111 protein-coding genes, 4 pseudogenes and 2 riboswitches (1 of these 117 running past the window's edge) are annotated in these 115,343 nt (G+C 38.8%); of the genes and pseudogenes, 85 read left to right on the forward strand and 30 right to left on the reverse strand.

All coding sequences use genetic code 11. The features are described 5' to 3' along the window. Positions 1-256: 256 nt before the first annotated feature. The 3 genes and pseudogenes from ACIQYG_RS14035 to ACIQYG_RS14045 all read right to left on the reverse strand — a co-directional run bounded on the left by ACIQYG_RS14035 (position 257) and on the right by ACIQYG_RS14045 (position 3,115). Positions 257-874 (reverse strand): NUDIX hydrolase, encoded by a 618-nt coding sequence (locus tag ACIQYG_RS14035; RefSeq protein ID WP_402838945.1) that lies wholly within the window; start codon positions 872-874, stop codon positions 257-259. 316 nt (positions 875-1,190) lie between these two features. Continuing rightward, positions 1,191-2,034, reverse strand: a pseudogene (locus ACIQYG_RS14040) (AraC family transcriptional regulator). 535 nt (positions 2,035-2,569) lie between these two features. Continuing rightward, positions 2,570-3,115, reverse strand: a complete 546-nt coding sequence (locus ACIQYG_RS14045) for a DUF1697 domain-containing protein (protein WP_402838947.1) — start codon at positions 3,113-3,115, stop codon at positions 2,570-2,572. Positions 3,116-4,234: 1,119 nt separating this feature from the next. Here ACIQYG_RS14045 and ACIQYG_RS14050 point away from each other — a divergent pair. The 11 genes from ACIQYG_RS14050 (at position 4,235) to ACIQYG_RS14100 (ending at position 15,332) form a co-directional block, all read left to right on the forward strand. Beyond that, positions 4,235-5,053 carry a hypothetical protein gene (locus tag ACIQYG_RS14050; RefSeq protein ID WP_402838948.1) on the forward strand — a complete coding sequence of 273 codons (819 nt, stop codon included), beginning with the start codon at positions 4,235-4,237 and terminating at the stop codon, positions 5,051-5,053. Then, a complete protein-coding gene (locus ACIQYG_RS14055) occupies positions 5,037-5,855 on the forward strand; it encodes a hypothetical protein (protein ID WP_402838950.1) in 819 nt (272 codons plus the stop codon). Before ACIQYG_RS14050 ends, ACIQYG_RS14055 begins: the two co-directional genes overlap by 17 nt. A gap of 85 nt (positions 5,856-5,940) precedes the next feature. Then, positions 5,941-6,105, forward strand: a complete 165-nt coding sequence (locus ACIQYG_RS14060) for a hypothetical protein (RefSeq protein ID WP_402838952.1) — start codon at positions 5,941-5,943, stop codon at positions 6,103-6,105. 21 nt (positions 6,106-6,126) lie between these two features. Further along, positions 6,127-6,291, forward strand: a complete 165-nt coding sequence (locus tag ACIQYG_RS14065; protein WP_214809412.1) for a hypothetical protein — start codon at positions 6,127-6,129, stop codon at positions 6,289-6,291. 99 nt (positions 6,292-6,390) lie between these two features. Further along, positions 6,391-8,163, forward strand: a complete 1,773-nt coding sequence (gene asnB / locus ACIQYG_RS14070) for an asparagine synthase (glutamine-hydrolyzing) (protein ID WP_402838954.1) — start codon at positions 6,391-6,393, stop codon at positions 8,161-8,163. Then, positions 8,153-8,995, forward strand: coding sequence for a multinuclear nonheme iron-dependent oxidase (locus ACIQYG_RS14075; RefSeq protein WP_402838956.1), 843 nt, complete (start codon positions 8,153-8,155; stop codon positions 8,993-8,995). Before asnB ends, ACIQYG_RS14075 begins: the two co-directional genes overlap by 11 nt. Next, complete coding sequence (locus ACIQYG_RS14080) at positions 8,982-10,142, forward strand: aKG-HExxH-type peptide beta-hydroxylase (protein WP_402838957.1); 1,161 nt, start codon at positions 8,982-8,984, stop codon at positions 10,140-10,142. Before ACIQYG_RS14075 ends, ACIQYG_RS14080 begins: the two co-directional genes overlap by 14 nt. Positions 10,143-10,212: 70 nt before the next feature. After that, positions 10,213-11,487: an MFS transporter gene (locus ACIQYG_RS14085; protein WP_402838958.1), complete on the forward strand. Its 1,275-nt coding sequence runs from the start codon at positions 10,213-10,215 to the stop codon at positions 11,485-11,487. Next, positions 11,484-12,731 carry a M16 family metallopeptidase gene (locus ACIQYG_RS14090; RefSeq protein ID WP_402838959.1) on the forward strand — a complete coding sequence of 416 codons (1,248 nt, stop codon included), beginning with the start codon at positions 11,484-11,486 and terminating at the stop codon, positions 12,729-12,731. The genes ACIQYG_RS14085 and ACIQYG_RS14090 overlap by 4 nt, the downstream gene beginning before the upstream one ends. 9 nt (positions 12,732-12,740) lie before the next feature. After that, on the forward strand, positions 12,741-13,961 hold the full coding sequence (yfmH, locus tag ACIQYG_RS14095) for an EF-P 5-aminopentanol modification-associated protein YfmH (RefSeq protein WP_402838960.1): 1,221 nt from the start codon (positions 12,741-12,743) through the stop codon (positions 13,959-13,961). Positions 13,962-15,143: 1,182 nt separating this feature from the next. Further along, a complete protein-coding gene (locus tag ACIQYG_RS14100) occupies positions 15,144-15,332 on the forward strand; it encodes a hypothetical protein (RefSeq protein ID WP_402838961.1) in 189 nt (62 codons plus the stop codon). Between the two features lie 211 nt (positions 15,333-15,543). Here ACIQYG_RS14100 and ACIQYG_RS14105 read toward each other — a convergent pair whose 3' ends face one another. Then, positions 15,544-15,708: a hypothetical protein gene (locus ACIQYG_RS14105; RefSeq protein WP_402838963.1), complete on the reverse strand. Its 165-nt coding sequence runs from the start codon at positions 15,706-15,708 to the stop codon at positions 15,544-15,546. 359 nt (positions 15,709-16,067) lie between these two features. Here ACIQYG_RS14105 and ACIQYG_RS14110 point away from each other — a divergent pair, with 359 nt between their 5' ends. Then, positions 16,068-16,469, forward strand: coding sequence for a hypothetical protein (locus ACIQYG_RS14110; protein WP_402838964.1), 402 nt, complete (start codon positions 16,068-16,070; stop codon positions 16,467-16,469). A 315-nt stretch (positions 16,470-16,784) separates the two neighbouring features. Then, entirely contained in the window at positions 16,785-16,997 is a 213-nt protein-coding gene (locus ACIQYG_RS14115; protein WP_402838966.1) for a hypothetical protein, read from the forward strand. A 15-nt stretch (positions 16,998-17,012) separates the two neighbouring features. Here the strand turns inward: ACIQYG_RS14115 and ACIQYG_RS14120 are convergent, their stop codons facing one another. Continuing rightward, positions 17,013-17,675, reverse strand: a complete 663-nt coding sequence (locus ACIQYG_RS14120; RefSeq protein WP_402838968.1) for a hypothetical protein — start codon at positions 17,673-17,675, stop codon at positions 17,013-17,015. A 282-nt stretch (positions 17,676-17,957) separates the two neighbouring features. On the opposite strand from ACIQYG_RS14120, the gene ACIQYG_RS14125 reads away from it, so the two are divergent. The 7 genes and pseudogenes from ACIQYG_RS14125 (at position 17,958) to ACIQYG_RS14155 (ending at position 25,344) form a co-directional block, all read left to right on the forward strand. Then, positions 17,958-19,388 (forward strand): IS4 family transposase, encoded by a 1,431-nt coding sequence (locus ACIQYG_RS14125; RefSeq protein WP_402838970.1) that lies wholly within the window; start codon positions 17,958-17,960, stop codon positions 19,386-19,388. Positions 19,389-19,607: 219 nt separating this feature from the next. Next, positions 19,608-19,784 (forward strand): annotated as a pseudogene (locus ACIQYG_RS14130) (group II intron reverse transcriptase/maturase); the annotation flags it as partial. Between the two features lie 211 nt (positions 19,785-19,995). Continuing rightward, on the forward strand, positions 19,996-22,215 hold the full coding sequence (locus tag ACIQYG_RS14135; protein ID WP_402838971.1) for an MFS transporter: 2,220 nt from the start codon (positions 19,996-19,998) through the stop codon (positions 22,213-22,215). Positions 22,216-22,306: 91 nt separating this feature from the next. Beyond that, entirely contained in the window at positions 22,307-22,870 is a 564-nt protein-coding gene (locus ACIQYG_RS14140) for a hypothetical protein (RefSeq protein WP_402839318.1), read from the forward strand. A 16-nt stretch (positions 22,871-22,886) separates the two neighbouring features. Continuing rightward, positions 22,887-23,771: an alpha/beta fold hydrolase gene (locus ACIQYG_RS14145; protein ID WP_402838973.1), complete on the forward strand. Its 885-nt coding sequence runs from the start codon at positions 22,887-22,889 to the stop codon at positions 23,769-23,771. 625 nt (positions 23,772-24,396) lie between these two features. Next, on the forward strand, positions 24,397-24,669 hold the full coding sequence (locus tag ACIQYG_RS14150) for an HU family DNA-binding protein (RefSeq protein ID WP_402839320.1): 273 nt from the start codon (positions 24,397-24,399) through the stop codon (positions 24,667-24,669). A 552-nt stretch (positions 24,670-25,221) separates the two neighbouring features. Further along, positions 25,222-25,344 carry a TetR family transcriptional regulator gene (locus tag ACIQYG_RS14155; RefSeq protein WP_402838975.1) on the forward strand — a complete coding sequence of 41 codons (123 nt, stop codon included), beginning with the start codon at positions 25,222-25,224 and terminating at the stop codon, positions 25,342-25,344. Between the two features lie 68 nt (positions 25,345-25,412). Here the strand turns inward: ACIQYG_RS14155 and ACIQYG_RS14160 are convergent, their stop codons facing one another. Further along, the gene (locus ACIQYG_RS14160) at positions 25,413-26,669 is read right to left on the reverse strand and encodes an ATP-binding protein (RefSeq protein ID WP_402838977.1); all 1,257 of its coding nucleotides are present in this window, start codon (positions 26,667-26,669) and stop codon (positions 25,413-25,415) included. A 105-nt stretch (positions 26,670-26,774) separates the two neighbouring features. Here ACIQYG_RS14160 and ACIQYG_RS14165 point away from each other — a divergent pair, with 105 nt between their 5' ends. Continuing rightward, positions 26,775-26,879, forward strand: coding sequence for a TetR family transcriptional regulator (locus ACIQYG_RS14165; protein ID WP_402838979.1), 105 nt, complete (start codon positions 26,775-26,777; stop codon positions 26,877-26,879). Positions 26,880-26,942: 63 nt separating this feature from the next. Beyond that, positions 26,943-27,350: pseudogene (locus tag ACIQYG_RS14170) on the forward strand (ATP-binding cassette domain-containing protein); the annotation flags it as partial. 193 nt (positions 27,351-27,543) lie between these two features. On the opposite strand, the gene brnQ reads toward ACIQYG_RS14170, so the two are convergent. Beyond that, positions 27,544-28,908, reverse strand: coding sequence for a branched-chain amino acid transport system II carrier protein (gene brnQ, locus ACIQYG_RS14175; RefSeq protein WP_402838981.1), 1,365 nt, complete (start codon positions 28,906-28,908; stop codon positions 27,544-27,546). Positions 28,909-29,755: 847 nt separating this feature from the next. Between brnQ and ACIQYG_RS14180 the strand changes: the two genes are divergently transcribed. Beyond that, the gene (locus tag ACIQYG_RS14180; RefSeq protein WP_402839322.1) at positions 29,756-31,294 is read left to right on the forward strand and encodes an alpha/beta hydrolase; all 1,539 of its coding nucleotides are present in this window, start codon (positions 29,756-29,758) and stop codon (positions 31,292-31,294) included. A gap of 244 nt (positions 31,295-31,538) precedes the next feature. Then, positions 31,539-31,850 (forward strand): hypothetical protein, encoded by a 312-nt coding sequence (locus tag ACIQYG_RS14185; RefSeq protein ID WP_402838983.1) that lies wholly within the window; start codon positions 31,539-31,541, stop codon positions 31,848-31,850. A gap of 121 nt (positions 31,851-31,971) precedes the next feature. On the opposite strand, the gene ACIQYG_RS14190 is transcribed toward ACIQYG_RS14185, so the two are convergent. Further along, positions 31,972-32,220 (reverse strand): hypothetical protein, encoded by a 249-nt coding sequence (locus ACIQYG_RS14190; RefSeq protein ID WP_402838985.1) that lies wholly within the window; start codon positions 32,218-32,220, stop codon positions 31,972-31,974. Between the two features lie 246 nt (positions 32,221-32,466). Between ACIQYG_RS14190 and ACIQYG_RS14195 the strand changes: the two genes are divergently transcribed. The 3 genes from ACIQYG_RS14195 to ACIQYG_RS14205 all read left to right on the forward strand — a co-directional run bounded on the left by ACIQYG_RS14195 (position 32,467) and on the right by ACIQYG_RS14205 (position 34,039). Continuing rightward, positions 32,467-32,883, forward strand: coding sequence for a hypothetical protein (locus ACIQYG_RS14195; protein ID WP_207437841.1), 417 nt, complete (start codon positions 32,467-32,469; stop codon positions 32,881-32,883). A 652-nt stretch (positions 32,884-33,535) separates the two neighbouring features. After that, positions 33,536-33,832, forward strand: coding sequence for a WXG100 family type VII secretion target (locus tag ACIQYG_RS14200; RefSeq protein ID WP_402838989.1), 297 nt, complete (start codon positions 33,536-33,538; stop codon positions 33,830-33,832). Positions 33,833-33,871: 39 nt separating this feature from the next. Then, positions 33,872-34,039 carry a hypothetical protein gene (locus tag ACIQYG_RS14205; RefSeq protein WP_402838991.1) on the forward strand — a complete coding sequence of 56 codons (168 nt, stop codon included), beginning with the start codon at positions 33,872-33,874 and terminating at the stop codon, positions 34,037-34,039. A 464-nt stretch (positions 34,040-34,503) separates the two neighbouring features. Here ACIQYG_RS14205 and ACIQYG_RS14210 read toward each other — a convergent pair whose 3' ends face one another. Next, entirely contained in the window at positions 34,504-35,571 is a 1,068-nt protein-coding gene (locus tag ACIQYG_RS14210; protein WP_402839324.1) for a site-2 protease family protein, read from the reverse strand. A gap of 1,034 nt (positions 35,572-36,605) precedes the next feature. Here ACIQYG_RS14210 and truA point away from each other — a divergent pair. Further along, a complete protein-coding gene (gene truA / locus ACIQYG_RS14215) occupies positions 36,606-37,343 on the forward strand; it encodes a tRNA pseudouridine(38-40) synthase TruA (protein ID WP_402838993.1) in 738 nt (245 codons plus the stop codon). Between the two features lie 110 nt (positions 37,344-37,453). After that, complete coding sequence (locus tag ACIQYG_RS14220) at positions 37,454-37,978, forward strand: type 1 glutamine amidotransferase domain-containing protein (RefSeq protein ID WP_063596564.1); 525 nt, start codon at positions 37,454-37,456, stop codon at positions 37,976-37,978. 110 nt (positions 37,979-38,088) lie between these two features. On the opposite strand, the gene ACIQYG_RS14225 is transcribed toward ACIQYG_RS14220, so the two are convergent. Further along, positions 38,089-38,778, reverse strand: coding sequence for a DUF421 domain-containing protein (locus tag ACIQYG_RS14225; protein WP_402838995.1), 690 nt, complete (start codon positions 38,776-38,778; stop codon positions 38,089-38,091). A gap of 331 nt (positions 38,779-39,109) precedes the next feature. On the opposite strand from ACIQYG_RS14225, the gene ACIQYG_RS14230 reads away from it, so the two are divergent. The 4 genes from ACIQYG_RS14230 (at position 39,110) to ACIQYG_RS14245 (ending at position 44,087) form a co-directional block, all read left to right on the forward strand. After that, positions 39,110-41,212: a YhgE/Pip family protein gene (locus tag ACIQYG_RS14230; protein WP_402838997.1), complete on the forward strand. Its 2,103-nt coding sequence runs from the start codon at positions 39,110-39,112 to the stop codon at positions 41,210-41,212. Positions 41,213-41,501: 289 nt separating this feature from the next. Continuing rightward, positions 41,502-42,344, forward strand: a complete 843-nt coding sequence (locus ACIQYG_RS14235; RefSeq protein WP_402838999.1) for an ABC transporter ATP-binding protein — start codon at positions 41,502-41,504, stop codon at positions 42,342-42,344. Continuing rightward, complete coding sequence (locus ACIQYG_RS14240) at positions 42,277-43,029, forward strand: ABC transporter permease (protein ID WP_034314377.1); 753 nt, start codon at positions 42,277-42,279, stop codon at positions 43,027-43,029. The genes ACIQYG_RS14235 and ACIQYG_RS14240 overlap by 68 nt, the downstream gene beginning before the upstream one ends. A gap of 41 nt (positions 43,030-43,070) precedes the next feature. After that, entirely contained in the window at positions 43,071-44,087 is a 1,017-nt protein-coding gene (locus ACIQYG_RS14245; RefSeq protein ID WP_402839001.1) for an aliphatic sulfonate ABC transporter substrate-binding protein, read from the forward strand. A gap of 134 nt (positions 44,088-44,221) precedes the next feature. Here ACIQYG_RS14245 and ACIQYG_RS14250 read toward each other — a convergent pair whose 3' ends face one another. Next, a complete protein-coding gene (locus tag ACIQYG_RS14250; RefSeq protein ID WP_402839003.1) occupies positions 44,222-45,160 on the reverse strand; it encodes a DHH family phosphoesterase in 939 nt (312 codons plus the stop codon). Between the two features lie 451 nt (positions 45,161-45,611). On the opposite strand from ACIQYG_RS14250, the gene ACIQYG_RS14255 reads away from it, so the two are divergent. Genes ACIQYG_RS14255 through ACIQYG_RS14265 form a run of 3 tightly spaced genes read left to right on the forward strand, consistent with a single transcriptional unit; the run spans position 45,612 to position 48,354 of the window. Next, entirely contained in the window at positions 45,612-46,799 is a 1,188-nt protein-coding gene (locus tag ACIQYG_RS14255; protein ID WP_402839005.1) for a CaiB/BaiF CoA transferase family protein, read from the forward strand. Between the two features lie 14 nt (positions 46,800-46,813). Further along, complete coding sequence (locus ACIQYG_RS14260) at positions 46,814-48,019, forward strand: acyl-CoA dehydrogenase family protein (protein WP_101224431.1); 1,206 nt, start codon at positions 46,814-46,816, stop codon at positions 48,017-48,019. A 23-nt stretch (positions 48,020-48,042) separates the two neighbouring features. Then, positions 48,043-48,354, forward strand: a complete 312-nt coding sequence (locus tag ACIQYG_RS14265; protein WP_402839326.1) for a DUF3870 domain-containing protein — start codon at positions 48,043-48,045, stop codon at positions 48,352-48,354. A gap of 250 nt (positions 48,355-48,604) precedes the next feature. On the opposite strand, the gene ACIQYG_RS14270 is transcribed toward ACIQYG_RS14265, so the two are convergent. Both ACIQYG_RS14270 and ACIQYG_RS14275 read right to left on the reverse strand, forming a co-directional pair. Further along, positions 48,605-48,919 (reverse strand): hypothetical protein, encoded by a 315-nt coding sequence (locus ACIQYG_RS14270; RefSeq protein ID WP_402839364.1) that lies wholly within the window; start codon positions 48,917-48,919, stop codon positions 48,605-48,607. Positions 48,920-49,013: 94 nt separating this feature from the next. After that, positions 49,014-49,091, reverse strand: a pseudogene (locus ACIQYG_RS14275) (CotG/ExsB N-terminal domain-containing protein); the annotation flags it as partial. A gap of 148 nt (positions 49,092-49,239) precedes the next feature. Here ACIQYG_RS14275 and ACIQYG_RS14280 point away from each other — a divergent pair. After that, positions 49,240-50,331 carry a CotH kinase family protein gene (locus tag ACIQYG_RS14280; RefSeq protein ID WP_402839007.1) on the forward strand — a complete coding sequence of 364 codons (1,092 nt, stop codon included), beginning with the start codon at positions 49,240-49,242 and terminating at the stop codon, positions 50,329-50,331. A gap of 147 nt (positions 50,332-50,478) precedes the next feature. Continuing rightward, complete coding sequence (locus ACIQYG_RS14285) at positions 50,479-51,450, forward strand: TRM11 family SAM-dependent methyltransferase (protein ID WP_402839009.1); 972 nt, start codon at positions 50,479-50,481, stop codon at positions 51,448-51,450. Positions 51,451-51,603: 153 nt separating this feature from the next. On the opposite strand, the gene ACIQYG_RS14290 is transcribed toward ACIQYG_RS14285, so the two are convergent. Together ACIQYG_RS14290 and ACIQYG_RS14295 are read right to left on the reverse strand one after the other, a co-directional pair. Next, positions 51,604-52,800: a M14 family zinc carboxypeptidase gene (locus ACIQYG_RS14290; protein ID WP_402839011.1), complete on the reverse strand. Its 1,197-nt coding sequence runs from the start codon at positions 52,798-52,800 to the stop codon at positions 51,604-51,606. A 236-nt stretch (positions 52,801-53,036) separates the two neighbouring features. Further along, positions 53,037-54,002, reverse strand: a complete 966-nt coding sequence (locus tag ACIQYG_RS14295; protein WP_402839013.1) for an MBL fold metallo-hydrolase — start codon at positions 54,000-54,002, stop codon at positions 53,037-53,039. Positions 54,003-54,331: 329 nt separating this feature from the next. On the opposite strand from ACIQYG_RS14295, the gene ACIQYG_RS14300 reads away from it, so the two are divergent. Both ACIQYG_RS14300 and ACIQYG_RS14305 read left to right on the forward strand, forming a co-directional pair. Next, the gene (locus ACIQYG_RS14300) at positions 54,332-55,309 is read left to right on the forward strand and encodes a 2-hydroxyacid dehydrogenase (protein ID WP_402839015.1); all 978 of its coding nucleotides are present in this window, start codon (positions 54,332-54,334) and stop codon (positions 55,307-55,309) included. Positions 55,310-55,675: 366 nt separating this feature from the next. Further along, on the forward strand, positions 55,676-56,908 hold the full coding sequence (locus ACIQYG_RS14305) for a multidrug effflux MFS transporter (protein ID WP_402839017.1): 1,233 nt from the start codon (positions 55,676-55,678) through the stop codon (positions 56,906-56,908). Between the two features lie 51 nt (positions 56,909-56,959). On the opposite strand, the gene ACIQYG_RS14310 is transcribed toward ACIQYG_RS14305, so the two are convergent. After that, positions 56,960-57,745 carry an SDR family oxidoreductase gene (locus tag ACIQYG_RS14310; RefSeq protein ID WP_402839019.1) on the reverse strand — a complete coding sequence of 262 codons (786 nt, stop codon included), beginning with the start codon at positions 57,743-57,745 and terminating at the stop codon, positions 56,960-56,962. A gap of 206 nt (positions 57,746-57,951) precedes the next feature. Between ACIQYG_RS14310 and ACIQYG_RS14315 the strand changes: the two genes are divergently transcribed. The 21 genes from ACIQYG_RS14315 to ACIQYG_RS14415 all read left to right on the forward strand — a co-directional run bounded on the left by ACIQYG_RS14315 (position 57,952) and on the right by ACIQYG_RS14415 (position 79,944). Then, on the forward strand, positions 57,952-58,950 hold the full coding sequence (locus ACIQYG_RS14315; RefSeq protein WP_402839328.1) for a Gfo/Idh/MocA family protein: 999 nt from the start codon (positions 57,952-57,954) through the stop codon (positions 58,948-58,950). An 81-nt stretch (positions 58,951-59,031) separates the two neighbouring features. Next, entirely contained in the window at positions 59,032-59,340 is a 309-nt protein-coding gene (locus ACIQYG_RS14320; protein ID WP_230303648.1) for an iron-sulfur cluster assembly accessory protein, read from the forward strand. 21 nt (positions 59,341-59,361) lie between these two features. After that, on the forward strand, positions 59,362-60,486 hold the full coding sequence (locus ACIQYG_RS14325; RefSeq protein ID WP_402839022.1) for an NADH-dependent flavin oxidoreductase: 1,125 nt from the start codon (positions 59,362-59,364) through the stop codon (positions 60,484-60,486). 304 nt (positions 60,487-60,790) lie between these two features. Beyond that, positions 60,791-62,200: a GH1 family beta-glucosidase gene (locus ACIQYG_RS14330; RefSeq protein WP_402839024.1), complete on the forward strand. Its 1,410-nt coding sequence runs from the start codon at positions 60,791-60,793 to the stop codon at positions 62,198-62,200. Positions 62,201-62,980: 780 nt separating this feature from the next. Beyond that, the gene (locus ACIQYG_RS14335; RefSeq protein WP_402839330.1) at positions 62,981-64,621 is read left to right on the forward strand and encodes a SulP family inorganic anion transporter; all 1,641 of its coding nucleotides are present in this window, start codon (positions 62,981-62,983) and stop codon (positions 64,619-64,621) included. Between the two features lie 84 nt (positions 64,622-64,705). After that, complete coding sequence (locus ACIQYG_RS14340) at positions 64,706-65,119, forward strand: MerR family transcriptional regulator (protein ID WP_252280239.1); 414 nt, start codon at positions 64,706-64,708, stop codon at positions 65,117-65,119. A 249-nt stretch (positions 65,120-65,368) separates the two neighbouring features. Then, on the forward strand, positions 65,369-66,883 hold the full coding sequence (locus ACIQYG_RS14345; protein WP_402839027.1) for a carboxylesterase/lipase family protein: 1,515 nt from the start codon (positions 65,369-65,371) through the stop codon (positions 66,881-66,883). 32 nt (positions 66,884-66,915) lie between these two features. After that, positions 66,916-68,202: a kynureninase gene (kynU, locus tag ACIQYG_RS14350; protein WP_402839332.1), complete on the forward strand. Its 1,287-nt coding sequence runs from the start codon at positions 66,916-66,918 to the stop codon at positions 68,200-68,202. Positions 68,203-68,216: 14 nt separating this feature from the next. Further along, positions 68,217-69,566, forward strand: a complete 1,350-nt coding sequence (locus ACIQYG_RS14355; RefSeq protein ID WP_402839029.1) for an amino acid permease — start codon at positions 68,217-68,219, stop codon at positions 69,564-69,566. 17 nt (positions 69,567-69,583) lie between these two features. After that, complete coding sequence (kynA, locus tag ACIQYG_RS14360) at positions 69,584-70,429, forward strand: tryptophan 2,3-dioxygenase (RefSeq protein WP_402839031.1); 846 nt, start codon at positions 69,584-69,586, stop codon at positions 70,427-70,429. Positions 70,430-70,452: 23 nt separating this feature from the next. Continuing rightward, positions 70,453-70,647, forward strand: coding sequence for a cyclase family protein (locus ACIQYG_RS14365; RefSeq protein WP_402839033.1), 195 nt, complete (start codon positions 70,453-70,455; stop codon positions 70,645-70,647). A 117-nt stretch (positions 70,648-70,764) separates the two neighbouring features. Next, positions 70,765-71,082: a cyclase family protein gene (locus tag ACIQYG_RS14370; RefSeq protein WP_402839035.1), complete on the forward strand. Its 318-nt coding sequence runs from the start codon at positions 70,765-70,767 to the stop codon at positions 71,080-71,082. Between the two features lie 13 nt (positions 71,083-71,095). Then, positions 71,096-71,749, forward strand: a complete 654-nt coding sequence (gene nadD / locus ACIQYG_RS14375) for a nicotinate (nicotinamide) nucleotide adenylyltransferase (protein ID WP_402839037.1) — start codon at positions 71,096-71,098, stop codon at positions 71,747-71,749. Between the two features lie 267 nt (positions 71,750-72,016). Then, a complete protein-coding gene (locus tag ACIQYG_RS14380) occupies positions 72,017-73,048 on the forward strand; it encodes a sulfate ABC transporter substrate-binding protein (protein WP_402839039.1) in 1,032 nt (343 codons plus the stop codon). 69 nt (positions 73,049-73,117) lie between these two features. Then, the gene (gene cysT, locus ACIQYG_RS14385; protein ID WP_402839041.1) at positions 73,118-73,957 is read left to right on the forward strand and encodes a sulfate ABC transporter permease subunit CysT; all 840 of its coding nucleotides are present in this window, start codon (positions 73,118-73,120) and stop codon (positions 73,955-73,957) included. A 10-nt stretch (positions 73,958-73,967) separates the two neighbouring features. Further along, positions 73,968-74,849, forward strand: a complete 882-nt coding sequence (gene cysW / locus ACIQYG_RS14390; RefSeq protein WP_402839334.1) for a sulfate ABC transporter permease subunit CysW — start codon at positions 73,968-73,970, stop codon at positions 74,847-74,849. 10 nt (positions 74,850-74,859) lie between these two features. Continuing rightward, a complete protein-coding gene (locus ACIQYG_RS14395; protein WP_402839043.1) occupies positions 74,860-75,924 on the forward strand; it encodes a sulfate/molybdate ABC transporter ATP-binding protein in 1,065 nt (354 codons plus the stop codon). Positions 75,925-76,437: 513 nt separating this feature from the next. Then, positions 76,438-77,817: a C40 family peptidase gene (locus ACIQYG_RS14400; RefSeq protein ID WP_402839045.1), complete on the forward strand. Its 1,380-nt coding sequence runs from the start codon at positions 76,438-76,440 to the stop codon at positions 77,815-77,817. Between the two features lie 199 nt (positions 77,818-78,016). Beyond that, a complete protein-coding gene (locus ACIQYG_RS14405; protein ID WP_402839336.1) occupies positions 78,017-78,451 on the forward strand; it encodes a hypothetical protein in 435 nt (144 codons plus the stop codon). Further along, positions 78,439-78,738 carry a YxcD family protein gene (locus tag ACIQYG_RS14410; protein WP_076366987.1) on the forward strand — a complete coding sequence of 100 codons (300 nt, stop codon included), beginning with the start codon at positions 78,439-78,441 and terminating at the stop codon, positions 78,736-78,738. The genes ACIQYG_RS14405 and ACIQYG_RS14410 overlap by 13 nt, the downstream gene beginning before the upstream one ends. 231 nt (positions 78,739-78,969) lie before the next feature. Beyond that, on the forward strand, positions 78,970-79,944 hold the full coding sequence (locus tag ACIQYG_RS14415; RefSeq protein ID WP_402839047.1) for an aldose 1-epimerase: 975 nt from the start codon (positions 78,970-78,972) through the stop codon (positions 79,942-79,944). A 40-nt stretch (positions 79,945-79,984) separates the two neighbouring features. On the opposite strand, the gene ACIQYG_RS14420 is transcribed toward ACIQYG_RS14415, so the two are convergent. Beyond that, the gene (locus ACIQYG_RS14420) at positions 79,985-81,373 is read right to left on the reverse strand and encodes an amino acid permease (protein ID WP_402839049.1); all 1,389 of its coding nucleotides are present in this window, start codon (positions 81,371-81,373) and stop codon (positions 79,985-79,987) included. A 523-nt stretch (positions 81,374-81,896) separates the two neighbouring features. On the opposite strand from ACIQYG_RS14420, the gene ACIQYG_RS14425 reads away from it, so the two are divergent. From ACIQYG_RS14425 to ACIQYG_RS14435, 3 genes are all read left to right on the forward strand, one after another. Next, on the forward strand, positions 81,897-82,064 hold the full coding sequence (locus tag ACIQYG_RS14425; RefSeq protein WP_402839050.1) for a YezD family protein: 168 nt from the start codon (positions 81,897-81,899) through the stop codon (positions 82,062-82,064). 400 nt (positions 82,065-82,464) lie between these two features. Further along, the gene (locus ACIQYG_RS14430) at positions 82,465-83,250 is read left to right on the forward strand and encodes a serine hydrolase (RefSeq protein WP_402839052.1); all 786 of its coding nucleotides are present in this window, start codon (positions 82,465-82,467) and stop codon (positions 83,248-83,250) included. A 104-nt stretch (positions 83,251-83,354) separates the two neighbouring features. After that, a complete protein-coding gene (locus ACIQYG_RS14435; protein WP_402839054.1) occupies positions 83,355-83,954 on the forward strand; it encodes a YdcF family protein in 600 nt (199 codons plus the stop codon). Between the two features lie 33 nt (positions 83,955-83,987). On the opposite strand, the gene ACIQYG_RS14440 is transcribed toward ACIQYG_RS14435, so the two are convergent. After that, positions 83,988-84,248 (reverse strand): hypothetical protein, encoded by a 261-nt coding sequence (locus tag ACIQYG_RS14440; protein WP_402839056.1) that lies wholly within the window; start codon positions 84,246-84,248, stop codon positions 83,988-83,990. 289 nt (positions 84,249-84,537) lie between these two features. Here ACIQYG_RS14440 and cspC point away from each other — a divergent pair, with 289 nt between their 5' ends. Then, a complete protein-coding gene (gene cspC / locus ACIQYG_RS14445) occupies positions 84,538-84,738 on the forward strand; it encodes a cold shock protein CspC (RefSeq protein ID WP_034314312.1) in 201 nt (66 codons plus the stop codon). A gap of 128 nt (positions 84,739-84,866) precedes the next feature. Here cspC and ACIQYG_RS14450 read toward each other — a convergent pair whose 3' ends face one another. Beyond that, a complete protein-coding gene (locus ACIQYG_RS14450; RefSeq protein ID WP_164468809.1) occupies positions 84,867-85,034 on the reverse strand; it encodes a hypothetical protein in 168 nt (55 codons plus the stop codon). 591 nt (positions 85,035-85,625) lie between these two features. On the opposite strand from ACIQYG_RS14450, the gene ACIQYG_RS14455 reads away from it, so the two are divergent. From ACIQYG_RS14455 to ACIQYG_RS14465, 3 genes are all read left to right on the forward strand, one after another. Beyond that, positions 85,626-86,228 (forward strand): sunset domain-containing protein, encoded by a 603-nt coding sequence (locus ACIQYG_RS14455; protein WP_402839059.1) that lies wholly within the window; start codon positions 85,626-85,628, stop codon positions 86,226-86,228. Between the two features lie 287 nt (positions 86,229-86,515). Beyond that, complete coding sequence (locus ACIQYG_RS14460) at positions 86,516-89,200, forward strand: Ig-like domain-containing protein (protein ID WP_402839060.1); 2,685 nt, start codon at positions 86,516-86,518, stop codon at positions 89,198-89,200. Between the two features lie 212 nt (positions 89,201-89,412). Continuing rightward, a complete protein-coding gene (locus ACIQYG_RS14465) occupies positions 89,413-89,631 on the forward strand; it encodes an Arm DNA-binding domain-containing protein (RefSeq protein ID WP_402839062.1) in 219 nt (72 codons plus the stop codon). Between the two features lie 153 nt (positions 89,632-89,784). On the opposite strand, the gene ACIQYG_RS14470 is transcribed toward ACIQYG_RS14465, so the two are convergent. Both ACIQYG_RS14470 and ACIQYG_RS14475 read right to left on the reverse strand, forming a co-directional pair. Then, positions 89,785-91,017, reverse strand: coding sequence for an aminopeptidase (locus tag ACIQYG_RS14470; protein WP_402839338.1), 1,233 nt, complete (start codon positions 91,015-91,017; stop codon positions 89,785-89,787). 353 nt (positions 91,018-91,370) lie between these two features. Further along, entirely contained in the window at positions 91,371-92,858 is a 1,488-nt protein-coding gene (locus ACIQYG_RS14475; RefSeq protein WP_034314306.1) for an aldehyde dehydrogenase family protein, read from the reverse strand. Between the two features lie 268 nt (positions 92,859-93,126). Here ACIQYG_RS14475 and ACIQYG_RS14480 point away from each other — a divergent pair, with 268 nt between their 5' ends. Next, positions 93,127-94,332, forward strand: coding sequence for an MFS transporter (locus ACIQYG_RS14480; protein ID WP_402839064.1), 1,206 nt, complete (start codon positions 93,127-93,129; stop codon positions 94,330-94,332). Between the two features lie 38 nt (positions 94,333-94,370). Here ACIQYG_RS14480 and thiE read toward each other — a convergent pair whose 3' ends face one another. From thiE to tenA, 5 genes are read right to left on the reverse strand one after another with little or no spacing between them, the layout of a single operon-like run. Further along, positions 94,371-95,003 carry a thiamine phosphate synthase gene (gene thiE / locus ACIQYG_RS14485; RefSeq protein WP_402839066.1) on the reverse strand — a complete coding sequence of 211 codons (633 nt, stop codon included), beginning with the start codon at positions 95,001-95,003 and terminating at the stop codon, positions 94,371-94,373. Then, positions 94,984-95,799, reverse strand: a complete 816-nt coding sequence (thiM, locus tag ACIQYG_RS14490) for a hydroxyethylthiazole kinase (protein ID WP_402839068.1) — start codon at positions 95,797-95,799, stop codon at positions 94,984-94,986. The genes thiE and thiM overlap by 20 nt, the downstream gene beginning before the upstream one ends. Beyond that, positions 95,796-96,602 carry a bifunctional hydroxymethylpyrimidine kinase/phosphomethylpyrimidine kinase gene (gene thiD, locus ACIQYG_RS14495; RefSeq protein WP_402839070.1) on the reverse strand — a complete coding sequence of 269 codons (807 nt, stop codon included), beginning with the start codon at positions 96,600-96,602 and terminating at the stop codon, positions 95,796-95,798. Before thiD ends, thiM begins: the two co-directional genes overlap by 4 nt. Continuing rightward, complete coding sequence (gene thiW, locus ACIQYG_RS14500; RefSeq protein ID WP_402839340.1) at positions 96,571-97,092, reverse strand: energy coupling factor transporter S component ThiW; 522 nt, start codon at positions 97,090-97,092, stop codon at positions 96,571-96,573. The genes thiD and thiW overlap by 32 nt, the downstream gene beginning before the upstream one ends. A gap of 12 nt (positions 97,093-97,104) precedes the next feature. Further along, positions 97,105-97,794 (reverse strand): thiaminase II, encoded by a 690-nt coding sequence (tenA, locus tag ACIQYG_RS14505; RefSeq protein ID WP_402839072.1) that lies wholly within the window; start codon positions 97,792-97,794, stop codon positions 97,105-97,107. A 90-nt stretch (positions 97,795-97,884) separates the two neighbouring features. Beyond that, a riboswitch (TPP riboswitch) is annotated at positions 97,885-97,990 on the reverse strand. 156 nt (positions 97,991-98,146) lie between these two features. Next, positions 98,147-98,251: riboswitch (SAM riboswitch) on the forward strand. A 175-nt stretch (positions 98,252-98,426) separates the two neighbouring features. Between tenA and ACIQYG_RS14510 the strand changes: the two genes are divergently transcribed. Both ACIQYG_RS14510 and ACIQYG_RS14515 read left to right on the forward strand, forming a co-directional pair. After that, positions 98,427-98,615, forward strand: coding sequence for a Fur-regulated basic protein FbpA (locus ACIQYG_RS14510; RefSeq protein WP_034314291.1), 189 nt, complete (start codon positions 98,427-98,429; stop codon positions 98,613-98,615). A 253-nt stretch (positions 98,616-98,868) separates the two neighbouring features. Further along, the gene (locus ACIQYG_RS14515; RefSeq protein WP_402839074.1) at positions 98,869-99,063 is read left to right on the forward strand and encodes an aspartyl-phosphate phosphatase Spo0E family protein; all 195 of its coding nucleotides are present in this window, start codon (positions 98,869-98,871) and stop codon (positions 99,061-99,063) included. A 69-nt stretch (positions 99,064-99,132) separates the two neighbouring features. Here ACIQYG_RS14515 and ACIQYG_RS14520 read toward each other — a convergent pair whose 3' ends face one another. Beyond that, on the reverse strand, positions 99,133-99,639 hold the full coding sequence (locus tag ACIQYG_RS14520; RefSeq protein ID WP_402839076.1) for a GNAT family N-acetyltransferase: 507 nt from the start codon (positions 99,637-99,639) through the stop codon (positions 99,133-99,135). A gap of 218 nt (positions 99,640-99,857) precedes the next feature. On the opposite strand from ACIQYG_RS14520, the gene ACIQYG_RS14525 reads away from it, so the two are divergent. Beyond that, complete coding sequence (locus ACIQYG_RS14525) at positions 99,858-100,559, forward strand: DUF459 domain-containing protein (protein WP_402839078.1); 702 nt, start codon at positions 99,858-99,860, stop codon at positions 100,557-100,559. A 51-nt stretch (positions 100,560-100,610) separates the two neighbouring features. On the opposite strand, the gene ACIQYG_RS14530 is transcribed toward ACIQYG_RS14525, so the two are convergent. Continuing rightward, positions 100,611-100,955 (reverse strand): hypothetical protein, encoded by a 345-nt coding sequence (locus ACIQYG_RS14530; protein WP_402839080.1) that lies wholly within the window; start codon positions 100,953-100,955, stop codon positions 100,611-100,613. Positions 100,956-101,072: 117 nt separating this feature from the next. On the opposite strand from ACIQYG_RS14530, the gene ACIQYG_RS14535 reads away from it, so the two are divergent. The 3 genes from ACIQYG_RS14535 to ACIQYG_RS14545 all read left to right on the forward strand — a co-directional run bounded on the left by ACIQYG_RS14535 (position 101,073) and on the right by ACIQYG_RS14545 (position 102,842). Next, positions 101,073-101,558: a DinB family protein gene (locus ACIQYG_RS14535; protein WP_402839082.1), complete on the forward strand. Its 486-nt coding sequence runs from the start codon at positions 101,073-101,075 to the stop codon at positions 101,556-101,558. Between the two features lie 145 nt (positions 101,559-101,703). After that, on the forward strand, positions 101,704-102,168 hold the full coding sequence (locus tag ACIQYG_RS14540) for a M15 family metallopeptidase (protein WP_402839342.1): 465 nt from the start codon (positions 101,704-101,706) through the stop codon (positions 102,166-102,168). Positions 102,169-102,299: 131 nt separating this feature from the next. Next, entirely contained in the window at positions 102,300-102,842 is a 543-nt protein-coding gene (locus ACIQYG_RS14545; RefSeq protein WP_402839084.1) for an acyl-CoA thioesterase, read from the forward strand. Between the two features lie 193 nt (positions 102,843-103,035). Here the strand turns inward: ACIQYG_RS14545 and ACIQYG_RS14550 are convergent, their stop codons facing one another. Next, positions 103,036-103,671, reverse strand: coding sequence for a Bax inhibitor-1/YccA family protein (locus ACIQYG_RS14550; RefSeq protein WP_402839086.1), 636 nt, complete (start codon positions 103,669-103,671; stop codon positions 103,036-103,038). 494 nt (positions 103,672-104,165) lie between these two features. Between ACIQYG_RS14550 and ACIQYG_RS14555 the strand changes: the two genes are divergently transcribed. The 8 genes from ACIQYG_RS14555 to ACIQYG_RS14590 all read left to right on the forward strand — a co-directional run bounded on the left by ACIQYG_RS14555 (position 104,166) and on the right by ACIQYG_RS14590 (position 111,386). Then, entirely contained in the window at positions 104,166-105,191 is a 1,026-nt protein-coding gene (locus ACIQYG_RS14555) for an ABC transporter ATP-binding protein (protein WP_402839088.1), read from the forward strand. Next, the gene (locus tag ACIQYG_RS14560; protein ID WP_053534228.1) at positions 105,169-106,095 is read left to right on the forward strand and encodes an ABC transporter ATP-binding protein; all 927 of its coding nucleotides are present in this window, start codon (positions 105,169-105,171) and stop codon (positions 106,093-106,095) included. Before ACIQYG_RS14555 ends, ACIQYG_RS14560 begins: the two co-directional genes overlap by 23 nt. A 13-nt stretch (positions 106,096-106,108) precedes the next feature. Then, on the forward strand, positions 106,109-107,074 hold the full coding sequence (opp4B, locus tag ACIQYG_RS14565; RefSeq protein ID WP_034314271.1) for an oligopeptide ABC transporter permease: 966 nt from the start codon (positions 106,109-106,111) through the stop codon (positions 107,072-107,074). 22 nt (positions 107,075-107,096) lie between these two features. Further along, the gene (locus ACIQYG_RS14570) at positions 107,097-107,996 is read left to right on the forward strand and encodes an ABC transporter permease (protein ID WP_402839344.1); all 900 of its coding nucleotides are present in this window, start codon (positions 107,097-107,099) and stop codon (positions 107,994-107,996) included. 20 nt (positions 107,997-108,016) lie between these two features. After that, on the forward strand, positions 108,017-109,780 hold the full coding sequence (gene opp4A, locus ACIQYG_RS14575) for an oligopeptide ABC transporter substrate-binding protein (RefSeq protein ID WP_402839091.1): 1,764 nt from the start codon (positions 108,017-108,019) through the stop codon (positions 109,778-109,780). Between the two features lie 110 nt (positions 109,781-109,890). Continuing rightward, a complete protein-coding gene (locus tag ACIQYG_RS14580; protein ID WP_034314269.1) occupies positions 109,891-110,079 on the forward strand; it encodes a hypothetical protein in 189 nt (62 codons plus the stop codon). A 30-nt stretch (positions 110,080-110,109) separates the two neighbouring features. Further along, positions 110,110-110,247: a hypothetical protein gene (locus tag ACIQYG_RS14585; protein ID WP_402839093.1), complete on the forward strand. Its 138-nt coding sequence runs from the start codon at positions 110,110-110,112 to the stop codon at positions 110,245-110,247. Positions 110,248-110,339: 92 nt separating this feature from the next. Next, positions 110,340-111,386 carry a M42 family metallopeptidase gene (locus ACIQYG_RS14590; protein ID WP_402839095.1) on the forward strand — a complete coding sequence of 349 codons (1,047 nt, stop codon included), beginning with the start codon at positions 110,340-110,342 and terminating at the stop codon, positions 111,384-111,386. Positions 111,387-111,496: 110 nt separating this feature from the next. On the opposite strand, the gene ACIQYG_RS14595 is transcribed toward ACIQYG_RS14590, so the two are convergent. Further along, the gene (locus ACIQYG_RS14595; protein WP_402839097.1) at positions 111,497-111,919 is read right to left on the reverse strand and encodes a pyridoxamine 5'-phosphate oxidase family protein; all 423 of its coding nucleotides are present in this window, start codon (positions 111,917-111,919) and stop codon (positions 111,497-111,499) included. Between the two features lie 198 nt (positions 111,920-112,117). Between ACIQYG_RS14595 and ACIQYG_RS14600 the strand changes: the two genes are divergently transcribed. Further along, positions 112,118-112,933 carry a cyanophycinase gene (locus ACIQYG_RS14600; protein ID WP_402839099.1) on the forward strand — a complete coding sequence of 272 codons (816 nt, stop codon included), beginning with the start codon at positions 112,118-112,120 and terminating at the stop codon, positions 112,931-112,933. Further along, positions 112,930-115,343 carry the 5' portion of a cyanophycin synthetase gene (gene cphA, locus ACIQYG_RS14605; protein ID WP_402839101.1) on the forward strand. Its footprint extends 208 nt past the window's final position, so only the first 2,414 of its 2,622 coding nucleotides appear in the window; the start codon lies at positions 112,930-112,932; the stop codon falls past the right edge of the window. The genes ACIQYG_RS14600 and cphA overlap by 4 nt, the downstream gene beginning before the upstream one ends.

A 115,343-nucleotide genomic window follows, 5' to 3' on the forward strand; every position in this document is an offset into this window, starting at 1 on the left:
GTTAGATCTTTTACTTCTGAAACCCTAACTTATTTTACCAATAACTAATCTTTTTAGAAACATTGACCATTCGACTACACTACGCTTGTTGAACTAACCTGCCCCGATAGTTCCATAAAGAAAAGCTGCCTTAAAGACAGCTCTGATCTTCAGCTAACGCACCTGTTAGTTTAAGAAGAATATTTCACAATCTTTCTAAGAATTATTAATTTTATGTATTAAACCTCTAACCAACAAGGTTTTTCAAATGATAAATTTACCTTATGTAGTAAGTAATTAACTTTACCACTTTTTCTAAATATGACTTTTGGTGGGGAACAAATTGGTCTAAACTTACGTTCTTTTTTAGAACAATTTTTTTTCCAAGTTCATTAATTTTAAATCCTTCCACTATAATTTTATTCTGTTTTCCTAGACACAAATCAGAAAAATTATTAAACTCAGTTTTTACAATTCCAGAAACTTCTTCTTTTTGTAAATTGAAATCATCCGTATCTTTCATATGATATAAATATACATTTCCTAATTCTCTGTCAATAAAGCTATTTGTTACTATACAATCTTCAATAACTCCTAATGATATTAACTCTTCAAATTGAACATCTATACCTAATTCTTCTTTCACCTCTCTTATACCGTCAGAAACACTTTCATTAGACATTATATGCCCAGCAGCAGTTATATCTAAGAGAGTTGGGAAATCCTTTTTTTCATCACTCCTTTTTTGAAAATAAATATAATCAATTCCATCCTTTTTATCGACAAACCAACAATGGAATGTTTCGTGCCAATGCCCTTTTTTATGTACTTCACTTCTATCAGCTATCCCTATTTCATTTCTATTCTCATCAAAAATTTTAAGTTCTTCTCTCATTATTATCTTCACCTTTTCTTTTAGTTGATTTACAATTCTTATGGAACTAACCTGCCCCGATAGTTCCATAAGAAAAAGCCGCCTTAAAGACAGCTCCGATCTTAAGCTAAAGCACCTGTTAGTTCTATAAGGGGTAGCGTCAGGGAAATGCCGATTTACAACATTAAGGAAATTTCGATTTTAAAAAGCCCACTCAATTTCTCAGTTAAAAAAAAGATATTAATAGAAGATTTTCAACAATCGGGCGCTTTAATGGAGTAACGAAAAAAGCCCACTCAATTTTAATGAAAAAGCCCCCTATTATGGAGTATGTATTTTACTTAGGGATAACAGGAACCCAAAGTTCATGTCTTGGTTTATGCTTCGGACCATAATAACATTCTATACACGGCAAATTTGCAAGTTCATACTCAGATGTGGGGACCCACTCAGAATATAAACGTTTCCATGCATCTACTATATTCGGAAAAACTGCCCATGTACTTGCAGGAATAATAAGCGTTTCCATATCTGATGGTGATTCCCCATCGTATCTTACACCCATAAAGTAGGAAAACTCTTCATCTGTTATGGCTGCTTCTTTTCCACAAACCCCCAAAAGGCTTTCAAGCGTACATTTTGGATTTTCCCATGACATATCTTTTAGTTCTTGCATAAATCCTTCTTTTTTTGCAGTATTCCAGAGCGTAGGGATTGTTTTAAATGCTCTACTTGTTTTTACTAGATTGCTTTTTCCTACAATCCTTATTTCAAAATCAACGTCTTCAATTCTGTACTCCATCTCGGTATCTCCTTTAATAGAAATTAGAAAGAAAATTCTTGGAAAGGCTTTTAACTATACTCCTTTATTACGAGCATTGGTGGGGGTTATTCCGTGCATTTTTTGAAAAGCACGTGAATAAGTATCAGAAGAACATAACCGTATTCAATTGCCACATCGATGATTCGAATATCACCTTTTTGTATCTCAAATGCTGCAAGTGTTAATCGCCTTCGTCTAATATATTCTGAAAGTGATACACCAGAAATTGAAGAAAACATCTTGAAAAATGAAACTCAGAGCAATTAGCTACTTTTGCAATTTCTTTGTAGTCTATTTCCTCATCCAGACTGTTTTCAATGTAGTCCAATGCATTATTCATTCTTTCTAGCCAATCCATGGTTTACTCCCTGTCAATTACTTTAATACAGATTAGATATTATTTGCCCGACATTTCATGCCTAAAAAAGTAGGTCCATTGTTAAAATTTTGCTTTTCAAGTAATTCATTGTTATTCGATAATCCTGCCCTATTACTTAATACCAATTATTTCAAATTACTATCAATCATGCAATCGCTTATTCAAGAAAATGGCCCTTATGTAGAAGAACTTCAGAATCCACTTGCTCCATTAAATTGCCCTTTAATTCAATAAGAAGAGGCGGTACTCTGTTAAACAATCGCACCCATTACTTTAAGTAGATAGTTTCACATACACATTACTTTGCTAAGAAAAACTAATATCCGTAAGTGTTTCCTTCGTTTAAATTTAAGGTGTGATTATTAATTGAGACCATGCTGTTATTTTTTCCATTCCACTTTATCTTTTTCTACTCTCGGTTGATAATAAATTCGTTTTTTAAACCAAAGTGGTCCATTTACTTCTCTGATCAAAACGATAAAAAAAATCAATTGTAAAATTATCATCGGGAGAACTAACTGTTTTGAGCTTGCATCAGTTCATATATCTTACGAGCAGTGTTGACATTTCTTACCGTAACTTGTTTGTATATCTTTGATCCAACGATCCTTGACTTTCCACTTTTGGTTATATTTTTCTTGTCAACCGACCATAGGATCGCACCGGCGACATATTTAACCGTGTCAATATTTGGTTTAATAACCAGATTCTCAAGTACAGATTCATCATCAATTTCATCCCATAAAAACATGACATCACTTGTCATGTCCTTGTCATTTTTCCATGTGTCAGGAATAGCATTAATGATTCCTCTGACATCATCGACACTACGAACTACTACTTTAATTTGTAATCCGAAATCATTATGTATCGCTTCTTCCAAAATACGTGATAGTTCAGTTTTTGTTAGGCCTTTGTATGAAAAAATAATATTACCTGTATTGATGTATGTCACCACATCATTCATCCCGACTTGTTCAAACGTTTGTATAAGCAACTTCATGTCAATTTTATTTTTTCCACCTACATTAATCCCCCGAAGAAGAGCTATATAAACCATAACCATCCTCCTTTCAACTTTTTACATATAAATCCATTATATTCTTGGTGATTATACTTGTCATACTAATCTGCTTCTTTAGTCTAAGTACATTTCTTACCATTCTCTCACACTGATAATTAACATAATTATCCACTATTGTTTAGCAGCCTTACTCAATTAAATGGCCCGATTGTTGAACAAAATTAAAAAAGCCATTTAATTCATTAGTTATGGATAAATCACCAAAAACGAGGGTTTATGGTGAAAAATATCCTTAGCTTATAAAAAGCCTGCTTTTTCATTCCAAAAAATGTCTTACCGTATGTTTTCCGCGAAATGTTGGGGACCCCATAAACAGATTACTGACGCTTATTAAGGGAGAAACGCTATGACAGAACGGAAAATATTGTGCTGTTTGGGATGTTCTTGGTTAAAAATCCACCCCAAAGATTATCTCTATAATAAACCTTAATGAAAAATAAAGAATCGTAAATATACCAACACCTATAAGAGCATAAACTAATCTCATCCTTAAACCCTCCTATATTTATTTGGGCAATATTTCTAAATGAAACAATCTGTTGAAGTCAGCCATAACGCAGGAATGCCCCTGCACCAACTTTTTACGGCTGATGCAAGGGTGTGCTTTATGAAAGGTCAGTATTTAATCTCCCCGGCGAACCGAATAATATTCACACAAAACCCCCATACCTTTTAAGGTTTGGGGGCGTGTTGAGGTGAACCTTTGGGAGTTAAACCAAATGGGAAAGTTTCTGAAATAAAATATTTGCAACTAAACATCAATGTAGGTGAAGTTTATCTCATATGTATATTCCTGAACTAAAGAATCTGCTATTCAATAAACGCAAAAGGGCCCTAGCACCACATGCCAATCAAGGTAAGCTATCATAATACCCCCAGAACGAAAATTTTGTGCATTTTACCGTTTTTATCGTTTTGGGGTAACTCGTTATTGTTAGCTTGATGGGCATGCGGCGGTACCCCTATCTGCAAATTAGAATATATTTCCTCCTGTGAGCGTGTAATAAGCTACCACTCCAAATTCCTCATTTTACAAAAATATATAGATTTTACCATTTAATTGTAATATCATCATCTATATTAAAAGTAAATTTTTTGAAAATGGGGGCGGAAAATATATTTAAAAGAATCGTGCATATTGAAGATTCAGATAGTGCTCTAGTTCAGGGCAAACTTATTGGAGGATTTCCAATAGACTCTGTTGTATTCAGTAACATATTTTCTGATAGAACTAAAAATGCTTCTAAAATGATCTATTCCCAATTTAATATCGAGACCACGTTAGCAATACCATATACAAACAAACATTCAAATTTAACAAAAGATTACGTCAGCTTAATAACGGAATTAAAAATTGGAAAAATAATTTTGAAGATTGGAACATGGGGGATCAATAATTCATTCATGGATCCGGGTGGGTTCCAGTATCAAAATCAAAAATCAATCCAGGATTTACAATCATGGATTTCCGATTTTAAAAAAAAATATGATATCCCGATTTATTTACATCCGATTAGACAATTATCACTATCCCCCCACTTATTTTATAAAAATATAATTACTGAATTGAGTGATTTACATATTCCTTTATCAATTGATTTAGGCTGTGTATTGTCTGACTATAAAAACTGGGGAACGGAGTATAAAAAAGAAATTATTGGGTTTCTAAAAGATAATCCTTTAATCTCAATGTTTTGGTTAAGCGCTGTTAGAAAGGCTGGAGACGCCTTTATTCCATGTGCTTGTGAAAGAGTGGATGATGAAATATGGGGTATATTGGATTTTTTGAAATGTGAAGAGTCTTCACTGATATTAATGACCGACAGACTGTCTAGTGATGCACAAATTACTTCGGATGTAAAAAAACTAATGAATGTAAAGGGAGCCGTGCCTAAACATGAGTACTTCAATTAAGCATGAGATAGCCTTACAGGATTTGCTTGTGAAAATGAGCATTGATCCTAAGTGGAGTCCAGATATCAAGGGGGGGAAATTCCAACAAACAATAAAAAAAATAGGCAAAGAAGAACTGCTTCAAGTAAATTTACTTGCATTTTATTCAGAAAGAAAAGGAAGATGGTTACAAATTCTATCCCATTTAACAACCATATTCTCTAATGGCATCCCCTTATTAAGCGATGAATTAAATACCTCTAATGATAATGAATTAATAGAAACAAGTTTATTTAACGAATTCTTTTCATCTCCTTTTTTATGGAACATCGAGTTCAGCATTCCTCACCCCCTAGGCTATGGCAAAGGAATAGAAAAAGCTACTGCTTTTATTTACTTTCTTAGATCGCAAAAAGAAATGCTTCCGTTAAAACTAGTGGAACTTTTCGAATTAGAATATGCCATATTCAAAGCTTCTTATAAATTACCAAGCAAAAATACATCCTTAATTGAGGGGACGCTTTATAAAAACACTTCAGCTACAATTATCAAAACAAATTATGATGTATTAAGCGTAATTGAGGGCAGCGACGAATTACATACATTATTACCACGCGAATCTTTTTATATCATTTCACCATTAAAAAAGACTTATAGAATAAATGTAGATTACTTTAACCTTTTATCTTCTTTCGAGGAAGGATATACAACAGATAATCTTAATGATTCTGAAAGAAATATAATTTCTTCTGCTTTAAAACTCAGAATACTTTGTTCTAACGCTTTAGATATAGATGAACAGCTTATTACACATAAACACTAGCATTAATTAGTTTAGTACATGGATATGATATAGCGCACCAAACCAATAATAAATTTTAATACATAGTGGGGAAGGAGGAACATATATGGATAAATCAAATAAAAACCTAGATTTAAATGCAGATAAAAAAGAACTTTCATTAAATGAGTTGCAAGAGCTTGTTGCTCCAGGTTTTCTGGAAGCTAATCCAAACGGTAGCTTAACGGATGCCGTTTTAGGCCAGCTTCTTGGACCACGTGTTGATAATTAATTTTAAGGAGGGGAAAATCATATGGAAAAAATAAAAAAGAATACCGAACTAAATTCCGATAATAAAGAACTTTCATTAAATGAGTTGCAAGAACTTGTTGCTCCAGGTTTTCTGGAAGCTAATCCAAACGGTAGCTTAACGGATGCCGTTTTAGGCCAGCTTCTTGGACCACGTGTTGATAATTAAAGAGTAATTAACTAGTATTTAAATTTATTATTTTTGGTGCGTTATACCATATCCATGTATTGGTTTTATTTATTATTATGGTCAATTTGGAGGTATAAAATGTGCGGTATATCTGGGTTTTTTGGAAGGGTAAATAACAAACCTTTTTATGTGAAGAATTGTTTAGATGAAATGAAGCATCGAGGACCTGATAATTGCAGCATTATGGAATTAGAAAATATATCTATGGGGACTGTTAGATTATCGATTAGAGATTCTAATGAAGAAGCCAATCAACCATTCTTAAGTTCTTCTGGGAGATGGATCGTAACGTTTAATGGAGAATTAAATAATTTTCAGCAGTTGCGGATTGAGTTAGATTGTTCTTGGAAAACAGAATGTGATACGGAAGTAGTTGCAGAGCTGTTTGAAAAGTTCGGGAACGAAGGGTTACAAAAATTAAGAGGGATGTATTCCATTGCAGCATTTGATACTCATACTGAAAAACTTTATTTAGCACGTGATTTTCCAGGAATCAAGCCTCTTTATTGGGCAAAAACTAAAAATGGGGAATATATCTATGGTTCTGAATTCCCTGCACTTCTAAACACTTTGAAAAGTTTACATGAAGATTGCCAAATAACAGAAGAAAATTTTTATGAATATCTAATGTATCGAGACACATTACTTGAACCAAAGACTTTGATCACTTCTATAAAAAAAGTCTCACCAGGCGAAACTCTCGAATTAAGTTTAGATAAAGAGATCGTCTCACATAAGTTGGCGAATGCTTATGAAAAAAATAAACCTAGAGATTTAGAAACTCTTTTTACTCAAGCGATAACTAGTGTAATGGAACCGAATCAAAAATTGGGCATGTTCCTATCTGGAGGAGTTGATTCAAGTACAGTTTTATCTGAATTAGTATCTCAAGGGATCAATGTAGAAGCATTTACTCTAAGGTATGAAAAAACAGGTGATTTCTCATATTCTGAAGTGCCATTTAGTAAGTATGTCTGTGAATTTTTGAATGTACCATTAAATGAAGTGATTCTATCAGAAAAAGAGTTTATTAAATTATTGCCCCAAGCGTTATCTAACCAAGATGGACTATCCATGGATCCAACCATAGTAGCTTATTATGCTTTAGGTAAAGCCGCAGAAAAAAGAGGTCTAAAGGTTGTTATTACAGGTACAGGCAGCGATGAAATATTCGGGAGCTATGATTGGCTGCATTCGGATTCAATGGAACAATTCGACCATTGGATGAAATCAGCGACAACAAAAAATTTATTAATGATTGATGATGATGTCTGGAATAATATTAGCGATACATGTTTTCAAGACCGAAAACATAAAATAGAAAGTTTTATGACTAATGGAGAAAGTTTAGGAGATGCCATCCGTAACTTTGGTTTTTATCATTTAGAAGCTGATGCGTTACCGAGAGTGGATTTAGGGACAATGAATTCTTCAGTGGAGTGTAGGGTGCCATTGTTAGATCAAGATTTTTTAAATGCAGCCTTGTCGTTACCACCCGATAAGGAAAAAAGTCTTTTCCGTGGTTTAAGTAAAAACAGAATACCTATTGAGATACAAAAAAGACCGAAGTGCGGATTTCCTCATCCTGTTTTTATATGGATGAAACATGGTGAACTAGGAAGAGTTGCTTATGACTTTTTAAAAACAAGCCAGTTGAAAGACTTAATCAATTTTAAAGAATTAGATAAGTTCCTGAATGATAGTTCAAGTCTTTTAGGCAAGAATCCCTCTGCCCATTTATATGATTTTGGAAGTTCATTTTGGTATTTATATAGCTTTGCACTATGGTGTGATATACATAAAATAAAAGTGCCGATTATGAAGCGTCAGGAGGTTTATTATGAAAACTGAAACACTTTTGAAAAAAGAAGCAATATTAGGGAAAAAATTAGGGATAGGGGTTGCCTGGATAGACTCTCCGGAGTATTTAAGATTTATAAACAGCGAGTTAGATCCCTTATGCCACTATATTGAGGTACACCTCCCATCCAATATTCAAAATGTGCCCTCAAATTTCGAAAAAATTGCTCATTGCAGCACACTGCCATTGGCCGATCTACATGAACCGACAAAAGATCTAATAAAAGATGTCTTTCAACAAGCCAAAGACATTAAAGCCCATTGGATAGGTGAACACCTTTCAATATTAGGAACGACAAATGGGCTTCAATTTGGTTATATTTTTGCTCCAATTAAAGATGACGACCTAAAGAATAGAGTTATAAAAAGAATTAAGAGTTATCAAGAAACATATGGAATACCATTTGTTATTGAATTAGGACCTCGATATCATGATTGGGGAGGAGTGGATGTTTTAGAGGACTATAAATTATTGAAATCAATTTCCATCGAAGCCGATATTCCAATAATTCTCGATATTCCTCATACATGGGCAACTGCTAAAGCATTTAACAAATCTTTTGAGGATTTATTAAGCCTTTTAAAGGGAGCTCTTATTGCTGAGATCCATATTGGAGCTAGTGGAGTATCCAAAAAAGGGCAGATTTCTTTTGAACAAAGCTGGAATCAATTAGTCATTTGTTTAGAAATGTTCCCTGATGTTCGGGGTATAACTGTTGAGTTGGGGAAAAATACAAAAATGGAAGACTATTGCAATACGGTGAGAGAAGTATCTAAAAGATTTCAAAGCAGTAAATGGAGGATAAATAATGAAAACAATTGATTTTAAAAACTTATTGACTCCGGCTAGTTTAGATATTAATAGCGATGTTCATAAACAATTACTTTCTCTTAGAAATATTAAAGCTTTAGAGTTAATCTTTCATTTAAATAAAGCTGAAAATCTAAAATGGTTGGGGGATGCAATCAAGATATTCAGGAATTGTAATGCAGTAGAAAGAGATATTGTTCTTAACAAGCCTTATGTTTACTTATGGATAGAAAAGTATAAGAGTTTTTCTTCAATGGACGATATAGAAAAACAAACTTGGATTTGGAATGGTTTTCTACACATCTTCTTACAATTGAAATATAAAGTAAATGCAACGCTAGAAAATTTCGAGCTTAGAATTAGCGTGAAACCAAAGGATCTTTTTTTCATGCAAGGTCAAACAGAGAATCAAAATCCTAAAGAAATTAAGGTAATAAGCGAAAATGACCACATTACTTTTGAAGTGGAAAAAGAAATGTATAAAGTGAATGGACAAGATCTTAACAAACTATCAAACAATCAATTCATTACGAATGAAGTTTTTTGGTTTGAGGAATATGTAAACATTGCATCCTCTGCCGAATTGCGTATGAATATGGGAATCACTGAAATTGTATCGGAAGAGATAAAGGAGACTTTCGAAGAAGCGTTGCAATTAATCAAATGTACTTGGCCGGAAATGTTTGACGAAATTGATAAGAATATAGAAAACATTGTTTTTTTTAACCCACCTGGTCTACCTTTCTTTTCTGATTTTCGAGTACATGGAATAATCTTTGCTTGTCATGTTACAAGACCTGTAGTTAAAGTTGCTGAATGGTTAATTCATGAGGCAAGCCATGGTAGGTTAAATACGCTTATGTGCGCGAGGCCCCATATTTTCAATGATATGAAGCCTATTTATAGGTCACCATGGAGAGATGAATTAAGACCTTTATACGGTATTTACCATGGATGTTTTGTGCATTGTAGAGTATTACGCTTTTATCAGTTATTGAAACAAAATCGGTCCATTCAAAATGATGAATTATTAAATGGAGAAATAGATAGAATTAGGGAAGAGTTACAACTCGGTTTATCCACGATTAAAGACCATGCTTCATTGTCGCCTGATGGTGAAACACTTGTACGCGACATGAATGATTTGGTTATGGGATAGTTCCAAAAGGTAAAAAGTTTAAAGTTTTTTCAGGGTCATTTTAGCATTCAAATTAGTTGGGGGTATCTTATTGCATTTATTTCATCACTCTAAGAAATATACACCATTATTAAATGAAAAAAGGTTTACTTATTTATGCTTATCTGAGTCACTTTCCACCCTTGGTAACATGGCACAAGGAATCGCCCTTGCTGCATACATTTTTACTTTATCCCAATCGATATTCATCTTTGGTCTATTTCTCATTATTCGTTTCGCCCCGCAATTTTTACTTTTTTCAATTGCCGGCAGTATAGTTGATAAATATTCCAGACGTTTTACCTTAACAATAATAAATATATTGTTAGCACTTTTAACATGTGTAATGACATTTAATTCTCATAGTACAACCATCATTCTTATTATCACCTTACTAATTGGCATTATCGAGATACCTTATCACCCAGCCCTTTCCTCAAGTATCCCATCTCTAGTGAATAAAGATCAGTTAGGCTTAGCTAACGGGCTAATAGGGATCTTAGCAAGTATAGCTAGAGTAATCGGTTCAGCAATTGCCGCGTTCGGATTATTAAATGACACTGTAACCGGTTTGCTGATTTTTAATGCAATTACATTTTTCATTGCTGGAATAATAACTTGGACTAAGCTCCCCACTGCAAATCTAGATAATGATTCTTCTCTTGTGGAGGTTAGCCAGGAAAGTACAAGCTCTAAAGAAAGTGGATTAATAACTAGTATCAAATATATAAAAAATCACATGGTTCTAAAAAATCTTATTTTCGGATCTTTTTTGATTTGGGGATGTCTAAGTATCACCGATGTTTTGTTAGTTCCCTTACTAAATTCCACTATTCAAGACGGTGAGAAATATTATGGTGTTTATCGATTCATTGCAGCTCTAGGTATGTTGATAGGGAATTATTTAGCTGTTCCTTGGAGGGAAAGATATCTATCTTTGAAAATAACTAAATATGGATATGTATTACCTTTAGTAATTTTATCGTTCAGTAGTATGGGTATTGCTCTGTCACCCTTTATATTAGGTCCGATATTATATTTATTTATATGGATAGCAATGTTTCTGCCTTCCAATTTATTAAATGTTGAACTTCAATCTACACCAAATAACATTAGAGGGAAGGTAATTTCTATTGCGGATGCATTAGATGGAATTCTATTTATCATGTTAACTGGGCTTTTACCTTATTTATCTCATTTCATAATTGTGGAAAAATTACTAATAGCTACTTCTCTACCCTTTGTGGTTATAAGCCTAATTTTAACCTATTTCTTCATAAGATCCATTTATAACAATAAAAAGAACAAAAGCTTGGAATTAACATGAGCAATGATTTTTTAACAAAAAACTATAGAAATTTCAACTTTCATCTTTTGCCTTCGAAAAAGTATTTTCAAACTACAATCGCAGTCAGGATCTATTTGGATCTTGATGAGAAAGTGGCGACTGGTGCTGCATTACTACCTTATATTTTACTGCATGGAAGTGAACTATTCAGAAACAATCTTATCATCCAATCAAAACTTGATAAAGAGTACGGAGCAAAAATAGGAGTCTCAATTGATAAAAAAGGCAATAAACAGGTTTTATGTCTGTCACTTAAGTTTTACAACCAAAGTCACAAAATAATCAATCCGGAAATATTAAATATTTTGCATGATTTAATAACCAAACCATTAATAACGAAGCAATCAGTTGAAATTGAAAAAAAGCTTCATGTTCGAAGAATCCATAATGAGATTTTTAATGCGTATAATTATTCTTATAAAAAGAGCCTTTTATATTTACAAAGAAAATCACAAAACTTGTCCATTGATGAGATAGGATCCATTGATGAAATAGATGAGTGGAATGAGATAAACTTGGCTACTCTCTACCAAAGGATACTTCAAACATCCTCCATACATATGTATGTAATTGGAGACTTTAATGAAGAAGATGTTTTGGAACAATTATGTAGCTACTTTCAAATGGAAACCGATAAAACAGTCCAAACACTTATTCCTCCAAGCCCCGTGCAAAGCAATATAAAAACCTATAATTCCGAAAAATATCAGTTTAAACATGCGATAATTACGACATGTTTAAGTACAGGGGGATTAACGTTTAAAAACAAAAATTACCCTGCATTGGTGGTGTTTAATCGGCTTTTAGGTGGATTCCCACACTCAAGGTTATTTATGAATGTAAGAAATGGGCTCAATGCAGCTTATTCGATCATAAGCATACTGGATGCAATAAATGGTCTTCTATTCATACAAACGGCAATTGATCCCCCTTCAGAAGAAATGGTACTTAGAAAAATATTTGATGAAATCAAGTCGATAAAAGAAGGGGATTTTACAAAAAAAGAACTAGGAGCCACTATAAAAACTTTGATAAATAGTTATAAATTATCTCAAGATTCCCCAATTAGCCTAATTGATTTTCATCAAAATGGGATCGTTAGCGGGCAAGTTAGGACCATGAATGAAATGATAGATTGCATGGATCGTATAAAATCACAGGATATACAAGATGTAGCGCAAGTTTTACAAGGTTATTCTATTTATACTTTAGGGGAGAGATAAGGAGAATTCATGTTTACTGGTAGTTTTATAGAAGAAAAGAAAATAAACGGGTTAGACACTTTGTTAGTAAATAAAAAAGGTTTTCTCGAAAATTATATTCTCTTATCAATCGACTTTGGAGGGGTGGATAGCAATTCCATTTATCATGAAAAAGAATGTAATAGTAAAATCCCTTATGGAACTGCACATTTCTTAGAGCATCTAATTTTTCAAAACAATCAATTTGATGTCTTACATAGATTTGGGAATATAGGATCTTCAATAAATGCTAGTACGAATTTTGAATATACTTCATTTGTAATTTCTTGTACGGAACAGCTTGAATTAAATATTCAAATGATATTAAAACTTGTTCAATCCATATCCATAACTAATGACATAGTGGAAAAAGAAAAAAAAATCATTAAGCAAGAAATTTTGCAAACACAAAGTAATAAGAAAGCCAAATGTTTCACTAATTTATTATCTGACTTATACGGGGATGAAAGTGGGGTAGCACAACCAATCGTTGGGAATTTAGCTAGTATAGATTCAATGGATTCAGACATATTGGAGAAGTGTTTTCAGAAATTCTATTCTATTGAAAATATGAAAATCATTATAATTGGAGATATCATTCCTGAAGAAATATATACAATTATAGGGGATGAACTTGCAAGTTCCACTTCGAAAGATAAAAATAGATACTTGCCTTTATTACCTGTCAAAAGAGAGAGTATCAATATCGAACCCATTAATACCAATCAATCGGTCCTGTTATTTGGAAATACGATTGCTAATGAAAGTGTGGCCTCTGATACCGGTATCCGAAAGGAATTTATTATAAGAATAGGGTTAGAAATACTATTTGGCAGAACCTCCGACTTTCAGCAAAAAATCTCTAATCACTCTCTTGTAGATAGAGACATCGATTTAAAATACGAAATATCCAATAGTTATTCTTTCTCCTTATTAAGTGCGATCACAACCAAACCATGTGAACTTATGGAAGAAATTAGATTGACAAAAAATAATATTCAAACGAGAAGTATCGATGATTATGAATTTTTAATTTCTAAACGAAGGATTATCGGAATGATAATCGACGTATATGATAATCCAACAAAATTAGCTAACTCAATTCTTCATTATTCTATAAGAGGAATTAATTTTTGTGATGTTATTAATGTAATTAACAAGATTACAAAAAAGGAGGTTATTGATGGATTATATTCACACATTTTAATCTAAAATGAGGGAGCTAGCTGATTTTATTAAGTTCAGTCGATTGGCTTGGCAATTGATTTCCCGTGGAAGAGAATTACCTTGTGGACGTTATCCATGTTATTTCTTTTAATGGCTTCTTATTTTCTGAAAACCCCTGCAAAGAACTGAAAATCCAATCGAGAAGGAACCGGAATGAGCTCTGCTCCTCCGGTTCTTTTTGAATCAGTTTGCTGCTGGGATCAATCCTTTAAGAATGGAGACTTCCTGAATGGCACGGTAGACCGTTTCGACCATGATATCGAGTTCCTTTTCTGACATGGAAAGAATTGGCATCATCGTGATGACTGGACCAAGTTCCCGAATGATCAGGCCATTTTCCCGTGCTGTATGGATGATTCCGGAAACGACGTTCTCTTGGAGGGTGAACGTTTTTTTGTTTGGCGGTCTTTAACGATTTCCACTCCAATCATGAGACCGCGCTGTCGGATATCGCCGACTATAGAAAGTTCGTATAGGGGTACCGCCACATAGCCATCAAGTTAAAATTCTATAACTCCCCCAGAACGAAATTTTGGGCTCATTTGTAACACATAAACCCATTTTTTTCGTTTTGGGGTCGACTTGTTTTCTTAGCTTGATGGGCATGTGACGATACCCCTATTTAGATCCAGATTTACATCCTCCATCTCCTGAAATGATCAAAGAAAGACAAAAAATAAGAGAAACTATAATTCTTGAAAATCGAAATTCAGTGAGAATTGAAATGCAAAAGGAACTTAGAATAGAATAATAAAGCTACACGGGGTTGTATATGAGTAAAGAAAATTATTGCTTGTATTGTCAGAGGAGGTTCCCAAAGGTCGAATGGTTAAAACCTCTTTATAGTTGGACCAGTGGGGAGCTGGAGGGGTATTTTTGCGAGCAGCACTATTACCAGGTAAAAGCTTTCAATGACCGCCAAAAGAAAGCGTATGAGGATTACAATAAAAGAAATGAACCTCGTTAGAATATATAAATAAAACCCAAACCTGGTAGTTCACTGTTTGTACTATTATGTACAAGCAGTTTTTTTATTAATGAATAAAATAACTCGAAAATATAAAAAAGAGGTGATTAAAATAAACCATTTTAATCCTATTCCACATTGTAAACCTTTTAAAGATACAACATATCTTCATCATAACAATTGTTTTCCTAAGAAACACGATGGTTGTTTTAAGAAAAAACGTTGCGATGATGACCATCACTTTGATTGTTGTAAGAAAAAATGCTGCGATGATGACCATCACTTTGATTGTTGTAAGAAAAAACGCTGCGATGATGACCATCACTTTGATTGTTGTAAGAAGAAACACTGCGATGATAAATGTTGGTAGTTTGTTAGCTATGATCTAGTACTTGATCATGGTACTTTTTATTTCTTTATCTTTTAATGGGAATGAACCTCGTTAGAATACATTCTAGAAAAACCCCGGTGACTAGTCGGGGGTTATCGGTTTATCTGGTGAGGTTATTCCTGTATAATTATGGTATGACAAACTTCTCGGGTTGGTCATACTCCTTTTTAGTCTATGGCATAGAAAAAGAGCGTGTAAGGGCTTCTTCCTCACTTTCCGAAAAGTCGAGAGAGGAAGCCTTTTTTTTCTGCTTTGATTACTTCTATTTCCTCTTTAGCCGCAGCCACTTCTTCTTTAGCCGTAAGTAAAAGTTGATTTTCTTTTTGATCCAGCTGCTTTATTACGGTATAGGGGTACCACCACATTGCCATCAAGTTAAAGTTTCGTTGTACCCCCAGAACGAAATTTTGGACTTTCTTGTAAATTATAAGCTCAATTTATCGTTTTGGGGGTGACCTATTTTCTTGGCTTGATGGGCATGGGGTACCGCCACATCGCCATCAAGCTAACAATAACGAGTTACCCCAAAACGATAAAAACGAGTAAGATGCACAAAATTTTCGTTCTGGGGGTATTATTATTTCTTACCTTGATGGGCATGTGGTAGGACCCCTGTATTCAATAATCTTCCCCAGAAGTGGGAGGATGAAAAGAGAATGAAGTGGATGCTCATTGTAGGTCTGCCTTTAGGAATGATACTAAGCCAAGTCGCAATATTCATAGGAGGTCGTTTGTGATGGATAATACTTATCGCTCTATGGGAGTTCCAATCGAGGAAGATGCAAGTCCAAGAGAAATAGGCTCTAAAATGTATGATTATATGAAGAAGCTTGATTGGTTAACAAGTTATAGCTACAAGCGTAAAGAGCCAAGGCAGTATGTCTCACAGGCGTTTCCGGAAGATTTAAGGACGTACTTTAATTTCGCAAAGTACGTGTATTATGTCCATATGCTTTTTAAGAATAAAGGCGAAGAGTTCGAACTATCCAAGAAAGAACATCAGATATACAATGAGCAAAAGGGTATGTCCTGCGCCTATTGCTCCGCTCTACTCTATCTATTACTTAAGAAAGAGGATATGGAGGCAGGATTCAAATGGGTCTTCATGCTTTCATCACAATCGATGACGTTGTAATCGACCTTACTGCAGGTCAACAGGCATATGCTTTTGACTTAAAAGAGGGATATGTGATGGGAGAGATCCCAGAAGGAGTTGAGTACCATGGATACGAAGAATCAATAACGATAGTTGACGACTACTGGAAACGTTCGCCAAGGAAGTCGATATGCCTCATCAATTATGGTTAATAGAGCATCAACTTAATGTGAATAATTTAATCAAGAGGGACTTGGAAAAGTTCGGAATTAAATAATAAAACCCATGTATTATCAATTAAGGAAGTGTTATCATAGAAAAGAAAAACGGAGTTTAACACTTAGGAGTGAAAGCATGTTCTTCAAAAAAAGCGCTAATAGCAAAGCTGTAAACAACGCTTATTTCGCAACCTTTGTATTCTGGGGAGTAGTCCTCTTTATCAATTCTATATGTGAAACTTATAACAGGGAGTTTATTTCAAATTCACGGATCATCCTTGTCATGGGACTGGCGATTTTCTTTATCACTGAATTTATAAGTATTAAAAAATCTCAGGCTAACAAATAGCCTGAGATTTTTTAATTACTTCCTTGCAGAGCAAGAAAAACTATGGCTTGCGCCTATCCTGATGTCTTTTATCTTAACGCCTTTAGAATATCTATTACAGGCATTCAGAGTAGCCCAACCCAATGCAGGCACTGCCATAATCAATAGAGTTGCAAGAGTAGGGTTTTTTCCGAAATGTTTCGCAATTGCTAAAGCCAAACCCCAACCTGAGCCATGTACACCGACCAAATTACCGATATCTTTGACCTGTTGGTTTGATAGATTATAGGTTTTTACACTACCAATTGAAGATGTTGTAATGCCTTGATTGGAACTTGCATGTTTGGTTGTTGGGTTATTCATAGCATTGTAGTAAGTATGAAATACACTCATCATCTGTGTGGTATCGAGTTTACCGTTTTTACTTGCTTGAGAATATATGTAATAGAATTCCTTGGCATCACTGCTAAGTCTATTGATATCCTTTTGCTTGTTCTTAGACAGGTTGTCCATATTTAAGTTACTGCGCTCCAATTCATTGACGACATCGATTACTTCCTGCATGTCAGCAACCTGTTCTTTACTAACTTTCACGGTTGGAGTATCCATTTTTGTTGAAGCGAATGATGCAGATGGTGAGATACAGCTAAGTAGAGTAACGGCTGATACGACACTGACAATTCCTTTTTTAAGATTCACACTATTCATCCCTTTCTGTATTGAACAGCTTTAATTATAACTAGATTAAATTTAATAAAATAGCAAAAACTGACAAAAATGGATAAAATAGTGCATATGACTTATCATAGAAATAGGATGAACTTCTCAGTGGAATGTAAGCCACAAGGTAAATAGGAGGAAGGGAACTGGATAACTAGGGGTCCTACCACATGCCCATCAAGCTAAGCAAAAACAATACCTCCAATAACGAAAAAACGCTATGCTTATCGTAAGAAGTTTACGAGAAAGGATGGTTTTTTTATGAATCCTATCATCTCTAGTGAACTGACACTTTTTGCGAAAGAATTACAACGCTTTCTATCTCCATTAGTCCTACAAGAAACGGCCAAACAGATGGGATTTGTACAGCGATCTAGTAAGTATCAAGCAGCTGAACTCATCGCCCTTTGCGTTTGGCTCTGCCAAGAAGTCGCTAGTACATCACTCACGCACTTATGTAGTCGTTTAGAGGCTTCGACGGGGGTACTAATAAGCCCAGAAGGCCTGAATCAACGCTTTAATCCAGCAGCTGTCGCATTCCTCCGAGAAGTCTTTACTTCACTCCTAACACAAAAACTCTGTTTCAATCAATCACTTTCTTCAGGCATGATTTCTGCTTTCAAACGTATTCGGATTTTAGATGCGACTGTATTTCAGCTACCTGATTCCTTCGCCACAAATTATCAAGGCTCTGGAGGCAGTAGTCATACTGCAGGAGTGAAAATCCAATTGGAATACGATTTATTAAGTGGCCAATTTTTAAACGTACAACTGGGACCTGGAAAGAACAATGATAAAACATACGGCACCATCTGCCTTGAAACTGTTGAGAAAGGCGATTTATGTTTACGTGACCTTGGTTACTTTGATTTAGGAGACTTACAAGCCATTCATGATAAAGAGGCTTATTTTATCTCTCGGTTGAAGCTAAATACACGTATTTATATCAAGAATTCCGACCCAGAATTCTTCAACAATGGAACGGTAAAAAAACAAACCGAATACATTCAGGTTGATATGACACAAATGATGTCTAGTCTAACCCCTGGTGAAACGCTGGAAATATCAAAGGCATACATTGGACAAAATCAGAAGCTCCCAGCACGTGTCATTATCCATCGTTTAAGCGATGATCAAACGCAAACACGCCTAAAAAACCAAGCGATTCGAGAAAAGAAGAAAGGCATTGTCATGAAGGAGAAAAGTAAGCACTTGATGGGCATGAACGTCTATATTACGAACACATCTCCAGAAGAAGTCCCCACTGATTATGTCCATTCCCTCTATTCCCTGCGGTGGCAGATTGAGATTTTATTTAAAACATGGAAGTCATTCTTTGAAATCGATGAATGTAAAACAATCAAAAAAGAACGCCTTGAGTGCCACTTATATGGCCAACTTATCGGCATTCTCCTCTGTTCTTCTACCATGTTTCAAATGCGACAGTTACTTCTTAAAAAGAAAAAGAAGGAATTAAGTGAATACAAAGCGATTTATATGATTAAGGATTACTTCCCGTTACTGTTTCAAGCGATGTCAGTTGGCACAGAAGAACTTTTGAAAATTTTGCATCGCCTTTATCATCTACTCAAAAAGAACGGTCGTAAATGTCATCGGTATAAGAAGATGACTGTCTTTGATATTCTTGGGGTTGTGTATCAATCGACGGTGAAGGATAGACAAGCTGCCTAGAAAAAAGCGCATATTTGATAGGCTTCTTTGGCATGCCTGGTTTTCAAGAACTGGGTAGTTTTGGAACAATATCATTTTGTGCTAGTAATTTATGTTGTTAGCTCGATGGGCATGGGGTACCGCCAGCAAAACGCGGATTTCATACGCTAAGGATTAAAATACCTAAAACAAAGGCTTTTTTATACGCTAAGGCTGTTCATTCTATACAACATAAATAATGGCGGTACCCCAAAAAGAAGTTGCGAAATGGCAATCATAAAAAGCTTGGAATTTCTGAATGATGGACACGATTGGGTAGTAGACATTGACCTTGAAAGATTCTTCGATACAGTCCACCACGATAAACTCATGCGAATTATAGCTAATACAATAGATGATGGAGACGTTATCTCTCTATATCTGATAAAAAATTCATGATATACGGTTATTTGTCATACGTATCAGAAAGGTGCTCTTATTTTTATAGTTCGGGCTTACCACTTGTCCACGTCATTCTCATTCATTTTTTGTAAGATTATTGAAAGAAATTCGAAAGAAGTCAGAAAGATTTATCCAGTAATATGAAACTGGGAGTCTTAAATATCAATCATTATTGGAGGTTACAATCATGCAGGTTATATGGGAAAATGTCCGACAATCGATAAATCGCTTTAAAACGAACCGAGAGCCAAAGCAGCCTCTGTCTTCAAATTGGAAGTGGGCAGCAATTATCATGATCATTCCTTCTCTCATCCTATTTATTATTCAATCTATCTATTTTTTCGGGGACAGAGGAATCTATGAATTCACTGTTGCTACACTCCTGTTTATCCTATTTATTTCTCTAATTAGTGGCTTATTAACTGTTTTACTATTTGCTTTTAAAAAATTGCCAAATCTTTATCTATGGTTATTCTTTAGTTCTTGTTTCATGCTATTTATTTGTTTTATGGGTCCGTTAGAAGTTTCTACACTATTTATCTTTGTTTTTATTCTTTCCCTTACCCTTTGGGGTGCACTTATATACCGGCTTAAGGAAAAGGGTGGAATTAGAAATAAACTTTTATTCGCCCTACTCACCATCTGGATCGGACTCTTTAGTTATTGGATAATTAACGATGGCCAGCCATCCCCCCGTGGAGTCACGTTAAAAGAATTAAAAAAAGCAAATCATTATGACAGTTCTGCTATCCAGAATCCCAACCAAAATGGGCTGTATAAGGTCCAATCGATTACGTATGGCAGTAAGAATAGCTACCGCAAAGAATTCAATCGAAAGAACTCACTGCTTACCAAACCCATTGATGCATCTCCATTTCTTGAAAAATGGTCCACTTTAAGAACGAAAACCTTTGGTTTTGGACCAAAAGAATTGCCGCTCAATGGAACAGTCTGGTATCCAAAAGGAGAGGGGCCCTTTCCCCTCGTTATAGCCGTCCACGGAAACCATCTAATGACAGACTACTCCGACCCCGGCTACAAATATCTCGGTCAACTTCTTGCCAGCCGCGGTTATATCTTTGTTTCAATTGATGAGAATTTCCTAAATGTATCACCCTTTAATGATATGTTTATCTTTCATGCCTTGGAAAAAGAAAACCCTGCAAGGGCTATCTTACTTCTAGAGCACCTTAAAACCTGGAAGAACTGGAACAAAGAAGAGAAAAACCCCTTTTTCGAAAAGGTAGATATGGACAATATTGCACTTATTGGCCATTCACGAGGTGGTGAAGCGATTTCAATAGCTGCGGCCTTTAATCAATTAAGCAACTCTCCTGATAATGCAAAGATTAAATTTAACTACGGATTTCACATTCGCTCGCTTATCTCAATTTCGGGTACTGATGGATACTATTCTCCTTCTGGAAAACCAGTCCCGCTTCAAAATATAAATTATCTAGCCTTGCATGGTTCTCATGATATGGATGTCAATAGCTTTTCTGGTTATAGTCAATTTAATCGAATTCATTTTAACTCTGATCAGGATTTTATGAAGGCTTCCGTTTACATTTACGGGGCCAATCATGGTCAATTTAATCAAACTTGGGGCAAACGGGACGGTGTTGGTTTAGGAAATCAACTTTTCAACCTGAAACAGCTTATGCCAATAGAAGATCAAGAACGAGTGGCCAAAGTGTTCATTTCTTCCTTTCTCGATGCTACGATAAAAAATAAAAAGGAATATAAATTGATTTTCAAAGATATCGGTTATGCACAAAAATGGCTGCCGAATACCATGTATATTAGTGATTATGGAGACTCGAAGACTTCCATCCTTACCTCATTTGATGAAGATATTGATGTGCTAAGTACTTCCGTCATGGGGGGGAGAATTCAAGGAAAGCACTTAATGGAATGGAAGGAAGAGCGGATGAAACTGAAATATGGAGAATCCCTTAACAGCGTGGTACGGTTAGGTTGGAACCTTCGTAAGCTCCGTAAGGCTGCCTCCTATACGGTCTTCCTACCCGGGAAGGGTTTGAATCTTACAGAAAATAGCTCCATTTCCTTTTCAATGGCCGATTCGACAAAAAGGAAAAATCCTTCCTATAGAAAAGATCTTATTGATTTAACCATCACCCTAGTGGATGATGAAGGTAATCGTGCCAGCCTGCCGCTTAGCCATGTTTCAAAATTAATCCCAATGATAGAAGGAAAACTATTAAAATGGCCGTTTACTGAGTTATCTCCTACTAAGGAGCCCATCTTTCAACACTTTAACTTCCAACTGAAGGATTTCAAGCGAATGAATCCAGCCTTTAATCCCCAAACATTAAACCAAATTTCATTTGAATTTAATCGAACCGAAAAAGGCACCGTTTTAGTAAACGATATCGGTATTCGCTAAAAACACGGGGGACTTCCATGAAAAGCAGTCCCCCATTATTATAATGAAAAGGTCTATCAATACCATTACAAGGGAAGGAGAAAAACTTTTGATGCGTAAATATGATAAGCCATTGGCTATTTTCTTTGCTCTATGCTCCATATGTTTACTGATTGTATTTATATTTAATCGCGATTTATTAGATTGGGCTTTTGCAAGGCATCAAAATCAGCTTTCTTGGTATATAAGACCTATATTTATTATTCCTTTTTGTTTTTTTGCCTTCAAAAGGAGCCTTGCCGGAATATCGTTCACACTGTTCTGTATTTTCACATCCATGTTTTGGTTCCCTGAACCGACTACCGTAGATACAAAAGTGCAAGAATTTCTTCAATATGAAGTCGATTATCTAACTGGGGATTGGGGAATGAGTAAAATTTTGCTTACATTGATTGTACCACTATCTTTAACCCTCTTAGCTCTTGCTTTCTGGCAACGTAACATTTGGTTCGGCTTGTCAATTATGGCCTTTATTGCAATAGGGAAAGTAGGATGGAGTATCCTATTTGCAGGGGACTCTGGTAAATCTATAATTATTCCAGCTACATTAGGTCTTATAGTATGCATGGTATTTGTTTATCTCGGAATTACACGAAATAAGAGGCGACAAAATTGACATGGAGGGGATAAGGGTGGAACCAAACGGCCAAATTTTACAATTAAATGATGGAAGAAAACTTGGATATATTCAATATGGGAAGAAAGACGGCATACCTATATTTCTCTTTCACGGAACACCAGGTTCAAGAATATGGTTTTTAGATGATGACGAAGTATCAAATTCACTAGGAATTAGGTTAATTTCGATAGATAGACCTGGATACGGCTTATCAGACTTAAAGCCAAACAGAACTGTACTAGATTGGACCGATGATGTTGAGGAATTGGCTAATCATTTACAAATTGAAAATTTTTCAGTAATTGGGGTTTCTGGAGGAGGAGCATATGCAGCTGCTTGTGGATATAAAATTCCGCAACGAATAAATTCAATTACGATGGTTTCAAGCGTTACTCCTTTCAAAGATGGAAAGCCCCCGAAGGCGATGGTAAAAGAAAATCGTATAGCGTTTTGGCTTTCTAAAAATGCACCGTGGATTTTGAAGTTATCATATAAATCCATGGTAAAGATAATGGATAAATCTCCAGATAAATTTAAAAAAGACCTTAAAAATGGCAATAAACATTTAACCGATTGGGATCGCCAGTTTCTGCAAACTGATGAACACTTAGAAGCAACATTTAGGCATTTAAGAGAAGCATATAGGAACAAAGTTGATGAAGGAGCAACCGAACCTCATTTATTGTCTAAATATTGGGGATTTGATTTAAAAGACATAAAAGTACCAGTCTATCTTTTTCATGGAGAAGAGGACAGAATGGCTCCTGTGGAAGAGATTAAAAAAGTATCAAGGATAATACCTGAGTGTCAGTTGCACCTTATTCCTGATGCAGGTCACTTTTTAACTGACGATAGCAAAATTTGGGGACGTATTTTAAGAGAAGTTATTATAAATTAAGCTACGTTTTACAAACTTTTTGCACAGTGTATTCACACGGTTTTAATAAGCTAACGGTGGTTAGAATTAAATAAGTGCGAGATAGCTGCAATTGCCTTTGATCTTCAACAATCGGGCGCTTTTATGGAGTAACAAAAAAGCCCAATTTCTCAATTTTAATCTGAGAAATTGGACTTTTTATTCTGGAATTTCCTTAACGTTGTAAATTCGCGTTTTTTGCTGGTGGTACCCCATGCCCATCAAGCTAAGAAAATAGGTCACCCCCCAAAACGATAAATTGAGCTTATAAGTTATACAAGAAAGTACAAAATTTCGTTCAGGGGGCACTACAAAACTTTAACTTGATGGGAATGTGGCTAGACCCCTAATAATACATTGGTGTATTGATTAGTGTACAAAAAGAAATGGATAATTAATCTACGAAAGAGCAGCTTTGTTAGGCTGCTCTTTTTGTTTAGAGTCCCATGGAATCCTTGAGATACTGTGTTAAAAATGTTGGTAGTTTTGTTGCCCAGTCCAACGTCTTTCCGATGGACTGGGGATTTCTCTATTTAAGGCTGTTTTACAGAGGAACGTAGTCATAATAGTGGACTGGAAGAGGATTTATTACAGAAATATTGAAGGGCTGCACAAAACAGACTTAGTAAATACTGTGGCAACACAAGCTGAACTAACAAAGGGAGACGCGAAAAAAGCAGTCGATGCATTGTTTGAAGCGATCTCTAATACGCTCGCTAAAGAGGAAAAAATCCAAGTAGTTGGATTTGGCACATTTGAAGTGCGCGACCGAGCAGCTCGTACGGGTAGAAACCCACAAACAGGAGAAGAAATCCAAATTGCAGCTTCCAAAGTTCCTGCCTTTAAACCAGGTAAGGAATTAAAAGAGGTCGTTAAATAATAGTCATAGTTGGTAAGTGTAAAAATACTCTGGGGATGAGATATTCCTCCAGAGTATTTTTTTCTTTATGTAAAGTGTTAGGTTTTTACTATCCTACCGGTTTTCATATAGGTTAAATGCTATGGGTTTTGACGTCAACTCCACCCCTTGGATAGGTATGACGAAGGAATGAGAGGGCAATTAACCCGTTGAGACATGGGAGGAATAGCCTTCAGGGGCGGCGTGGAGAATGTACATTATATAGTAAAATGTGGAGTGTTGTATAACTCCTTTATTTCACTATACCTTCACGAAATCTTCAAGTCCTGAAATCACTCCATATAACCGTGAACTTACATTCAAGGGTGATGAAATCCTGCGATTAAGCGAGGATTTGTGAGAAAATCGTATTAAACTGAGGGAGTTGAAGAGTGCTGTTTGATCTTTATTCAGCAATTGGGACAGATTGTTGAATATCAATTTGAGATTTTAGACAACAAAATGTATTGCAAAGAAGCTATAGTATGATACACTCTTTTACTAAGCAAACACTTAATGAATATGAGGTAGAGAATGAAACAAACAAACCGACAATTACAAGCAATGAAAACCAAAAACAACTTAATTGATGCAGCTTTAGTTATATTTTCGAAAAAGGGGTATTCGGCGAGTACTACAAAAGACATTGCCAAATAAGGAAACGATTCTGGATTTCAGGGGCCACTATTAAAACAATTGGGGTGCAGTTCACATGTTGGGCTCTTTTATAAAGAAGGTATAATAATAGAAAAACATGTTTCCTTCCCTTTTTCGCTTTTTATTTCTATATCCCCGTTTAATTCTCTAATAATACTGTATGAAATCATAGTGCCGAGTCCAGTTCCCTTCTCTTTTATAGAATAAAACGGCATTGCGATTCGCTTTATCTCCTCAGGGGACATACCAATGCCTGAATCAATAATATTAATTACAACATTATTCTTCATCTTTTTTACATTGATTTGCAATATTCCTCCATGAACCATAGCTTCAATACCATTTATAGCAATATTAATTAAACAACGTTTTATTTTATTGGCGTTGGCATTTATATAAAGAGGATCTTTAATACTTGTTTTAACTTCAACATTATGTAATAGGGCCATCGGTGATATTGCATTTATTACCTGTTGGACGATTTGGCTAATATCTAAGGATTCTTTCAAGCTAATTTGTGGTTTTACTAAGTACATATAATCCTCAATAATGAGTTGTGTCTTTTCTAACTCCATCAGCATGACTTGCAAATATTCATCCTTATATGTTTCTAAGATTTCATTTTTATTAAACAACTGCATAAATCCATATACCGTAGTCAGTGGATTACGAATCTCGTGGGCAATAGCAGCGGCCATTTCACTTATCGCATAAAATTTTTCTGCCCGTTGAATTTTTTCTTTCATTTTAAACTTTTCAATCATACCTTCAATTAAATAAATAGATAACAATCCCGTAAGGATATTGATTACTATAAAATTAGATAAAAATTGGATAAAAGAAGTTTCGACTTTATCATTTATCCTCATTTGGTTCATTATAGCAAAGGCAGAAAAGGAACTAGTGCAAATGAAAATAAGCAGTGTGCTGAACAATATTTTTCTTTTCTTTAAATAAGTAGGTAGAAAATAATGAAACATCAAAGTAATGGTAATGGTCATGATATATACAACAACTGATGGGAAAAAGCCATTTCCTCCTAAGTAAAAGCGGTAAGAAAGATATACAAAGGTGATAATAATAAAGCTTCTAAAACCGCCATAGAGAAAGACTAAAAGAATAGGAATAAGCCTTAAATCATAAATATATCCGGATTGAAAATTAAAGGGAAACGTCATGCAAAGAATAATAGCAATTGATGAAAGGAGGGAAATATATAGATCATTACGTGTTTCTTTTCCATCTTTATCTAACCAAAATACTTGATAGCAGAGAATACAAATTATAATAATGAATGCATTTAATAATAGTGTAGGTATCCCCATGCTCTACTCCCCCTAATCTTTCTATTTAGTTGGAATCCTCACGGATTCATTTCGCCCCTTGACAAAGCGCTCTTTAAATATAAAAAACACCTCATTCTTGGTATAGTGAGATTGTCTAGAGAAGCTATCGTTGCTGATGGATTAATTTACCATTATTTTAAATCTAAAGAGGATCTACTATGGGCTGTGATCGATAGGCATACTCTTTAACAGGAGTACTTCCACCAAGCGTAGCAGAAAATCCATGAACTTTGGTAGGATGCCAATAATCGGAATAACTCAACAGTAGAAGATAATCTGGAAATTCCTCTGATTTATTCAAAAAGTTCAAAAAAAGAAAAACAAAAAAAGAAAAGACAAGTTCTGGAACAGGTGGGTTTACAGGTATCGTTAAATCAGAAAATCCATGAACTATCTGGAGGAGAACAGCAACGAGTGGCCATCGCCAGAATTTTGTTAAAACAATGTGACTTAATTTTAGCAGATGAACCAACAGGATCACTGGATATTGAAAACCGCAATGAAATTATACAGATTTTAAAACAACTAAACCAAAATGGGAAGACAATTGTCATAGTGAATCGTAGAGAAGGTATGGTAGAAAATAGTTCAGCTCAACAAGGGTTTGTTCCACAAGAAAATGGGACAGGTTTCTATTTCGTAAAAGAGAAAAAAAATTAAGTTTAGTTGTTAAACTAACGGGTGCGTTAGTTCATTAAGGATCACAAAAAAATGATCAATCTTTTTTATAACAGAATAATCCAATTAAATAGTATAAGGGCATGTTTTGATTAAATTAAAACATGCTCTTTATTTGAACGAACAGGTGTCGTTCGAATAAAATGTCAACAAATTTTAAAAATGGTTGACATATTCAAGAAATTTTTTTTCTTTTAACTATTCTAGTTGGATGATTAAGACCGAATTTCACTCGTATTATGCTACTGCTAAACCCTATAAATCCTCCAACAATCGCTGGTATAATCCACCCTAGTCCCACATCATACAGAGGAAGAATTTCATGAAAGAAATTATTAATGGATGAAAAGCGTATACCAGCTCGGTTTAATCCATCAAATAAACTAATGATAAATGTTAAAAGTAAGCTTCCTTGATACACTTCAGCTTTCCCTTTAAATAAAGAATGAAAAAATGTTAAGAAAATTAATACAATAGCTAATGGATAAATAGCTGTTAGGAGAGGAATTGAAACTGCAATTAACTGTGTTAGCCCAATATTGGCAACTATTGCACTAAAAATAGATAAACTAATAGCAATTGTTTTGTAATGTACCATTGGAAATAGTTTATGGAAGAATGAAGAACAAGATGTAACAAGTCCTACGCTTGTTGTTAAACAAGCTACTGTAATCATTAATCCTAATAATAGCCCACCATAAGCTCCAAAATAATAATTCGAGACTTTTGCTAAGATGGTACCTCCATTTTCCAGATGCCCAAGTTTTTCTACGCTTGAAGCACCCATATAAGAAAGAGCTGAATACATGGTTGCCAGGATAAAGGCAGCAATACCAGTTGCTTTTGCACAAACAACCATAATTTGTTTTTTTGTTTTAGCACCTTTTTCTTTAATGGCATTAATGATGATGATGCCAAAAACAAAAGATGCAAGCGTATCCATTGTTAAATAACCTTCTCTAAACCCATTAAAAAATGGGTGAACTGTATAATTCTTAACAGGTGCTTGAAAATCTCCGATTGGATGATTAAAAGCAACTACTACTAAGATTCCAATGAACGTTAACTTGATTGGTGTTAAGATTTTCCCGACAATTCCGATAACTTTTGCGGGATTGATCGAAAAAAGGCACGTAATGCTAAAAAAGATGATTGTAAAAATAAGTAAAGGTAAAGGGCCTGAATTTTCGGACAAAAAAGGTTTAACACCGATTTCAAAAGAAACGTTTCCTGATCTAGGCAAAGCGAATAAAGGTCCAATGGCTAAATAAAGAACGGTTGTGAATATAATACCAAATACAGGATGTACCCGACTTGCTAACGACTGTAAATCATCTTTCCCCGAAAAACCAAGTGCTAATACACCAAGTAACGGTAAGCCTACTCCTGTTATTAAAAACCCTGCATTTGCTGACCAGATATTCATTCCTGCTGATTGACCAAGCATTGGTGGAAAAATTAAATTTCCTGCCCCAAAAAATAGAGCAAATAACATTAAACCAATAACTAATATAAATGAAAATGGTACTTTAGTATCCAAATAAAAACCTCCATTAAAGAACTAAATTTTCCGAAAAAATAAATTAAAGAAAATAATTCATAAATTAAATACATAAGAGTGTATTGTATTATGACAGATAAAATTAATTTCCATATAAATTTTAAGTTTCTCCTTTTTGGGTAATATGCAATAAGGTTTTTTAAAACTTTAACGACAAGCAGATTATTACTACCATAATTACGAGATTCAAATGATAATCGGTGTTTAATACAGAAAATTCCCCTACTTATCCCCCTATTATTTATGTGTAATTATTAACTAAAATACCATTTTATAACTATTTGTATATTATAACACATACTATTTCCTCTTAAAAGTATACAACAGATTGTGAGGTATAAAAGTGGATCGCGGACTATTGGTTATTGGAATAGCTCTTTTCTTGTGTCCTACGTAGTCGCTGTGAAAAAACAATCCTGGTTGTTATCTGGATTTAAAGAAAAATATAAATAGCGGTGCATTCTTATAAAGTAACTGTTGGTTTTATTAACCATGTGTAGGTATTTATCAATAGAAGGTTAATCGATTAATTCAACTAACAGGTGCTTTAGTCAATGAGATGGGAAATGATTTAACTTCAAATATACAACAATTGTTAAGCGAATGTTTTCAAGAAGACTTTCCAAAAAACAGAATTTTTTTAAAACAATTACCTCATTTTAGAAAACACCTTTTGAAAAAATTCAAACGGTGTTTGTTTGTTTTGGGCAGTAGAAATTTCGTAGTTTCCTATTTTATTAAAAAATGGAAAAAATTCTTACCCTCTATAAAATAAAAACGTATAATAAAAAAGTCATAAGATGCAAATGAATGAAAACAGGGAGGGATAGTTTTGAAAAATCCAATACGGAAAAAATCGCTTGTATTCGGACTGGTCATTTCTTTATGCATTCCGACAATTGCATATGGAAAGGAACCGGCTGCTAGGTCAAATTCAGCAGGCCAAATTATTAATCTAGTTAAAGGCACGAATGCGGCAAGTATACCTATTGCTCTTAATCTACCAAGTTCACCCGCATTTGTTCCTAAAAAGAAGGGTGTACTCGCAGGAAAAGGCCCAATCGCAGAGGCGAATATTCATCAAGATCTTTTCTTGCAGAATGCCGTTCAATTTGCAAGCGATATGGAAGCGGGCAACTATGGACAAGCCTTAAAGTCGTCATCCCGCCCTTTAAAGAAGTCAATTTCCGAACAATGGCTGGAAATCTATTGGACCACACTTAAGCAGCAATTGCAGCCACAGGCAGGATCGTTCATCGGTTTCGGAACAGCTGCGGTCAAGGAATCGAATCGAGTCCATAAGAATGTGGAAGTTGAGCTTCAATTCGAGAGAGTAATGTATCCGTTTACACTTCGATTAGACCGATCTGGAAAAGTAGATGATTTTCAATTAACTACGTATACGGGTTTGGTTGCATCAGATCCTGCATACAGCAATCCGCATTCCTTTACTGAAAAAGACGTTGTGATAGGAAAAGGGGATTTTGCACTGCCTGGAACGCTGTCGATTCCTAAAGGAAAGGGACCATTTCCGGTAGTTGTTCTCGTTCAAGGATCAGGGGCAACCGATAAGGATGAAACAGCGTATGCGTTAAAACCATTCCGTGATATGGCGCACGGTCTTGCTTCAAAAGGAATTGCCGTGCTACGTTACAACAAACGAACATTTGAACATGCAGCAAAAATTTCGGCAGACCAAAATCACACAGTTGATAAAGAAACAACAGATGATGCTCTTTTAGCAACGCGATTGCTTGAAAAAGAGAAAAAAATAAATGATGAGCAAATCTATATGCTCGGTCATAGCCAAGGAGGCATGATGGTGCCTCAAATGATCAATCAAGACAAGAGGCAAAATATCGCTGGTGCAATCGTGATGGGCGGACCGGCGCGAACATTTCAAGATGTCGGTATTGATCAATTTCATTATCTTCTTTCCATCGGCCAAATCCCACAGCAGGCAGCTGAGTTTTATACTACTCAATTTGAAATGTTAAATGATCCGGATTTCTCAGGAGAAAACCCTCCCGATGAATTTCTCCTTGGTCAGGCAATGTTTTGGGATTCTATAAATGATATAAGAGCGGCAGAGATGGCAAAGGAACAAAATGAACCATTGCTGATTATTCAAGGAGAGCGGGATTACCAAGTCGTTTCAGACATAGAGATTCCTATATGGAAAGAGGAGCTTTCTCATCGGAACAATGTTGAATATCGTCTATATCCGAAGCTGAATCATTTCTTTACTGAAGGCGAAGGGGAAATGAGCCTGCCGGCAGAATATCTTGCCCCAGTTAACATTCCAGAATATGTCGTTCATGACATAGCTGAGTGGGTAAAGTCTAAACCAAATAAAAGCGAATGAAAAATCGAAAAAAATCACTCATCTTTTGTTTAGGATAAGTGATTTTTTTCGATTCAAAATTTAGTAAACCCCAATTCAAACAATGGGACGTTAGTGATGAAAATTTGAGGAACAATTGCATATTCGACAATCGGGCCATTTAGTTGAGTAACTCACTTTTAAAATAAATGGACAATGAGTCGATTTTGACCCATAAAAGGAAAGATACTAACGAATAAAATAATATTAAAAAAGAACTAGTAGAATGAACTGCACCCCAATTGTTAGACAACATCCAGATGGTCAAAGTATTAACTATTATGGAGTTACTCTTTTTGATGAACAATCTTCCAAATCATTAAAAGGTATTTTTACATCTTGGAGAAATTTATTCGAGAGTGCACCAAATACCTTTGAAATAACAGGGAATTTTGTTGATTGGGATAACGAACAAGATGGAGAATACGAAAGAATTAATATCAATCGTGATGAAGTGGTTAATCAACTTGGAAAGATAATTTCTATGTCAGAACATTTAGCAAAAGGCAATTGTTATCTTTACCATTTGGGCAAATAAATTGTTTTACAATACTCTTCAACTTTAATAATATAAATTAAGGACCCAATCCAAGGTCCTTAATTTATATTCGATTATTAACCTTAATATAGATTTTTTATAATAAGATTAACAGAAGTCCTTACTTTTTGTTTCTAACATAGATAATTTCAAAAGCTGTAGCCGGTAAGTCAATCAAGTCTTTCATTTCATCTTTAGTATGCTTGCCTGAAATAATCAAATTCTTCAATAGCTTCTCTTTAGTGTCAATTTCTTTATCCATTTCCATATTGGAATCGTAATGGGCCATTTCAAAGCCGATGCCTTCTTTCCAATACTTCTCAGCCTCTTCTTTAGTCATACCTTGCCAAGTATTTAGAACTTTAGGCAAAAGGCCATCACCTCCACTTTTAATCAATCCAGTGTTTTATATATATTACCTCATTTATCACTTCTTAATTCACAGATGTTAATAATAGCAACCAAATATCTTTGGGAGACTAATTTCATAGTCATTTTTGATGAATTCTTAAATGTGTGATTTTAATTTCTCAACAGTTTATTATATTGATAAAGGAAGAATAACTTAATCTACTACTACAATGAAGTAAGTCTTTAAAAGGGAAGTGATAGTTAAATGCTTTATATAAGCGATATCGAAAAGATAATTAATAACACATTAAATGAGCACAATTTGGATATTATTTGTGAATTTGACAATAATCTAAGTGCACCTATGAGTTATAATGTATCGACCAATACTATAAAATTCAATTACCTTCAAGTTAACGGTTATAAAGGGAAAATTAGAATTAAAGAGACTGAGGAAGACTTTGTTAAAATTATTCTTTATCGTATGATTGGTTATTATTTAGATTTTAAGAAAAACAAACATGATTTAAGGATTTTAATGTATGGTCACGAAGAAGAAAAAGAAAAGCTAAAATCTGAAATAGAAACTAATGCTTGGGATTATGGGAGAACATTAATACCTGAACAACTATTGGAGTCATATGATAAAGTTCGCGAATTAGATAAAATGCTAATAAATTAATGTACTCTAAGAAAATGGAGACCCGACTTTAAACTAAAACAAGAAAAAGAAGCCTCCTTGGGGAATTTCTCTGGAGCTGACTTTTGAGTGAGAAATTAAACTGATATCCAATAAGACAAGACCCAGAGAAAGAGGAGTTGTCTTAGAAAGCTTAGATTTAAACCTGATTTCTAACTTTGATCACGCACCTTCTTTAGAGTAATAGTATCGCCATGTCCAAAAATTATAAATTAATTGCAAGTCTGTAGTGATTTTTTCTGAGTTGTGATGTAATGGAGGGGCAAGGGATATACACTTTTAGGTTATGGACTATGAAAAATACCCACCTCTATCTCAAGAATCATAGGGATTCTAGGATAGGGGAGTGGTATTCATACGAGGAATATAACTTTAGTGTAAAGCTGGGCACTCGATGCTGCTGCTGTTTTATTCTCTCATCACGATTTTGGGAGTGTTAAGACAAATAGAAGAAAGGCAAAAAAAGAATCGAAATGAAGCAAATGTGTAGTTTTACTTTAAAAAGAGAGCTTTTTTGCCTAAATAAGGAACCAAACTGTTCCCCTTCTGAATGAAACTGCAAGTCTCAATTCATCTATTACTCTTTGGGTATAAATAGAGAAAAAGTACGTTGACTCAATAATGAGGTGAAAAGATGAATTCGGATAAAGTCAGAGCATTAACAAAAGTGTTTCAGGAATCTTCTGAGGAGTTAAAATTAGATGAATCAAAATTAATGCAGAGTATACATACAAATACGGAGACATGGGCTGGCGAAGCCCAGAAAAAATTTGATTCAATACTACATGAAGCAGCTGTCCTTTTTCAAAGACATTCAGACAATCTTTATCAAATAAGTAGAGAATTAGAAAGCCCAGCAAATGATGTTGACAGAGTGAGAGAAGAGATTGAAAGACAAAGAGAATTAGAGCGGCGCTTGTATGAAGGATGAGTAGAAACAAAATGAATGAAGGATATAAAGAGGTGTCATATGAAACCGAAGAATAGGGATCGTAAGAGTTTGGAAGAGGAAGGATGGATCCTCCCGGATAAAAATAAGCAAAATAAAGATGGTAGTTTACTCCCCGGCTGCGGTGGTTTTTTTATTTTGTTCATTCAATTTGGTGTTTTGGCACATCAAATAATCACTTTTTATTAAGTTTACCTTATATCCGCTAAAGTTTTACTACTGTACTTGCCAATATGATAATTGTTTTGAGAGGTTTAAAATGGCTCGTAATAAGTAGAGACAAGGAAAGAAAAAAGAAGATGATGGTAAGCAAGGAATGGATGAAAATTGGGTACCGGGTTGTGTCGACCTATTTATCCTGACTTTACAGATTATTCTATTAGGACATCACTTTTTTCATAGTATATAGATGAATAGTTCATAAAGGAAAAGAAAAGAGGATGATGCCAATCGCTGCTTTCTCTGGCTATAACTGCCGTAAGTTTTGCCGCTAGTCGCCTTTTTATTTGGATGATATGGTTTGCTTGAAGCAGGAAAAATTGAAAAGCAGTTCAGTTTTTAATGCTTGTTTAATTAGTATGTTTCTAACATCAATTTTAATAAATGGACAGTCAAAGGGGACCTTCATAAATTGAGGTCCCCTTCATGGTGTATTAAGGTAATAACGTTTTATATTGTTCCATTAAATCACCTGCATATAAGCTGGTTATCATTAAGAAAATGGCAAGCCCAATGTATAATGAGAACCAGGTGACTTTGGTTTTGAGACTCGATGAGTAATAGGATTTCTCTTTATCCCTAATTTCAGTTTGTTCTTGCACTTCTTTTAAGAACGTTGCTGTTATTCGTTCATACGTGCCTATATTTTCAAAATCGGTCGGTCCGTACTGGTATTCATTCGAATTAGCAGCATCCAGTAAGGACCTATAAATATTTAATTTTACCTCGGTCAGCTGTTTTTCTTTTAGCTTATTATCATCAAATAGCGGGATATGCCAACTCTTCATGTTGTTAAACTTTTCATGTAGTTGGCTTAATTCCATATTCCAAATATTAATTAAGCGAATTTTTTCTTCATCTGTTGCGCCTGCATATTGTTTTAGTTGCCTTAAACCGAATTGATTCAATTCAATGATGTTGTCTCTTTGACTTCTGGTTGTCTCGCTACGGAATTCTTTCCACCACTTAGAAATACCCAATATTAAGAAAAGAATTAAAAGTGGATTTGGATGGAGAAACAAATATACAACCATTCCGATAATCCCTAATATCCAAAGCTTTGTGGAGATGACTCCCACTATACGTCCTCCGTCAAGAGGATGCACAGGCATTAGATTAAATAGGTTGATCATGGCTCCAAGTGTAATGACTAAAAGCCAAAATGGATTTTCCGTCATCATAAATAGGGGGATGGCTGGTAGAAATGCTAATGTACCTAATAAAGGACCTCCGAAGGCAAGATAAGCTTCTTGGTTAGCATTCCTGGGTTCTTCTTTAAGGGCAATTAACGCTCCGACAAACGGGATGAAAATGGCATTGGATGTTTTTATGCCTTTTCTCTTAGCAGCAAGTAAATGCCCCATTTCATGGATGTAAATAAGATAGACTAGGGCTACGGCAAATTTCCAACCGTAAACCAAGGCATACGCTCCTAATGAAACGAAAATGGAAATCAGGGAACCTACTTTTGCTATTTTCAATAGCGCAAACAACCATTTCATTTTTCCTAGGAAAAATAACCCGATTGCCCCCAAACTTAACCACCCTTTATTCAATTTAGATTCTTTCAAAATGTACCTCCTAGAGTAAATGGGAAATAGATGACCCCAGTGACACTATGTCTATCTGAGCTTCTTCTTGATTTATCATCTTGCTAATATCCTTATTATATCGTATTTTTTCTTTTCCTTTTAGGAATATTTTTCTAGAGTATTAACTTTCAAGTATTACATTTTTTTATAATTAAGATAGAGTACAATGGAATTCTGTCCTTAATATTTAGGGCATTTCTTGTCCGCCTCTCCTTCACACCAAAGCCATCAATTCAAATGCTTAATTAAAATCGATGGATTAAAGCGGTACAATCACTATTTTATCAGTAATATACGGTCTGATTGGGGGCGAATTCCAAATAATCGGAAAGTATGAGAGGGTAATTTTATTGTGAAAAAGAATGATAATCCCTTACGTGTCATATATCTGGGAATAATAATGAACTAGAGGAAAAGTGTGAAATAGTTTTGACAGGGAAGGGGTCGTGGGTTCGAATCCCTCACAGGTCATCAACTGCCAAAGGCTTAAATCCTTGATATCACAGGGTTTTGGTCTTTTTTATTTCCTGGATTTTATTATTCCTGTGTAATTCTGCATTGCACAAAGTTGCACGGAAACTGGATATGTGACGCCGGCTCGTTCGTTGCATGACGTTAGCCACTTTGGTACACTATGCAGAAGTGCTTTTTTAGTTTGATTGCTAGGATTTACTATCGAATCGCATGGAAGAGCTGCAGGATCTTTACATAAATCATGGTCCATGAGGCTGTGGGGGTGTATCCTAAACGAACCCTTAAAATGGAACTCCTTTTACTGTAGACTTGTGGAGCAGTTACAAAACCCATTAACAACTTAACAAATTAAATGTGTTTCTAAGAAAGGACCATCTGTTCCCTCATACAGCAGGAGTTGTATGGGGTCTTGTATTTTATCAATAATTTTCTGTTTAGATGACTATACGTAATAAAATAAGGAGGAAGCGATGAACAATTATAAATTGACCATTCAATATGATGGCGGTCGCTATAAGGGCTGGCAGCGACTAGGTAATAGTGATGATACCATTCAAGGGAAAATAGAAAATGTATTGACGGAAATGGCAGGGGAAAAAATCGAGATCATCGGATGCAGCAGAACGGATGCGGGTGTACATGCCCTTGCTCAAATCGCCAATTTTAAGCTCGGTGAATATATGCCTGAAGCTGAAATCATGAATTATTTAAATAGATATTTACCCCGAGATATCAGCATTGTCGAGGTTAGTCTAGTTCCTGAACGTTTTCATGCCCGTTATAACGCTAAGGATAAGACCTATTTGTATAAGATCTGGAACGAGCAATATACAAATCCTTTCATGCGAAAGTACAGTATGCATGTAGAGAAAAAGCTGGATATCACAAGAATGAAAAAAGCATGTCAATATTTTATAGGTGAACATGATTTCACTGCTTTTTCAAATGCAAAATCAAAGAAAAAATCCATGGTACGTGAAATATATTCCATTGATATAGAAGAAAATGCCGGTTTCATCGAAATTACAGTACGAGGCGATGGATTTCTTTATAATATGGTTAGAAAGATTGTCGGGACGTTGATAGAAGTTGGGTTGGATGAAATAGAAGCTGAAAATATCCCAAGCATTATAGAGTCAAAAGAAAGAATTCAAACTGGCCGTATGGCGGAGGCAGCTGGGTTATACTTGGTAAAGGTTGATTTTTAGACCGGATATTGAAGCATGTGTTAATGCATGTAATGTGTACAGGCAGTAGAAAAAGGGAAGTAACAGGGAAGAATGGTAAAGCGGAAAGTACGAAAGAAGGAGAGATTTTCATGAGATTAGCAGGAAAGAAAATAATCAGTCTTGTGCACCATGATTTTGAAGATTTAGAACTCTGGTATCCGATTTTACGTTTAAAAGAAGAAGGGGCGATTGTTCATCTCGCTGGAGAAAAGGCGAATGAAACATACATTGGAAAATATGGTGTACCAGCCATATCTGATTATGAGTATGGCAGTATCAAAGCTGAAGAATATGATGCCATTCTTGTACCGGGCGGTTGGGCACCTGACAAAATTCGCCGGTTTCCTGAAGTGATATCACTTATCCAAAGCATGGAAGAAAATAAAAAACCCATTGGGCAAATTTGTCACGCTGGTTGGGTGTTGATATCCGCAAAAATTTTACAGGGGAAGAATGTAACGAGTACACCTGGCATTAAAGATGATATGGAAAACGCAGGGGCAACTTGGATAGATGAGCCCGTCGTCGTAGATGGAAACCTTGTGTCAAGCAGACGTCCACCTGATCTGCCGGATTATTTAAGAGAATTGATAAACGTGATTGAAAAGGGTTAAATCCATAGTACGGTGAAAAAGTGGTTTTTCCTTCTGGAAAAACCACTTTTTCTATCCATACCCGGATTTATTTTTAATACTGATTATGATACTCGCTGAAATGCAAAAGATCATTCCCTTGATTGATCCTTAATCAAATCAATATACAAATTTCCTTTTATCCCTACGACAGCATACGAGATATCAAAAACAGCAAGGTTTCTTTTTTTGAGTTCAGCCATCAACCATTCGTCATTGTAGGGGTGTTTGGATAAGTTATCATAAAGGATCTTCCCATAGACCAGTTCAATCGGTACAGGTCCTGCTGAGGGCAGTATAGGTAAATCCTGCTTGGTGGCATTTTGGTATTGTTCTTTTTTCAATACAGAGAGTGAGCCATTTATCTCTAAAATGGCACATTCAACTTCATCTATGTTGAAGATATCTTTTCCCCGCAAAGCCTGTTTAAGAGAATCCAGTGAATACCCCATTCGTTCCATTGACTCTTCGAGAATTCTTCCTTTTTGAATTAAAGTGGCAGGTTCTCCAGCAATCCATTTCCCGAAACGCGGATTTCGAACCGCTAGAAGATTGAGCATAAAAACAACGGTACCCATAATGATAATGGCAATGATAAAATACAGGAATTTAATTTTAATATTGAATGCTAAATTTCCTGCAATTGTCCCCATGGTAATTGAAGCGATATAAAGGTGATAGGTCCTCTGGGCAATTGTCTGTTTACCGAGGATTTGGACAAATACCCATAATAAAATAAAAGAGGTAAAGGTTCGAAAGATGATTTCAACAGATTCCGACATGATGATTTCTCCCTTACAAAACTCCCGACAGTTGGATTTGTAATAGTATGTTGTTGTATCTTGCCGTTTATTCTGTATAGGAAAATGACAAGGTAACCGTCTTTGATTTGGGAACCCATCTTACATAAAATTATAGATTTATTCATGAAGTATAATTAAGAAACAACTTTCTTATAAACCAGGCATTCAATTATAAGTGAAGTCTCAGGAAGCAAGCAGCTCATTACTTGCTTTTTTTAGGTTTGATAAATCCATGGATATGTTTACTTAGTATCGATTAAGAAATTTCTTCGAATAATAGTATCAAAATACATTTGCACGGGGGTATGTTTTGAGAAATATTCAGGAAATTTTCATTGACGATTTAAAAAGCATTTATAAAAATTTCTTTGTTTGTATCGTAGTAGTCTTTCTCATGTTCATCCCTTCCATTTATGCGTGGTTTAATATTGTCGCATCTTGGGACCCGTATGCAAATACGGAAGGAATTCTTGTCGGTGTTGCCAATGAGGATAAAGGTGCGGAGTTAAATGGCGAAGTCGTGAACATAGGCAAGGAAGTCATAGAGGGGTTAAAGGAGAATAAGGATCTGGGCTGGAGGTTCACTTCGAAAAAAGAGGCGATAGCAAAAGTGGAAAAGGGGGATTATTATGCATCCATCATCATTCCGGAGAACTTTTCCGAACATATTTCGACTATCATGACCGATGACCCTAAGAAAGCAGAGATTGATTACTATGTAAATGAAAAAATCAATTCCATTGCTCCAAAAATTACGGCAGCAGGTGCCAACAGCATAGTGGACAATGTGAGCAAAACCTTCATCAAATCGGCCAGTGGGAGTATCCTTGCAATCTTTAATGAATTGGGAATCACCTTGCAAAACGAGTTGCCGACCATTCAAAAAATGAAGAATATGGTGTATTTATTAGAGGGTGAACTGCCAGAGCTTGAACAAAATATCAAAACTGTTCAAACACATGTTAAAAAGGCCGAAGATATCATTAAGAAGGTCAATGAAGGTTTGGATTCAATAGAAGGTATAACGTCGCAGAAGGACAAATTGGTATCGGACGTTTCTAGTTATGTAGATTCAACAAGGCAGGCATTCGAAGGAATCAATCCCCTCTTGAAAAATGATATCGCGAACATCAGGAGCGATAATGAATCCATTTTAGTACTGGCGAACCGGTTAACGGGTCAGGATTTACCTGACAATGCGTCGAATCAGCTAGTGGAACAAGGGGTAACGAGGATAAATAAAGAGTTGTACCTTTTGGACAGTATGTATAATTTATTGGTGAGAGTCAATCAATATAATGAGAAAAACGTGCTTCAGCCAGAAATACAGCTAGTTGATGGACTAAGGGATAATGCTTCGAACCAACTTCAAGCGCTGAATGACCGAGCATACGGCAATCTTATCGAACTTGGCAGGAACAATGATCAAGTCTTGGCAAGCTTCCAGGAGAGCTATTTGAAGGAAACGGGGCCAAAGTTCAACGAAATCTGGAATGAAACGGAATCAATATTGAATAATGTCCAACTTACGATGGAGGAGGGCAACAAGGTCCTTCCTGAGGTGAGAACGCTGTTGAATGAGACCAATCGAACATTGGAAACGCGCACAGGGGATATCGATAAGTTACAGAATAAGTTTCCGGAAATCGAAACGAAAATAAAGGCTCTAGCTTCTAAAATGAGGGAAATTGATAAGTCTTATAATATGGAAGAAGTGATCGATTTCCTAAGGAATGATATTGAACAAGAAAGTGAATTCTTTTCAGAACCAGTGCTGCTCAATAAACACAGTCTCTTTCCGATTCCGAACTATGGATCTGCCATGTCCCCTTTCTTTACGGCACTTTCCCTCTGGGTCGGCGGTACAATATTGATCTCCATGCTTAGCGTGGGTGTTTCTCAAAAAGTCTATAGCCCATATCAAATTTATATCGGGCGGTATCTTATATTTTTCATCATTGGGGTCATGCAGGCTCTTAGTGTTTCCATTGGGAATATCATTCTTATCGGTGTTTATGTAGCGGATAAATTTGAGTACATCCTGTTTTCCGTTCTGATAAGTACCGTATTTACACTCATTGTTTATACCTTCGTTTCCGTTCTTGGAAATGTTGGAAAAGGGATAAGCGTCGTCTTGATGGTCCTTCAAATATCAAGTTCAGGCGGCACCTTCCCCATTCAGGTCACACCGCCCTTTTTTCAACATATTAACCCTTTCTTGCCATTCACCTATGCTGTGGGTTTACTTCGTGAATCTGTTGGGGGAATAACTTGGAGCGTAGCTGGCAAGGACATTTTTATCTTGATTCTCTTTTTAATAATCACGCTCATCTTAGGTATCATTTTGAAAAAGCCTCTGCATGCAAGGACACAAAAGATGAAGGATAAATTGTATGGAAGCAGGATTTTTTAAGGTATTGAAAGATTGCCGGTGACCTCGGTTAATTCAATTTGAAAACTATGGATACTGAAATCAGCCTGAACCCTTAAAAGGGAATCAGGTTCTTTTATTTGCTGAATGGAATTGGCTATATGTATTTTTATGTATGTTTGGAATATTTATCAATATATTGACAGTTGAATAGGAAGATGCCGATTAATTAGAATTTTTGCATTTTTATAGTTGACAAAAACCATTGGATTAATCATTATTAAGAAATAATGTTTAGTAAATCGATGCGATATAAAAGTGGGGTGACTTTATGTATTTAACAATAGATGGCATTGAAAAAAGTTTTAAGAATGAAAAGAAAGAAAGCATAAAGGTGCTCGATAAGATAAACATAGAGGTCGAGAAAGGAAGCTTCGTTTCGATCGTCGGCCCTTCAGGATGTGGTAAATCCACGCTCCTTTATCTGATTGCCGGCCTTGATAAAGCAGATGTGGGTGAAATACGTGTAGCTGGGAAAAAAGTGGTGAAGCCAGGTCCGGAACGGGTTGTCGTGTTTCAGGAGGCGGGTTTATTTCCTTGGCAGACGGTACTTGAAAACGTTACATACGGATTGAAGTTAAAGAAAATGCCCAAAGAAGAAGCAAAAGCCAAGGCACTGGACATTTTAAAGATGGTTCACCTCAGCCGATATGTTGACTCCTATCCACATCAACTCTCAGGAGGAATGAAACAGAGGGTAGCCATCGCAAGAGCGTTGGTGATGGAACCGGATATCCTGTTGATGGATGAGCCATTCTCCGCACTTGATGAGCAAACGAGGATGGTTTTGCATAAAGAGCTGCTCGAAATCTGGAGAAAAACTAAAGTGACGATCTTTTTCGTTACCCATAATATTCGCGAGGCTGTTCAGCTTTCAGAAAAAATTATCGTCTTTGCTACCCGTCCCGGGAAAATCAAAGAGACGATTTCCGTCCCTTCCATGAAAGATGGAGTTATGCCGGATAGTGTAACTTTGCATACAGAACAAAGGGTTCTATCGATTTTGCAGGAGGAAATTGAAAAAGTGCTGAAGGAGGAAATGGGGAATGATTACAGCTTTAAGACGAATCATATTCATCGCGATGATAGCGGGGATATGGGAAGTCACATCTAGACTTTCCAGTCTTCCGGATTTCATGTTTCCGAGCCTGACTCAGGTTTTGGAAACTCTGTTTAAGGGACTGATGAGCGGACAAATAACCGAAGCCATCGGAAAAAGCCTTGGCCGTATCCTGATCGGCTTTATGATTGCCATTATAGTAGGCCTGATATTAGGATATTTCATTTGGCGTTTTAAATTGGTTGAAGACACTTTAGGATTCGTCGTGACGGCATTACAGTCCATCCCGAGTATCGTGTGGTTCCCTTTGGCGATCATTTGGTTTGGATTGAATGATTTTTCGATCCTCTTCATCGTCACCATCGGAGCAACTTGGACGATGACGGTTAATGCAACGAGTGGCTTCCGGAATGTACCCCAGTTGTATCAGCGTGTTGCCAAAACATATGGATCGACCGGGTTTCATTTTCTTCGCACCGTGATTTTACCAGCATCCGTCCCGCAAATAATATCCGGTCTCCGAATTGCATGGGCCTTTTCCTGGCGTGCTTTGATGGCAGGTGAATTACTTGGCGGGGGAGGCGGTCTTGGCCAATTGCTGGAAATGGGCAGATCACTGGGACAAATGGATTTGGTCATCTCCGTGATGATCATCATCGCAATCATTGGAACAATCGTGGATAATGTTGTCTTCTCCCGTCTTGAACGTAATGTTCAATTGAAGTGGGGAGTGAAGTAACGGTAGTTTAATACAATAATAGTTAAAAAGGAGAGAAAAATATGCTGAAAAAATCATTCTTTGCCCTTATTCTGTCTGTATTGTTAATCGGAATAGTAAGCGGATGCACTCAATCCAGCAGTAATGATGAAGAAGGGGAAGGGGCCGGGGGGAAATCCGTGAAAATTGGTTATTTTCCTAACCTAACCCACAGTGCAACGATCATTGCACTTGAAAAAGGCTTTTTCGAAGAAGAGTTCGGTAAAGATGTCAAGATTGAAACCAAAACAGTGGCCAATGGCGGATTATTCATGGAAGCAATGGCCACAAACGCCATTGATGTCGGAACGGTCGGGCCAGGTCCATTGCTTAACTTTTACGTGAAAAACCCTGAATACCACTTGATCTCCGGGGCTGTTAATGGAGGTGCCGTACTTGTGGCTAGCGAAGACAGCAAGGTTACGGATTTAAAAGATTTGGACGGTAAAAAGGTAGCGATTCCCGTCATTGGAAGCACACAGGATGTCATGCTTAGGAAGGCCCTTCAAGATGTTGACTTAAAACCGACTACAAATGGGGGCACAGTTGAGCTGTATGCGGCAGCACCTGCTGACACAACCGCCCTTTTTGTTCAAAAGTCTGTCGATGCAGCAGCGACCCAGGAACCGTGGGGTTATGTATTGGAAAACCAGGCAAAAGGAAAGCTAGTGCTTGACTGGGATCAATTTGCATGGGGAAAAGATTCACCTAACACGGTAGTGGCTGCAAGCCAGAAGTTCTTGGATAAAAAGGGGCTCGCTGCTTCCTATTTGAAAGCGCATGAAAAAGCAGTGAAGTTCATACAGGAAAACCCTGAAGAAAGCCAAGAACTGGTTATTAAGCATTTGAAGGAACTCACTGGAAAAGAATTAAGCAAAGAAGAAGTGGCTTCAGCATTTTCACGCCTTGAAGTGACGACTGAAGTTAATGAGCAAGTCATTCAAGAAATGGCTGACATTAGCAAAGAAGCTGGTTATATCCCTAGCAATGATATAAAAGGCATGATCGATTTATCAATTCTTGAAGAAGTGTCCAAATAAATTGAAACAAGCAAGCGCCTCAGCCATCCTGGCTTTGGCGTTTTTTTTGTAATCAGGTAAAGGACGATCTAATCAGTTTTAATTAAGCGGGGAAATAATCTTGGATATAAACACCACAGGTCATGAACTCCCTGTTATGGACAGACTTGATCCAATGCTTGGATAACATGATCAACCTCTTCCCAGGAATGGATGGTAGCGCCTGAAGCCAGTGAATGTCCTCCTCCATTGAATTGACGTGCGATGGAAGCGATGGGAATATTCCTTGAACGTATCCTGACACGGATTTCCGAAGGGTATTCGATGAAGAAAGCCCAGATTTTATTGCTCCTGATACTAGATAGCGTATTGACTAAGTTCGAAGCTTCAAGTCGATCCACACCATACATATTTAACAGATCCTCCGTAATAATGAAGTAAGCTACCCCTTTATCGGTTACCTTGAAGCTCATTAGAATGTCTTTTTGAAGTCGGGAAGCGTTTTTCGCCTTAACGTTAAGGCTGTTATGGATTCTTTCGGGCTGAATATTATAAGTTCTTAAGTGCGAAACCATTTTTAATGTCCTGGGAGTGGTATTCCCATTCGTGAAATTCCCTGTATCACTAAGTATTCCTGCAAAAAAGGATTTAGCCGCTTCTTTATTCATGATGAAGCCTTCTGGATATTCCAAGAATAAATCAACAAGCATTTCACTTGCAGAGCTATAAGAAGGGTCGACCCAAGAAATGTCACCGAATTGTTCGTATTCGGGGTGGTGGTCAATTTTGATCAGCATATCTCCATGATCATATCGGGAATCACTGATCCGTGAAATGTTGGCAGTATCACAAACAATCACTAAGGCACCTTTGTATTTGTTATCGGAAATGACATCCATATCACCTATGAATAGAAGCTTATCCACTTCCTCGCCTACCGCATAGACTTCTTTAGAAGGGCAGGAGTGCTTCAATAGGTTCTTCAAACCGAGTTGTGATCCCAATGCATCCGGGTCCGGATTTACATGGCGATGAATGATAATTGTGTGGTATTTCTTGATCGCTTCGATTATTTCCATTTTTTTATTGTCCATATCGCCATCCCCTTTTTAACCTTTCCTTGTCTGCCGAGCGACAATTGATTATATTCAAAATTCATATATTGACAGTTATACCTATTCAATCATCACATGCCAAACGAATAAAGGCAATTCCGATTACTTTGGATGGGGGGAGCCCTGGAAGTATACGGAAAGTATGCGAAAGAGTATTCCGGGAAATGTAATAAAACACTCAAACAAAATTATTGCAAAATTCAAAAAATACAACTATACTTAATTTACCAAACCGATGACAACAAGTTACCTTGTTGCATGGCCGGCTTGACATAAAACTGGAATCCATAAAAATTGACTTGGTTCACTTGATCTTCCTTTGCAGGAAGACGGTTCGTGGATAAGGGTCAGTGAAACATTCAATGTAACGACATTGTTGGTTTTACTGGCTCTTTTTTGTGTATCCCGACAGTTTGAAAGGGGTGATGATATGAATGGAGCTTTGGAAGGAGTCAGGATCATCGATGTATCCCGTGTTTTGGCGGGACCGTTTTGTTCAATGATTCTCGGTGATTTGGGTGCCGATGTCATTAAAATCGAGCATCATGAGTCAGGTGATGAAACGAGAGGGTGGGGTCCGCCGTTCGCCGAAGGAGAAAGCGCTTACTATTTATGTGCCAATCGAAATAAGCAAAGCATGACCTTGAATTTAAAATCTGAGGAAGGGAAAGAGATTTTCCGGAAGTTGGTGTCTTCAGGTGATATAGTGATTCAAAATTTCAAGACGGGCACATTGGAAAAACTGGGGTTGGGTTATGAGGATTTAAAGGGAATGAACCCGAAACTGATCATGGCCTCGATTACGGGGTTTGGTTTAACCGGTCCTTATAAAGATTTGCCGGGCTATGATTATATCATTCAAGCGATGAGTGGTTTGATGAGCATCACAGGAGAAAAAGATGGAAGTCCCGTAAAGGTTGGAGTGGCCATAGCTGACATATTGACTGGCTTGTATACATGCATTGGCATTCTATCCGCTTTACATCATAGGGATAAAGCGGGGGAAGGACAGGAAATTGATATTTCATTAATGGATTGTCAGGTTTCTTCATTGGTGAATGTCGCCAGCAACTATTTATTCAGTGGCTTGACCCCTGAAAGAATGGGGAACCAGCATCCCAATATCGTTCCATACCAGACTTTCCGGACAAGGGATGGAGAGCTTGTCGTGGCTGTAGGAAATGATGATCAGTTCAGGAGATTTTCAACCGTTATAGGCAGACCTGATTTAGCGGAACAGGAAGAGTTCAAGCATAATGAAAAACGTTTGCAAAACAAGGAAGAATTAATACCGATAATAGAGGATTCGCTGGGTGGAAAGACAAAGAAAGAATGGAAAAGGCTGTTTGATGATGCAGGGATACCCAATGGCCCGATTAATGATATCGCAGAGATGTTCGAGGATCCGCAAATCATCGCAAGAGGCATGTTGGTGAGCATGGAACATCCCACAATCGAAGATCTTAAAGTGACGGGATCGCCCCTGAACCTTTCAAAAACACCGGTTACCATGAGAAAGCATCCGCCTCTCTATGGTGAGCATACCGCTTCCATTTTGGCTGAAATAGGATATAGTGCAGACCAAATAAGCAAATTCAAGGAAAATAAAATTATTTAGGAGGAATTTTAATGATGAATTTCGAATTAACAGAAGAGCAGCAAAGTGTGAAGAAAGTGGTAAGGAAATTTGTGGATAAGGAAATTATTCCATATATTCAAGAGTGGGATAGGCAAGGGCAATTTCAGCCGCATATTTTAAAAAGGTTAGCGGAATTGCAATTGATGGGCGTTTGTATACCTGAAGAGTATGGTGGGGTCGGAATGGATTATAATACCCTAGCCATCGTTTGTGAAGAGCTGGAGCGAGGCGATACGGCTTACCGAACTGCAGTTTCTGTACATACAGGGTTAAATAGCATGACCCTGCTGCAATGGGGGACGGAAGAACAAAAACAGAAATATTTAGTACCCCAGGCAAAAGGGATTAAGATTGGCGCATTTGGGCTGACTGAACCGAATGCAGGGTCTGATGTAGCGGCAATGAAATCAACGGCAAAACGCGTTGGGGACCATTATATATTGAACGGGTCAAAAACATGGATTTCGCTCTGTGATTATGCAGATCATTTCCTCATTTTCGCCAAGACGGATCATGATGCCGGTTCAAGGGGAATCACTGCTTTTATTGTGGAACGGACTTTCGAGGGAGTGGAGTCGAAAGCCATTAAAGGGAAATTGGGTATTCGTGCCGGGAATACAGGCGAGATCTTTTTAACGGATGTAAAAGTTCCGGTGGAGAATAGGCTCGGTGAAGAAGGTGAGGGCTTTAAAATTTCCATGTCGGCATTGGACAGCGGCCGGTTTACAGTGGCCGCAGGTGCTGTAGGGTTAATAGAAGCAAGCCTGGAAGCAAGCTTGAAGTATTGCCATGAACGAAGTACATTCGGAAAAGAGATTGGCAAACATCAGCTCGTTCAACAGATGATTGCCAAGATGACCGCAAATTTAGAGATTTCCAGATTGTTGGTATTTAAAGCGGGCACCTTAAAAAATCAAGGAAAAAGGAATACGAAGGAAACATCACTTGCCAAGTGGATATCATGTAATGCTGCTAATGAAGCGGCCAATGATGCTGTTCAAATTCATGGTGCCTATGGCTACTCGGATGAATATCCAGTCGAACGTTTTCTGCGGAATTCGAAAGCTCCGGTCATTTACGAAGGAACCCGTGAGATTCATACTGTAATGCAGGGTGAATACGCACTTGGCTACAGGCAGGATAAAGAGCTTCGTAAGCAATTGCCTGCATGGCCCTTCGAGCAAGTTTCCGTACATTAACTATAGATAGAGGAGATCAGATGATGAACACATACTTTATTGCAGGGCATGCAAAACTTCCACAAGGGATGGCAGCGAGAAATATATATGATTCGATCACGATCACGGTGGAGCTTGACTTTAAATATGGAGTAATAGTCGAGGCTTCCTGTACACTTGCTACAGAACATGGCAGGGAATTCATTCGTCAACTGCTGCGGGGGTATTGCCTGAAAGATGGCATCGAAGAATTAATTGATCGTGTACAATTGCATTATCGTGGGAAGGCTGGTCAAGCCATTCAAGCAGGGCTGAAGGATGTGTATGCACAGTTCGAATTGGTCTCCGTTAAATAAGCGAAACTGGAAGGATCCTACCGTATGTAAGAGGTGGGATCCTTTTAATATAGGTTCAGGTTCTCAACTAGATTATGCTAGAGTTGGAATAACAGTTGCAGGTAAGAAGAGACATTTGAATGGATGGATATAAAGATCGTAATCATTTTAAAAACACAAAACTCGCCCTATAAGACGAGTTTGTGTTTTTTATAAGAAATTGGACTTTAAAATAAAGCTTAATATCCAGTAAGAAAATATTATTTGTACATTAAAACGGAACCATGAAACTAGAAGCACCATTTCCGTTTATTGCGAAAGTTATTGCAGCAAAGCCACCTGCAGTGGTTGGAGGAACACTGGTTTCTGTTGGAGCGCCTTTGTCTGCTGCATATAGAACACCGGTTTCTGCTGGTGTGCCTTTGTCTGCTGCATGCAGACCTCCGTTTCCAGCAAGAACCCCTTTGAGTGCCGGAAGTGGATCGTTTCCAGCAAGAGCCCCTTTGAGTACCGCAAGTCGATTTATTCCTGCTAGTGCGCCTTTGCGTCCTGCAAGTGGACCTGCTCGTGCCCCTTTGAGTACCACAAGTGTACCGATTCCTGCTCGTGCAATGTTTAGTGCTGCAAGTAGAGCACTCTTCTTCGTTGCTACGTGAATGTCTGCCTTTTGGCTGTGGGTCCTTAAACATGAAATCGCTTAACCCCATGGAATTGGCTCTATCCACCGCATTTTGTATGTCACGAATGATGTCTGACATATATAATCCCCCTTTCTATACATTAAACTATGTTGCTTGTACGTGATGTGCTAAAGATAATCCCCAATCTTTTTAAAAATAGTGTTTTTTGGGTGACACCCTTCGCTTTTTTTCCATAATTTAATAGGAAAGTGAAGGGAAGGGTTATATGAATTCTGACAAGAAGGTGCCTGTGTACCAGCTTTATATTTCGCCAGTTAATTTAATGGAACTTCGCAGAGATATATGGTGCAATGATCCTTTACCGGCAAAGTTAACACTTAACAGAAAAAAACTTGATATTGATATTGTTTACCGTGGCTCACATATCCGCGGTTTTCACAAAAAATCCTATAATGTAGTATTTTATAAACCTAACACGTTTAAGAATGCCAAGGAAGTTCATTTAAATGCCGAATATAAAGATAAATCTTTACTAAGAAATAAATTATCTTTAGACTTTTTTGCGGATATAGGCACCTTATCGCCGAACTCCCAGTTCGTTTTCCTGAATCTGAACGGAAAGGACGAAGGGATATACCTGGAATTGGAATCGGTGGATGAATATTATTTGAAGAAAAGGGGGTTGCCCAAGGGGTCCATTTTCTATGCAGTGGATGGTGATGCCAATTTCTCATTGATGAGCGATTTGGATAAAGGAATCAAAAAATCATTGGAAATGGGATATCAAAAAAAATGCGGGGAAGCAAAGGATGAACTCTATTTACAAGAGTTGATCCTTCACATCAATACAATTTCAAGAGTGGATTTTGGAAAGGAAATCGTAAAATATGTCGATGTGGAAAAGTACCTGCGCTGGCTGGCCGGTGTCATATTCACGCAAAACTATGATGGGTTCGTTCATAACTATGCCTTGTACCGAAATGGGGATACTGGTCTATTTGAAATGATTCCATGGGATTATGATGCGACATGGGGCAGGGATGTTAACGGGAAAGTGATGGAAGAGGATTATGTGGGAATCGAGGGATTCAATACATTGACTGCTAGAATCCTTGATGTAAGGGGATTTCGTGTCCGGTACCAAGAACTTCTTAAGGAGATTTTGAACAATCAATTTACCGTGGCCTATATGAAACCTATCATTAAGGAAATGCATGATCAAATAAGACCTTATGTTTCAAAAGATCCATATATCAAGGGGAATATTGTCAAATTTGATGATGAGCCCGAATTCATCCTGAAATTCATTGAGGCCCGTGCAAAATATATAAATAGCCAGCTGCATAAATTGGATTAATCAATCCTTTCCTTTAGTGATGGAATATTGAAAAATATAGTGGCAGGAATGTTGAAAAAAAAGCATTCCTGCTTTTTTCTGTACGATTCCATTTGCTTTTCTATACTATTACAGCTATGTTTGATAGAAAGATAGTAATCTAAAGTAATGAAGGATGGGAATGGATTGACTAATCATAGCCGAAAACCGGCATATATATATACGTTTACGTGCAGCCCTGACGAACGCTCATTATCTAAAATGGAGATGCGCTCGTTCTTTGGTTTTGAGACTTCAGGAAATATTTTGAAAAGTGATATAGCAATTGAACCGAGCAGGAGCCCTTTTATAAAAGGGCGGGTCGACATCATGTTTGAAGGGGAAAGCATATCCGAAATCGTTGAGCAAGTGAAGGGGATTCATTTGCCTGATTCGACGTTCAAAGTATTATTCGTAAAAATTAATGATTTGAATAAAGAAGCAAAAATAGATTATGATGGACAGCGTGAAATTGAACGGGAGATTGGGTGGCACATTCAGGGAAATGCCGATGTACGTAATCCTGATCAGGTCTTTGGAATCGTACCCCTTGGCGGACGTTGGTATTTTGGGAAGTATGTCAAACCTGAAGCGGTTTGGTTAAAACATATGAAGAAGCCCCGTGAATATTCAACTGCGCTTAGCACAAGAGTGGCAAGGGCCATTGCCAACATTGCCGTTCCGCATCCGGATGGAGTGAAGGCAATTGATCCATGCTGCGGAATTGGAACGGTATTGGTAGAAGCCCTGTCGATGGGGATCAATATTGATGGCCGTGATATCAACCCGCTTGTTACCGACGGTTCCAGGGAGAACATTGCCTATTTCGGACTAGAAGGTGATGTAACTACAGGTCCGATTTCGGAGGTCACCAGTAAATATGATGTCGCGATTATCGATATGCCTTATAATTTATATACACATGCGACGCCGGAAGATCAGCTATCGATCCTTAAGCATGCCAGGGGCTTTGCTGACAAAGTCGTCGTCGTAACGATCGACACGATGGACCATATGATCGAAGAAGCAGGATTTGAGATTGCCGATCGCTGTGTGGCCAGGAAAGGCATTTTTTCCAGAGAGGTTGTAGTGTGTGTATAAGTTTCATCAGCAAGAAAAGGCCGAAACCTTTAATTGATATGGACTTACCCTTTCAAGTAGACAACTAAAAAAGGCTGTGCTGCCAACTGGCTTCGATATTCAACCGGTGCCAGTTGGCGGACAGCCCCCTTTACAATTAAGTTTCAAAATTGACTAGATTCCGGGTGTAGATGAACTTTCAGGAATTTTTTCATAGTCGGATGGATTAAGATTATGAACCGATCCATCTGTTACACCATTGATAATACCCATTAGCCCCGTTTCAACCGTTTTTACGAGCTGGCCTTTCTCTTTTTGCCCAAAGTTTTGTGTTTGACCACTAACCTCAAATAGAACCGTCCCACTTCCGTTTAAAGCAAACGTCCCTAAAGCAGTTCCTGGTAGGTCGATAGATTGATCGTATAATGAAATATTTGTAAAAACTGAATTCCCTTTTGCTTGCAGTGCGTCATACGCACTAAGTGTCAGCTGACGGGAGAAATCATATTTAAAATTATCTGCATACTCTGCATACTTAGCCCCTTCTGGAGTGCTTGGGTTAGGAACGAATTTTCCTGATATTGACATGGTTACGCGCTCATCAGTTCCTTCGATATATGGAAACCCTTGGTGATGAAGATCGATAAAAACATCCACATTCCCGAATTTCGATTTTAACCCTTTATATGTGTCACGTAACGTTTGCGCTTCGGGTGTAATAAACCAGCCCGGCTTTTCAGATGCCCCCGGGAAGTCTTGAGGCTTTGGTACATAGTTTAGGTCAGGATTAAAGTCTCGATTAACATCAAATCCTGGTTTGCTAGCATAGTCGTCTCCCGATCTGGGAGTAGTATAATAGTTCCAAGTAGGTTTCACATTAGAAAGTTGGGGGAATTTCCCTATAACCTCAGACCATGTCATCTCATTTCCACGACGATCAAGCTCTGAGCCGTCTACGTTCATCATTGGAATAGCAACAATAGTTAGTTCATCAAGCACTTTCTTTACCTCAGGTGAGTTACTTTGACCAAGGTTTTTAAGAATGTTCAATAACGCAACAGTTCCAGTTTTCTCATTTCCATGAATTTCACTTTGAATAAGAACGACTTTGTCACCATGACCGACAGTCACTTTTTGAATGGAACGCCCCTGATTGGTTTTTCCAGCCACTTCTACATTGATTTTTCCTGCACTCGCTTGCTCAAGTTGATTTAAATTTTTTACCAGTTCTTCATAATTAAGGAATGCTTCGGTTGAAAGATTGGTTCCACCTGTCGGATTTGGTCCTCTTTCAGCTAAGCTGACATTTGGGCCAAGTAAAGCTGCGGCCACTACTGTTGAACTTAAAACCTTTAAAAATTTCCGTTTCACATTCATTCCCCTATTCTGAAAATATTTAATATTCAGATAAAATATTCTTCATTTTCTACCCGTTTTCCTGTTCGATTGATTAAAACACCCAATTAGGCCTATGTATTTCAGATTCAAGTGATTACATATTTTTTCTAGGCATAGTAAAGTCCCATTAAGTGTGAGTGTATCATCTACAAATATCCTTTTACACTTTCCACATGAGTGGGACTATAACAATTTTCGATTTTTTGATATCATTTAGCTTGATAATGAACTACATTTTCAACGAGTCGTTTAGTGACCTTCCCCTGATATTCTAAATAATCCAAATGGCCGATGATTTCTGACATGACGAGCGGGAATTCTGCTATATACTTTTGTTTGTAAAACTCCTTTGCCAGTTCATTGCCGGTAGAAATTCCGGTTTCTATCAAGGCCAGGATTTTTTGTGATTTCCTCTCTATGCTTTTGAGTCTTTTTTCAATCAGATGACCAGGTTGTTCAATGATGTTACCATGACCAGGAAAGAGGAGATCCACCTGTAATGCTAAACAACGATTTAATGAGTCGATATGATCTACAAGAGTCAGCATTCTATTACCTTGTTCATCAGGTTCGACCAAGGCATTGCTTGATATATGTTCAATCAATAAATCACCGGCAAGAAGCCGTTTCCCTTCTTGGTCAAGGAAAGCAATTTGATCCGGGGCATGACCGGGAAATTCGATCACTTCAAAATTCAGCCATTGTTTTTCCGTGATTGCGATGATGTCACCATTCAGTTTTTGATCTTTATTATTATCGACCGCGTTGAATAGGTAAGCCACTTGTTTATCTCCAAGTTCACCACAGCCCATCTCAAGGTATAGCTGTTTATAAAATTCAATTCTCATACTTAAGAAGTCAGGGTCCCTTTTTAAACGGGGAATGGATTTAGAATGGGCATAAACGGGAATCGGATGGAGGTCAGTAATCCTGTTGACCAAACCAACATGGTCTCCATGGTGATGGGTTAACAAAATTTCCGTGATGTCCCCAACTGTAAATCCATTTTCGTTTAATGTTTGCTGCAGTGCATTCCAGCAAACGTCATCATTCATACCTGCATCAACTAATGTTAAAGATTCATCCTGTTTAACTAAATAAAAGTTTATACTTTTTAAAGATAAAGCGCTTGGAGCTATAATTGGATAAATTTTAAATGTTGTATTCGTTTTCATGAACGTCCCATATCCTCCTAAATCGAGATAAACTTCTTCTGGAAAATTGCGATATTACTAATGAACGAATAGATTTAAAGGGTTATTATTCTATGATTAGTAGAATGAACTGAAACTGTCAAGCGGAAGCTTCCAGGTAATCGGGAAATTTAATACCTAAGATTGATTGGAAATGGATGGTCTATTTATCCAGTTTATTTTAAAATTAAATAAACAAGCCAGTAATTTAGCCAATATTCTTTAAGTTTAATTAATGTGTAATGAAAACCGAAGGCGGCGAATGGTGCAAGAATGCGATCTATTGAATGAAATGTATAGGAGGTTATGGTTTGAAGCCAAAAATTTATATTACAAGGAAATTGCCAGAACAAATCATCGAAGGTGTTAGTCGGAAATATGATGTCAGGATGTGGGAGCAAGAGGATATACCGGTCCCTAGAGAAGTCCTTGTAGAAGAAATGAAAGAAGCCGAGGGGCTGCTTTGCTTATTGACGGAACAAATCGATGAGTCACTGATTGAACAGGCTCCTAATCTGAAAATCATCGCGAATATGGCAGTGGGCCATAATAATATTGATGTTCAAAGCGCAACAAAACGGGGCATCATGGTGACGAACACACCGAGGGTTTTAACGGAAACGACAGCTGATTTAACCTTCGGGTTACTGCTTGCAACGGCAAGAAGGATGATGGAGGCAGAAGATTATTTGAGGAGTGGAAAGTGGGAAACATGGTCGCCGATGCAGCTGACCGGACAAGATGTACATGGTGCAACGCTGGGTATCATCGGATTAGGCAGGATTGGGGAAGCCCTTGCAAAAAGAGCTAAGGGCTTTGATATGAACTTAGTTTATTTTAATCGAAGCCGTAAATATGAACAGGAAAAAGAATTAGGAATCGAATATCAGCCCCTTGAAAAATTGCTCCAAATCTCGGATTTCATTTGTGTCATGCTGCCGCTCACACCGGAAACCACTTATATGATTGGCAAGGAGCAGCTTGCATTAATGAAAGGGACGGCTGTGCTCATAAATACCGCAAGAGGCGGGATTATCGATGAAAAAGCGTTGTACCAGGCGCTGGAAAATCGAGAGATTTGGGCGGCTGGATTGGATGTATTCGAAGAAGAGCCCGTCCCTCTTGACCACCCGCTGCTAACATTGCCCAATGTGGTTACATTACCGCATATCGGGAGTGCTAGCATTGCCACTAGATTGAAAATGGCAGCTCTTGCTGTACAAAACTTGATGGAGGGGTTATCAGGTGATACTCCCCGTAATTTAGTATTGTTGAATAAATCAAAATGACGTTAAAAAGGGGTTCGGAATGGTTTCATCCCGAACATAGTGGGATTTTTATTCTCGGATTTTTCTTTGAGTTTGGCTACAGTCTGAAATGACTCCGAAATGGGGTCATTTTTTTATGGGGAATTGTTGGACCTTTAATAGTTTTTCTTTGGTTCGCAGTATTCTCAAATGATATTTCCTGATATATGATTTGGCATTTTTACAACATTTCGGAGTTTTGGTGCACATGTGCTTAACAGAGTGCTGAAAGGAAGAAACCAATTCAAGTAAAGCATACTTATCGTAAATTGCTCGGATCTTTTGTAAAATAAAGAAAGTCGAGTTTTATTTAGGAAAAACAATTAGTCGAAAGGGATAGGGGTATTAATGATTGAAATGAAGGAAACGTTATCATCAGGCAACGAAATGACTAAATCCAAAAGGCTGTTGATGGCTCTTATGCTGGGATCTTTTGCAGCGATTGGACCACTGTCACTTGATATGTATTTACCAGGTCTCCCTACACTGGCAGAGGATCTGAAAAGCAGTACGTCGTTAGCGCAGCTAAGCTTGACTGCCTGTTTGTTAGGATTGGCTTTGGGCCAAATTTATTTAGGGCCACTAAGTGATGCAAAAGGAAGGCGGTCACCGTTAATCATATCTTTATCCATTTATTGCATTTCATCTCTGTTATGCGCTTTTGCTCCAACCATTGAATTGCTTTTATTATTACGTTTTATCCAAGGTATTGCGGGAGCGGGAGGCATTGTCATTTCAAGGGCCATAGTTCGTGACCTTTTTTCAGGAACGGATTTGACCAAGTTCTTCTCCATGTTAATGCTGGTGAATGGAGCGGCACCGATATTGGCTCCGGTTTTTGGCGGTCAACTTTTGCAGTTCACTTCTTGGCGGGGAGTTTTCATTGTCATTTCAGTATTAAGTATCATTATGGTTGCGGCTGCATTTTTTGGGATAAAGGAAACTTTATCGTCCAATCTCAGGAGTGCCGGTGGGGTAAATGATACTATCAGGACTTTTGGGAACTTAATGAAGGATCGTGTGTTTATGGGCTATGCTTTTGCACAAGGATTCATAAGTGCCGCAATGTTCGCTTATATTTCCGGATCTCCTTTTGTTCTCCAGAACATTTATGGGGTTTCCCCGCAGACCTTCAGCCTGATTTTTGCAATAAACGGAATTGGAATCATCATCGCTTCACAAGTTGCCGGGAAGCTGGCAGGAAAGGTAAAAGAAGAAAGACTGCTTCAAATGGGGTTATGCCTAGCTTTGTTTGGTGGAATATTACTTCTTGCCTCAGTCCTTCTCGAAATGGGGTTGGCAGGAATCTTGGTCGCTTTATTCCTCTCCGTTTCCAGCGTCGGTATTGTCGGTACAACAAGTTTTTCTTTAGCGATGCAAAATCAGAAAAAAACAGCAGGCAGTGCTTCGGCTTTAATTGGCTTGCTTCCCTTCATATTAGGATCACTAATGGCTCCCCTGGTGGGATTAGGTTCAGGTGAGTCACCCTTGCCGATGGGAATTGTGATGGTAAGTTGTCATGTCATAGCCATGTGCGCTTATTTACTCCTCGCCCGTCGAGGGTTAAGGCGAGTTGCTTAAAAAGGAAAAGCTGAAATCCAGATGCGGATTTCAGCTTTTTGCCTTTTTGAATCATAATAGTGATTCTGCTCCATCGATATAAACTTCCGTACCCGTAACATGGGAGGACATGTCTGATGCTAGGAACAATACAAGATCGCCAGCTTGTTCGGCAGTCCCCGCTTTCCTCGCCAGGGGCTGGGAGCCTTGCGGATATTCAATGGGAATCCTGATTTTCTTAAGGTTTTCTTCTTCCGGGAATGTATTATCGTCAATGTTCGTATCGATGGAGCCGGGACAAATGGTATTTACCCTGATTTTATATCTTGCCAATTCGAGTGCAGCCATTTTCCCGAAAGCGACTTGACCGGCTTTGGATGAACTATAAGCGGAAAAACCAAAATTCTTGAAATATCGGTTTCCATTGATGGAGCTGTTGATTACGATGCTGCCACCCGTTTCCTTCATGTAGGGAATGGCGTATTTGATGGTGAGAAAGGTGCCTTTGAGGTTGATGGTATGTGTTTGATCCCAATCTTCTGGCTTTATGTCTTCAATAGGGGCAATCACTCCGTTGATGCCTGCGTTTGCGAATACAAAATCAATTTTCCCAAAATGTTCATAGGCCGTTTTGTAGGCATGTTCAACTTGCTCAGCCTTGGAAACATCCGTTTTAATGATTAAAGCCTCTCGACCAAGGTTCTCCACTTCTTCCTTCACTTTTTCGGCATTTTCGATTGTACGGTCAAAAAAGATGATGTTCGCGCCGTTTTCAGCTAGTTTCAGTGCGGCACCCCGGCCAATTCCTGATCCTCCGCCGGTAATGATGGCAACTTTGTTTTTCATTAATTCTGTCATACACTTCACACGCTCCTTTTAAGTTTTCTTTCCCATTTTGGGAGTATGTAGAAACATCATGGCAGTTGTAATATAGAAAAATTATAAACGAATATTGCCTGAAAAATCCAATTTAAACAATTGCGAGTGTTCATTATACTTTGTTTTTCAGTGAAATGTCTGTATATTGAGGACATGATTAAGTTCGCTTGAAAGGGGATAGGATGTTGATAAGATTAGGGGTAATAGGTACAAATTGGATCACGGAACGATTTTTGGAGGCTGCAAAGCATGTAGAGGGTTTATCGTTATCCGCCGTGTATTCCCGTACAGAGGAGAAAGCCAAGGAATTTGCCAATAAATACGAAGTACATACGACTTTTACGAATTTAGAAGCAATGGCCAGCAGCGATGAAATCGATGCTGTATACATAGCAAGCCCTAACTCTCACCATTGCAGGCAAGCCGTGTTATTTTTACAAAATAAAAAACATGTATTATGTGAAAAACCAATGGCCTCGAATGCGGCAGAAGTAATGGAAATGATTGAAGCTGCAAAACAAAATGATGTGCTATTGATGGAAGCGATGAAATCGACCATCATGCCGAATTTCGAAAGTATAAAGGGCAATCTGGATAAAATCGGGAAGATAAGGCGTTTCTCGGGAAGCTTTTGCCAATATTCATCACGTTATGATTCATATAAACAAGGAACTGTGCTGAATGCATTCAATCCTGAATTCTCCAGTGGCTCTTTAATGGATCTAGGCGTTTACGTCCTCTATCCACTTGTTGTACTGTTCGGTAAACCGAATAAGGTACAGGCAACAGGAACGATGCTCGAATCAGGAGTTGATGGGCAGGGTACGATTCTGCTTTCCTATGATGAAATGGAGGCAGTCGTCATGTTTTCCAAGGTTACTGAATCCAATTTGCCATCGGAAATTCAAGGTGAACGTGGAAGCATCATCATTCAGAAAATTTCAGGACCGCAAGCGGTGGATATCCAGTATCGGGATGGAACCACTGAAAATATTTCTGTTAAACAGGATATGCCTACCATGTATTATGAAGCGAAAGAATTTGTTGATTTGATACAGCAGGGGAAAATGGAATCCGATATAAATTCATATTCGAATTCACTGTTGACTATGGAAATCATGGATGAAGCAAGAAAGCAAATCGGCGTCGTCTTTCCTTCAGACCATGGACAAGGCCAATCATGAAGGGTGAAAATGGATGTTACTGATAACCCTTAATTGGGTAGAATTCAGTACAGGGATAATTTTATTGTTGGGGGAATGGACATGAAGTGCAAAATAAATCGCAATGCAGCAAAGGTCTTACAAAAAATGCTGAGCACTGAAGAAGCCGAAGGGAAAATGATTCGTGTATATATCACCCATATGCATGGCGATCATGCCCATTATGACATGAAGCTTGATACACCGGCAGAACATGATGAAATCGTCAAAACAGATAAAGATATCGATATTTTGCTTGATTCACGTGAAGAATTTCTGGATGGTGTCTGGATTAAATATTTTTATGTACCTGAAGAAGGCTTTGAAATCACGAATCCTTCTAAAGAACCGCATGGACATCATCACCACTAATAGTAAAGGGGGAGGATTGGCATGAATCAAAAATACGAAAAGATCTTTCAACCATATATATTTCCATCAGGGGTAGAAGTGAAAAATCGTATCATGATGGCTCCTATGACCACTTATTCTTCGGATGACCAAGGCGTTGTAACCGATGATGAACTGGCCTATTACGCTGAGCGCTCGGCTGGTGTAGGTGCGGTGGTCACGGCATGTGCCTTTGTATCTGCTGGTGGCAAGGGATTCCCAGGCCAACTTAGCGCAGATGACGATTTCTTTATCCCATCCTTGAGAAAACTAGCTGAAACGATTCAGTCCAACGGGTCAAAAGCGATCCTGCAAATATATCATGGAGGACGACAAAGTCCGCCTGAATTACTGCCTGATAACCAACCTGTTTCTGCAAGTGCCATTGCTTCCAGCGAGGAAGCACCTGTACCGAGGGAAATGAGTGAAGATGAAATACAAGACGTTATTAAGGCATTTGGCGAAGCAACAAGAAGGGCCATCGAAGCAGGATTCGATGGTGTGGAAATCCATGGTGCCAATAATTACTTGCTGCAACAATTCTTCTCGCCACACTCGAACCGTCGTACGGATAATTGGGGTGGAACACTGGGAAAACGATTGTTTTTCCCGCTTACCATTGTGAATGAAGTCGAGAGAACGGTTGCCGAGCATGCGGAAAAGCCGTTTATCATCGGCTACCGCCTTTCTCCTGAAGAAGGCAGCGATCCTGGAATCACTTTAGATGATACGATCCAATTCGTTGATAGATTAGCGAATCAAAACCTTGATTATCTACATATATCGGTAGGTCACTTCTGGAATGGCTCATTCCGTGAGAGTGATAGGACAAAGTCGCGCATCGTTAAAATTTACGAAAAAGTAGGTAATCGTATCCCGGTGGTCGGTGTAGGTTCACTGCATACACCCGATGAAGTTGCAGAAGCCATGGAAACGGGTGTCCCTTTTATCGCCCTTGGCCGTGAACTTCTTATGGAACCGCATTGGATTGAAAAAATCAGGTCTGGAAAAGAAGCGGAAATACGGACTACCCTCTCAAAAAAAGATCAGGAAGAACTGGTCATTCCAGATCCGCTTTGGGAAAAGTTGATTGGGATAAAAGGTTGGCTCCCGGTTGTGGAAAGATGAGCCGACATCTTGAATATTATGAACCCGTCCTCCAAAGGTGGACGGGTTTTTAATGTGTTCATATGAAACTAACAACTAGATGTAAGTCATTCATCCTTTGCTAAAAAAGGGAGATTGATTCTGCAGAATTATCGTCTTTTATTTTATCTTGATTTATTCATTCCATCATAGTAAATACTATCTTTTATGTTTAAAGTTTATGCAAATATGAATGAAAGCAATATAATCAAAAATATTTGTACCAATGAATAAAATATATTATTATCAATTTAATAAGCAGGTATGAAAAAACGGAGGGTTTATAATGAAGTTTCCACACGATTTTTTATTCGGAGCAGCTTCTGCTTCTTTTCAAATAGAAGGGGCATGGGATGAAGATGGTAAAGGTATAACAAACTGGGATGTCTTTTCAAAGATTCCGGGAAAAACATTTGAAGGTACAAATGGGGATGTAGCGATAGACCATTATCATCGTTACAAAGAGGATATTAAATTGATGGCAGAGATGGGACTTGAATCATATCGGTTTTCCATTTCATGGGCACGTATTTTGCCAACAGGTGACGGGGAAATCAATGAAAAAGGCTTGGAATTTTATAATAGTGTTATTAATGAATGCTTAAAATATGGGATTGTTCCATTTGTTACGCTGTATCATTGGGATTTGCCTTTAACGCTTGAACAAGATGGGGGGTGGACGAATAAGCGAACTGCTGAAGCATTCGTCAAGTATGCGGAGATTTGTTTTCGCGCATTCGGAGACCGTGTCAAACATTGGATCACGTTTAATGAAACGGTTATGTTTTGCGGTTTGGGCTATTTAAAAGGAGCGCATCCGCCTGGAATCCAGAACGATGAAAATAAGTACTTTCAAGCGACACATTATGTTTTTTATGCACATGCCAAAGCGGTGGAGGTATATAAGGCACTTAATCATTACGGTGAAATTGGAATTACCCATGTTTTCCTGCCAGCTTACAGTAAAGATGACAAACATGAGAATGTATTAGCTGCTCGACATGCCAATGAATATGAAACTTTTTGGTATTATGACCCAATTTTAAAAGGTGAATATCCCTCTTATGTGGTTGAGCAATTAAATGAGAGAGGCTGGACGCCAAGTTGGACCGAAGAAGAACTGGATACGCTAAAAAGAAATGCGGACAAAAATGATTTTATTGGACTCAATTATTACCAGCCCATTCGCGTGGAAAAAAACCTGGAAGCCGTTTCAAACATGGAGCATTCAAGAGAAACATCAACCCTGGCTCCAGGGAACCCGTCTTTTGATGGCTTTTATCGGACCGTTAAAATGGAAGATAAAACCTATACAAAATGGGGCTGGGAAATTTCACCTCAAGGATTTTTAGAAGGGCTGCATATGTTAAAAGAGCGTTATGGTGATATTAAAATGTATGTTACAGAAAATGGACTTGGTGATGAGGACCCGATCATCGATGGTGAAATAGTGGATGTTCCCCGTATTAAGTATATTGAGGAACATTTAAAAGTGATTAAACGTGCAATCAAAGAAGGCATCCATTTAAAAGGGTATTACGCATGGTCTGTCATTGATCTATTAAGTTGGTTAAACGGGTATAAAAAGCAATATGGATTCATTTACGTGGATCATCATGATCAGTTAAACCGGAAAAAGAAACTGTCGTTTCATTGGTATAAGCATATTATCGAGACGAGAGGAGTAGAGCTGTAAACTGAAAGAAAACCTCTTTTATTTTAATCAAAAGGTTTTGTCAGACCGTAGACAAACTCTATGAAAATCGAGTATGTCTACGGTTTTTTATTGATTTTTAGATTTTGGACGTTGATTTCCACTACAGGCACTCGCTTTCCGCGGAAGGTCCGCCCTCGGCTTGCGCCTGCGGGGTCTCCCCTAGACGCGCTTTTCCCGCAGGAGTCTCGCACCTTCCGTTCCAATCAACTAACTTTAGATAGAAACCCTCTTGTCTACAAACTCAGAAAACCTCTTTATTTTAATCAAGTGGTTTTGTGTTTAGGCAGAGCATGTTTTGAGCAATCTTTCTCAAAACATGCTTTTTCCATTGGTCATTAATCAAGTTTTCTGATATGGGGAATTAGTCCAAAGTTCAAACCTCCTGATTCGTAGTCTGAATCTCCGGCTTCAAATTAACCAGACTGGAAATATGGTCCCGGATTGTAATGTAAATGTAAAAATATGAAAAAAGTTGTAAACAAATGTTAACATTACTAACAATGTACAGTTTTACGTTTTACTGTATAATGTTGAAGCGTGGTAGAGACCATGTCAAATAACCTTACAAAAGGAGATTATATATGACGATTATTTCTTAGTTTTGAAAAGTCCCCCGCATGGCTTGTCCCGTTGAAAAAACCTACAATATTTAGATTAATTTCGATCAAGTAATTCCCTCTAAAATGAAAGAATGTCATTTTTCGTGATGATGCTAGATTCCAATCTTAAAAAACGACTAAGGATGTGAGTTTGAAAAAGATGATAAAAGATTCTAGATTTCAAGGATATAACATAAAGGGTTTTCAAAAGGACGTAACGGCAGGATTGGTCGTAGGTGTTGTAGCCATTCCTTTAGGGTTGGCTTTTGCAATTGCTTCAGGCGTCGAACCGATATACGGGTTATATACGACCATCATCGCTGGTATTCTCATATCGATTTTGGGTGGCTCCAAGTTTCAAATTGGAGGGCCGACCGGGGCGTTTGTTCCTTTATTATTTGGAATCGTTATGCAATATGGGTATGAAAGTCTGCTTATTGCCGGATTTTTAGCCGGAATGATGTTAGTCTTGATGGGTCTTCTTAAGTTAGGCAATTTGATGAAGTTCATTCCCCGTCCCGTCATCATTGGATTTACAACAGGAATTGCGATAATAATCTTTTCAGGACAAATTGCCAACTTCTTTGGCATGAAAGTGGAAAAACATGAAGCGTTCATGGATAACATGAAGGAACTGGTGATTAAAGCAGATACGATCAATCTATATAGTGTGATCGTTGCGATAATATGTTTGGTCGTCATATTGTTGGCACCCAGGCTTCTGCCGCGAGTGCCAGGACCGCTTCTGGGTCTGCTGATATCAACAGTGGCAGCTTACGTTTTATTTTCCGATAAGGTGGCTACGATAGGTTCCACGTATGGAGCGATTCCGAGAGGTTTTCCGGAATTTCAAGTTCCGGAGCTTTCAGTGGAAGTCATTATCACACTCCTTCCCGTCGCTTTTACAATTGCCTTGTTAGGCGGTGTCGAGTCATTGTTATCCGCTACCGTGGCCGATAACATGGGAGGAACCAAGCATGATAGTAATAAGGAGTTGGTTGGTCAAGGAATCGCGAATATCGCGACCCCATTCTTCGGCGGGATACCTGCAACAGGTGCCATTGCCAGGACAGCTACCAATATAAAAAGCGGGGCAGTCTCCCCGATGTCCGGAGTCATTCACGGAATTGTCGTTTTACTGGTTTTACTGGTACTTTCTCCATATGCAGCGCATATACCTTTGGCTAGCATGGCGCCCATATTGATGTTTGTTGCCTGGAATATGAGTGAAAGAAAGGAATTCGCTCATGTATTGAAAACGAAGACGGCGGATTCTGCGGTTTTGCTAGTTACCTTCCTCATCACTGTCTTCACTGATTTAATCATGGGAGTGGGAATCGGCTTATTGATTGCATTCATCACCTTCATTGCAAAAATGAGCCACTCGTTAAAGGTTAGGGAAAGAAGTCATGAGATTGCCGAGATTGTTCCAATTGATAATTCGGATTCAAAGATCAATGTGTATAACTTGGAAGGGCCTCTCTTCTTTGGTTCGATAGACGTCCTGGAGTCATCGATATTGGCGAACTTGGATAATAAGACGAAAGTGTTGGTATTAAGCATGCGCCGGGTAACATATATGGACACTTCAGCAGAGGCTGCACTATTGGCGATCGTTAATCGGATCGGAAAATATAAGGGGAAATTGATCATTTCCGGAATTCAGCAGCAACCAAAGGAATTGTTACTCAGCACTGGGTTGTATCATAAAATAGAAAAACAGCACTTTTTTAAATCGAAGGAAGATGCCCTGTATTTTGCCAAGAAGCAGTTGAAGGGCAATTCGGATAAAGTAGTCTAATAGTTTCATCTTGAAGTCACCTTTTTGGATAGATGTGTTATAGTATCGTTAACAGTAGATTTTTTAAAGAAGGTGACTATCTGGGTGAATGTATATCGGATTGGCCAGCTTGCTGAACTTGCGAATGTTTCGAGAAGAACCATTGACTATTACACACAATTAGGAATGCTGAACTATGAAAAAACTGGGTCAAGATATCGGTATTACACAGAAGATGCTTTAAATCGTCTTCAAATGATTAATCGGTATAAAGAACAGAATATGCCTTTGACTGAAATCAAGGAACGTTTACAAGTCTTGTCTGAAACCACTGTTGATTCTGAGCAAGTGCTATTGATGGTGGACAAGCTATCTACAGACCTTAAAGGACTGGAGAATGAATTGCTGGAATTAAAGCCTTTATTGGAACAGCTCGATGAACAGCAATTAACATATGCTGCACAGCAGCTTTCAGTTCGGGGCAGCTCTTTATTGAGTATCCTTGCCATGCTCGCCTAAGATTTTTGCCGATTTCAACAAAAAGAGACCTGATTGGGTCTTTTTTTGTTGAACTGGTAGTTGAAAACCATTATTTAAAATAACAATTCAAATTCCTGGTGATTACCTGAGCTTTATATACGATAGCGGTACTTTATTTTGGATGAACTGACTCTATAGATCTTTTTTCGACAAGGATGAAGGAGATAAGGGAATGGAAAAAGAAGAACTTACATATCTACTATTATATATATGAAGAGGTGAATGGGAATGATTGGATCGATAGTTACGACGGTAAAAGGACATCTTCAAGGTACTATGGAAAACGATATATGCGTTTGGCGTGGAGTCAGGTATGCGAAAGCGCCGATTGATGGTCTGCGTTTCCGTTCTCCAGAGCCAATTGATAATTGGAGCGGTGTCATGGATGCGGTGGATTTTGGTCCCGTTCCCCCGCAGCCGACGGATCGGGCGGTAAGAACGGGAATGAGCGGAAATGAAAAAATGGATGAGGATTGCTTGTTCCTGAATATTTGGTCGCCTAGAGCTGATGATAAAAAACGCCCGGTAATGGTGTGGATTCCTGGAGGAGCATATATAACGGGAGCTGGATCCCTTGATATGTACAATGGGCGCTTACTGGCTAAAAATGGAGATGTAGTCGTAGTAAGCATCAACTATAGGCTGGGGGCACTGGGATATCTGGATTTTACCGAGTTGGCAGATGAAGGGGAAATATTTGAAAACAATTTAGGTTTACGTGATCAAGTTGCGTCTTTAAAATGGGTTAAAGAAAATATAGAAGCTTTTGGGGGCGACCCTGATAATGTTACGATATTTGGTGAATCAGCTGGTGGTAATGCGGTGACGACGTTACTAACTGTGCCTTCAGCGAGAGGTCTATTTAAACAGGCCATTGCAGAAAGTCCTGCCCCGACATCTGTTTATGGAAAAGGATTTGCGCGTCAATTCAGTGAAAGGTTCCTTGAAATATTAGGCATTGGAAAGGGTGAAATCCACCGGTTAAAAACACTTCCAGTTCAAGAGATTGTCGCTGCCTCCCACCGACTCTTACGGGAAAACTCACAAGCCATGCCAGGCTCACTATCATTTGGACCAGTCGTAGATGGTGACTTCCTGCCCGATTATCCACTAGAATCGATTCGATCCGGAAAAGCAAAGGGAATATCCTTGCTTATAGGAACAAATCGGGACGAAGCAACATTATTCGATCAGATGGAACCCCCGTTAATCCCAACGAATACGGCGATGATTCATAAAATGTTCGAAAATACTGATCCGGAGGCGGAAGAGCGAATTACGAATGCTTATACAAACTATCCAGAAAAGGAAGCTGTACTTGGCATTGGCCGTGATGCGACTTTCCATATTCCCTCGGTTTGGTATGCGGAGGCATACAGCCGCTTTGAAAAAACATGGATGTATCGTTTTGATTATAAAACGGCGGCAATGCGCATAAGTAAATTAGGAGCGACGCATGGAATGGAAATCCCTTTTGCTTTCCAGACTTTCGACTCGGCATTTGGGAAACGGATTGTTTCATATGGTTCAAGGTCAGCTGCCCTAAAGGTTTCCCATAGAATGCAGGGCCATTGGGTCAACTTTGCGAAATATGGAAACCCGAACCCCCCGGAAGGTGAAATTTGGCCGAAATATGATGAAACCAACCACTACACAATGATTTTTGATAAAAAGGATTATATTGAAAAAGATCCTGACAGAATGATAAGGTTGGCATGGGAAGGGGTAGGGATTTACAAGTGAAGAATAGTGGATTGGAAGGAAGCGGGGAGAACATGGATATCAATAATTTCATGTCAACGAAAGAGTATGCGAAAACTTTGGATCAGGAAGATCCATTAGTTTCTTACAGAGAGGAGTTCTATTTGAACCCCGGGATGATTTATATGGATGGCAACTCATTGGGACTTTTATCGAAGCGGGCTGAGAAAAGTTTAATGAAGTCATTGGAAGATTGGAAAAAGTATGGAATCGATGGCTGGACGGAGGGTGCCGAGCCCTGGTTTTACTTTTCTGAGAGATTGGGTGAATTGAGTGCCCCGCTGGTAGGTGCTTTGGCGGATGAAGTGATAATGGGAGGGTCGACTACAGCTAATCTGCATCAGCTTGCGGCCACTTTTTTTGAACCGAGAGCTGGCAGGAATAAGATTTTGGCGGATGAACTAACCTTCCCTAGTGATATCTATGCACTTCAAAGCCAGCTCCGATTGCATGGGCTTGATCCTTCGGTACACTTGGTTCAAGTGAAAAGCAGAGATGGTAAATTCCTTGAAGAAGATGACATCATTGCAGAGATGAACGAGGATATAGCGATGATTGTACTTCCGACGGTTTTATATCGAAGCGGTCAGATACTTGATATGGAGAGGTTAACGAAGGAAGCGCATGCACGTGGAATCATGGTGGGATTCGATGCCTGTCATTCTGTGGGTGTCATCCCGCATTTGTTTGACAACTGGGAAGTGGATTTCGCGTTTTGGTGTAATTATAAGCATTTGAATGGCGGACCAGGATGTGTAGCGGGGTTATATGTGAATCGTAAGCATTTCGCAAGGAAGCCTGGGTTGGCTGGATGGTTTGGTTCGCGGAAAGATAAGCAGTTCGATATGGAACATACCTTTACCCAGGCAAATTCGGCAGGTGCCTTCCAGATTGGAACTCCCCATATATTAAGCATGGCTCCCCTATTAGGCTCGCTTGAAATGTTTGCGGAAGCGGGGATAGAACACATTCGGAAGAAGTCCTTGAGGCTGACTCAATATCTTATGGATTTAATACAATCGGAATTAATGGGATATGGATTTGAAATTGGGAGCCCAAGGCATGAAGCAAAAAGGGGCGGTCATATCATCCTTAAACATCCAGAAGCTGCGAGAATATGTAAAGCATTGAAACAAGAAGCCATCATCCCCGATTATCGTGAACCGGATATGATTCGTTTAGCACCTGTCGCTCTTTATACCTCTTTTCAGGAAGTCTATGAAACTGTAAAGGTGCTTAAGAAAATCATGGACGGCAGATTATATGAAAACTATGAAAATATAAGGGGAATCATTGCCTAGAATGGGAGCAACATATGGAGAAAAATAAGCTGCATCGTGAATTATCATCGAATCAAATCACCATGATAGCCATGGGATGTGCAATTGGCACCGGATTATTTTTGGGCAGCGGCCTTGCGATTTCAACGGCAGGTCCAAGTGTACTTATCAGCTATGCAATAGGTGCATTCATTGTCCTTCTGCTGATGGGCTGTTTGGCGGAAATGACTGTGGCCTATCCAACATCGGGATCCTTTGGAACCATTGCTGAAAAATATATAAGTCCATTTGCGGGTTTTGTTGTGAGGTATTCATATTGGATAGCGAATGTTCTTGCCATTGGTGTCGAAGTGAGTGCCATCGCTGTTTATATGAAATATTGGTTCCCGGCTGTGCCTGGAAGCATTTGGATTTTTCTTTTTGCTGCACTGCTAATCTATGTAAATGCGACGAGTGTCAATACATTTGGGAATTTTGAGTATGTATTTTCAATGATCAAGATAAGTGCCATTGTCATATTCATTCTACTGGGCGCCTATGTGGTGATTGGCGCCGAACCTTCAAGCGGGATCGGTGTAGAGAACTATGCCAATGATGGAGGTTTTATGCCTTTCGGATTTTGGGGGCTCTGGGTCGCCATATTCATTTCGCTCTTCAGCTTTTTGGGAACTGAGTTGATAGCCGTGACGGCGGGAGAAGCAAAGGACCCGGATATAGCCGTACCCAAAGCTTTGAAGGCAACTGTCTTCAGGCTTGCCACTTTTTATGTACTGACTATCGGGATCATGTTGATGATTGTTCCCTGGCAATCTGCGGGTATTGATAAGAGCCCATTTGTTAAGGTAATGGAAACCCTGAATGTTCCCGGGGCATCGGGGATAATGAATTTCATTATTTTAACCGCTGCTTTATCTGCAATGAATAGTCAATTATATGCCTCCACCAGAATGATATTTTCATTATCCGAGCAACGGCAGGCTCCTGCCCTATTTCAAAAAGTGAGCAGGAAAGGTGTCCCGGTAAGGGCCCTTCTCATATCCACTTTAGGAATATTTCTTGCTGCAGGAGTAAAGGTCCTGCTTCCGGATACTTCATATGCATTCATGATGGGGGTATCGATGTTCGGAGCCATTTTAACCTGGTTCATGGTGTTCATTTCCCATTTATATTTCAGGAAGAGGTGGGAGAAATCAGGGGGCCGCAAATTACCGGTTAAAATGTATGGATTTCCATATCTAACGATTCTTGGTGCATTTCTTTTGTTTGCTTTGACGGTTTCCACCTGGTTCACTGGCCCATTTAAAATCGTGCTCCAGTTCGGGGTTCCTTGGCTGATCTTTCTTTGCATCGTTTATTTATTGATGTCGAAAATCAAAAGAAAGTAAAGGGAAAGAGGGATAGTATGGATAAGGGTCCAAGAGATGAACATCGTTTGGAAGAAAGTATGGTAACTGATTTTAAAAAAGATATGTCCTATGGGGACTACCTGCATTTAAATCAAATATTATCAAGTCAGCATCGGCTTTCCGGCCATCACGATGAAATGCTGTTCATCATCATTCACCAAACAAGTGAATTATGGATGAAATTGATCCTCCATGAATTGACTGCAGCAACTGATCATATTGTGGCAGGACATTTGGAGCCTTCCTTTAAGATGCTATCCAGAGTGGCCAGGATCCAACAGCAACTAGTTCAATCCTGGAATGTGCTTTCGACCTTGACGCCATCCGATTATATGGAATTCCGGGAGAAACTAGGAAACTCTTCAGGGTTTCAATCATTTCAGAACAGGTTGATAGAATTTGCGATGGGTCAAAAGAATTCGCAAATATTGGCCGTTTTCCGTCATCAGCCCGAGCTTCATGAGTCGATGATGGCGGCCTTGAATAAACCTAGTATTTATGATGCGGCTATAGGGGCTTTGGCTGCAAGGGGGCTTCCCATTGACCAATCGGTATTGAACAGGGATTGGTCTGTAATTTATCAGGAAAATGCAAGTGTTGAAAGTGCGTGGCTGACCGTTTACCGTGATGTGCATAACTACTGGGATTTGTATGAGCTGGCCGAAAAACTCGTTGATATTGGAAGTCAACAACAATTCTGGAGGTTCAATCATATGAGCACCGTAGAACGGATCATCGGTCATAAAAAGGGAACTGGCGGATCGTCCGGTGTAAGTTATCTGAAGAAAGTGGTCGAACAGCCATTTTTTCCTGAGCTTTGGACATTAAGGACCAAACTGTAAGCTTTGACTGGAAGGGTGAATACATGAATCAATGGTTAGCTATTTCTCAGCTTCTAAATGAAAATACGCCATATTGGCCAGGAGATACGCAATATTCATATCGGCTGAATTCATCAATGGCTGAAGGGTCTTCCGTCAATGTAGGGGAAATCCGGATGAGTAAACATTTAGGAACTCATATTGATGCTCCCTATCATTTTGATGACAATGGAAAATAAATCATCGAACTTGATCTTGATTTATATATTGGCACTGCTACCGTAGTAAAGGTGGATGCAGCTGAAAGCATTGGCATTAAAGCTTTTGAAGGCATCGACTTGACAGGGGTCCGGCGGTTGTTGGTGGCAACAGGTCAATGGAAATACCTTAGCCGTTTTCCGGAATGGATTCCAGCGGTTGAACCAGATTTAGCTCCCTTCCTTGCAAATAAAGGGGGTAGGCTCCTTGGGCTTGATTTACCTTCAGTCGACTGTCTTGACAGCAAAGAATTGCCTGCCCACAATAAACTGTCAGGCTGTGGAATTCATATCCTAGAAGGGCTGGTCCTTGATGGACTGGAGCCTGGGCTGTACGATTTGGCTGCATTGCCGCTGGCATTGGAAGCAGGGGACGGGAGCCCGGTCAGGGCCGTGGTGAAAAAGAAAGGCTTATGAGGGGGATAAAAGGATGGGGAAAATTGGGGTTTATGGATCTTCCTTCGATCCGGTCACGAATGTGCATTTATGGACAGCATCCACCATTGCGCATCGTGCTAAGCTGGACAAGGTGTTTTTCCTGCCTTGCGCAAATGGCCGTATCGATAAACAGATGAAAACGAGCAATGAACATCGTTGGGAAATGCTCAAGCTGGCAATAGGGGGCAACCCGTTATTCGAAGTCAGTGATTATGAAATTAATGAACGTGCCGGAACGAGTAAACAATATACTTGGTATACGATGGAATATTTTAAATCACAATTTCCAAAAGATGAAGTTTACTTCATAATGGGTGCAGATTTACTTGAAGATATTGATAATCAGGAGTTGCCGGTACATTTACGATGGAAATTCAGGGAAAAATTGATTGCCAATCATAAATTCATCGTCATGGCACGGGATGGAATCGATATGCTGAAAATCATATCCAAAAGTCCATTGCTAAGGAATTATGATGATGGCAATACATTTCACCTTATTGATAAAGGCCTTTCCATGGAAATCAGTTCTACATATATAAGGGATGAATTCGCAATGGGCGGGGAACCACGATATTTACTGCCTGATCAGTGTTATCGGTATATCGTGGAAAATAAGCTGTATCAAAAATCATCAAATCCATAAGTGTTGGCCAGGTATTAAAAAGGGCTCGATCTCCCCGGTGGATTGAGCTCTTCTCATTTAGGGAATTTTTCAACCTGCAAAACATGAATGAATTTAATTAAAGGGACATGTAATACCTAGTTGACAACTTGGTGAACTTTGTTTTATGGTAATGATATACAAAAATCAAAATACTTGCTGATCAGAGAACTGAAGGCATACTATCTCCCGAAAAATAAATGAAGGGAAATAGAATGCCTTTTTTGCTGTAAAAAAAGGGGGAAGCTCATGAAAAAGTTGATGTTATTGACAAGTTTGATTTTAGCCTTCGGTGTACTTGCTGGATGCAACTCGGAAAAAACGAAGGGGGACGGGACATCGAAGTCAGTAGAGCTTTTGAATGTGTCATACGATCCGACAAGGGAATTGTACCAGGAATTCAATGAAGCGTTCGTGAAGCACTGGAAAGAAGAATCAGGCCAGGATGTAACGATTCAACAATCACATGGCGGATCTGGTAAACAGGGCAGGGCTGTCATTGACGGATTGGAGGCGGATGTCGTTACATTGGCATTGGCTTATGATATTGATGCCATTTATGAAGCTAGTAACCTATTAGCGGAGGATTGGCAAAAACGTTTACCGGAGAACTCGACACCATATACATCAACGATTGTGTTTTTGGTGAAAAAAGATAACCCTAAAGGCATTAAAGATTGGGATGATCTGACTAAAAAGGATGTATCCGTCATTACGCCAAACCCAAAGACAAGCGGAGGGGCAAGGTGGAATTACCTGGCTGCATGGGCTTATGCGGAGAAAAATTTCGATAATGACGAAACAAAAGTGAAGGATTTCATGAAAAAACTTTATCAGAATGTTGAAGTCCTGGATTCAGGGGCCCGCGGTGCAACGACCACTTTTGTGGAAAGGGGAATTGGTGACGTACTGATCGCTTGGGAGAATGAAGCCTATTTAACACTGGAAGAATTCGGTGATGACAAATATGAAATCGTCAACCCTTCAATCAGTATATTAGCAGAGCCACCGGTAGCCGTTATCGATGAAGTGGTCGAGAAAAAAGGAACAAAGGAAGTGGCCGAAGCCTACCTGGACTATCTGTATACGGATGCCGGTCAGGAAATTGCCGCGAAAAACTTCTATCGTCCAAGGGATGAGAAGGTTCTCACTGAATATGGAGACCAATTTGCCAATATCGATATGGTGACTGTTGATGATGCATTTGGCGGTTGGAAAAAAGCCCAGGAAACACATTTTAATGATGGTGGCACATTTGACGAGATTTATCAACAGCAATAAGCATGAAGGAGAAGGTGTGGCTTTAACATCTTCTCCTTCAGAAATCGGAAAAAGGGTTGAGGCGAAGCGATGAATACAGTGACTGAAGGTAAACAGACGAAAAAGAGGACCATACCCGGTTTTGGATTGACGATGGGTTTTACGCTGCTGTATCTCACCATCATCGTTTTGATCCCGTTATCGATGGTTTTTCTAAATACATTTTCAATGGGGTTCCAGGATTTTTGGGCGACCATAACTGAACCGAGGGTTCTCGCTTCTTATAAATTGAGTTTCTTGACAGCGTTAACTGCGGCCTTTGTTAACGCAGTTTTTGGTGTATTGATTGCCTGGGTGCTTACCCGTTATGAGTTTCCCGGCAAAAGGATCATCGATGGACTGGTTGATTTGCCTTTTGCCCTCCCGACTGCCGTGGCAGGGATTACGTTGACCACCTTGTATTCACCGAATGGATGGATCGGGCAATTTTTCAGCTTTAAAGTCGCTTTCACTCCCGCAGGGATCATCATCGCCCTTATATTTATAGGTCTGCCATTCGTGGTGCGGATGGTTCAACCGGTGCTTGAAAATATCGAAAAAGGGATGGAAGAAGCATCTGCCTCTTTAGGGGCGAATCGAATGCAGACATTCATTAAAATCATCTTCCCGGAATTGATTCCAGCGATATTGACGGGTTTTGCCCTTTCTTTTGCGAGGGCACTTGGAGAGTATGGATCCGTTGTCTTCATTGCCGGAAATATGCCGTTTAAAACGGAGATTTCCCCGCTGATCATCATGACAAAGCTTGAACAGTATGATTATGAAGGTGCAACAGCTGTTGCAGCCGTCATGCTCATTATTACATTTATCATTTTGTTCACCATCAATATCTTACAATGGTGGACCGGCAAAAGATATTCAGGGAAGTAGGAGGGATATGATGGAAGATAAATCAGTGGTTGTAAAAGCGAATCACCCAGTCATTATTACGAGAAACGCAACTAAAGAGCCTAAATCCATACAGTGGATCCTCATTTCCGTTGTATTGCTATTTCTCACTTTGTTTTTAGTTGTTCCATTAATCGCAATCTTTGTAAAAGCCTTTGAAAAAGGTGCCGAAGCTTATTTTGCGGCCATTGCCCATCCTGATGCCGTGGCTGCGATTAAGTTAACATTGATCGTTGTCCTCATCACCTTGCCACTAAATGCCATATTTGGAGTGGTTGCTGCGTGGACCATAACAAAATATGATTTCAAGGGAAAAAACTTCTTAATAACATTGATAGATTTGCCTTTTTCCGTTTCACCCGTCATTGCCGGGTTGATTTTTGTCCTTCTGTTCGGCTTACATGGAACACTTGGTCCACTGCTGCAATCCCTTGACATTAAAGTGATCTTTTCAATACCAGGGATTGTCATCGCCTCCATTTTCATTACCTTCCCATTCATTGCACGCGAATTGGTCCCGCTCATGCAAAGTCAGGGGACGTCTGAAGAAGAGGCCTCACTCACGCTCGGTGCAGGAGGGTTTAAGACATTTTGGTATGTGACGCTTCCCAATATAAAATGGGGACTTCTATATGGAGTCATCCTTTGCAATGCAAGAATAATCGGGGAGTTTGGAGCTGTATCGGTCGTATCGGGCCATATACGGGGCATGACCAATACGATGCCGCTTCATATTGAAATCTTATACAATGAATATCAATTTTCGGCTGCATTTGCCGTTGCATCCCTAATGTCAATCTTTGCAATCATAACCTTGATCATTAAAAGTTTCATAGAATGGAAAACGGACTTTAAATCGACCAAAGCAAGTTAGGAGGAATGAAATGAGTATCATCATAGAAAATGTTACAAAATATTACGGGTCCTATCAAGCACTCCAAAACATCAATCTGGAAATAAAGAGCGGTGAACTCGTAGCCCTTCTTGGCCCTTCCGGATCGGGAAAAACATCATTACTGCGTATCATCGCGGGTCTTGAACAGGCGGAGAACGGAAAAATCCTCTTCAATGAAGAGAATTATACGCATATGCATGTAAAAGATCGAAATGTGGGTTTCGTCTTTCAGCATTATGCCCTTTTTCGCAATATGACCATTTTTGATAATATCGCCTATGGATTAAAGGTCCGCCCCAGAAAAACAAGGCCAAGTAAAGATGTTATTGCACAAAAGGTTACCGAATTGCTTCAGCTCGTCAAGTTGGAAGGATATAAAGATCGTTATCCATCCCAATTATCAGGCGGCCAGCGCCAGCGTGTCGCATTGGCAAGGGCACTTGCGGTTGAACCGAATATCCTTTTGCTTGATGAACCATTCGGGGCATTGGATGCCAAGGTTCGCAAAGAACTCCGGCGTTGGCTTAGAAGGCTTCACGACGAATTCAATGTTACGAGTGTGTTCGTGACTCATGATCAAGAAGAGGCGATGGATGTTGCTGATCGGGTCGTAATCATGATTGAAGGGAAAATTGAACAGATTGGAACTCCGGAAGAAGTATATGATCACCCCGAAAATCCCTTTGTCTTTGATTTTCTAGGCAGTGTCAATCTATTCAAGGGCAACGTGCATAAAGGGAAATTGGTTACTGGCAATGCAGAAATGAGTGCCCCGGGCAGTGAAGATGGAGCGGGTACTGGTTATGTAAGGAATCATAACTTTATTATAGAAAGAGAACCATCGGAAAAGGATTCGATCGCATCCATTATTGAGCACATCCACACAATTGGCCCCATCGTCCGGATAGAAGTCATTCGCCAGGATACAAACGAACCGCTGGAAATCGAACTGATGAAAGAACAATATTTGAATCTGGAAATAAGCAAAGGGGAAAGGGTATTCGTCCGACCAAAAGAATTGAAAGTTTTTGTCGACTTTATGGCTGGAATTTAAGGATGAGTCGAATATTGACGGAAAAACCGCTGATGAGCGGTTTTTTTATTGGGAATGCCTGCGGAACTTCCAGCATGTAAGGTAAATGGGCTACAATCTGTTACAAAAGGGCTTCCTTGCATGCGCAAGTGGTTCGTTTTTGACTGCCAATAGTCCATGGTCCCTTGGTGCTAAATACTAGATAGAAAGTCTTGCATCAAAATATGAAGGGAGTTATGTAAGATATTGGATGTTTTATCACGTGAAAAAGTCGAATCTTTATGTTTAATGTTAAAATTGAAATATAATTGTAATATTGTTATTACGTATTTGACAAAATCTGATGATATACTACGACTTAGATGAAAACATAGTAGAGTTTAAGAAACGTATTTAATATTATCTCAACCTTAGAAGATTACATAAAGAGTAAAAAAATAGAGAAGAGTTCCCAGCAATTTATTTTGACTAATCATTTTTCATGGAGAAAAAGAAGTGGGTCGATGGAAATGCAACGGGAGGAAAGCAGGGGAAATGAGTTTGAAGAAAAAACTTATCGTATTGAACACGACAATTATGCTTGGGTTAGGAAGCGCTTTTGCCATACCGTCTGTAAAAGCTGAATCAATCACGGAGATTCAATCGCAACGCACAGGAATACAATCAGATATTTCAGAGGCAGAGCAAGTTATTCAGGAATTGAAAAAAGAACAATCGAAAATGAATGCCCAAATTGCCCAGATCGAATCGGCAATGAAAGAAAATGATCAAAAAATCAAAGATACTAAACAAGAAATTAAAGACACCGAAAAAGACATAGAATCTTTAAAGAAAGAAATTAAAGCGTTGGAAGAAAGAATCGCAAAACGCGAGGAAGTCTTGAAAGAGCGCGCGCTTTCATTCCAAGAGAGCGGCGGGGACGTTGAGTACCTAGAAGTTGTGTTAGGTTCTAAAAGCTTTGGTGAATTCGTTAATCGTGTTGGAGCGGTAGCCACTATCGTGGAAGCTGACCAACAGATTCTTAGCGAGCAGGAAGCGGATAAAGCTGACCTGGAAAAAAAACAAGCGACCGTTGAGAAGAAATTGCAAAACCTTAAGGATATGGAAGTAGAGCTTAAAGGCATGCAATCTCAAATTGAAGATCAAAAAGCTGAAACGGTCAATATGAAGGCTAAGATCGAAAAGAAAGAATCGGAAACAGAGGCCCTAAAACAATCTTTAGAGAATAAAGATGCTGGTCTAGAAGCACAAATAGCTTCCATTCGTGAAAATATCAAAAAAGAGGAAGAACGTAAAGCATCGGAAAAAGCAGAACTTGACCGTGCTGCTGAAGAAGTGAATTCTTCAAATGCTTCAAATTCTTCCAGTGAAGGATCATCAAGTTCTTCTAGCGAAGAATCATCAAGTTCGTCTAAAGGCGAAGCTTCGGCAAAATCTGAAGGTGAATCATCTTCAAATTCATCTAAAAACAGTTCTGCTGCTAAACCTGCAGCAAGTAAAACCGAAACATCAAGTAAGCCAAGCAGTGCAAATACAGGCTCTGCCATTACAGCAGGTTATAAATATATCGGTAACTCCACATATAAATTTGGAGGCGGAAGAACGGCATCCGATATCGCTAACGGCCTTTTCGATTGTTCAGCGTTCGTTGCATGGGCTTATAAACAAGCTGGTGTGAACCTTCCGGCCAGTACGGATGCATTGAAAGGTGCAGGACGTCAAGTATCTGATAGTCAAAAACAACCTGGAGATTTAGTATTTTTCAATACCTATAAAACTGATGGGCATGTCGGAATTTATGTCGGCGGCGGCAAATTTATCGGTTCCCAAAGTTCAACAGGTGTTGCGATCGCCAATATGGACAGCGGATATTGGGCAGGTGTATACAACGGCCGTGTCGTTCGTGTAAACTAATAGTTAAAAAATAAGCAGGGGAGAAAATGCCTCTGCTTATTTTTTTTGAAAAAAATCGAAAAAAAATGAAACTTATTTTGAATTTCAACGTAAATACTATAAGATAAAACAAGGATAGGTGATGTGGACTTTCAGTAAATCTGGGAAAACATAAAAAGAAACAACATTTCATACTATTAAACGGAGGCAAAAAAACATGATGAAAAAATTTATGGCTGCATTACTTACAATTACACTAGCATTCTCGCCAGTCGGCACTTATGTATTCCAGGATCATGCGGAATCAGTCGATGCAAGGGGTTACAAGTCAGGAAAAAGAAGCTTTAACAACAACACCAATAATAATTCTAATTTCCAAAATAAAGAAACGAAGAAATCCGATGCCACTACTGCCAATAAAGCCAAGAGTGGAAACACATTCGCCAAAGGCGGCTTAATGAAAGGACTTATGCTAGGTGGACTGGCAGGCTTACTTTTTGGCAGCCTATTCGCCAATATGGGAATGCTTGGTTCTATACTTGGTCTATTAATCAACGTGTTGGCGGTTGTGGTATTGATCGTTGTGATCCGTAAAATATTCACATATTTCAAAGATAAGAAGAAGAAAGAGGATACAAACCCATGGAGAGGCTAAAGATATCCGAACAAGATATCATCAATGCGGTTTGTGTTTACATTGCCCGTAAAAAGCAGGTACAACCCAATGAGGTGGAAGTCGAGTTAATGTATGATGATGATTATGGCTTTTCGGCAGAAGCTTTTGTCGATGGCCGGAAACAAGTGTTAATTACCATCAACTTGATAGAAGCGCTTCGCTTATGGCTGGATGAATATATGAATAAAGATCCATACTCGGGTATTGAACTTGTTTTGGATGATGAAGAAGGCATAGTGGCTTTAGTAAGTGAAAGTAATAGATAAGTAAAAAGGATGCCGTAACGGCATCCTTTTTTTTATTTGAAAAAGTTACAAGCCGTCCGGTGCGAAGGAAAAGGATAAAAGAGAAATAGAAAGATAGTAAAGCAAAATTCTAGATTACCAACACATTTGTTAAGCACAGATAGATTATAATGAATTATATTTTCCATTTGTTGCAAAAAATGGTCCATGGAAGTAGGATGGATATATGTTCAAGTCAAAGGAGGAGAAAAAGTGAAAGGGTATATAGAAGAAATCACTTTTTTAAATGAAAATGCCATAAAGTTCGGCAATGAAATAGTGGAAGCGATACTTGTGCCATCTTTAGGAAGCAATCTGCTTTCAGTGAAATACAAGCATAAGGATATTGAGTTGCTGCGAACTCCGGATAGTGTGGAAGAGTATAAAAAAGCTCCCATTTTATACGGAATGCCAATCCTGTTTCCTCCTAATCGAATTGAAGATGGTCAATTTACATATAAGGGGACTGAGTATAAGTTTCCAATCAATGAAATGGAAAAATCCAATCATATTCATGGTTTTTTGCATGACAAGCCGTGGCAAGTCGGCAAAAAGGAAGTGAACGGTAAAGAAATCGTGATTAATACTGAATTTTCAAGCAGTGATTTTGATTTAAAAGATAGCTTTCCACAAGATATCACTGTAAATATGTCTTTATCTTTAAGGGCTGAAACATTGGAAATACAATTGGAAATCACCAACAAGGGCATTGAACCTTTTCCGTGGGGAGCAGGTTATCATACTGTATTCAATTTTCCATTTGGACAAGTGAGTAAATTGGGGGATTGCAGAATATCTCTTCCCGTCAATAAACATTGGGAGTTGAATGATAGGTCATTGCCCACTGGTGCAATTCATGAAACGGCCAATACATTGGAAATCCAAAAAGGTATTAGCTTGGACGACCGGCTATTTGATGACCTATTTGGCTATGATGAAGAAAGAAATCAGGAAAACGAGTGCATTCTCACTGACCAAGAGGCTGGCATACAAGTCATCTATCAAGGCGATCAATATTTTAAGTTTTGGGTATTGTTCAATCAGGAGGGGTTCGTCTGTCCTGAACCATATACATGGGTAACGAATGCTCCTAATTTGGATTTGCCTGCAAAATTGACTGGATTGAGGGAGTTATGCTCAGGGGAAACGGTTCAGCTGAAAACTAGATTGATTATGAAAGATATATAAAAAAACACCTTGGCATTTAAGAATGCCAAGGTGCTTAAGGTTATGCTTTTTTTCTCATCCAGAGTGGGTATAGGATGATTCCGAATACATATAAGGCAATACCAAGTATGAATGTATTCATATCGGCTGTACCTGTCTTGATGACCCAGATCGAGTAGATTAACGCCAAGATGGTAATAATGCCATCACGTACCCTTGAGCCTTTCATGATGTCATAGGTTTCCCCGGTCATGACCAGTTTCAATTGATACAGAACGGATGCAAGATACGGAATCAAGTAAGCAAGTGTAGCGACGATCATCGAAAATTTATAAGCCTCCAAAATCGTACCCGAAATAGTGGAGAATAGGAATATCTGTGTCATGACATTTGTTATTGTCATTGAACGGACGGGTGTGCCATTTTTGTTTGCTTTCGCAAAATAGGCCGGAAACAGATTCGACTTCGCTGCTTGGTAAGGAACTTCCGAGGCAACGACAATCCATCCGATTGTCGATCCCAATAAGGAAATGACGGCAAGAGCAGCCATTAAATACGTACCGCTTGAACCAACTACTGCTTGTAGTGCGTCAACCAGCGGTTTTTGTGATACTTTCAACTCGTCTTGTGATATGGCACCCATCGTCAATAAAGTAATGCCGATATAAATGGCAACAGCGATAAGTAAACCAAGAATCGTCGCTTTCTTTACATCATTTTGTGACTTGGCACGGTTTGAAAGCATGACGGCAGCTTCGATACCGATGAAGGCCCATAATGTTGAAATTGCAGCAGCGTTCACTTGATCACCTAAAGAGATTGCAGATCCCGCCTTATCATAAAATTCAGCTCCGTTTCCTAGATTGGAAGTATCGAAGATGAATATCGTGATAATGATGAAAAATAAGAATCCAAGCACTTTGGTAACCGTAGCAAAAAGATTCATTTTCCCAGCACTGTTAAAACTTCTAACCAAGATTGCCTGAATCCCCCAAAGGGCAATGGAACATACCGCAAACGTTAATGCTTTACCTAGTTCAAGTTGAAACGAACCCGCTGTATAAATCACTTTCGCACTATGCATCACCGGGAAAAACGTTGATAGGTAACCAGCAAATGAAATGATGACAGAAGCTGTCGCAGCCCAATTTGCAGCCCAATAGCCCCAAGCCATGCTATACCCTGAAACCCTTCCTTTAACAGGAGATTTAAATAATGATTGAGCATAACTTTGCGGTCCAGCCTTCAAATCCGGTTTCCTGACTGCCAGGTTACCAAACACTAAAGCTATTAGAAAAACTCCCAGTCCAGTAACGATCCATGCCAATGTGGCCCCTAATGGACTGGAAACCTGTGCTAATTGGGCAGGGAGCATGAAAATTCCGCCGCCGACCATATTTCCAATTACGAAAGTGGTCAAAATCAATAAACCCCATTTTTTATTTACCATTTATATCGAACCTTTCTTAAATACAAAGTATGTGTTTATACCGACAACTTATACTAAAATAGTATATCTCAAATAGTTTAGTTTGGTAAAGTGGTAAATAAGTAAAATGTAAAACGCAGACTAATCAGAAAATTTAAACACAGGATTGACAAAAAGATGAAATTGGATTATATTAGTAAATGCCAAGTTAATTGGTAAGAATAATATGGTTTGTCCCATTTTATTGTATTTTTCTATAACATTTGCAATTCCCGAATATTGCCGATTAGTCAACTAAAGGCACCCTTACATCTAATCCGTTAGATGGCGGGTGCCTTTTATTTTTTATAGTGAAGGGAGGGAATATGGAGTTCCTATTAACTGGTTATTCTTATACGGAAAGTTAAGTGATGAGGATATGATAGGTAAACCAAGTTCCCAAGAAAACATTGAAAGTGGGAAGCGTACATGTGCTTGTCGTGCGAATCTTTTTAACATTAGGCATGAAACGAAGCTTTATTACCAGTAGTGAAGGGGAGATATTATGGAAAAGAAAGAAGAATTGAAAATCAGACATATCATTTCAAGCTTGGAAGATCTGCAATATGGATCAGTTTTAATAACCGTACATGATGGCGCAATCACACAAGTGGATACCACCGAGAAGAAACGATTCCCATTAGTGAAGGGCCGTGCCGTTAAAGCTAGATGAATGACAGTTATTAAGGGAGCTTTCGATATGAAGGCTCTCAGACTGTAGACAAACTCGAGATTAATTAAGCTTGCCTGCCTTTTTTGAAGGAGTGTAAAATATTAACGTTGATTTTCACTCCAGGCACTCGCTTTCCGCGGGCGGACCGCCCTCGGCGCTCTTGGCGCCTGCGAGGTCTCGCACCTTCCGTTCCAATCAACTTTGTTTAAAAATTCAGACGGAATGCCTGTTGTCTACAAACTAGGAGCTTTCGATATGAAGGCTCTTTTTTATACAAAAATTTATTCATTTTTGGAATTTCTAATAAGATTGTACTGCTTTTAACATGGTAGAATAAGTTAGGGGATAAGGGAGTTTTTTAAGGGGTTTAAATGATATCTAAGGGAGGACCAGGGAATAGATGACTTTACAAACTATAGAACATGATATCTTGGCATTAGTTGAATCATTTAATGGGAAAATTGCATATAAAATTGAAAATGGTCTTGGGGACACGATTGGATATCACGAGAATGAATCCTTTCAATCAGCTAGTTTGATCAAAATACCAATGATCATCGAAGGTTATCGTCAAAGTGAACAAAAGAAAATCTATTTGAACCAACCAGTGACCATCCCGCCTAGTGAAGTGACAGGGGGATCTGGGGTCCTGCACGTCTTATCGAATAAAGTATTTTTGACCGTAGAGGATTTATTGACATTGATGATAACCATTTCCGACAATACATCCACGAATATGATGATGAACCTGTTGGGCTTTGAAGAAATCAATCAATGCATTAAGGAACTTGGTTTGAAAAATACTGTCCTTGAACGAAAAATGCAGGATTTTAAGGCATTAAAAGAAGGGCGCGACAATACCATATCGGCGGAAGATACGATTACCTGCTTAAAAGCCATACATACAGGCAACTTTTTAACGAAAGAAAGCCAGGAAAGAATATTGCGTGTATTTGACAATCAACAATTAAGGGATAAACTTCCATCGCTGATGGGCAAAGGAGTCAAGGTCGCAAGCAAAACGGGCGGAATTCGGGGAGTTGCCCATGATTGTGCAATCATTCGGTCAGAAACTCAAACCGTTTATGCTGCCGTTCTTACTGAAGATATGAAATCAGAGGAAGAAAGCCGTCAAGTAATCAGTAAAATTGGAAAATTTATTTATGATGATATGGTCGCAGAATGAACTGTTTGATTGAATATTTTTGAATAGAGCGGGAAGTCTTTCATGATTTCCCGCTTTTCAAATCCTAGTCATATAGGAGTTAGTGGTTATATATAGATAAGAAAATGAAGCGGGGAAAAACTTTGAAAAGGAAAATGAAACTTTTTTGTGTAATAAGCGTCATTGCGATACTGGGGTACTTTGGATTTTTGCACATGAAAATTCAGGAAAGCATTCACCAGCAAATTCCGGAAAATGCCGATTACCTCATTATTCTTGGAGCAAGGGTCAAAGGTTCGGTTCCATCATTATCCTTACAATACCGGATTGATAAAGCTGCAGAGTATTTATCGGCGAATAAACATACAGTGGTCATTGTATCTGGCGGCAAAGGACCGGGAGAAGATATATCGGAAGCAAAAGCAATGCAACAGGGGCTAATCGCCCAAGGAATTGAAGAAGCACGCATCATGATGGAAGACAAATCTACAACAACTCACGAAAATATTGTTTTCTCAAAAAAACTCATTCCTGATACAGCAGCTTCAGGATTGATCGTAAGTAATGACTTTCATATCTACAGGGCAGTCGAAATAGCAAAAAAAGAAGGCTTGGACATGAAGGGAATGCCGGCAAAGACACCAAAAGTGTCACTGTTGAAATCATATACCCGTGAATATCTTGCAATTACCAAATACTATTTGACCGGGTTGATTGGGAGGTGAATTCGAATTCTCTTAAAGATGGGGGTGCTTTCATTATTCGACTTCCACGACGACATTAGGAACTTGCCAAAAATCTTTCTCTTGATATAGCTCCTTAAGTGTCTTATAAACGGGATAAACCGTATAGGAAATCTCGACTCGTTCATCAGCATCCACTTCTTCCACATCTATATCATCAACAAAGCCAAGTTGATCATCGATTTCCATTAAATAATATCCGAGTGCATCATAGCTGCTATAGGCTACAATCACTTTACTGTCAAAACCGCTATTAGAAACTTTGTAATATTTCATTGAGTGACCTCCTTGTTGATAATTCTTTAAGTGAAAATCGTACTGTATCTTATTACTCTGATATACCCATTAATTAATATCTGAATCATTAAATTGGATAAATAAAGAAAATAAGAAGGCAATAAGAATGTGGAGCCATCTTAAATTATCGCTGGATAATTTGCTATCTGCATCATTTCATGTTAATCTAATAAAGAATTGTTTTTGGTTGTGGAAGAGGATACTCGTTATTTTCCAAATGATTGAAAATAGTAATACAATGTGTGTTATGCACTAGGAGGCAACAACAATGGAACAAGGTACAGTTAAATGGTTTAATGCAGAAAAAGGTTTTGGATTTATCGAACGTGAAAACGGAGACGACGTATTCGTACATTTCTCAGCTATCCAAAGCGAAGGCTTCAAATCTTTAGACGAAGGTCAAAAAGTAACTTTCGAAGTTGAGCAAGGTGCTCGTGGAGCTCAAGCTGCTAACGTTCAAAAAGCTTAATTTTATAATTAAATCGTAACCTATATGAACAGACTTCCTCGATGGGGGTCTGTTTTTTATTGTGCTAAAATATGAAAAAGCAAAAAAAATCCCACTCTGAACTGAGTAGGTTTTTTAGTGACTTGTTCTTAAGCTTTTTTAAATTCTTCTTCAAAGAAAAAAGTAGTTGGATGTTCTTTAACCGTATAAGAATATCTCTTCATGTTTTTTACATATGCCCATTTATTAATGGTTACTGATTCATTAGTATCCTGAATGGTTACTGTTTCACCAGTATTATACTTATTGCTTTTCAATTTAGCCACCCTCTTTACTAATAGTATAACATATTTGGCAATCAAAGATGTGTTCAAGATATTCCAATGAAATATTAGGTTTAAAAAATCAGGCTATGTAAACGGTACTGAGCCCAATTATTTTGAATAAAGAGGAATTTAAGGGTGATGTTTTAGCGATTGCAGAGGGTGAAGGGTGAATGTATTTTTAGCTGGATGTCACAATTTGGGATTATGTGGAGTCAGGCTAAAGCGAACAAGGAGTCGATATTACTACGAATTTTTCTCACTAACGCTTTCATTCCAATTGTATGATAATATTACCATGGTTTTATTAGACTGCCTGCCAAAGGAGGATAACAATAGATAGATTAAAATAATAAAAACCTGTATGTACTATTCCCCTACTCAATCAACAATACATAGAAGTTATGTAGAAGAAATTTGGAGGTCAATTCCGCAACTTTACAGTTATTTTATTACTTAAGCCTACTGTCTAGCTAAAACTAAAGCAATATAGATAAAAAAGCAGAGTACGACCGATTGAGCTTTTGTAGGAAGTAACATAAGTGAGATGATAAAAACTCACGATCAGAGAGTTGGAGGTAAATTGTGCGATTAATAAAAATACTATTTTGGTTATGTCTTATATTTTTTGTTATATCACTTTTTGTTTACACTATTCAGTGTATAATTTCTGCTTGGTGGAATATTCTTCTCATTATTATCATCTTATTAACCCTGTGGTGGTATAAAATTAGAAGGAAAAATCAGAAGTCAGTTTGGCAAGGAGTTATAGTAATTATTCTTTCTTTACTTTTACTAGCCTGGTTTTTAATTCCTTGTATATTTGGACACTTTAAAGATTTGGAAGAGGAACCTGAACCTGATACCGAAATGAACCATCATCAAGTATTGACCAATGATGAGGAAGATAAAGAGAAAAAACAACAAGCAGAAAAAGAAAAAGAAGAACAGGAAGAAAGAGAAAAAGAGCAACAAGCAGAAAGAGAAAGAGAAAAAGAGCAACAAGCAGAAAGAGAAAAAGAACAAGAACAACAAGCTTGTTCAAACATTCGAGGTAATATTTCAAGTTCAGGTACTAAGATTTACCATGTGCCTTCAGGACAATTCTATGATAAGACAGAACCTGAAGAAACCTTCTGTACAGAAGCTGAAGCAAAATCTGCTGGGTATAGAAAATCAAAACTATAAATTATTTTGCGGTAATACTTAGAAAGTAATTACCGAAAATTCACATTACCTGTCTAGGTAACAGCACACCCAAACGTCAAAATTAAGCTCAATTTTTTACTACTGATTTTATTAATATCATATAGAATTTATATTAGCCCGGTACAACGTTCTAATAAAGTCATAAAATGATAAATATAATAATAATACATTGTAAAAATGGAATAACTATAATATTTTGAGAGTATAATACAATTCTCTTGTTATTATGGTAAAATTTAACTGATATTATAGAAGGGGGCGAAATTATGAAGTGGTTGCTTAAATGGGTAATAATTGTTTTTATTTGCATCATATCAGGATTCAGTATAAATCCAGTGGTTAAGGCAGAAAGTACAAAGCCAAATATTTCTTTTAGTATTATTTCCCCTACGTCAAATACTACGAAAAATGATGAATTAAAAGTTATTATTTCTAAACCCAACTCCACCTATCAAGTAAGTGAAGTTAAGGCAAAGGTTGAGGGAAAGGAAATCCTTCTAACATATGATAACAATGCTTATGGTGAACATCTTCCAGGCTGGGTTGGTACATTAAATTTGAATGGTTTATCAAGAGGGATAAAAACACTTGAAGTCACTGTCTATGATGTTTATGGGAATGCTGTAGCGAAACAAACGACTTTTAAGTATACGCAGCCACCAGGTTTGAATATTATTTCTCCTAAATCTTTTGATTTTGCAAATGGAGAATTACGGATCACTGCAGAGGCTTCTGATTTAGCTGGTGAAACCTCTACAATAGGGGTATATGTCTCTTCCAATGATGAAGGTTATGGGACGAAATTGCTGGAGAGAGTAAATAGAATCGATGAGACTGTTGATATTAGTAAATATAATGGAAGAGAAATCTATATGAATTTTGTAGTTTCAAATGAATCTGGGGGTACATTTACTACAACTAGGGAAATTTATGTTGATAATAGCCCACTCTTAAGCCCAAAAGACCGAATTGATGGGGAAATATTAGATTATAAGGATAATAAAATATTATATCGAACTAATAATGATGTAAGAATAAAAGATTTACACACAACAAACGATACATTAGTTTTTTCTTATGCGAAAAATAAAGTGGATTATGGTTATTTAACTCCTTTAGGTGTGATGCTTGTTGTACAAAATGTTGATCCATATTATATCTCCAATAGTTTATTTGAATATAAAAATGGTACTCTTACTTATTTAGGGAGATTAAACTCAAATAGCTCTTTAAAGGTTAATGGTAATTACGCCATTTGGAATGGTGATTTAAAACCTCTTTCAACACCTGGTATTGCATCTGGAACCGAATTATATTTAAAGAATCTAGAGAGTGATAATATCACACTTGTATCTAACGAAGCAGGAAATTGGATGAATAATGTAACATCTAATGGTGATGTGATTTATTGGTCAGGTTCTGGATGGAATGGGTCAGGGGATACAATATTTAATTACAATATTTATAAATATTCCAATGGAAATACAAGTAGGCTTTCTTCTGATGGAAGTTATTTTAATGTATATCCAGTGTCGGATGGAAGCTTAACTGTATATGAAAGACATCGATATAATGAGAATACACATTTCTTAATTTTGAATGTTGATGGAAAAGATGAGACGATTGCTACATCATCAAATGATTTCTCACCTGGAAGAGATTACACCATTAACAATGGCTATGTGGCATATACCAATTATATAAATGGAACAAAGCAAATTTTTATTTGGAAAGATGGTATTTCTAATCAAATCAGTTATTTAGGATCTGATACATCAATTGTATCTCTAAATGCTAATGGTGATGTCATAGCAAGGTTTAGTAATGGATACTACCTTATCAAGAATGACGGTAGTCAACCAATAAAATTATATACAATAGGTTTGAACAATTACTGGGTTAATAATGAGCTTTATGGCGTTATCGGTGGGTCACTTTTAAGAATAGAGACAAAACCAGTTTTAGTTACAGGAGTTACTCTTTCAAAAATGGATCTTGAATTAAAAATTGGAGAAGAATTTTATTTGACTGCTAGTGTTTTGCCTTCTAATGCAACAAATCAAAGGGTCAAATGGAAAAGTAATCATTCAGATATCGCAACTATTGATGACACAGGTAAAATAATCGCAAAAAAAGAAGGTACAGCTACCATAACAGTAACCACTGAGGATGGAATTAAGACCGCAAGCTGTACTGTGGTGATAAAAGATGTAACAGCACCATCCATACCTACAGTCAATACTGTGTATGATAATGCTACTGTTATTACTGGTAAAGCTGAATCAAATGCAAAGATATATGCAATGGTAGGAAGCAAGAAAATTGGAGAAACAACTGCAAAAAATGGTCAATATACGATTAAGATTGCAAAACAAAAAGCAGGTACAACCATCGTTGTTTATGCTAAAGATACTTCAGGAAATAAGAGTGGAAATAAAACAGTTAAGGTAATAGACAAGACAGCTCCATCCGTACCAACAGTTAATACTGTATATGATAATGCTACTGTTATTACTGGTAAAGCTGAATCAAATGCAAAGATATATGCGATGGTAGGAAGCAAGAAAATTGGAGAAACAACTGCAAAAAATGGTCAATATACGATTAAGATTGCAAAACAAAAAGCAGGTACAACCATCGTTGTTTATGCTAAAGATACTTCAGGAAATAAGAGTGGAAATAAAACAGTTAAGGTAATAGACAAGACAGCTCCATCCGTACCAACAGTTAATAAAATTTCAAGTAAGACAGTAACAGTATCTGGCAAAGGTGAAAAGGGAGTATCTATTTATATTTACAATGGAAGTAAGAAGATTGGGCAAGGAATCGTGGATAGTCGAGGAAACTATAAAGTGAAAATTAAGGCACAAAAGAAGGGTTCGTCATTAATGGTATACGCTCAAGACAAATCAGGCAATAAGAGTAAGAGTAAAACGGTAAAGGTGAGTTAGTATCAAGAAAAAATTAGATAAATTTGCTATTAAGCTACCTGATTATAGATAAAGCGGTAATACTGAACCAAGTATTACCGCTTTATCTATTTATATAACTATAATTGACGAATAAAGAGTATTTTATCTAGATGGAACTATAGTCAACAATATTTGATAAAATATTGTTAAGGGACTTATTTTCTGTTAGGAAATCTAGGAGGTTCTTAACAGTGAAAGGTTGTATCAAGAAAGACAAGAAAACAGGTAATTATTTTTATGTAATCGATATGAGTATTGACCCCTTAACAGGGAATCGTACACAAAAAAAGAAAAGGGGTTCCAATAATAAGAAGGAAGCGAAGCATGCTCTTAGTGAATTTCTAAATGATGTTAGACAAAATGTGAATGTAAAGGTCATTTCAGAGCGAGTTGGACATACATCCATCTAGATTACGCTAGATAAGTATAGCCACGTGCTTCCAAGTATGCAGAAACACGTAGCTGATGAACTTGATAATTTGTTTAAATCTAAAGAAATGTGACCAATTCTGCGACCACACAAGGTTCAAGACCTTCAAAACCCCTCTATATCAACGCTTTAATTAAAACGCCCAATCCCCATTACGGAAGACAGGTTCTGAAGTGCCGTCCTGTTTGATGCCGTCGATGTTCATTTTTTCCGATCCAATCATGAAATCGACATGTGTAAGGCTATCATTCAATCCATTTTCTGCAAGCTCTTCTGGACTCATATTTTTTCCGCCTTCAATGCAGAAAGCATAGGAGCTGCCGATAGCAAGGTGGTTTGATGCATTTTCATCGAATAATGTATTGAAGAATAAAACATTCGATTGGGAAATCGGTGAGTTGAATGGAACAAGTGCCACTTCGCCCAGATAGTGTGAACCTTCATCCGTATCAACCAATTGCTTTAGGATTTCTTCCCCTTCTTCAGCTTTTACCTCAATGATCCGTCCTTCTTTGAAGGTCACGGAAAAATTATTGATGATGTTGCCGCCGTAACTAAGTGGTTTCGTACTGGATACCGTACCGTTAACGCCTGTTTTCAATGGAACTGTAAACACTTCTTCGGTGGGCATGTTAGCCATGAATTCATGACCCTGTACGTTAACGCTTCCTGCTCCGACCCAACGGTGTTTGTCGGGTAACTCGATTGTCAGGTCTGTTCCAGGAGCCGTGTAATGCAATTTTTGGTAATGCTTATCATTTAAATAATCAACCTTTTCATGCAGGGTATCATCGTGTTTTTTCCAGGCTTCCACAGGATCCTTCACATCAACACGAACTGCCTTGAAAATGGCTTCCCATAGCAAATCAACTCGTTTTCCTTCTGCCTCTTCTGGGAATACTTTATCAGCCCAAGCCTTTGAAGGGACGGCAACGATGGACCAGCTCACCTTATCGGATTGCATATACTGACGCCACTTCTTCAGAGCAGTCCCTGATGCTTTTTGGAAGTTGGCAATCCTTTCAGGATTTACACCTTTCAATAAGTCAGGGCTGGAGGAGATGACGGATAGATAGGCAGCTCCGTTTTCTGCAAGTTCGATCGTTTCTTCTGCGCGCCATTTTGGATACTCGTGGAACACCTCATCCGGAGCCAGTTCATATTTGGTACGTGAAACGATATCGTCATTCCAATTGACGATGACATTGCGCGCACCGTTCTCATATGCCTTTTTTACAATGAGACGCACAAGGTCAGCGCCTTCTAATGTTGAGTTTACGACAAGGGTTTGATCTTGTTGGATGTTTACGCCGACTTTAACGGCAAGTTCTGCATATTTTTCTAAATTCGTTTGAAAATCACTCATCATTTTAAAACTCCTTTTCCATTTTCTACATTTATAATTGTACTTATTGTCATATAAAAAAGAAACTTTTTACACCGATTATGAAAACTAATCGTATACGATGGAGGTCATGATAACCGGCAAGGAGCTGAATTCAATTCAAATCGGTTTTGCATCAGCACCTGCAATCTCGTGGCACAAATAAGTCCTCAAGCTCCAGCAGCGATTTTGTCTATCTTGCATTTTACCAAAACTAAAGAAGAAAAGACTATTGAAAAGGTTTGAATAGTTGAATAATTTAATGATTAGTACACTGAATCAATGGACTGAAAGAAAGAGGGCCTCTTTGAGACCCTCTTCCTTAATAGAGTAAATCACTTACCTAAATTAATCCAGACGCTTTTCACTTCAGAATAGTTATCCAGTGCATAAGATCCCATTTCACGTCCGATTCCGGATTGTTTGTAGCCGCCGAACGGGGAAGCTGCGTCGAAAGCGTTATAACAGTTCACCCATACTGTACCGGCACGGAGTTTCCCTGCAACATAATGGGCATTGGCTATGTCGCTTGTCCATAAGCCGGCAGCCAAACCATATTCACTGGCATTTGCACGGTTAATGACATCATCTAAATCCTCGAATGGCATTGCCGCTATGACCGGTCCGAAAATTTCTTCTTTGGCGATCGTCATATCCTCTTCAACACCGGCGAATATAGTAGGAGAAACAAAGTAGCCTTGTTCACCCGGTTTATTTCCGCCGACAAGAACTTCCGCACCCTCGTTTTTCCCTTTTTCAATATAGCCCATTACCCTATTTTGCTGCTCCTCGGAAACAAGCGGTCCAATTTGTGTACTTGGATCTAGGCCAATCCCTTGTTTGATGTTTTTTGCATGGCTGGCCATATCGGCAACAACATTATCATAATGTTTCTTTTGAATATAAACCCTTGAACCGGCACAGCATACCTGACCTTGGTTAAACATGACACCATTCAAAGCTCCAGGGATGGCTTTTGAAAAATCAGCATCAGGCAGGATGATATTTGGCGATTTCCCACCAAGTTCCAATGTGACCCGTTTCAATGAATATGAAGCGGAGCGCATGATCAATTTTCCAACTTCGGTCGAACCGGTAAATGCAATTTTATTTACTTGCGGATGGTCGACAAGCGCTTGTCCAGCGGTTTCACCAAAACCGGGAACGATATTGACGACCCCATCAGGGAAACCGGCTTCAGCCAATAATTCAGCCAGGTAAAGAGCGGAAAGCGGTGTTTGCTCAGCAGGCTTTAGTATGACCGTACAACCTGTAGCAAGTGCCGCTCCCAGTTTCCACATCGCCATAAGAAGCGGAAAGTTCCATGGGATGATTTGGCCGACAACACCAACAGCCTCGTGTTTTGTGTAGTTAAAATAATTTCCGCTTACCGGGATGGTCTGTCCGACAATCTTGGTGGACCAGCCAGCAAAATATCTCATATGTTCTATTGCTAAAGGAATGTCGGCATTGGTAGTTTCACTGATTGGTTTACCATTATCCAACGTTTCCAATTGAGCAAGTTCAGTTTTATTTTCTTCCATTAAATCGGCTAGTTTATACATAAGTCTACTGCGTGCAGCTGCGCTCATTCTTGACCAAGGACCTTCATCGAATGCTTTGCGTGCAGCTTTGACCGCTAAGTCGATATCTTCTTTATCAGCTTCATAAACATCGGCAAGTTTTTGTCCTGTAGCAGGATTAGGAGTGGAGAAGGTTTTTTTTGAAGCACTTTCTACAAACTGACCATTAATATAGAGCTTTTTTGGTCCTGTTAAAAATTTTTGCAGCTTTCCACTTACTTCTAACGTTAGATTTGTCATTAATTACCCTCCTGAATAAAATGATTATCTTGGGCAAAACATGATGACTTATTGTTAACGCTATGATTGCCAATTTTTATGATAAATGAAAAAAAGGGAATATTCAATCTATAACATTCGACAGAATATCCAAGATTTCTTCATCATTTTAAAAATGAAGTATTTTTTGTCATGACATGTGTAATTACTATAGCAAAAATGAAAGTTAATAGTTAAAATGAATAAGGGTAAAATAACAAGAAGGTCTGAAGTTCTTCAGGAGGAATATATGGGAAATGATGCGAAAATGATATCGCAGCGTAAGTTACTTGGTGTTGCGGGTCTTGGCTGGATGTTCGATGCACTTGATGTCGGTATGCTTTCTTTCATCATTGTTGCATTAAAACAGGATTGGAACTTAACCAGTGAGCAGGTTGGCTGGATCGGGAGCATAAACTCCATAGGAATGGCTGTTGGCGCCGTATTCTTTGGTGCGATGGCCGACAGGGTCGGACGAAAGAATGTCTTCATCATTACATTATTATTGTTTTCGATCGCAAGTGGCCTGTCTGCAGCAGTCAGTACACTCAGCTTGTTCTTGATATTGCGGTTTTTAATTGGAATGGGACTTGGGGGAGAACTCCCGGTTGCCTCGACATTGGTCTCTGAAAGTGTTGAAGCGAGTAAAAGGGGAAGGGTCGTCGTACTTCTTGAAAGCTTTTGGGCGGTTGGCTGGATTTTGGCAGCACTCATATCCTATTTCATCATACCGGCTTATGGTTGGCGGGTTGCATTGTTATTGAGCGCAGTTCCAGCTTTATATGCTCTGTATCTGCGCTTGAAACTGCCGGATTCACCGAAGTATACGGAACTTGAAAAAAAGCAGAGACCATCTGTATTAAGCAATATGAAAAGTGTCTGGAAAAAGGAATACTCCCGTCAGACCCTTGTATTGTGGATTCTATGGTTTTGCGTGGTCTTTTCCTATTATGGGATGTTTTTATGGCTGCCAAGTGTGATGGTCCTAAAAGGCTTCAGCATGATTCAAAGTTTTGAATATGTTTTGATCATGACGCTTGCACAGCTTCCGGGCTATTTTTCAGCTGCATGGCTGATAGAGAAGATGGGACGTAAATTCGTTTTGATCACGTACTTAATTGGAACGGCAGTCAGTGCCTATTTCTTTGGATCGGCAGAGGGGCTGGCACTGCTGATAGTTTCCGGGATGTTCCTATCTTTCTTCAACCTAGGGGCATGGGGTGCACTTTATGCGTATACACCTGAGCAGTATCCAACAGCAGTTCGCGGTACGGGTGCTGGGTTAGCTGCAGGGGTCGGAAGGATTGGCGGTGTCTTGGGACCGTTGCTTGTAGGGTATTTAGTTGCCGCAGACATCCCGATTTCATCGATTTTCACCCTATTTACAATTGCTATTCTAGTGGGTGCAGTTGCCGTAGCTTTTGGGAAGGAAACAAAGAATACCGTTTTGACATAAACAAAAGGAGGGGACTGTATACAGTCTCCTCCCCTTGTTTAATTAAAGTCCTTAATTATTTTTAAAAGGGATTCGGATGCAGTCTTCGGATTATCTGCATTCATGATGGCCGATACGACTGCGGCACCGGATAGCCCGCTATCAGAAAGAGAGGAAATGTTATCGGCAGAGATACCACCGATGGCTACTGCGGGAATGGAAACATTGCGGCAAATTTCCCCCAAATCCTCAAGGGCCATTAGGGTTGCATCTTGTTTGGTCTTGGTAGGGAAAACCGAACCGACTCCGATATAGTCCGCTCCATTTCGTTCGGCTTCGAGAGCTTCTTCAAGAGTGGAGACAGATACACCGACAATCATATCTTCAGGAACCATTTTTTTGACGACAGGCAGTGGAAGGTCATCTTGCCCAATATGAATTCCGTCCGCTCCAACCGCAAGTGCTATATCCACCCGGTCATTGATGATAAGGGGAATGGACAGCTCATTCAATAACTGTTTTAATGCAGATGCTTTTTTATAAAAGGAGAGGGAGGAATTGTTTTTCTCTCTAAGTTGTACGATTGAGACTCCTCCTGAAACGGATTCTGCAATGATTTTGGTCAATTCTTCTATTGCTATGGACTCTTCCGTAACTAAATACAGGCTTAAATCAATTTGGGACTTCTTCATTTAATTTCACCTCGTTCATCCAGATTTCCTTATCCATTCTTGATATCGCATCGATTAATCGCACACGAAAAGTACCTGTTCCTTCATCCTTTTGAAGGTTTGCGGCTGCTAGTTCCCCTGAAATGCTCATGGTTGAGATACCGGCAATTGCTGCAGAATAAAAATCATCGGTGACACCGGAAAAAGTGCCGATAAGAGCTGTGGACATGCAACCGGTGCCTGTAACATTAGTTAAAAGGAGGTTCCCGTTATCGATGATGGACGTATGTTTTCCATCGCTGACCGCATCCTTAGCTCCGCTGACCACGATGATGCTATTCAATTCATTTGCCGCTCGTGCGGCCAGCTCTGCATTGCTAATTGAAAGTTCTCCCGAATCCACCCCGCGTGTAACGGTATCCCCACCCATCAATGAAAGGATTTCACTCGCATTTCCGCGAATGATTTGGAAAGTAACCTTACTTAGGAGCTCTTTGACTTGCTCTGTACGATAGGAGGTGGCACCAACTCCAACCGGGTCCAAAATGACCGGGATATCCAGGGCATTTGCCGTTTTACCGGCGATCTCCATTGCTTCCAAAGCTTTATCATCGATCGTACCGAAATTCAGGACCAATGCATCTGCTAATTTGACCATATCCGCCACTTCTCTTGGGCTCGATGTCATTACTGGTGAACCACCGATGGCAAGGGTGGCATTTGCACAGTCGTTGACCGTAACAAAGTTGGTGATTTGGTGAACGAGTGGTTTTCTTTCTCTTACCTTCATAAATAAATCGGCTGAAGAAACCTTCATAACAAGTCACTCCGTTCTTTTTTTGAATATGAATGAAAATGGTGGACTGGCCCATGACCTTTACCGATTGAAAAGCTATTGCGTATTGCTTCGGATATATAGGTCTTGGCTTGTTCGATCGACACTTGCAATGGCAGTCCGTTTGCCAGGTTTGATGTAATGGCGGAAGATAAGGTACAGCCCGTACCATGAGTGTTTTTTGTATGAATGCGCTCTCCCTTGATCCAGTGGAAGTCAGTCCCATCATAAAAAAGATCATTTGGATTTCCTGCTGCATGGCCCCCTTTAAGTAAAACGGCTTTGGGACCCATTTCTTGTATTGAAATGCATGCTCTGTAGAAATCTTGTTTCGTCCGAATCGAGAAGCCAGTAAGTACTTCCGCTTCCGGTACATTTGGTGTAACAAGTGTTGCAAGCGGAAGCAACTCCATTTTTAAGGCAGAGACAGCCTTTTCGTCGAGCAAATGGTGGCCGCTTTTGGAAATCATGACAGGGTCAAGGATAACGATGGCAGGCATGAAGGCTTTAAGGGACGCAGCGACCGTTTCCACGATTTCTTTTGATCCAAGCATGCCTATTTTTACTGCATCGACACGAATATCTTCAAATATAGCTGCAATTTGATCCGATATGATAGCTGTTTCAATTGGCTGTACTGAACGGACTTCCATTGTGTTTTGTGCGGTTACGGCTGTGATGGCGGACATTCCAAATACACCATGTGCAGAAAATGTTTTTAAATCCGCTTGTATTCCAGCACCGCCCCCTGAATCAGAGCCGGCGATGGTTAATGCTGTTTTCATAAAAAAACCCCTTCATATAATTATTTTTTATCAGTATTTTAAGTAATATGAAAGCTAAAATCGCACCTGCGAATGAACTGAACATAAAAGCCGGTAAAAAACCAAAAAGAGCAGCTTTTTCTCCCAATAGGAGGGTTGCAAGTGGATAACAGGCTAGGGAACCGAGAATGCCGGTCCCGATCACTTCCCCTAAACAGGCGAATTTTAAGTTTTGTGTTTTTTGGTAAAGGATGGCAGCCAAAAGTGCACCGATCATGCTTCCGGGAAAGGCGAAAATTGAACCGGTACCAGACATGTTTCTAATGATGGAAACTAAAAAAGCTTGTGTTACAGCATAGGCAGGCCCCAATAGAACAGCCGTCAGGACATTTGCCAGATGCTGAATAGGAAAGATTTTTGCAAATCCTGCAGGTATGAAAATAAATGAACTGGTCAGCGTCGTTAAAGCCGTGATCATGGCAGTCAACGTCAGTTTCTTGATAGGATTCATCATGTCATCCACCTACAGCGGCCAATCCTGCTCATTTTGAACCATATCCCAGAATAAATATTCATATCGGGAAGTAACCAAAAAGTGCTTTTCTAATCTAAGAAGTTCCTTTTCAGGCATGCCTTCCGTCAATTCTTCCAACAAAGCGATCAGCCACTTATGTGCTTCCCCGAATTCAGGAGACGAATAGGATCTTATCCAATCTGCGTAGCGGTTGTTTTCCAAAGCTGCTCCATTTTGTTCTTTTAATAGCAAACCGATTTCATAATAATCCCAAGCGCAGGGCAGGAGACAGGCGATCAAGTCTGCTAAAGTCCCATGCTGAGCTGCATTTAGCATGTAACCTGTATAGGCTAAAGTGGTTGGAGTAGGTTCTGTATTTTCCAATTCCTTGGAACTGATCCCGAATTCGGAAGCATAATGCCGATGGATATCCATTTCCACTTGAAGGGTTTCATTTAAAATATTCGCAAACTTTGCCATGGTTTCGATGTTATGGGCTTTGATGGCACCTAAAGCAAAGAGCTTGGAATAATCCATGAGATAGATATAATCCTGCTTCAGGTAATAGGCAAATTTCTTTTCAGGAAGCGTGCCGTTTCCAATTGCCTGGACAAAGGGATGTGAATGGTTCCTTTTCCAAATCTCTTTTGCCCTTGCATGCAGTCTATCACTGAATGTTTCTAATTTTGTATTCTCCATTGTTCATCCTCCTTTAGAATGGATCCCTTTGTTAAATAAAAAACCCCGTTCCTGAATACGGAACGGGGTAGATGGATATAGTCTGTAAATGGACGATATCATCCACTTCCCTCCGCCGGTATGAGCCGGTTCAGGTTCAAAGGGTCCGGAACTAATTCCATCTCAGTCTTAAAAAAAGACTCCCCTAGTGGTGTGAATTGTATGTAATTACTGACATCATATCAGAAAGACAAGAAAATGCAATACGTATTTGAAACAGGGTTCCCTTTATTCCAGGAAAAAAGGGAGAACCAGGTAATTGACTTTTGATGATTATTAGGATAGAATCGTTTCTACATCATTATATATCGAATTCTTATCCAGAGAGGTGGAGGGACTTGGCCCTAAGAAACCTCGGCAGCGGACCCGTTTTGGGAACTGTGCTAAATCCAACAAGCATATGCTTGGAAGATAAGAAGAGCCGTACGGACACTGTCAGCCTCTTCTTAAATTGGAAGGGGCTTTTATTTTTGGGAAATAACGTTTAGTGACATAATAGAAAAGGTATATATAATTTGGTGAAATCAAACAAGTTGATAAAGTTTAGCTAACTAGAAGCAGGCTCAAGGACGACTAGGAAAGGAGCCATTTACATGGCAGAATTATTTAAGAGGATTGAACAGAGGAAGGCAAAGCTCATTGAAGAGCTATTGGCCAATGGAGTATACAAAACCTCTGATGAAAGGCACCTTTATGATGCCCCATTAAAAGTACTTGAAGATGAATATAAGATTGTTATAAATAGACCCAATAACGAGTCACCTTCTGAATGGATGACATAGTAAGCGATATACTATATTTTTGGTTCATGGATAAGGGATATGATGTAAGCATTCGCAGTCTACACTAGTGGATGCTTTTTTTGCGTTTAATAGAAAACGACACAAAATATACATAATTAAAGAGTGGAATAGGTGTTTTGTCACATTTGACCTATAAAATAACACATTTTATTCCTGGAAAATAGTTGATTTTAACTAGTGGTTTCATTATGATGAAAGTGTAAAAATATTGAATTAATGGGAGGTGGCTATAGTGCCTTGCCGTAAGGTAACTGTAGAAAAAGTAGAAGAAAAGAGACAGGAAATGATAAAGTTGGGAGCGATTTACGGCTTAACAAGTCTGGTAACTGTTCAAGCCAGTCAAGAATTGGATAGGCTATTAAATGCATTAGCAAGTAAAAGGGATTCTGAGTATTTTTCCTTTCAAAAAGCAAATAGGTATTTTTAAATTAGCCAATTCGACCTGTATTAATCTGAAAAGCTACTGCTCAAGGCAATAGCTCTAAAGAATTATATATTAAATATCGACACGTTTACCAAGAATGATCAAATCCCGCTCAATGCCATCCAGCTCGGCAACTTGAGGTAAATGTGCCCATTCTTCAAACCCAAATTTGGAAAAAAGCTTAAGGCTCGGTGCATTGTGGGCGAAAATGAAACCCAATAAAGTCTTAATACCTAATTTTGGACACAATTCAATTGCCTTTCGAATCGAAATTTGTCCGATTCCTTTTCCCCGGAAATAATCATCAATATAAATGCTGATTTCCGCAGTGGACTTATATGCCGGTCGGCCATAGAAGGATTGAAAGCTCATCCATCCAGCAGTTTTCCCTTCTATAGTAATGATATATAGCGGTCTACTTTCTGAATGATGTTCCTCAAACCATTTAACCCTCGATTGGACGGATACAGGTTCCGTATCTGCCGTGACCATTCTTGAAGCAATTGTCGAATTATATATTTCAACAATTCTGGGTAGATCAGATAGTTCTGCCTCTCTAAACTCTATGTTCTCTTCCATGATTTAAACTCCTAACTATCATTTATTCAATCTCCAGAATGAAGGGTAATCCCGTTTTTGGTTTTAGGGACGGTGAACGACACCCAATCCATTGAAAGTTTTATATTATCATACACTCATTACTCTTTATCTGACAATTCTTTTTTATGTTAAGACTTCAGATTTTTGGGTATGTAAAAGACTAAATACTTCTAGTAAAAAGACAAGAGGAGAACCAAATGAAAAAATTGGCAGGTTTATTGATTATTGTACTGGTTATATGTTTTGCTGCATATGAATTCCAGGCCTCGGAGTCGGAAGATGTGCAAAGGGTCATGGCTTTTGGAGATTCATTAACCTACGGAAAAGGGGATAAAAACGGGGAAGGATATATAGAAGGCCTTGAGGATGAATTGAATGATCCGCAATCGGAGCAAAAAGTGAGTTTTTGGAATTACGGTATAAAAGGCCAGGAAACGGATGGGGTGATGAAACAGCTTGATGATTACCGCATTAAAACGAAACTTGATGAAGCCGATACTTTCATCATTTTTATTGGAACGAATGACTTGATCAATAGTAACGGCGGGGACTTGGAGAAAATAAGTGACCGAAAAATCAATGAGGGTAAACGGGAGTATATCAACCATCTGAAAAAGATTACATCAACATTGCTGGAGGCAAACGATAAAGCGGATATTCTGGTAGTAGGACTATATAACCCAATTAAAGACAATCAAAAACTTGAAAAGCACATTCGCGATTATAACCGGTCAATAAAGGGGTTAGCGGATAAAGATAAAAGGATGTTATTCATTCCTACAAATGATCTTTTTGAAGACGAAAAGAAAACAAAGTATTTCAGTGATAAGTTACATCCGAATGAAAAAGGGTATCAGCTCATTGCGAATCGGGTTTTGGAAAGTTATGATTTCAAATGAAAGCAAAAAATGCACAGAAAGGCTTTCTGTGCATTTTTGCCTGCTAAGTCGCTAGGAATTTGATATAGCTTTTAGTTGAGGGAACTGTAAGTCATGGAGCTGCTTGTATCGGTCGTTGTTTTGCATTAACTGTTCATGTGTTCCTTTTTCATGGACCTGCCCTTTTTCCAGCACGATGATTTGATCGGCATCATGAATGGTCGATAAACGATGTGCAATGACTATTGAAGTCCGGTTTTTCATTAAACGTGACAATGCTTGTTGGATCAAATGTTCGGATTCTGTATCCAAGGCCGCCGTTGGCTGAATGGAATATGTCCTCCACTCATAGCGATCACTCCTATTTAGACTGTCCTTGATGAATTTTGCCTTTATGAATATCATAGAGCTTTTCAAAAAATAGACAACTTTTAATCGGTTCGTTTTGTCAAAAAGTATTATTATTTTACACTTTCCTATAGGACATGGAATAATTAAAGGAGATTAGCGAGGCTGATAAGAGGAGATGCTAAAATGAATGAAAATGAAAAAATCAGGGAAGAACTTTTAAATGCGGTCAACGGACTATCGGATGAACAGCTGAACGCCCAGCCTGAACCTGGACGATGGAGCATCATCCAGGTTTTGGATCATTTATATTTAATGGAGAGGGCCATAACAAAGAGCATTTCCGATAAATTGAAGAGCGATGAAAGCATTCCTGCTGTGGATAAACCGATAGAGCTTACTTTAAATCGTGAAGTGAAGGTCCAGGCCCCGCCATTTGTCATTCCGTCAGAATCATACCAGACTTTGATTGAAGTTAAGGAGAAGTTGTCCGAATCCCGAAAAGCTTTTGTACAGGTCGTTGACCATGCAAAGGAAATTGATCTCGAACAAAAGTCTTTTCCACACCCTTTGTTTAAAGATTTAAGTCTGAAGCAATGGATTCCGTTCGTGGGACTACATGAAAAACGGCATTTATTGCAAATTGAAGAACTGAAAGCAAAGTTATTATAGAAGAAAAACTCATCCGTCTTTGGTTGAGTTTTTCATTTTCATACAGATATTCGTAAAGGAAGGGTTTTTAGTGAAAGCCACTTGGGTAAGGACATGTTTGGTATTGGGCTTTTTCGGATTGTTGCTGTGGCTCTTGTTCAAGTATATGCTTCCGCCTGACCTGGATGAAATCGAACTGACTGACGAGCTTAATCCGATCGTCGCCGAAAAAAAAGATGAGCTCATTCAACTGGCCAATGACAAAGGCATCCAGGTTATCATTACGGCAGGGTTCCGGTCTCTAGCCGAGCAAAATGAACTCTATGAAAAGGGAAGATCAGACTCGGGCAACATCGTAACGAATGCAAGAGGTGGCGAGTCGCTGCATAATTTCGGTTTGGCAATAGATTTTGCCCTCCTTAACAAACAAGGCGAGGCCATTTGGGATATGAGTTATGACGGCAACGATAATGGAAAGTCGGATTGGATGGAAGTCGTAACCATCGCTAAAGGGTTAGGTTTCGAATGGGGAGGGGATTGGGCAGGGTTCAAGGATTATCCACATTTACAAATGACATTTGGTCTAAGCCTGCGTGAGCTGCAACAAGGCAAGCAGCCAAAAGGGCAGTGAAAGTGGTTGGCTTCATTATAAGCCGCATAATTTTGACTAAAAGCAGGAAAATAAGCATGTGAATTGCTTTACAGGTAAGAATTCGATAAAGTGGACTAGTGAGAAATCAGACATAAAGGAGTGCAGTCACCATGGAAGAAACAAAAAATTGCCGGGACTCATTGGTCATAAAAACAAGCCTTGTCCTCCCGCCGGATACAAATAATATTGGTACGATGTTCGGAGGCAAATTAATGGCATACATTGATGATGTAGCGGCTATATCAGCCATGCGTCATGCGCGAAGCAACGTCGTTACGGCATCAACTGATTCTGTCGATTTCCTGCACCCTATTCACGAAGGAAACGCAGTTTGCCTTGAAAGCTTCGTGACTTATACGGGCAGAACATCAATGGAAATCATCGTCAAGGTGATTGCGGAGGATTTAGTTACTGGAGCCCGAAATTTATGCGTGATTTCCTTCTTGACATTTGTTGCCATTAATGAAGAAGGTAAACCAATCCCTGTTCCGCGTTTGGTTCCTGAAACGGAAATGGAAAGGAATTTAAATGAATCAGCTAAACAACGGGCCCAAATAAGGAAAAAAAGAAGGGAAGATACACAGTTCATTGCAAGTACTTTCGGTGTGAAACTGCCATGGACCGATCAATCAAATCCAGGATTATATAAATAAGATAGGCATCCCTTCAGCCGTTTTATTGATAATCGAGACCAAATTCATCGTGATTTGGTCTTTTATTAATCGCCATGGCTATTAGGAAAATTGTGTTCTTCAACTATCCGAATGGGAAAATTACGTGAAAAGACGCTTGGAAAATTCCAAGCGTCTATTTTATGTTACCTTGTAGGTTTGAATATATCCGATTTTAGTCATCGCTTGCTAAAATACCAAAGAAGCGTAAGATGTTAATGAATAGGTTAATGAAATCAAGATATAGATTCAAAGCCATGAGCGGTACTTCTTCGGCTGTTACCCCATAATGCTTCATTCGATTGAAATCATATAAAATATAACCGCTGAAAACTAAAATCCCTATAAATGAAAAGACCAGCATGGCTGTAGAGCTTAATGGAGAGAAAATGTTGAAAATGCTAATGACGACTAAAGCTAGCAAGGCTGCAAATAACATTCCCCCCAAGAATGAAAGGTCCCTTTTGGTGGTTGTGGCATAAACCGCCAGTCCTCCAAATACGACTGTCGTCGTAACACCTGCCAGGATCACCACATTTGCCCCTGCAGCGGCTAGGTAGTGTGCAATGATCGGATAGGTCGTAATTCCGGAAATCAACGTGAAAGTATACAAAAATGTATAACCTATCGCTTTTTTCCTCCGTAATATGAATGCTCCAATCAACATGGCGATCTCAAGTATCGCCAAGGGAAGAAACAAGGATGGCGGAACAAGAGTGCCGAGAGCCATCCCTAAAACGGAAACGGCAAGTGATAAAGCGAACGTCCGCATGACGGATGGCATATATGTTTGTACAGTTTGTGAATACATTCAATCACCTCATCATTTATTTTCTACAGTCTTCTACGAATCTGTTTTAAAAAGGTTTCATCGCCATTAATGAAAAATTAAGTGTTTTTTTAAAAGTATTGAAATATATATGAAATAATTACCTATTTTATGATATTCTTACAAAAAGACTAATTTTTCTGAAATATTAAAATAATTCAAGTGAAAACATTCTGCGGTACGTAAAACGACAAGGTCAATTAATGAGTATGAACTTTAAAAAAGTTATCTCAAAATAATAATTTCAAAATTATTGGTTTTATATAATTAATCGGACTTCAAAACTTTACTGTATAACAGTTATAAAGGAAACGTTTTTATATTGAAGAAAATTATTCCTAAAGTTATAAAATATGAAAAAAATGTGATTATTTTCTAAAAAAACTATTGTATAATTGTAAAAAAATGATTAAAATTCTAAATAATTATCAGAAGATTGATTATTTTCCCGATAAAATAGTTTAGGGGGAGCAAGGATGAAGAAAGCTATTTTACAAATAGAGAACCTAACTACCTCATTTCGAATCGGCAACAAATATCATGCAGCGGTGGATGATGTTTCGTTTACGGTGAATGAAAATGAAATTGTAGCAGTTGTTGGAGAATCAGGTTGTGGAAAGAGTGCCTTGGCCTTATCTATCATTCAATTACATAATAAGCAAAGAACGAAATCCGAAGGAAACATCAATTATAAAGGTCAAAATCTCCTAAAGTTGAATGATGTGCAAATGAATAAAGTCCGTGGTAAGGAATTGGGTATGATATTCCAGGAACCTTTAACGGCTTTGAACCCGCTCATGACCATAGGAAAACAGATCGAGGAGAGTCTTGATTACCACACTGAACTCTCCAGTGCTGAAAAAAAGAACAGGACACTCGAACTTTTGACACAAGTGGGAATTCCATATCCCGAACGGACGTACAAGCAATATCCGCATGAGCTCTCGGGCGGAATGCGGCAAAGGGCAATGATCTCGATCGCGATTGCTTGCAATCCTGCACTGGTCATCGCCGATGAACCCACGACGGCACTGGATGTTACGATTCAAGCGCAAATACTTGATCTGCTGAAGGATATCCAAAGCAGGACTAAAATGGGGATCATCTTAATCACACATGATCTAAGCGTCGTAGCAGAGGTCGCTGACAGGATCGTAGTCATGTATGCAGGTCAGGTAGTGGAAACGGGAAGTGTTAAAGAGATATTCAACAATCCGCTGCATCCATATACGAGGTCGTTATTAAATTCGATTCCTTCGGCCGCAAACGAGAAAAATCGTTTGCATGTCATCGAGGGAATCGTTCCATCGATAGCGAAAATGGATCGGATCGGATGCCGATTCCAAGATAGGATTCCTTGGATACCTAAGCATGCGCATGAAGAGACACCCCGACTTCATGAAGTGGGCAGCGATCATTTTGTCCGCTGTACCTGCTATAAAGAATTTTATTTTCAAGATGAAGGAGATGCATCGGCCCATGACATTACTCAAATTAGATAATCTGAAAGTGCATTTTCCAATAAGGGGCGGTTTTTTCAGGAGGGTGGTTGATCACGTAAAGGCTGTGGACGGTGTTTCCTTTGAGCTGCAGCAAGGGGAAACATATGGTTTGGTCGGGGAATCCGGAAGCGGCAAGTCCACGACAGGCAAGGCGGTGGTCAAACTGAATGAGGTGACATCCGGACAAATCCTGTTTGAAGGCAGGGATTTAGCATCATTAAGTAGAAGAGAAATTAAACCTTTCAGAAAAGATATCCAAATGATTTTCCAAGACCCGTATTCATCCTTGAATCCCAAGAAGCGGGTACTGGACATCATTGCCGAACCGCTGAGGAACTTCGAACGGTTATCACCTTCAGAGGAAAAGAAAATCGTCCAGGACTTCTTGGACAAAGTCGGACTGAGTCCGGAATCGATTCACAAGTATCCTCATGAATTTTCTGGGGGGCAGCGCCAGCGAATTGGGATTGCCCGCTCATTGACATTGAAACCTAAACTGATCATTGCGGATGAACCGGTGTCAGCACTGGATGTTTCCGTTCAGGCACAAGTATTGAATTTCCTTCAGGATCTCCAACAGGAGTTCAATTTGACTTATTTATTTGTCGGGCATGATTTAGGTGTAATCCGGCATATGTGTGACCGGATGGGCGTCATGTATCGCGGTAGATTGGTAGAGGAAGGAAAAAGCGAGGAAATCTATGAAAATCCCCAACATATATACACGAAGCGCCTGATTGCCGCCATTCCCGATTTAGAGCCGGAAGTTCGTGAAGATAAAGTGCAGCTTAGAAAAAAACTCACCTCGGAATATGAGTCTACCTACTCAAAATATTTCGATGAGAATGGACGTGCTTACGATTTGAAACCGATCTCATCGACACATAGAGTCGCATTACAATAAGGAGGTGGAAGGAATGTGGAAGTTTATCCTAAGACGATTATTAGTTATGATCCCGCAGCTCTTTTTATTGAGCATCATCGTTTTCATGATGGCAAAAGCAATGCCGGGAGATGCACTGTCAGGCCAGGAAATCAATCCTAGGGCCAATCCAGCAGAGCTTGATAGGATCCGGGAAGAACTGGGTTTGAATGACCCTTGGTACCAACAATATATAAGGTGGGCATCCAATGCTGTACAGGGTGATTTCGGTGTTTCCTATACACATAAGACGCCCGTTATGGATGTGATCGAAGACAGGCTTTGGAACACGGTGTTCCTGGCGTTGGTCACGCTGATCTTTACATATATGCTTGCGATTCCATTAGGCATACTTAGCGGAAGGTATAACGATACCTGGGTGGATAAAACCGTTACGGGTTATAGCTATGTAGGGTTTGGCACGCCGATTTTCATTTTTGCTTTAATCATGTTATTCGTTTTCGGATTTGCCTTGGATTGGTTCCCGTCTGGAGGCAGTGTCGATTCAAAGGTGGACGAAGGAACATTCGCCTATGTTGTAAGCAAGATCAATCATTTGATTTTACCAGCTTTAAGTACAGCTTTAATCGCAACAACAAGTACGATCCAATATTTGCGAAATGAAATCATCGATAATAAAATCAAGGATTTCGTAAGGACTGCGCGTTCGAAGGGAGTGCCTGAATCAAAGGTATATTCACGGCATATCCTGAGAAATTCCTTTTTACCGATTGCGGCATTCTTAGGCTATGAAATTACTGGATTGATCGGCGGCGCGGTCATAATCGAGACCATTTTCAGTTATCCGGGACTTGGGCAGCTTTTCCTTAGTTCAGTCAGTCTGCGGGATTTCAGCGTTGTCACGGCCATCGTCATGATGACGGGATTTGCCACTCTGCTTGGCACACTTCTTTCGGACATCATACTTAGTGCGGTCGATCCGCGCATACGGATAGAATAGGAGCGGGGTGAGTCGTATGGAAATGAAAGTAGAAACCGGAAAGAACATACAAGTGAAAGATGTGAGCCCTTCAGGAATCAAAATTATCTGGCAGGAAATCAAAAAGGATAAGCTTGCCATGGGCTCATTGATCATATTAGCAGCCATTTTGCTTTTTGTTTACGGTGCGTCACTTTTCATGGACGCCAAGGAAATAGCCAAGGTCGATTTTCTCTCCATTTATATGGAACCATCTTCAGACTATTGGCTTGGAACCGATTATGGTGGCCGGGATGTATTCGGACAACTGATAATAGGTACCAGAAATTCATTCACGATCAGTTTATTCATAACATTATTCACGGCTATCATCGGTTTATCTTTAGGGCTCCTGGCCGGCTACTTTGGCGGGGCGACCGATAATGTGATCATGCGTATTATCGATTTCGTGATTGCCCTCCCGCAATTGATGTTCATCATCGTTGTAGTCACGATTGTACCGATTTTCAATGTATATGTTTTCATTTTAATCATGACGATGTTTTTATGGACAGGTAAGGCCCGGCTGATTCGTTCAAAGGCATTGTCAGAGCGTGAGCTGGATTATATCCATGCCTCACAGACACTCGGGACGCCACATTGGAAAATCATCCTGTTTCAGCTTCTGCCCAATGTCAGTTCATTGATCATCGTTAACTTCATTTTGAACCTTGCTGGCAATATTGGCTTAGAATCCAGTTTGACTTTCTTAGGGTTCGGCCTTCCTGAGAGCACCCCGAGTTTAGGGACGCTCATCAGTTATGCTCGAAATCCAGATGTTCTGGAAAACAAGTGGTGGATATGGGTACCCGCATCACTCATGATTTTAGTGTTGATGCTGAGTATAAATTTCGTTGGTCAAGCGTTAAAACGCGCTGCCGATGCAAGACAAAGAAGAGGATAAAAAAAAGGGGAGTGTATGATATGAAAATCAAAAGCTACAGTAAGGTATTAAGTGCATTGGCCATTTCGTCTCTACTGCTTGCTGCATGTTCGAATGATACGGAGAAATCTTCAACGAAAGAGAAAAAAGGGAAAGATGTCGAACAGGTCGATACCTCTAAATTCCCGACAAAGACGACAAATCAAGGAGAGCCGATTGAAGGCGGCCATTTGACATATGGTTTGGTATCAGATACCCCGTTTGAAGGGATATTGAACAAAGTTTTCTATCAGGGCGAACCTGATAACCAAGTTATCACATTCTTTGATGAGGATTTATTGGATACAGACGAAGACTATGTATATACGAATGAAGGCGCCGCTTCCTATGAGATTTCAGATGATCATAAAACGGTCACGCTGACGATAAAGGATAATGTAAATTGGCATGATGGAAAGCCTGTGACTGGTGCCGATTTGGAATATGCATATCTTGTCATGGGAAACAAGGATTACAAAGGTGTCCGCTATGATGAACAAATGGCTTTAATCGAGGGTATGGAAGAGTATCATGAAGGGAAAGCGGATAAGATTTCAGGCATTAAAGTGGACGGCAAGAAAATCACTTTCACTTTCAAAAAAGCGAATCCTTCCGTCACGACCGGATTATGGACATACCCGCTTCATAAAGAATACTTAAAAGATGTTCCGATTGCAGAGTTGGAATCATCGGATAAAATCCGTAAAAATCCGATTGGATTTGGACCGTTCAAAGTGAAGAAAATCGTTCAAGGGGAAGCGGTCGAATTCGAAGCGAATAAAGATTATTATCGCGGTGAACCTAAATTGGACAGTGTCACATTGAAAGTCGTGAATCCGGCAGTTGTCGTCAAGTCACTTGAAAATGGTGACCTCGATGTAGCAGAGGTTCTGGCGGAGCAATATGAACAGGCCAAGGAATTGGATAATGTCGAATTATTGGGGAAGGTTGAATTGGCTTATTCCTATATTGGTTTCAACTTCGGTCATTATGATAAGGAAAAAGAAGAAAATGTTATGGATGAAAATCCTAAATTCGGTGATAAACGGCTTCGTCAGGCGATGGCATATGCCATCAATAATGAAGAAGTTGGCGAAAAGATGTACAAGGGCCTTCGCTTCCCTGCCAACTCTGTCATTACACCGAACTTTAAATATAACAATAAAGACCTAAAACCATATGAATATAATCCTGAAAAAGCTAAAAAACTTTTGGATGAAGCAGGATTTGTAGATACGAATAATGATGGCATTCGTGAAGATGCGGATGGAAAAGAGTTCAAGATCAACTTTGCTTCCATGAGCGGTTCCGATGTTTCCGAGCCTCTTGCAAGATATTATATCCAACAATGGGAACAGGTTGGTTTGGACGTCGAATTGCAGGATGGAAGGCTGCATGAGTTCAATTCATTCTACGACCTGCTGAAAAAGGATAATGACGAAGTTGATGTTTATTCAGCAGCATGGGGTGTCGCTTCCGATCCGGATCCATCAGGCATTTGGTCCAGATCTGCAGAATTTAACTATACCCGCTGGGTAAATGAAAAAAATGATGAGCTGCTTGCGAAAGGGATTTCAGAGGAAGCCTTCGATGATCAATATCGAATCGATACGTATAATGAGTGGCAGGAATTGATCCATGAAGAGGTTCCGGTCATTCCGACATTATTCCGTTATCAATTGGCGGGAGTGAATGAACGCGTTACAGGTTATGATTATCTCGCAGGCCGGCAATATCAGTGGCATAATGTCGGGGTAACGAAATAACTTAATTAATGACTATCGGCTGCCTTTATGGCGGTCGATTTTTTTTTGTGTTTCAATAAAGTGGATAAAGGTTATATAGATAACAGTAAGTAATTGGAAGGGTGATATTGATGGAAGTGAGAAATCCTAATGAAACAAAGAGAGAGTTAGAAATATTGTTTACTGAATCGGTTGGCCGTTTACTGAAACCTCTCGAAGAGGAAATCATTGCAGACATTGTAGCCTATCCAGACGAAAAGAGAATTGCCTTCTTGGAGTATATGAAGGAAATGTCCAACAAACAAAGACAGTTGAAGTAAGTTGAACTTTCATCATAAGGAGGTTTTTTTATGAGGAACGAAGATATGGACAGATACAAAGTATGGCGCAATAAGTGGAAAAGAAAAGTGAATATGGAGAATTTAGCGTTATATGGAATTGCGACATTAGCTATGGCCATGTTGCCTGTCTTGGCCTTTATGAGTTAAATCGATTAAAGGACCGCCTTTTGGCGGTCTTTTAATATGTTAAAAGTTGCCATGAAAAGCTATAATGAACAAAGAGGAAAGGAGAGATATGCATGAGCGTGGTCGAAGAAAAAGAAATCGTATTTTACATAAAAGAATTGGTGTCCATACCCAGCCCCTCCGGCTATACTGAGCAAGCCATTAAATACGCGGCCGATTTCATGGAGCAGAGGAAGGTTCCTTATAACATCACGAATAAAGGGGCATTGCTTGCTACATTAAAAGGCAAAGATGATAACAAACATCGCTTGCTGACTGCCCATGTCGATACTCTGGGAGCCATGGTAAAGGAAATCAAGGCGAATGGCCGCCTTAAATTGACGATGATCGGCGGTTTCCGCTGGAACTCAGTGGAAGGGGAGTATTGTAAAATCCATACAGCTGACGGAGCCATTATCACCGGGACCATTTTAATCAATCAGACCTCTGTCCACGTATATAAAAATGCCGGGGATGCCAAGCGAGATGATGAGACAATTGAGGTCCGGATAGATGCTGTCGTGAAAACCAAAGCGGAAACCGAGGCCATTGGCATTTCTGTTGGAGATTTTGTCTCCTTTGAACCGAGAGTGGAAATGACGGATACAGGCTTTTTGAAATCAAGGCATTTGGATGATAAAGCTAGCGTTGGCATCCTCCTTCATATCATTGACCTCATTTCTGCAGGAAAGATAAAATTGGCATACACGACCCATTTCCTGATTTCCAACAATGAAGAAATCGGCTATGGCGGAAATTCCAATATCCCTGAGAAAACAGTCGAATATCTAGCTGTCGATATGGGCGCGATCGGTGATGGGCAATCGACGGATGAATTCAGCGTTTCCATTTGCGCAAAAGACTCCTCGGGTCCTTATCATTATAAACTGCGTCAGCAACTGGTCTCACTTGCCCAAGCAAATGCTGTCGACTACCGCGTCGATATTTATCCATATTATGGATCGGACGCTTCCGCTGCAATCCGGGCAGGATATGATGTCGTACATGGCCTGATCGGACCGGGAATCGATGCTTCACATGCCTTCGAACGGACCCATGTCTCTTCATTAAAGCATACAGCCGATCTGATTTTGCATTATATTCAATCAGAGTTGGTATAATTGTTAAAAGCCCGCACTCCTATCATAGTAGTGCGGGCTTTTCTGATTTTGTACTCGTGAGTTTTGGTGTTTTACCTGTGAGTTTCTGCGTAATACTCGTGAATGACAAATTATAATGATAATTCTTGTGGAGGTTCACCATTGTTGTTCATCAACCGAATGCTTTCCGGCTTAATTTGCAGGATTAAATAATTTGGATCTTTCGGGTCTTCGAACCACTCTTCAAATGATTCGTTCCATAATTTATCTTTCAGTTCTTGTGAATCGTTTACTTTCGACGTACCTGAGATTTCCAGGTAAGAATCGCCTAATCCTTCATTATCATAACCGATCAGGATATGAACATTAGGGTTCTTTTCAATTTCAGCGATTTTTTCCGTCTTTCCGCTCGTTGGTGTATATAATGTTAAATCATCGTTAAAAAATGTCATATAGCGTGAATGTGGTTTGTTGTTTTCAACTGAAGATAAAACCCCTATTTTATGATCACGGATGATGTTCAGGACTTTTTCTTTTATTTGGTTTTGGCTCATTTTTGCACACTCCTTTTATTTTTTAACTCTGTTACTTTTCCTCTTTTACTTTTCCTCTTTTTTCATTAAGTTAAACAAAATTATGCGGTTTGCCATTTTTATGAATGAATACTGAAAGAAGTTGCCATACTAGTCATTATGTGTTTTGTTTAGAACTATTTCATGATGTGAATCCATTTGTAAAGGTGAGTATGATGAATGAATTGTGGTGAATTACTTATCATTGGCGGGGCAGAGGATAAGTGCCTTGAAGGTGAAGTATTAAATAAATTTGTCGAGCTTGCAACCCGTAATAGTGATGGCGGAATAGGAATATTGCCTACAGCGAGTGAAATTCCTGAAGAAGTGAGTACAGAGTATATCAAGATTTTCAGGGATTTAGGCGTGGACAGGGTGGAAGTGATCAAGTTGGATTCAAGGCAGGATGCAGACGATCCAGCAATTTGTGAACTGCTTACCTCTTTTTCCGCCATCTTCATTTCAGGAGGAAACCAAAGCCGATTGTCTGAACTGATTGGAAAAACCAAGTTCCACGATGCCCTTTCTAAAGCCTGGCATGAAGGAATGGTGATAGCAGGGACAAGTGCCGGCGCTTCCATTTTAGGTAAGTATATGATCGTAGCTGCTGACACGATGCTGAATGACAATAAGTTAAAGGTTGAAATTGGCGTAGGTTTCGGCTTCCTGGACGGACTGATAATCGATCAACATTTTTCCCAGCGTGGCCGCTTTGACCGTCTGTTAAGTGCGATAGCAGGGAAAAAAGAAATTATGGGTATTGGCATTGATGAAAATACAGCAATTTTAGTTAAAGACGGTCATTTTGAAGTGGTCGGCCAACATCAAGTATTGGTTCTTGATGGCAGCACCAGTGATTATATCAATATCACATCTTCTGATAATGGCAGTGAAGAGTTGACTCTTTCGGGATTTATCCTTCATGCACTAACCAGGGGATACCGTTTTGACCTGCTTACCAGGAAATTGTTGATGAAAAAGGGGATCCAACAATGAAGATCAATCGAGTCCGTTATTTAAAAGGACCTAATTATTTTGCTTATACACCTACGATTTGCATTGAATTGGATATAGGGGAACTGGAACAGAAACCATCTGATTCAATACCTGGATTCAATGAAAAATTGTTAAAGGCGCTCCCGAACTTGGGAAGCCATACATGTTCAAAAGGGTATCGAGGCGGTTTCGCCGAAAGGCTGAGAAAAGGAACATGGATGGGACATATATTGGAGCATATGACGATTGAGCTTCAAAACTTGGCCGGAATCGAAGCCATCCGTGGAAAAACAATAATGATGGAAAAGAAGGGTTTTTATTATGTTACCTTTGACTATCAGGAGCCTCACTCGGGTCTCCAAGCTTTTTTAGCAGCAAAAGATATCGCGGAAGCCATCCTGAATGGTGAAAAACTTATAAATGTACAATCTTATGTAAAACAAATAGAGCAGTTATATTATAAAAATAAACTGGGTCCAAGTACCGAAGCCATTTTTAAGGCAGCGCAAGCAAAAGGTATCCCCGTCGAGCGAATGGGTGATGAAAGCTTATTGCGTTTAGGAACAGGTACAAGGCAGAAGTATGTCCAGGCGACAATTTCTAGCCAGACCTCGAATATTGCCGTTGAGAATTCATGTGACAAATCATTGACCAAATCAATTTTAAGAGGATGTGGCCTCCCTGTACCTGAAGGGGAAGTTGCCCATTCCATTGAAGATATCTTTGCCTCGGCGGACAGGCTGGGTTTTCCGCTGGTCATAAAACCGTATAATGGGAGACAGGGGCAGGGGGTCATCACCCATATCAAAAATAAGGATGAACTATTCAATGTAATCAATTGTTTGGAATTGCATGTGGAGAAGTACATTGTCGAACGGCATATTGAAGGACATGATTATCGGTTATTGATAGTCAACGGAGATCTTATCGCCGCCAGTTTGAGGCTTCCTCCCTATGTTATTGGCAATGGCAAGGAAACGATACGCAGTTTGATAGAAAAGGAAAATTGTAATGATTTGCGGGGAGAAGGCCATGAAAAGCCGATGTCAAAAATCCCACTTACACATACCGTGACGTGTTACTTGGAAAAATCGAATCGGACGCTCGATACCATTCCGAATCAAGGGGAATTGGTTCAAGTTGTCGGCAATGCAAATCTTTCGACTGGTGGAAAGGCAATCGATGTAACGGACCAGGTTCATCCCACCATTAAGAATATGGCTGTTGCTGCCGCGAAAGCGATCGGTTTGGATATCGCCGGAATAGATTTTATTTGTGAGGATATATCAAAACCAATTGAACATTCAAAAACTGCAATTATTGAAGTGAATGCTGCACCGGGAATTCGAATGCATCATTATCCGAGTGAAGGGAAAAAAAGGGATGTAGGCAAAGCCATTGTCGATTATTTATTTCCGACTCGGAAAGAGGCGGCTATTCCGATCATTGCAGTGACCGGAACAAATGGAAAGACGACAACAACCCGATTGATTCATTATTTCCTTACTAATGAAAAAACAAAGGTGGGTATGACAAATTCTGATGGAGTATATATCGGTGATGAGGTATTGGATCACGGTGATTGCAGTGGCCCTGTCAGTGCAAGAATGGTATTGGCCCATCCTGAAGTTGATATAGCCGTATTGGAAACGGCCCGGGGCGGGATTCTGCGTGAAGGTCTGGCTTTTCGTAAATGTGATGTGGGGATCATTACCAATGTAAGTGAGGATCACCTCGGCCGTGATGGAATCGATACATTGGATGATCTCATTAAATTAAAGAGGCTGGTAGCCGAAGTCGTAATGAAAACAGGCTATTGTATACTGAATGCAGATGATCCGAATGTAGCAGCCATGAATGCTTATACAGATGGGGAGGTCATATACACCTCTACAGATGCCACCCAGCCTCACGTAAAGGCTGCGATAAATAAGGGATGTAAAGTTTGGTACGTCAATGAACAAGGCGTGATTTGTCATTCAGCTGATGGTGTCATCCAACAATTTATGGATTGTACCATGGTTCCAATAACGATTTCCGGCATGGCACGTCATAATATCGCCAATTTACTTCAGGCGTTAGCCGCAGCTGAAACACAAGGCATTACCATGGAAGAACTAAGAAAGAAGGCTGCCACATTTATGCCTGATACGAATTTGTCCAAAGGACGGTTCAATTTAAAAAAGTTGAAAGAGCGCACGATCATCATCGACTATGCCCATAATGAAGCGGGATTGAAGGCCATATTCGAAACGGTCAGTGACTATAACAAAAATCGCCTTATCACTGTCTTGGCAGGACCGGGGGACCGTATTGATGAAGAGCTTATCAGGCTCTCCAAGGTAGCGGCCATTAATTCTGATCTGTTCATCATTAAAGAAGACGATGATTTGCGGGGAAGGGAGCCGTT

Source organism: Peribacillus sp. NPDC096622 (genome assembly GCF_044762665.1).
Taxonomy (GTDB): domain Bacteria; phylum Bacillota; class Bacilli; order Bacillales; family DSM-1321; genus Peribacillus; species Peribacillus frigoritolerans_B.

Excerpts from the sequence above, each read along its gene's own strand:
- ACIQYG_RS14595 (WP_402839097.1), bottom strand. The coding sequence starts at position 111,919 with ATGAGCCAAAACCAAATAAAAGAAAAAGTCCTGAACATCATCCGTGAT.
- ACIQYG_RS14335 (WP_402839330.1), top strand. The coding sequence starts at position 62,981 with ATGATAAAAGATTCTAGATTTCAAGGATATAACATAAAGGGTTTTCAA.
- kynA (WP_402839031.1), top strand. The coding sequence starts at position 69,584 with ATGGATAAGGGTCCAAGAGATGAACATCGTTTGGAAGAAAGTATGGTA.
- ACIQYG_RS14045 (WP_402838947.1), bottom strand. The coding sequence starts at position 3,115 with ATGGTTTATATAGCTCTTCTTCGGGGGATTAATGTAGGTGGAAAAAAT.
- ACIQYG_RS14570 (WP_402839344.1), top strand. The coding sequence starts at position 107,097 with ATGAAAGTAGAAACCGGAAAGAACATACAAGTGAAAGATGTGAGCCCT.
- ACIQYG_RS14590 (WP_402839095.1), top strand. The coding sequence starts at position 110,340 with ATGAGCGTGGTCGAAGAAAAAGAAATCGTATTTTACATAAAAGAATTG.
- ACIQYG_RS14220 (WP_063596564.1), top strand. The coding sequence starts at position 37,454 with ATGAGATTAGCAGGAAAGAAAATAATCAGTCTTGTGCACCATGATTTT.
- ACIQYG_RS14475 (WP_034314306.1), bottom strand. The coding sequence starts at position 92,858 with ATGACAAATCTAACGTTAGAAGTAAGTGGAAAGCTGCAAAAATTTTTA.
- ACIQYG_RS14320 (WP_230303648.1), top strand. The coding sequence starts at position 59,032 with ATGAAGTGCAAAATAAATCGCAATGCAGCAAAGGTCTTACAAAAAATG.
- ACIQYG_RS14440 (WP_402839056.1), bottom strand. The coding sequence starts at position 84,248 with ATGAAATATTACAAAGTTTCTAATAGCGGTTTTGACAGTAAAGTGATT.
- opp4B (WP_034314271.1), top strand. The coding sequence starts at position 106,109 with ATGTGGAAGTTTATCCTAAGACGATTATTAGTTATGATCCCGCAGCTC.
- ACIQYG_RS14310 (WP_402839019.1), bottom strand. The coding sequence starts at position 57,745 with ATGACAGAATTAATGAAAAACAAAGTTGCCATCATTACCGGCGGAGGA.
- ACIQYG_RS14510 (WP_034314291.1), top strand. The coding sequence starts at position 98,427 with ATGGCAGAATTATTTAAGAGGATTGAACAGAGGAAGGCAAAGCTCATT.
- thiM (WP_402839068.1), bottom strand. The coding sequence starts at position 95,799 with ATGAAGGTTTCTTCAGCCGATTTATTTATGAAGGTAAGAGAAAGAAAA.
- ACIQYG_RS14420 (WP_402839049.1), bottom strand. The coding sequence starts at position 81,373 with ATGGTAAATAAAAAATGGGGTTTATTGATTTTGACCACTTTCGTAATT.
- ACIQYG_RS14200 (WP_402838989.1), top strand. The coding sequence starts at position 33,536 with ATGAATTCGGATAAAGTCAGAGCATTAACAAAAGTGTTTCAGGAATCT.
- ACIQYG_RS14185 (WP_402838983.1), top strand. The coding sequence starts at position 31,539 with ATGAACTGCACCCCAATTGTTAGACAACATCCAGATGGTCAAAGTATT.
- ACIQYG_RS14460 (WP_402839060.1), top strand. The coding sequence starts at position 86,516 with ATGAAGTGGTTGCTTAAATGGGTAATAATTGTTTTTATTTGCATCATA.
- ACIQYG_RS14195 (WP_207437841.1), top strand. The coding sequence starts at position 32,467 with ATGCTTTATATAAGCGATATCGAAAAGATAATTAATAACACATTAAAT.
- ACIQYG_RS14035 (WP_402838945.1), bottom strand. The coding sequence starts at position 874 with ATGAGAGAAGAACTTAAAATTTTTGATGAGAATAGAAATGAAATAGGG.
- cysW (WP_402839334.1), top strand. The coding sequence starts at position 73,968 with ATGGAAGATAAATCAGTGGTTGTAAAAGCGAATCACCCAGTCATTATT.
- ACIQYG_RS14125 (WP_402838970.1), top strand. The coding sequence starts at position 17,958 with ATGAATCCTATCATCTCTAGTGAACTGACACTTTTTGCGAAAGAATTA.
- ACIQYG_RS14555 (WP_402839088.1), top strand. The coding sequence starts at position 104,166 with ATGAAGAAAGCTATTTTACAAATAGAGAACCTAACTACCTCATTTCGA.
- ACIQYG_RS14425 (WP_402839050.1), top strand. The coding sequence starts at position 81,897 with ATGGAAAAGAAAGAAGAATTGAAAATCAGACATATCATTTCAAGCTTG.
- ACIQYG_RS14560 (WP_053534228.1), top strand. The coding sequence starts at position 105,169 with ATGACATTACTCAAATTAGATAATCTGAAAGTGCATTTTCCAATAAGG.
- ACIQYG_RS14210 (WP_402839324.1), bottom strand. The coding sequence starts at position 35,571 with ATGAAATGGTTGTTTGCGCTATTGAAAATAGCAAAAGTAGGTTCCCTG.
- ACIQYG_RS14325 (WP_402839022.1), top strand. The coding sequence starts at position 59,362 with ATGAATCAAAAATACGAAAAGATCTTTCAACCATATATATTTCCATCA.
- tenA (WP_402839072.1), bottom strand. The coding sequence starts at position 97,794 with ATGGAGAATACAAAATTAGAAACATTCAGTGATAGACTGCATGCAAGG.
- thiE (WP_402839066.1), bottom strand. The coding sequence starts at position 95,003 with ATGAAGAAGTCCCAAATTGATTTAAGCCTGTATTTAGTTACGGAAGAG.
- ACIQYG_RS14065 (WP_214809412.1), top strand. The coding sequence starts at position 6,127 with ATGGAAAAAATAAAAAAGAATACCGAACTAAATTCCGATAATAAAGAA.
- yfmH (WP_402838960.1), top strand. The coding sequence starts at position 12,741 with ATGTTTACTGGTAGTTTTATAGAAGAAAAGAAAATAAACGGGTTAGAC.
- ACIQYG_RS14055 (WP_402838950.1), top strand. The coding sequence starts at position 5,037 with ATGAGTACTTCAATTAAGCATGAGATAGCCTTACAGGATTTGCTTGTG.
- ACIQYG_RS14155 (WP_402838975.1), top strand. The coding sequence starts at position 25,222 with ATGAAACAAACAAACCGACAATTACAAGCAATGAAAACCAAAAACAAC.
- ACIQYG_RS14060 (WP_402838952.1), top strand. The coding sequence starts at position 5,941 with ATGGATAAATCAAATAAAAACCTAGATTTAAATGCAGATAAAAAAGAA.
- truA (WP_402838993.1), top strand. The coding sequence starts at position 36,606 with ATGAACAATTATAAATTGACCATTCAATATGATGGCGGTCGCTATAAG.
- ACIQYG_RS14525 (WP_402839078.1), top strand. The coding sequence starts at position 99,858 with ATGAAAAAATTGGCAGGTTTATTGATTATTGTACTGGTTATATGTTTT.
- thiW (WP_402839340.1), bottom strand. The coding sequence starts at position 97,092 with ATGAATCCTATCAAGAAACTGACGTTGACTGCCATGATCACGGCTTTA.
- ACIQYG_RS14395 (WP_402839043.1), top strand. The coding sequence starts at position 74,860 with ATGAGTATCATCATAGAAAATGTTACAAAATATTACGGGTCCTATCAA.
- asnB (WP_402838954.1), top strand. The coding sequence starts at position 6,391 with ATGTGCGGTATATCTGGGTTTTTTGGAAGGGTAAATAACAAACCTTTT.
- ACIQYG_RS14380 (WP_402839039.1), top strand. The coding sequence starts at position 72,017 with ATGAAAAAGTTGATGTTATTGACAAGTTTGATTTTAGCCTTCGGTGTA.
- ACIQYG_RS14285 (WP_402839009.1), top strand. The coding sequence starts at position 50,479 with ATGAAGGATGGGAATGGATTGACTAATCATAGCCGAAAACCGGCATAT.
- opp4A (WP_402839091.1), top strand. The coding sequence starts at position 108,017 with ATGAAAATCAAAAGCTACAGTAAGGTATTAAGTGCATTGGCCATTTCG.
- thiD (WP_402839070.1), bottom strand. The coding sequence starts at position 96,602 with ATGAAAACAGCATTAACCATCGCCGGCTCTGATTCAGGGGGCGGTGCT.
- ACIQYG_RS14470 (WP_402839338.1), bottom strand. The coding sequence starts at position 91,017 with ATGAGTGATTTTCAAACGAATTTAGAAAAATATGCAGAACTTGCCGTT.
- ACIQYG_RS14345 (WP_402839027.1), top strand. The coding sequence starts at position 65,369 with ATGATTGGATCGATAGTTACGACGGTAAAAGGACATCTTCAAGGTACT.
- ACIQYG_RS14250 (WP_402839003.1), bottom strand. The coding sequence starts at position 45,160 with ATGGACAATAAAAAAATGGAAATAATCGAAGCGATCAAGAAATACCAC.
- ACIQYG_RS14080 (WP_402838957.1), top strand. The coding sequence starts at position 8,982 with ATGAAAACAATTGATTTTAAAAACTTATTGACTCCGGCTAGTTTAGAT.
- ACIQYG_RS14205 (WP_402838991.1), top strand. The coding sequence starts at position 33,872 with ATGAAACCGAAGAATAGGGATCGTAAGAGTTTGGAAGAGGAAGGATGG.
- ACIQYG_RS14225 (WP_402838995.1), bottom strand. The coding sequence starts at position 38,778 with ATGTCGGAATCTGTTGAAATCATCTTTCGAACCTTTACCTCTTTTATT.
- ACIQYG_RS14295 (WP_402839013.1), bottom strand. The coding sequence starts at position 54,002 with ATGAAAACGAATACAACATTTAAAATTTATCCAATTATAGCTCCAAGC.
- ACIQYG_RS14580 (WP_034314269.1), top strand. The coding sequence starts at position 109,891 with ATGGAAGTGAGAAATCCTAATGAAACAAAGAGAGAGTTAGAAATATTG.
- ACIQYG_RS14305 (WP_402839017.1), top strand. The coding sequence starts at position 55,676 with ATGATTGAAATGAAGGAAACGTTATCATCAGGCAACGAAATGACTAAA.
- ACIQYG_RS14280 (WP_402839007.1), top strand. The coding sequence starts at position 49,240 with ATGAATTCTGACAAGAAGGTGCCTGTGTACCAGCTTTATATTTCGCCA.
- ACIQYG_RS14520 (WP_402839076.1), bottom strand. The coding sequence starts at position 99,639 with ATGGAAGAGAACATAGAGTTTAGAGAGGCAGAACTATCTGATCTACCC.
- ACIQYG_RS14260 (WP_101224431.1), top strand. The coding sequence starts at position 46,814 with ATGAATTTCGAATTAACAGAAGAGCAGCAAAGTGTGAAGAAAGTGGTA.
- ACIQYG_RS14365 (WP_402839033.1), top strand. The coding sequence starts at position 70,453 with ATGAATCAATGGTTAGCTATTTCTCAGCTTCTAAATGAAAATACGCCA.
- ACIQYG_RS14090 (WP_402838959.1), top strand. The coding sequence starts at position 11,484 with ATGAGCAATGATTTTTTAACAAAAAACTATAGAAATTTCAACTTTCAT.
- ACIQYG_RS14405 (WP_402839336.1), top strand. The coding sequence starts at position 78,017 with ATGAAAAAATTTATGGCTGCATTACTTACAATTACACTAGCATTCTCG.
- ACIQYG_RS14355 (WP_402839029.1), top strand. The coding sequence starts at position 68,217 with ATGGAGAAAAATAAGCTGCATCGTGAATTATCATCGAATCAAATCACC.
- ACIQYG_RS14410 (WP_076366987.1), top strand. The coding sequence starts at position 78,439 with ATGGAGAGGCTAAAGATATCCGAACAAGATATCATCAATGCGGTTTGT.
- ACIQYG_RS14585 (WP_402839093.1), top strand. The coding sequence starts at position 110,110 with ATGAGGAACGAAGATATGGACAGATACAAAGTATGGCGCAATAAGTGG.
- cspC (WP_034314312.1), top strand. The coding sequence starts at position 84,538 with ATGGAACAAGGTACAGTTAAATGGTTTAATGCAGAAAAAGGTTTTGGA.
- ACIQYG_RS14245 (WP_402839001.1), top strand. The coding sequence starts at position 43,071 with ATGCTGAAAAAATCATTCTTTGCCCTTATTCTGTCTGTATTGTTAATC.
- ACIQYG_RS14545 (WP_402839084.1), top strand. The coding sequence starts at position 102,300 with ATGGAAGAAACAAAAAATTGCCGGGACTCATTGGTCATAAAAACAAGC.
- ACIQYG_RS14160 (WP_402838977.1), bottom strand. The coding sequence starts at position 26,669 with ATGGGGATACCTACACTATTATTAAATGCATTCATTATTATAATTTGT.
- ACIQYG_RS14430 (WP_402839052.1), top strand. The coding sequence starts at position 82,465 with ATGACTTTACAAACTATAGAACATGATATCTTGGCATTAGTTGAATCA.
- cysT (WP_402839041.1), top strand. The coding sequence starts at position 73,118 with ATGAATACAGTGACTGAAGGTAAACAGACGAAAAAGAGGACCATACCC.
- ACIQYG_RS14235 (WP_402838999.1), top strand. The coding sequence starts at position 41,502 with ATGTATTTAACAATAGATGGCATTGAAAAAAGTTTTAAGAATGAAAAG.
- ACIQYG_RS14330 (WP_402839024.1), top strand. The coding sequence starts at position 60,791 with ATGAAGTTTCCACACGATTTTTTATTCGGAGCAGCTTCTGCTTCTTTT.
- ACIQYG_RS14115 (WP_402838966.1), top strand. The coding sequence starts at position 16,785 with ATGTTCTTCAAAAAAAGCGCTAATAGCAAAGCTGTAAACAACGCTTAT.
- nadD (WP_402839037.1), top strand. The coding sequence starts at position 71,096 with ATGGGGAAAATTGGGGTTTATGGATCTTCCTTCGATCCGGTCACGAAT.
- ACIQYG_RS14540 (WP_402839342.1), top strand. The coding sequence starts at position 101,704 with ATGCTTCCGCCTGACCTGGATGAAATCGAACTGACTGACGAGCTTAAT.
- ACIQYG_RS14240 (WP_034314377.1), top strand. The coding sequence starts at position 42,277 with ATGATTACAGCTTTAAGACGAATCATATTCATCGCGATGATAGCGGGG.
- ACIQYG_RS14135 (WP_402838971.1), top strand. The coding sequence starts at position 19,996 with ATGCAGGTTATATGGGAAAATGTCCGACAATCGATAAATCGCTTTAAA.
- ACIQYG_RS14075 (WP_402838956.1), top strand. The coding sequence starts at position 8,153 with ATGAAAACTGAAACACTTTTGAAAAAAGAAGCAATATTAGGGAAAAAA.
- ACIQYG_RS14265 (WP_402839326.1), top strand. The coding sequence starts at position 48,043 with ATGAACACATACTTTATTGCAGGGCATGCAAAACTTCCACAAGGGATG.
- ACIQYG_RS14480 (WP_402839064.1), top strand. The coding sequence starts at position 93,127 with ATGGGAAATGATGCGAAAATGATATCGCAGCGTAAGTTACTTGGTGTT.
- ACIQYG_RS14255 (WP_402839005.1), top strand. The coding sequence starts at position 45,612 with ATGAATGGAGCTTTGGAAGGAGTCAGGATCATCGATGTATCCCGTGTT.
- ACIQYG_RS14435 (WP_402839054.1), top strand. The coding sequence starts at position 83,355 with ATGAAGCGGGGAAAAACTTTGAAAAGGAAAATGAAACTTTTTTGTGTA.
- ACIQYG_RS14550 (WP_402839086.1), bottom strand. The coding sequence starts at position 103,671 with ATGTATTCACAAACTGTACAAACATATATGCCATCCGTCATGCGGACG.
- ACIQYG_RS14535 (WP_402839082.1), top strand. The coding sequence starts at position 101,073 with ATGAATGAAAATGAAAAAATCAGGGAAGAACTTTTAAATGCGGTCAAC.
- ACIQYG_RS14400 (WP_402839045.1), top strand. The coding sequence starts at position 76,438 with ATGAGTTTGAAGAAAAAACTTATCGTATTGAACACGACAATTATGCTT.
- kynU (WP_402839332.1), top strand. The coding sequence starts at position 66,916 with ATGGATATCAATAATTTCATGTCAACGAAAGAGTATGCGAAAACTTTG.
- ACIQYG_RS14100 (WP_402838961.1), top strand. The coding sequence starts at position 15,144 with ATGGTTGTTTTAAGAAAAAACGTTGCGATGATGACCATCACTTTGATT.
- ACIQYG_RS14140 (WP_402839318.1), top strand. The coding sequence starts at position 22,307 with ATGCGTAAATATGATAAGCCATTGGCTATTTTCTTTGCTCTATGCTCC.
- ACIQYG_RS14600 (WP_402839099.1), top strand. The coding sequence starts at position 112,118 with ATGAATTGTGGTGAATTACTTATCATTGGCGGGGCAGAGGATAAGTGC.